This window comes from Geodermatophilus sp. DSM 45219 (assembly GCF_900104025.1).
In the GTDB taxonomy this organism is placed as follows: Bacteria; Actinomycetota; Actinomycetes; order Mycobacteriales; family Geodermatophilaceae; genus Geodermatophilus.
Map to the genome: position 1 here is coordinate 168862 of NZ_FNIQ01000002.1, position 112511 is coordinate 281372.

111 protein-coding genes and 1 tRNA gene (1 of these 112 running past the window's edge) are annotated in these 112511 nt (G+C 74.5%); 48 read left to right on the top strand and 64 right to left on the bottom strand.

What is annotated here, in order from left to right:
- Nucleotides 1-117 precede the first annotated feature (117 nt).
- From BLR12_RS05780 to BLR12_RS05790, 3 genes are all read left to right on the top strand, one after another.
- A complete protein-coding gene (locus BLR12_RS05780) occupies nucleotides 118-363 on the top strand; it encodes a type II toxin-antitoxin system Phd/YefM family antitoxin (RefSeq protein ID WP_091374811.1) in 246 nt (81 codons plus the stop codon).
- A complete protein-coding gene (locus BLR12_RS05785) occupies nucleotides 360-734 on the top strand; it encodes a type II toxin-antitoxin system VapC family toxin (RefSeq protein WP_091374814.1) in 375 nt (124 codons plus the stop codon). The genes BLR12_RS05780 and BLR12_RS05785 overlap by 4 nt, the downstream gene beginning before the upstream one ends.
- 473 nt (nucleotides 735-1207) lie before the next feature.
- Nucleotides 1208-1459, top strand: coding sequence for a hypothetical protein (locus tag BLR12_RS05790; RefSeq protein ID WP_143018713.1), 252 nt, complete (start codon nucleotides 1208-1210; stop codon nucleotides 1457-1459).
- 17 nt (nucleotides 1460-1476) lie between these two features.
- On the opposite strand, the gene BLR12_RS05795 is transcribed toward BLR12_RS05790, so the two are convergent.
- Nucleotides 1477-1899, bottom strand: a complete 423-nt coding sequence (locus BLR12_RS05795; RefSeq protein WP_255363322.1) for a hypothetical protein — start codon at nucleotides 1897-1899, stop codon at nucleotides 1477-1479.
- Between the two features lie 154 nt (nucleotides 1900-2053).
- Here BLR12_RS05795 and BLR12_RS05800 point away from each other — a divergent pair, with 154 nt between their 5' ends.
- The 6 genes from BLR12_RS05800 to BLR12_RS05825 all read left to right on the top strand — a co-directional run bounded on the left by BLR12_RS05800 (nucleotide 2054) and on the right by BLR12_RS05825 (nucleotide 6293).
- Nucleotides 2054-2830, top strand: coding sequence for a glycerophosphodiester phosphodiesterase (locus tag BLR12_RS05800; protein ID WP_176832372.1), 777 nt, complete (start codon nucleotides 2054-2056; stop codon nucleotides 2828-2830).
- Entirely contained in the window at nucleotides 2815-3018 is a 204-nt protein-coding gene (locus tag BLR12_RS05805; protein WP_143018714.1) for a hypothetical protein, read from the top strand. The genes BLR12_RS05800 and BLR12_RS05805 overlap by 16 nt, the downstream gene beginning before the upstream one ends.
- A 46-nt stretch (nucleotides 3019-3064) precedes the next feature.
- On the top strand, nucleotides 3065-4417 hold the full coding sequence (locus BLR12_RS05810; RefSeq protein WP_091374823.1) for an MFS transporter: 1353 nt from the start codon (nucleotides 3065-3067) through the stop codon (nucleotides 4415-4417).
- Complete coding sequence (locus BLR12_RS05815) at nucleotides 4414-5145, top strand: thymidine kinase (RefSeq protein ID WP_091374826.1); 732 nt, start codon at nucleotides 4414-4416, stop codon at nucleotides 5143-5145. The genes BLR12_RS05810 and BLR12_RS05815 overlap by 4 nt, the downstream gene beginning before the upstream one ends.
- 51 nt (nucleotides 5146-5196) lie before the next feature.
- Nucleotides 5197-5610, top strand: coding sequence for a nuclear transport factor 2 family protein (locus tag BLR12_RS05820; protein WP_176832373.1), 414 nt, complete (start codon nucleotides 5197-5199; stop codon nucleotides 5608-5610).
- Between the two features lie 338 nt (nucleotides 5611-5948).
- Nucleotides 5949-6293: an RNA polymerase-binding protein RbpA gene (locus BLR12_RS05825; RefSeq protein WP_091374830.1), complete on the top strand. Its 345-nt coding sequence runs from the start codon at nucleotides 5949-5951 to the stop codon at nucleotides 6291-6293.
- A gap of 73 nt (nucleotides 6294-6366) precedes the next feature.
- Here BLR12_RS05825 and BLR12_RS05830 read toward each other — a convergent pair whose 3' ends face one another.
- The 4 genes from BLR12_RS05830 to BLR12_RS05845 all read right to left on the bottom strand — a co-directional run bounded on the left by BLR12_RS05830 (nucleotide 6367) and on the right by BLR12_RS05845 (nucleotide 11199).
- Complete coding sequence (locus BLR12_RS05830; RefSeq protein ID WP_091374833.1) at nucleotides 6367-6891, bottom strand: FxsA family protein; 525 nt, start codon at nucleotides 6889-6891, stop codon at nucleotides 6367-6369.
- A 41-nt stretch (nucleotides 6892-6932) separates the two neighbouring features.
- The gene (locus BLR12_RS05835; RefSeq protein ID WP_091374836.1) at nucleotides 6933-7724 is read right to left on the bottom strand and encodes a polyprenol monophosphomannose synthase; all 792 of its coding nucleotides are present in this window, start codon (nucleotides 7722-7724) and stop codon (nucleotides 6933-6935) included.
- Nucleotides 7721-9343 carry an apolipoprotein N-acyltransferase gene (lnt, locus tag BLR12_RS05840; protein WP_091374839.1) on the bottom strand — a complete coding sequence of 541 codons (1623 nt, stop codon included), beginning with the start codon at nucleotides 9341-9343 and terminating at the stop codon, nucleotides 7721-7723. The genes BLR12_RS05835 and lnt overlap by 4 nt, the downstream gene beginning before the upstream one ends.
- 323 nt (nucleotides 9344-9666) lie before the next feature.
- Nucleotides 9667-11199, bottom strand: a complete 1533-nt coding sequence (locus BLR12_RS05845) for an amidohydrolase (protein ID WP_255363323.1) — start codon at nucleotides 11197-11199, stop codon at nucleotides 9667-9669.
- 130 nt (nucleotides 11200-11329) lie between these two features.
- On the opposite strand from BLR12_RS05845, the gene BLR12_RS05850 reads away from it, so the two are divergent.
- On the top strand, nucleotides 11330-11860 hold the full coding sequence (locus BLR12_RS05850; protein WP_091374846.1) for a GNAT family N-acetyltransferase: 531 nt from the start codon (nucleotides 11330-11332) through the stop codon (nucleotides 11858-11860).
- A 67-nt stretch (nucleotides 11861-11927) separates the two neighbouring features.
- Here BLR12_RS05850 and BLR12_RS05855 read toward each other — a convergent pair whose 3' ends face one another.
- Nucleotides 11928-12782 carry a lysophospholipid acyltransferase family protein gene (locus tag BLR12_RS05855; protein WP_091374849.1) on the bottom strand — a complete coding sequence of 285 codons (855 nt, stop codon included), beginning with the start codon at nucleotides 12780-12782 and terminating at the stop codon, nucleotides 11928-11930.
- Between the two features lie 128 nt (nucleotides 12783-12910).
- Nucleotides 12911-14071: a glutamate--cysteine ligase gene (locus BLR12_RS05860; protein ID WP_255363324.1), complete on the bottom strand. Its 1161-nt coding sequence runs from the start codon at nucleotides 14069-14071 to the stop codon at nucleotides 12911-12913.
- 147 nt (nucleotides 14072-14218) lie between these two features.
- Here BLR12_RS05860 and BLR12_RS05865 point away from each other — a divergent pair, with 147 nt between their 5' ends.
- Nucleotides 14219-15076, top strand: coding sequence for a hypothetical protein (locus BLR12_RS05865; RefSeq protein ID WP_091374852.1), 858 nt, complete (start codon nucleotides 14219-14221; stop codon nucleotides 15074-15076).
- Between the two features lie 110 nt (nucleotides 15077-15186).
- On the opposite strand, the gene BLR12_RS05870 is transcribed toward BLR12_RS05865, so the two are convergent.
- The 3 genes from BLR12_RS05870 to BLR12_RS05880 are packed head-to-tail and all read right to left on the bottom strand — an operon-like array spanning nucleotide 15187 to nucleotide 17937.
- Nucleotides 15187-16296, bottom strand: a complete 1110-nt coding sequence (locus BLR12_RS05870) for an Rv2578c family radical SAM protein (protein WP_255363325.1) — start codon at nucleotides 16294-16296, stop codon at nucleotides 15187-15189.
- A 41-nt stretch (nucleotides 16297-16337) separates the two neighbouring features.
- Complete coding sequence (locus BLR12_RS05875; protein WP_091374855.1) at nucleotides 16338-16817, bottom strand: Lrp/AsnC family transcriptional regulator; 480 nt, start codon at nucleotides 16815-16817, stop codon at nucleotides 16338-16340.
- Nucleotides 16792-17937 (bottom strand): M24 family metallopeptidase, encoded by a 1146-nt coding sequence (locus BLR12_RS05880; protein ID WP_255363326.1) that lies wholly within the window; start codon nucleotides 17935-17937, stop codon nucleotides 16792-16794. The genes BLR12_RS05875 and BLR12_RS05880 overlap by 26 nt, the downstream gene beginning before the upstream one ends.
- 66 nt (nucleotides 17938-18003) lie before the next feature.
- On the opposite strand from BLR12_RS05880, the gene BLR12_RS05885 reads away from it, so the two are divergent.
- A complete protein-coding gene (locus tag BLR12_RS05885) occupies nucleotides 18004-18921 on the top strand; it encodes a 5'-3' exonuclease (RefSeq protein WP_091374858.1) in 918 nt (305 codons plus the stop codon).
- Between the two features lie 3 nt (nucleotides 18922-18924).
- Here BLR12_RS05885 and BLR12_RS05890 read toward each other — a convergent pair whose 3' ends face one another.
- The 8 genes from BLR12_RS05890 to BLR12_RS05925 form a co-directional block, all read right to left on the bottom strand.
- Nucleotides 18925-19524, bottom strand: a complete 600-nt coding sequence (locus tag BLR12_RS05890; protein WP_143018715.1) for a DUF4333 domain-containing protein — start codon at nucleotides 19522-19524, stop codon at nucleotides 18925-18927.
- Nucleotides 19525-19552: 28 nt separating this feature from the next.
- Nucleotides 19553-22408, bottom strand: a complete 2856-nt coding sequence (locus BLR12_RS05895) for a DEAD/DEAH box helicase (protein WP_091374864.1) — start codon at nucleotides 22406-22408, stop codon at nucleotides 19553-19555.
- Nucleotides 22409-22594: 186 nt separating this feature from the next.
- Nucleotides 22595-23491, bottom strand: a complete 897-nt coding sequence (locus tag BLR12_RS05900) for a diacylglycerol kinase family protein (RefSeq protein WP_091376473.1) — start codon at nucleotides 23489-23491, stop codon at nucleotides 22595-22597.
- Nucleotides 23488-24486 carry a twin-arginine translocase subunit TatC gene (gene tatC / locus BLR12_RS05905; RefSeq protein ID WP_255363327.1) on the bottom strand — a complete coding sequence of 333 codons (999 nt, stop codon included), beginning with the start codon at nucleotides 24484-24486 and terminating at the stop codon, nucleotides 23488-23490. The genes BLR12_RS05900 and tatC overlap by 4 nt, the downstream gene beginning before the upstream one ends.
- 20 nt (nucleotides 24487-24506) lie before the next feature.
- Nucleotides 24507-24833, bottom strand: a complete 327-nt coding sequence (gene tatA, locus BLR12_RS05910) for a Sec-independent protein translocase subunit TatA (protein WP_091374867.1) — start codon at nucleotides 24831-24833, stop codon at nucleotides 24507-24509.
- A gap of 78 nt (nucleotides 24834-24911) precedes the next feature.
- Nucleotides 24912-25109 (bottom strand): hypothetical protein, encoded by a 198-nt coding sequence (locus BLR12_RS05915; RefSeq protein WP_091374870.1) that lies wholly within the window; start codon nucleotides 25107-25109, stop codon nucleotides 24912-24914.
- A 10-nt stretch (nucleotides 25110-25119) separates the two neighbouring features.
- On the bottom strand, nucleotides 25120-26109 hold the full coding sequence (locus tag BLR12_RS05920) for a helix-turn-helix transcriptional regulator (protein WP_176832374.1): 990 nt from the start codon (nucleotides 26107-26109) through the stop codon (nucleotides 25120-25122).
- A complete protein-coding gene (locus tag BLR12_RS05925) occupies nucleotides 26106-27092 on the bottom strand; it encodes a helix-turn-helix transcriptional regulator (protein WP_091374873.1) in 987 nt (328 codons plus the stop codon). Before BLR12_RS05925 ends, BLR12_RS05920 begins: the two co-directional genes overlap by 4 nt.
- Before the next feature lie 164 nt (nucleotides 27093-27256).
- On the opposite strand from BLR12_RS05925, the gene BLR12_RS05930 reads away from it, so the two are divergent.
- Nucleotides 27257-28306: a DUF3866 family protein gene (locus BLR12_RS05930; protein WP_218120557.1), complete on the top strand. Its 1050-nt coding sequence runs from the start codon at nucleotides 27257-27259 to the stop codon at nucleotides 28304-28306.
- A gap of 137 nt (nucleotides 28307-28443) precedes the next feature.
- Here BLR12_RS05930 and pafA read toward each other — a convergent pair whose 3' ends face one another.
- From pafA to BLR12_RS05970, 8 genes are all read right to left on the bottom strand, one after another.
- Complete coding sequence (gene pafA, locus BLR12_RS05935) at nucleotides 28444-29802, bottom strand: Pup--protein ligase (protein ID WP_091374879.1); 1359 nt, start codon at nucleotides 29800-29802, stop codon at nucleotides 28444-28446.
- A 202-nt stretch (nucleotides 29803-30004) separates the two neighbouring features.
- A complete protein-coding gene (gene prcA, locus BLR12_RS05940; RefSeq protein ID WP_091374881.1) occupies nucleotides 30005-30868 on the bottom strand; it encodes a proteasome subunit alpha in 864 nt (287 codons plus the stop codon).
- 4 nt (nucleotides 30869-30872) lie between these two features.
- The gene (gene prcB, locus BLR12_RS05945; RefSeq protein ID WP_176832375.1) at nucleotides 30873-31715 is read right to left on the bottom strand and encodes a proteasome subunit beta; all 843 of its coding nucleotides are present in this window, start codon (nucleotides 31713-31715) and stop codon (nucleotides 30873-30875) included.
- A gap of 88 nt (nucleotides 31716-31803) precedes the next feature.
- A complete protein-coding gene (locus BLR12_RS05950; RefSeq protein ID WP_091374884.1) occupies nucleotides 31804-32433 on the bottom strand; it encodes an endonuclease domain-containing protein in 630 nt (209 codons plus the stop codon).
- Between the two features lie 20 nt (nucleotides 32434-32453).
- Nucleotides 32454-32663 (bottom strand): ubiquitin-like protein Pup, encoded by a 210-nt coding sequence (locus BLR12_RS05955; RefSeq protein WP_091374887.1) that lies wholly within the window; start codon nucleotides 32661-32663, stop codon nucleotides 32454-32456.
- 86 nt (nucleotides 32664-32749) lie between these two features.
- Nucleotides 32750-34255 (bottom strand): depupylase/deamidase Dop, encoded by a 1506-nt coding sequence (gene dop / locus BLR12_RS05960; protein ID WP_091374891.1) that lies wholly within the window; start codon nucleotides 34253-34255, stop codon nucleotides 32750-32752.
- Between the two features lie 194 nt (nucleotides 34256-34449).
- A complete protein-coding gene (arc, locus tag BLR12_RS05965) occupies nucleotides 34450-36174 on the bottom strand; it encodes a proteasome ATPase (protein ID WP_255363328.1) in 1725 nt (574 codons plus the stop codon).
- A gap of 162 nt (nucleotides 36175-36336) precedes the next feature.
- Complete coding sequence (locus BLR12_RS05970) at nucleotides 36337-37221, bottom strand: tRNA (adenine-N1)-methyltransferase (protein ID WP_304440641.1); 885 nt, start codon at nucleotides 37219-37221, stop codon at nucleotides 36337-36339.
- Nucleotides 37222-37312: 91 nt separating this feature from the next.
- Between BLR12_RS05970 and BLR12_RS05975 the strand changes: the two genes are divergently transcribed.
- Together BLR12_RS05975 and BLR12_RS05980 are read left to right on the top strand one after the other, a co-directional pair.
- Nucleotides 37313-38275, top strand: coding sequence for a RecB family exonuclease (locus tag BLR12_RS05975; protein WP_091376487.1), 963 nt, complete (start codon nucleotides 37313-37315; stop codon nucleotides 38273-38275).
- Between the two features lie 116 nt (nucleotides 38276-38391).
- Complete coding sequence (locus BLR12_RS05980) at nucleotides 38392-39573, top strand: amidohydrolase family protein (protein ID WP_091374896.1); 1182 nt, start codon at nucleotides 38392-38394, stop codon at nucleotides 39571-39573.
- Here BLR12_RS05980 and BLR12_RS05985 read toward each other — a convergent pair.
- Nucleotides 39570-40301, bottom strand: a complete 732-nt coding sequence (locus tag BLR12_RS05985) for an HAD family hydrolase (RefSeq protein WP_255363329.1) — start codon at nucleotides 40299-40301, stop codon at nucleotides 39570-39572. The genes BLR12_RS05980 and BLR12_RS05985 overlap by 4 nt on opposite strands.
- A gap of 204 nt (nucleotides 40302-40505) precedes the next feature.
- Nucleotides 40506-44315 (bottom strand): methionine synthase, encoded by a 3810-nt coding sequence (gene metH, locus BLR12_RS05990; protein WP_091374899.1) that lies wholly within the window; start codon nucleotides 44313-44315, stop codon nucleotides 40506-40508.
- A 114-nt stretch (nucleotides 44316-44429) separates the two neighbouring features.
- Between metH and BLR12_RS05995 the strand changes: the two genes are divergently transcribed.
- Nucleotides 44430-45293: a PAC2 family protein gene (locus BLR12_RS05995; RefSeq protein ID WP_091374902.1), complete on the top strand. Its 864-nt coding sequence runs from the start codon at nucleotides 44430-44432 to the stop codon at nucleotides 45291-45293.
- 181 nt (nucleotides 45294-45474) lie between these two features.
- On the opposite strand, the gene BLR12_RS06000 is transcribed toward BLR12_RS05995, so the two are convergent.
- Both BLR12_RS06000 and mshC read right to left on the bottom strand, forming a co-directional pair.
- Entirely contained in the window at nucleotides 45475-46503 is a 1029-nt protein-coding gene (locus tag BLR12_RS06000) for an HD domain-containing protein (RefSeq protein WP_091374905.1), read from the bottom strand.
- Nucleotides 46503-47774: a cysteine--1-D-myo-inosityl 2-amino-2-deoxy-alpha-D-glucopyranoside ligase gene (gene mshC / locus BLR12_RS06005; protein WP_091374907.1), complete on the bottom strand. Its 1272-nt coding sequence runs from the start codon at nucleotides 47772-47774 to the stop codon at nucleotides 46503-46505. The genes BLR12_RS06000 and mshC overlap by 1 nt, the downstream gene beginning before the upstream one ends.
- An 87-nt stretch (nucleotides 47775-47861) precedes the next feature.
- Between mshC and BLR12_RS06010 the strand changes: the two genes are divergently transcribed.
- Nucleotides 47862-48578 (top strand): maleylpyruvate isomerase family mycothiol-dependent enzyme, encoded by a 717-nt coding sequence (locus BLR12_RS06010; protein ID WP_091374910.1) that lies wholly within the window; start codon nucleotides 47862-47864, stop codon nucleotides 48576-48578.
- Between the two features lie 45 nt (nucleotides 48579-48623).
- Here BLR12_RS06010 and BLR12_RS06015 read toward each other — a convergent pair whose 3' ends face one another.
- The 5 genes from BLR12_RS06015 to BLR12_RS06035 all read right to left on the bottom strand — a co-directional run bounded on the left by BLR12_RS06015 (nucleotide 48624) and on the right by BLR12_RS06035 (nucleotide 52056).
- On the bottom strand, nucleotides 48624-49010 hold the full coding sequence (locus BLR12_RS06015; protein WP_091374914.1) for a VOC family protein: 387 nt from the start codon (nucleotides 49008-49010) through the stop codon (nucleotides 48624-48626).
- 306 nt (nucleotides 49011-49316) lie between these two features.
- Nucleotides 49317-50072, bottom strand: coding sequence for an SCO1664 family protein (locus tag BLR12_RS06020; protein WP_091374917.1), 756 nt, complete (start codon nucleotides 50070-50072; stop codon nucleotides 49317-49319).
- A 34-nt stretch (nucleotides 50073-50106) separates the two neighbouring features.
- Complete coding sequence (locus BLR12_RS06025; RefSeq protein WP_091374920.1) at nucleotides 50107-50658, bottom strand: DUF3090 family protein; 552 nt, start codon at nucleotides 50656-50658, stop codon at nucleotides 50107-50109.
- 49 nt (nucleotides 50659-50707) lie between these two features.
- Nucleotides 50708-51409 carry a histidine phosphatase family protein gene (locus BLR12_RS06030; RefSeq protein WP_091374923.1) on the bottom strand — a complete coding sequence of 234 codons (702 nt, stop codon included), beginning with the start codon at nucleotides 51407-51409 and terminating at the stop codon, nucleotides 50708-50710.
- 173 nt (nucleotides 51410-51582) lie between these two features.
- Nucleotides 51583-52056, bottom strand: coding sequence for a MarR family winged helix-turn-helix transcriptional regulator (locus BLR12_RS06035; protein ID WP_091374926.1), 474 nt, complete (start codon nucleotides 52054-52056; stop codon nucleotides 51583-51585).
- A gap of 52 nt (nucleotides 52057-52108) precedes the next feature.
- Here BLR12_RS06035 and BLR12_RS06040 point away from each other — a divergent pair, with 52 nt between their 5' ends.
- On the top strand, nucleotides 52109-52957 hold the full coding sequence (locus tag BLR12_RS06040) for an alpha/beta fold hydrolase (protein WP_218120558.1): 849 nt from the start codon (nucleotides 52109-52111) through the stop codon (nucleotides 52955-52957).
- A gap of 101 nt (nucleotides 52958-53058) precedes the next feature.
- Here the strand turns inward: BLR12_RS06040 and BLR12_RS06045 are convergent, their stop codons facing one another.
- The gene (locus tag BLR12_RS06045) at nucleotides 53059-53892 is read right to left on the bottom strand and encodes an undecaprenyl-diphosphate phosphatase (protein WP_091374928.1); all 834 of its coding nucleotides are present in this window, start codon (nucleotides 53890-53892) and stop codon (nucleotides 53059-53061) included.
- 168 nt (nucleotides 53893-54060) lie between these two features.
- On the opposite strand from BLR12_RS06045, the gene BLR12_RS06050 reads away from it, so the two are divergent.
- Both BLR12_RS06050 and BLR12_RS06055 read left to right on the top strand, forming a co-directional pair.
- The gene (locus BLR12_RS06050; protein ID WP_091374932.1) at nucleotides 54061-55041 is read left to right on the top strand and encodes an aldo/keto reductase; all 981 of its coding nucleotides are present in this window, start codon (nucleotides 54061-54063) and stop codon (nucleotides 55039-55041) included.
- Nucleotides 55038-56984, top strand: a complete 1947-nt coding sequence (locus BLR12_RS06055) for an AAA family ATPase (RefSeq protein WP_091374935.1) — start codon at nucleotides 55038-55040, stop codon at nucleotides 56982-56984. Before BLR12_RS06050 ends, BLR12_RS06055 begins: the two co-directional genes overlap by 4 nt.
- 33 nt (nucleotides 56985-57017) lie before the next feature.
- On the opposite strand, the gene BLR12_RS06060 is transcribed toward BLR12_RS06055, so the two are convergent.
- Complete coding sequence (locus BLR12_RS06060; RefSeq protein ID WP_091374936.1) at nucleotides 57018-57767, bottom strand: DUF2470 domain-containing protein; 750 nt, start codon at nucleotides 57765-57767, stop codon at nucleotides 57018-57020.
- Between the two features lie 199 nt (nucleotides 57768-57966).
- On the opposite strand from BLR12_RS06060, the gene BLR12_RS06065 reads away from it, so the two are divergent.
- On the top strand, nucleotides 57967-59571 hold the full coding sequence (locus BLR12_RS06065) for an alpha/beta hydrolase (RefSeq protein ID WP_091374939.1): 1605 nt from the start codon (nucleotides 57967-57969) through the stop codon (nucleotides 59569-59571).
- 43 nt (nucleotides 59572-59614) lie between these two features.
- Here the strand turns inward: BLR12_RS06065 and BLR12_RS06070 are convergent, their stop codons facing one another.
- Nucleotides 59615-59881 carry a hypothetical protein gene (locus tag BLR12_RS06070; protein ID WP_091374942.1) on the bottom strand — a complete coding sequence of 89 codons (267 nt, stop codon included), beginning with the start codon at nucleotides 59879-59881 and terminating at the stop codon, nucleotides 59615-59617.
- Between the two features lie 83 nt (nucleotides 59882-59964).
- On the opposite strand from BLR12_RS06070, the gene BLR12_RS06075 reads away from it, so the two are divergent.
- Together BLR12_RS06075 and BLR12_RS06080 are read left to right on the top strand one after the other, a co-directional pair.
- Nucleotides 59965-60207 (top strand): DUF5703 family protein, encoded by a 243-nt coding sequence (locus tag BLR12_RS06075; RefSeq protein WP_091374945.1) that lies wholly within the window; start codon nucleotides 59965-59967, stop codon nucleotides 60205-60207.
- A gap of 92 nt (nucleotides 60208-60299) precedes the next feature.
- Nucleotides 60300-60869, top strand: a complete 570-nt coding sequence (locus BLR12_RS06080) for a class I SAM-dependent methyltransferase (RefSeq protein ID WP_091374946.1) — start codon at nucleotides 60300-60302, stop codon at nucleotides 60867-60869.
- 36 nt (nucleotides 60870-60905) lie between these two features.
- On the opposite strand, the gene BLR12_RS06085 is transcribed toward BLR12_RS06080, so the two are convergent.
- Nucleotides 60906-61709 carry an SDR family oxidoreductase gene (locus tag BLR12_RS06085; protein ID WP_091374948.1) on the bottom strand — a complete coding sequence of 268 codons (804 nt, stop codon included), beginning with the start codon at nucleotides 61707-61709 and terminating at the stop codon, nucleotides 60906-60908.
- A 7-nt stretch (nucleotides 61710-61716) separates the two neighbouring features.
- Complete coding sequence (locus tag BLR12_RS06090; RefSeq protein ID WP_091374950.1) at nucleotides 61717-62415, bottom strand: aspartate/glutamate racemase family protein; 699 nt, start codon at nucleotides 62413-62415, stop codon at nucleotides 61717-61719.
- An 83-nt stretch (nucleotides 62416-62498) separates the two neighbouring features.
- Between BLR12_RS06090 and BLR12_RS06095 the strand changes: the two genes are divergently transcribed.
- Complete coding sequence (locus BLR12_RS06095; RefSeq protein WP_091374952.1) at nucleotides 62499-63371, top strand: LysR family transcriptional regulator; 873 nt, start codon at nucleotides 62499-62501, stop codon at nucleotides 63369-63371.
- A 3-nt stretch (nucleotides 63372-63374) separates the two neighbouring features.
- Here BLR12_RS06095 and BLR12_RS06100 read toward each other — a convergent pair whose 3' ends face one another.
- Nucleotides 63375-64703, bottom strand: coding sequence for a M20/M25/M40 family metallo-hydrolase (locus BLR12_RS06100; protein ID WP_091376495.1), 1329 nt, complete (start codon nucleotides 64701-64703; stop codon nucleotides 63375-63377).
- A gap of 86 nt (nucleotides 64704-64789) precedes the next feature.
- On the opposite strand from BLR12_RS06100, the gene BLR12_RS06105 reads away from it, so the two are divergent.
- Entirely contained in the window at nucleotides 64790-65824 is a 1035-nt protein-coding gene (locus BLR12_RS06105) for a GGDEF domain-containing protein (RefSeq protein ID WP_255363331.1), read from the top strand.
- 68 nt (nucleotides 65825-65892) lie between these two features.
- A tRNA-Leu gene (locus BLR12_RS06110) sits at nucleotides 65893-65977 on the top strand.
- 48 nt (nucleotides 65978-66025) lie between these two features.
- On the opposite strand, the gene BLR12_RS24810 is transcribed toward BLR12_RS06110, so the two are convergent.
- The 3 genes from BLR12_RS24810 to BLR12_RS06120 all read right to left on the bottom strand — a co-directional run bounded on the left by BLR12_RS24810 (nucleotide 66026) and on the right by BLR12_RS06120 (nucleotide 67175).
- A complete protein-coding gene (locus BLR12_RS24810; RefSeq protein WP_218120559.1) occupies nucleotides 66026-66619 on the bottom strand; it encodes an alpha/beta fold hydrolase in 594 nt (197 codons plus the stop codon).
- A gap of 5 nt (nucleotides 66620-66624) precedes the next feature.
- Entirely contained in the window at nucleotides 66625-66753 is a 129-nt protein-coding gene (locus BLR12_RS25045) for a hypothetical protein (RefSeq protein ID WP_255363332.1), read from the bottom strand.
- Nucleotides 66754-66821: 68 nt separating this feature from the next.
- Nucleotides 66822-67175 carry a nuclear transport factor 2 family protein gene (locus BLR12_RS06120; protein ID WP_091374955.1) on the bottom strand — a complete coding sequence of 118 codons (354 nt, stop codon included), beginning with the start codon at nucleotides 67173-67175 and terminating at the stop codon, nucleotides 66822-66824.
- Nucleotides 67176-67238: 63 nt separating this feature from the next.
- Between BLR12_RS06120 and BLR12_RS06125 the strand changes: the two genes are divergently transcribed.
- Nucleotides 67239-68051, top strand: a complete 813-nt coding sequence (locus BLR12_RS06125; protein ID WP_218120560.1) for a MerR family transcriptional regulator — start codon at nucleotides 67239-67241, stop codon at nucleotides 68049-68051.
- A 169-nt stretch (nucleotides 68052-68220) separates the two neighbouring features.
- Here BLR12_RS06125 and BLR12_RS06130 read toward each other — a convergent pair whose 3' ends face one another.
- The gene (locus BLR12_RS06130; RefSeq protein ID WP_091376500.1) at nucleotides 68221-69129 is read right to left on the bottom strand and encodes an NAD-dependent epimerase/dehydratase family protein; all 909 of its coding nucleotides are present in this window, start codon (nucleotides 69127-69129) and stop codon (nucleotides 68221-68223) included.
- A gap of 420 nt (nucleotides 69130-69549) precedes the next feature.
- Here BLR12_RS06130 and BLR12_RS06135 point away from each other — a divergent pair, with 420 nt between their 5' ends.
- The 7 genes from BLR12_RS06135 to BLR12_RS06165 all read left to right on the top strand — a co-directional run bounded on the left by BLR12_RS06135 (nucleotide 69550) and on the right by BLR12_RS06165 (nucleotide 77705).
- Nucleotides 69550-69882, top strand: coding sequence for a hypothetical protein (locus BLR12_RS06135; RefSeq protein WP_143018716.1), 333 nt, complete (start codon nucleotides 69550-69552; stop codon nucleotides 69880-69882).
- Between the two features lie 104 nt (nucleotides 69883-69986).
- Nucleotides 69987-70916, top strand: coding sequence for an NAD-dependent epimerase/dehydratase family protein (locus BLR12_RS06140; protein ID WP_091376502.1), 930 nt, complete (start codon nucleotides 69987-69989; stop codon nucleotides 70914-70916).
- Nucleotides 70913-71836 carry an RNA polymerase sigma-70 factor gene (locus tag BLR12_RS06145; protein ID WP_091374964.1) on the top strand — a complete coding sequence of 308 codons (924 nt, stop codon included), beginning with the start codon at nucleotides 70913-70915 and terminating at the stop codon, nucleotides 71834-71836. Before BLR12_RS06140 ends, BLR12_RS06145 begins: the two co-directional genes overlap by 4 nt.
- Nucleotides 71837-72049: 213 nt before the next feature.
- A complete protein-coding gene (locus tag BLR12_RS06150; RefSeq protein WP_091374967.1) occupies nucleotides 72050-73186 on the top strand; it encodes a glycosyltransferase in 1137 nt (378 codons plus the stop codon).
- A gap of 414 nt (nucleotides 73187-73600) precedes the next feature.
- Nucleotides 73601-74242 carry a DoxX family protein gene (locus BLR12_RS06155; RefSeq protein ID WP_255363333.1) on the top strand — a complete coding sequence of 214 codons (642 nt, stop codon included), beginning with the start codon at nucleotides 73601-73603 and terminating at the stop codon, nucleotides 74240-74242.
- Between the two features lie 44 nt (nucleotides 74243-74286).
- A complete protein-coding gene (locus BLR12_RS06160; protein WP_176832376.1) occupies nucleotides 74287-77046 on the top strand; it encodes an ATP-binding protein in 2760 nt (919 codons plus the stop codon).
- 320 nt (nucleotides 77047-77366) lie between these two features.
- Nucleotides 77367-77705: a DoxX family protein gene (locus BLR12_RS06165; protein ID WP_091374973.1), complete on the top strand. Its 339-nt coding sequence runs from the start codon at nucleotides 77367-77369 to the stop codon at nucleotides 77703-77705.
- 223 nt (nucleotides 77706-77928) lie between these two features.
- On the opposite strand, the gene BLR12_RS06170 is transcribed toward BLR12_RS06165, so the two are convergent.
- Nucleotides 77929-78378: a hypothetical protein gene (locus BLR12_RS06170; protein ID WP_218120562.1), complete on the bottom strand. Its 450-nt coding sequence runs from the start codon at nucleotides 78376-78378 to the stop codon at nucleotides 77929-77931.
- 544 nt (nucleotides 78379-78922) lie between these two features.
- On the opposite strand from BLR12_RS06170, the gene BLR12_RS06175 reads away from it, so the two are divergent.
- From BLR12_RS06175 to BLR12_RS25475, 4 genes are all read left to right on the top strand, one after another.
- On the top strand, nucleotides 78923-79543 hold the full coding sequence (locus BLR12_RS06175) for a putative quinol monooxygenase (protein WP_091374976.1): 621 nt from the start codon (nucleotides 78923-78925) through the stop codon (nucleotides 79541-79543).
- A gap of 343 nt (nucleotides 79544-79886) precedes the next feature.
- Nucleotides 79887-80186 (top strand): antibiotic biosynthesis monooxygenase family protein, encoded by a 300-nt coding sequence (locus BLR12_RS06180; protein ID WP_218120563.1) that lies wholly within the window; start codon nucleotides 79887-79889, stop codon nucleotides 80184-80186.
- 381 nt (nucleotides 80187-80567) lie between these two features.
- Nucleotides 80568-81902 (top strand): MFS transporter, encoded by a 1335-nt coding sequence (locus BLR12_RS06185; RefSeq protein ID WP_091374982.1) that lies wholly within the window; start codon nucleotides 80568-80570, stop codon nucleotides 81900-81902.
- Nucleotides 81903-82035: 133 nt separating this feature from the next.
- Nucleotides 82036-82581, top strand: a complete 546-nt coding sequence (locus BLR12_RS25475) for a hypothetical protein (RefSeq protein ID WP_091374985.1) — start codon at nucleotides 82036-82038, stop codon at nucleotides 82579-82581.
- A 70-nt stretch (nucleotides 82582-82651) separates the two neighbouring features.
- Here the strand turns inward: BLR12_RS25475 and BLR12_RS06195 are convergent, their stop codons facing one another.
- The 4 genes from BLR12_RS06195 to BLR12_RS06210 form a co-directional block, all read right to left on the bottom strand.
- The gene (locus BLR12_RS06195) at nucleotides 82652-82924 is read right to left on the bottom strand and encodes a hypothetical protein (RefSeq protein WP_091374988.1); all 273 of its coding nucleotides are present in this window, start codon (nucleotides 82922-82924) and stop codon (nucleotides 82652-82654) included.
- 82 nt (nucleotides 82925-83006) lie between these two features.
- Nucleotides 83007-84056, bottom strand: a complete 1050-nt coding sequence (locus BLR12_RS06200; RefSeq protein WP_091374990.1) for a PD-(D/E)XK nuclease family protein — start codon at nucleotides 84054-84056, stop codon at nucleotides 83007-83009.
- Nucleotides 84053-85504: an AAA family ATPase gene (locus tag BLR12_RS06205; protein WP_176832377.1), complete on the bottom strand. Its 1452-nt coding sequence runs from the start codon at nucleotides 85502-85504 to the stop codon at nucleotides 84053-84055. Before BLR12_RS06205 ends, BLR12_RS06200 begins: the two co-directional genes overlap by 4 nt.
- A 113-nt stretch (nucleotides 85505-85617) precedes the next feature.
- Nucleotides 85618-87915 carry an SF1B family DNA helicase RecD2 gene (locus BLR12_RS06210; RefSeq protein WP_255363334.1) on the bottom strand — a complete coding sequence of 766 codons (2298 nt, stop codon included), beginning with the start codon at nucleotides 87913-87915 and terminating at the stop codon, nucleotides 85618-85620.
- Nucleotides 87916-88144: 229 nt separating this feature from the next.
- Here BLR12_RS06210 and BLR12_RS06215 point away from each other — a divergent pair, with 229 nt between their 5' ends.
- Both BLR12_RS06215 and BLR12_RS06220 read left to right on the top strand, forming a co-directional pair.
- Nucleotides 88145-88633, top strand: a complete 489-nt coding sequence (locus BLR12_RS06215) for a single-stranded DNA-binding protein (RefSeq protein WP_091374993.1) — start codon at nucleotides 88145-88147, stop codon at nucleotides 88631-88633.
- 299 nt (nucleotides 88634-88932) lie between these two features.
- On the top strand, nucleotides 88933-89202 hold the full coding sequence (locus tag BLR12_RS06220) for a DUF1876 domain-containing protein (RefSeq protein WP_091374995.1): 270 nt from the start codon (nucleotides 88933-88935) through the stop codon (nucleotides 89200-89202).
- 103 nt (nucleotides 89203-89305) lie between these two features.
- On the opposite strand, the gene BLR12_RS06225 is transcribed toward BLR12_RS06220, so the two are convergent.
- Together BLR12_RS06225 and BLR12_RS06230 are read right to left on the bottom strand one after the other, a co-directional pair.
- Nucleotides 89306-91240 carry an acyl-CoA dehydrogenase family protein gene (locus BLR12_RS06225; protein ID WP_091374998.1) on the bottom strand — a complete coding sequence of 645 codons (1935 nt, stop codon included), beginning with the start codon at nucleotides 91238-91240 and terminating at the stop codon, nucleotides 89306-89308.
- 283 nt (nucleotides 91241-91523) lie between these two features.
- Nucleotides 91524-93665: a DEAD/DEAH box helicase gene (locus tag BLR12_RS06230; RefSeq protein ID WP_091375000.1), complete on the bottom strand. Its 2142-nt coding sequence runs from the start codon at nucleotides 93663-93665 to the stop codon at nucleotides 91524-91526.
- Between the two features lie 368 nt (nucleotides 93666-94033).
- Between BLR12_RS06230 and BLR12_RS06235 the strand changes: the two genes are divergently transcribed.
- The gene (locus tag BLR12_RS06235) at nucleotides 94034-95065 is read left to right on the top strand and encodes an MsnO8 family LLM class oxidoreductase (protein ID WP_255363335.1); all 1032 of its coding nucleotides are present in this window, start codon (nucleotides 94034-94036) and stop codon (nucleotides 95063-95065) included.
- A gap of 336 nt (nucleotides 95066-95401) precedes the next feature.
- The gene (locus tag BLR12_RS06240; protein ID WP_255363336.1) at nucleotides 95402-97912 is read left to right on the top strand and encodes an HAD-IC family P-type ATPase; all 2511 of its coding nucleotides are present in this window, start codon (nucleotides 95402-95404) and stop codon (nucleotides 97910-97912) included.
- A gap of 4 nt (nucleotides 97913-97916) precedes the next feature.
- Here BLR12_RS06240 and BLR12_RS06245 read toward each other — a convergent pair whose 3' ends face one another.
- On the bottom strand, nucleotides 97917-98300 hold the full coding sequence (locus BLR12_RS06245; protein ID WP_091375009.1) for a carboxymuconolactone decarboxylase family protein: 384 nt from the start codon (nucleotides 98298-98300) through the stop codon (nucleotides 97917-97919).
- Nucleotides 98301-98412: 112 nt separating this feature from the next.
- On the opposite strand from BLR12_RS06245, the gene BLR12_RS06250 reads away from it, so the two are divergent.
- The 4 genes from BLR12_RS06250 to BLR12_RS06260 all read left to right on the top strand — a co-directional run bounded on the left by BLR12_RS06250 (nucleotide 98413) and on the right by BLR12_RS06260 (nucleotide 101011).
- Complete coding sequence (locus BLR12_RS06250) at nucleotides 98413-98967, top strand: DsbA family protein (RefSeq protein ID WP_091375011.1); 555 nt, start codon at nucleotides 98413-98415, stop codon at nucleotides 98965-98967.
- Nucleotides 98968-99010: 43 nt separating this feature from the next.
- Entirely contained in the window at nucleotides 99011-100300 is a 1290-nt protein-coding gene (locus BLR12_RS06255; protein WP_176832378.1) for a glycerophosphodiester phosphodiesterase, read from the top strand.
- Nucleotides 100297-100470, top strand: coding sequence for a hypothetical protein (locus BLR12_RS24335; protein WP_176832379.1), 174 nt, complete (start codon nucleotides 100297-100299; stop codon nucleotides 100468-100470). The genes BLR12_RS06255 and BLR12_RS24335 overlap by 4 nt, the downstream gene beginning before the upstream one ends.
- Nucleotides 100471-100597: 127 nt before the next feature.
- A complete protein-coding gene (locus BLR12_RS06260) occupies nucleotides 100598-101011 on the top strand; it encodes a GlcG/HbpS family heme-binding protein (RefSeq protein ID WP_255363337.1) in 414 nt (137 codons plus the stop codon).
- A gap of 131 nt (nucleotides 101012-101142) precedes the next feature.
- On the opposite strand, the gene BLR12_RS06265 is transcribed toward BLR12_RS06260, so the two are convergent.
- The 10 genes from BLR12_RS06265 to BLR12_RS06310 all read right to left on the bottom strand — a co-directional run bounded on the left by BLR12_RS06265 (nucleotide 101143) and on the right by BLR12_RS06310 (nucleotide 109564).
- Nucleotides 101143-101550, bottom strand: coding sequence for a DUF1232 domain-containing protein (locus BLR12_RS06265; protein WP_091375016.1), 408 nt, complete (start codon nucleotides 101548-101550; stop codon nucleotides 101143-101145).
- Between the two features lie 86 nt (nucleotides 101551-101636).
- Entirely contained in the window at nucleotides 101637-102737 is a 1101-nt protein-coding gene (locus tag BLR12_RS06270) for a sodium:calcium antiporter (RefSeq protein WP_091375020.1), read from the bottom strand.
- A gap of 52 nt (nucleotides 102738-102789) precedes the next feature.
- Nucleotides 102790-103902 carry a pyrroloquinoline quinone biosynthesis protein PqqE gene (gene pqqE / locus BLR12_RS06275; protein WP_218120565.1) on the bottom strand — a complete coding sequence of 371 codons (1113 nt, stop codon included), beginning with the start codon at nucleotides 103900-103902 and terminating at the stop codon, nucleotides 102790-102792.
- On the bottom strand, nucleotides 103895-104173 hold the full coding sequence (gene pqqD / locus BLR12_RS06280; RefSeq protein ID WP_218120566.1) for a pyrroloquinoline quinone biosynthesis peptide chaperone PqqD: 279 nt from the start codon (nucleotides 104171-104173) through the stop codon (nucleotides 103895-103897). The genes pqqE and pqqD overlap by 8 nt, the downstream gene beginning before the upstream one ends.
- The gene (gene pqqC / locus BLR12_RS06285) at nucleotides 104160-104885 is read right to left on the bottom strand and encodes a pyrroloquinoline-quinone synthase PqqC (RefSeq protein WP_176832380.1); all 726 of its coding nucleotides are present in this window, start codon (nucleotides 104883-104885) and stop codon (nucleotides 104160-104162) included. Before pqqC ends, pqqD begins: the two co-directional genes overlap by 14 nt.
- A gap of 8 nt (nucleotides 104886-104893) precedes the next feature.
- Nucleotides 104894-105799, bottom strand: a complete 906-nt coding sequence (gene pqqB, locus BLR12_RS06290; RefSeq protein ID WP_091375029.1) for a pyrroloquinoline quinone biosynthesis protein PqqB — start codon at nucleotides 105797-105799, stop codon at nucleotides 104894-104896.
- Between the two features lie 96 nt (nucleotides 105800-105895).
- Complete coding sequence (pqqA, locus tag BLR12_RS06295; protein ID WP_091375033.1) at nucleotides 105896-106030, bottom strand: pyrroloquinoline quinone precursor peptide PqqA; 135 nt, start codon at nucleotides 106028-106030, stop codon at nucleotides 105896-105898.
- 5 nt (nucleotides 106031-106035) lie between these two features.
- On the bottom strand, nucleotides 106036-107766 hold the full coding sequence (locus BLR12_RS06300; RefSeq protein WP_091375036.1) for a PQQ-dependent dehydrogenase, methanol/ethanol family: 1731 nt from the start codon (nucleotides 107764-107766) through the stop codon (nucleotides 106036-106038).
- A gap of 14 nt (nucleotides 107767-107780) precedes the next feature.
- Entirely contained in the window at nucleotides 107781-108245 is a 465-nt protein-coding gene (locus BLR12_RS06305) for an MSMEG_3727 family PQQ-associated protein (RefSeq protein WP_091375038.1), read from the bottom strand.
- A gap of 173 nt (nucleotides 108246-108418) precedes the next feature.
- A complete protein-coding gene (locus tag BLR12_RS06310; protein ID WP_091375041.1) occupies nucleotides 108419-109564 on the bottom strand; it encodes a glutathione-independent formaldehyde dehydrogenase in 1146 nt (381 codons plus the stop codon).
- A 123-nt stretch (nucleotides 109565-109687) separates the two neighbouring features.
- On the opposite strand from BLR12_RS06310, the gene BLR12_RS25480 reads away from it, so the two are divergent.
- Both BLR12_RS25480 and BLR12_RS06320 read left to right on the top strand, forming a co-directional pair.
- On the top strand, nucleotides 109688-111145 hold the full coding sequence (locus BLR12_RS25480) for a DNA-binding protein (protein WP_091375044.1): 1458 nt from the start codon (nucleotides 109688-109690) through the stop codon (nucleotides 111143-111145).
- Entirely contained in the window at nucleotides 111142-112326 is a 1185-nt protein-coding gene (locus BLR12_RS06320) for a dipeptidase (RefSeq protein WP_091375047.1), read from the top strand. The genes BLR12_RS25480 and BLR12_RS06320 overlap by 4 nt, the downstream gene beginning before the upstream one ends.
- A gap of 16 nt (nucleotides 112327-112342) precedes the next feature.
- On the opposite strand, the gene BLR12_RS06325 is transcribed toward BLR12_RS06320, so the two are convergent.
- Nucleotides 112343-112511, bottom strand: partial view of an HpcH/HpaI aldolase family protein gene (locus BLR12_RS06325; protein ID WP_091375051.1) — the end only. Its footprint extends 572 nt past the window's final position; the window shows 169 of its 741 coding nt (coding positions 573-741); the start codon falls outside the window, past its right edge; the stop codon is at nucleotides 112343-112345.

Below are 112511 nucleotides of genomic sequence, written 5' to 3' on the forward strand. Positions count from 1 at the left end.
TCGACTGGGCGCGGATCGAGCGAAGCGACGTCACGTGACGAAAGCGAGGGGCGGTCCGGGTAGGGCGTTCAACCGCTCCTGCTTGACTTAGTCCGCCTTGACTAACAGGCTGGGTACATGTCGAGGACCGTGAACGTCCACGAGGCGAAGACCCACCTGTCACGGCTACTGGAAGCAGTGGAAGCAGGGGAGGACGTCGTCATCGCCCGAGCGGGCAAGCCGATTGCCCGGCTCGTCGCGGTCGTCGCCCGGACCGAGCCCCGAGTGCCGGGGTCGTGGCGCGGTCGGATGGTCATCGCCGACGACTTCGATGAGACACCCGAAGACCTGATCGCCGCCTTCCACGGTGACGCAGACGAGTGACCCTGCTGCTGGATACGCACGTCCTGCTGTGGTGGCTGGCGGACGACCCGCGCCTGACCCCGGCCATGCGAACGGCGATCGCGGACCCGTCGACGGCGGTCATGGTGTCCGCGGCGTCGGCGTGGGAGGTGGCGATCAAGGCTGCGGTCGGCAAGCTCACGATGCCTGACGGGCTCCGGCAGGAGTTGGAACAGCACGGGTTCGACGAACTGCCGATCACCGTCGAGGATGGCTTGACCGCCGGCGCGCTGCCGCGTCACCACGGCGACCCGTTCGACCGCGTGCTGATCGCCCAGGCCGCACGCCGCAGGCTGACCGTCGTCACGGCCGACCGGCGCTTCGCGGACTACGACGTCCTGACCCTGTCCTAGGTCGGGGAGGGCCTCGTCGCCCGATAACCTGACATAATGTGCATTATCGGCGTGAGGAACCGAGCGCCTCGGGAGTGGCTCGGTGGGTCGTCGATCCTCAGCGGCACTGACGGCCTCCGTCGGTGCCATCGGGTGGGTGTCGCGTGTCCCGTCGCTCGCCGCACGACGTCTCCGCGGGAACGTCTCCGCGGGAACGTCTCCGACGCCGATGACGCTCCGGCTGGGGCGACGTCCGCCGGCGCCACCTGGTGACCGGCTCACCACCGGCACGGTCCACCGCTCGTCCAGCGCCGTCCCGTCGTCACCGGGTCGCCGACCGCTGTCGGAGCCTGCCGACCCACCCGACCGGGCGCGACCGGCCACCACTTCCCCGGTCCGCTCACCCACCCACAATTCCGTCACAGTGACGTTTCTGCGCACAGGTCGTCGCCTTCGACGGGCGCTCGGCACGACGGCTGCCTAGGGTCGGGAGCATGCAACTCCGACGCCCCATCGCCACCTTGATGACCGCCCTGGCGCTGTTCGGAGGTGGCGCGACGATCACCGCGTGCTCGGCCGCCGGAAGTGGTGAGCAGGGCGACGGGACCACCGACGGGGACGCCCCGAGCACCGAGGACGACACCGAGAGCGACCAGGAGTCCGACCCGTCGCAGGACAACGTGCCGGACCTGTCCGACCCCGAGCAGGACGCGGGCACCGGCAGCGAGGACGTCGAGGACGGCTGACGGCGCGGACGGTGCGGTCAGCCGGCGGCGCGCTCGGAGACCCAGAGCTTGTCGAGCCGACCGGTGGACCGCACCAACTCGTGCAGCGAGCGCTCCAGCTCGGCCTTGGTGTGCCGCTCGGCGAGCAGCGTCTCGACGTCCTCGATCGCGCAGCGCAGTTGGTACAGCCGGTCCTGCAGGCCGTCGAGCTCGGCCCGGGTGACCAGCACGACGTCACCGGACAACCCGGCCTTCGCCGTCGCGGAGCGCTGCTCGTAGGCGCGCTGCCGGCAGGCCTGGCCGCAGTACTGACGCGGCCGCCCGACCGAGCCCTGCTGGGGCAGCACCCGCCGGCACCAGCCACAACGGCGCTCCGCGTCACTCCCCCGCCGGGGGTTGGGCAGCCCGGTGTCGGTCGGTGCCTCCTCGCGGATCGCCCGGATCCCCTCTCGCTCTCCCACGCTGCGCACGGTAGACGTCGGCACCGACAGGACCGTGGGACACGCCCGACCCACGGCGTGTGCGGGGCCTCCCGGGTGTGACGGAGGGGTCCTGCGCGACGGGTGGCACCGGGTCCCGGGCAGGGCGTGGACCAGCGGCGTTAGCGTGTCCGCCGTGGTCCCCGTCCGGTACGCCTTCCTCGAGGGGCCCACCCCCATCGCGATGGCCCACCGGGGCGGGGCGATCGAGCACCTGGAGAACACCATGCCGGCCTTCGAGGCCTGCGTGGCGCTCGGCTACCGGTATCTGGAGACCGACGTCCGGGTGACCGCCGACGGCGTGCCGGTCGTCTTCCACGACCCGACCCTCGACCGGGTCACCGACCGCACCGGTCGGGTCGACCAGCTGCCGTGGTCGGAGCTGGCCGGCGCGCGCATCGGCGGCCGGGAGCCGATCCTGCGCCTGGAGGAGCTGCTCGGCGCCTGGCCCGACGTCCGGTTCAACCTCGACGTGAAAGCCGCCGGCGTCCTGGCGCCCCTGGCGCGGACCGTCCACCGCCTCGGGGTCGCCGACCGCATCTGCCTCGGTTCCTTCTCCGACGCGCGGGTCGCCGCCGCGCGACGCATCTTCGGGCCCGCGGTGTGCACCTCGCTCGGCCCGCGGGGCGTCGCGGCGCTGCGGCTGTCCTCCTACTCCCCCCGCGCCGCGGGCCTGGTGCGCATCCCGGCCGGCTGCGCCCAGGTACCCCTGCAGCTGGGCGGCCGGGCGCTGGTCGACGAGCGGTTCGTCGCCGCGGCGCACGCCCGCGGGCTGCAGGTGCACGTCTGGACGGTCAACACCGAGGCCGAGGTGACGGCGATGCTCGACCTCGGGGTGGACGGCGTCATGACCGACCGGCCCGCGATGCTCCGGGAGGTCCTGGAGCATCGCGGGCAGTGGGTACCACGGTGACCGGGATCGGCGGGCGGATCCGGACCCGGCGGCCGCGCACGCCGCCGTTGACCGCCGGCGAGCCCACCGACCGGCCGGCCCACGTCGACCCCACCCGGCCGACGACGGCGACCGCGGCGTTCCCCGGCGGCGTCGTCCCCGGTGGGGCCCTCCCCACCGGTCCGGTGCCCGGCGACATCCCGGCGTGACCTGCGCGTGCTGGACGGTCTCGACCCCGGCTGACACCCTGCGGCCGTGACGACCGCCGCCACCACCGGTCACCCCCGACCCCCCGTCGACCGGGCGCTGCGCCGGGAGCGCTTCGGCTGGTACTCCTACGACTGGGCGATGTCGGTGTTCAACACCAGCATCACCACGGTCTTCCTCGGCCCCTACCTGACGACCGTGGCCGAGACGGCGGCCGGGCCCGACGGCGAGCTGGGCTTCCTCGGCCTGTCCATCCCGCCGGGGAGCTGGTTCTCCTACGTGCTGTCGGCCTCGGTGCTGCTCCAGGTGCTGGTGCTGCCGCTCACCGGCGCCGTGGCCGACCGCACCGGGCGCAAGCGGGAGATGCTCGCCGCGTTCGCGGCGCTCGGCGCGCTGGCCACCACGTGCCTGTTCTTCGTCGCCGACGGCCGCTACCTGCTCGGCGGCGCGCTGTTCGTCGTGGCCAACATCAGCTTCGGCGCGGCGACCGTCGTCTACTACTCCTGGCTGCCCGACCTCGCCGGTCCCGACGAGCGCGACGCCGTCTCCAGCCGCGGCTGGGCGTTCGGCTACGTCGGCGGCGCGCTGCTGCTCGCCGTCCACCTGGGCCTGTTCCTCAACGCCGGCGCGCTGGGCCTGACCGAGGGCGAGGCGGTGCGGATCTGCCTGGCCACGACGGGGCTGTGGTGGGGCGGGTTCACCGTCTTCACCGTCTCCCGGCTGCGCAACCGGCCGGTGCGGGAGGCGGTCGGCCGGCCGAGCAGCGGCTTCCGCCAGCTGGCGACGACGCTGCGCGAGATGCGGGCCTTCCCGCTGACGCTGTGGTTCCTCGGCGCGTACCTGCTGTTCAACGACGGCGTGCAGACGGTGATCTCGCTGTCGGCGGTCTACGCCACCGAGGAGCTCGGTCTCGACCAGGGGGTGCTGACCGGCGCCATCCTGATGGTGCAGGTCGTCGCGATCGCCGGCGCGCTCGGGCTGGGCCGGCTGGCCGCCCGGTACGGCGCCAAGCGGGTCGTGCTCGGCGCGCTGGTGGCCTGGATCGGCGTCCTGTTCGCCGCCTTCTCCCTCCAGGAGGGCGCGGTGGCGCAGTTCTACGCGCTGGCCGCCGTCATCGGGCTGGTGCAGGGCGGCACCCAGGCGCTGTCCCGGTCGCTGTTCAGCCAGCTCATCCCGGCCGGCAAGGAGGCCGAGTACTACGGCTTCTACGAGATCAGCGACCGCGGCACCAGCTGGCTGGGCCCGCTGGCGTTCGGGCTCACCTACCAGGTGACCGGCTCCTACCGGCTGGCGATCGTCAGCCTCGTCGTCTTCTTCGTGGCCGGGTTCGTCGCGCTGGCCGCGCTGCCCATCCGCCGTGCGGTCGTCGCGGCGGGCAACACCCCACCGGAGCGTCTGTGACCGCCCTCGCCGAGACCGGCGCCGCCCCCCTGCTGGACGCCGTCCCGGCCTCCGGTGACCGCCGGCGGCACCCCGCGCCGGCGCACCTGCGGTTCTTCCACGGACCGATGGACTGCGGGAAGTCCACGCTGGCGCTGCAGGTCGACCACAACCAGAGCCGCCAGGGACGGCGCGGCCTGCTGCTCACCCAGGGCGACCGCTCGGCCCAGCCGCAGATCAGCTCCCGGGTCGGGCTGTGCCGCGAGGCACTCGAGGTGGCGCCCGGCACCGACCTGCGGCTGCTGGTGCGCGACCACTGGGCCGCCGGGCACCGGGTGGACTACCTGATCGTCGACGAGGCGCAGTTCCTCGCCCCCGGGCAGGTCGACCAGCTCGCCGAGCTCGTCGACGAGTCGCACGTCGACGTCTACGCCTTCGGGCTGACCACCGACTTCCGCGCGAGGCTGTTCCCCGGCACCCAGCGGCTGCTCGAGGTCGCCGACGACGTGCAGCGCATCCAGGTCGAGGTGCTGTGCTGGTGCGGCCTGCCGGGGCTGCTCAACGCGCGGGTGGTCGACGGGCAGATGGTGCGCGAGGGCGAGACCGTCGTGGTCGCCGACACCGCACCCACGCCGGCCCCGGACGACCGGGACGCCGACGTTCACTACCAGGTGCTCTGCCGGCGCCACCACGTGCAGGGCCAGCTCGGGCCCAACCCCGCCGGCCCGGGGCAGCTCGCGCTGCCCTGACCCGCGGTCGCACCCGTCGTCCGGGCGCCTCGCCGGATGGACACTCACCGCATGACCGATGAGCCGGCGCTCGACCAGTTGCTGGACGCGTTCAACGCGCACGACCTGGACCGGATCATGCGCCTCTTCACCGACGACTGCGTCCTGGAGACCCCTCGTGGCCCTGATCCCTGGGGGACGCGCTACAGCGGTGCCGCAGCCGTGCGCGAGGGGCTCGCTGCGCGCTTCTCCGGGATCCCGGACGTGCACTACGGCGAGGACGAACACTGGAGCTGCGGTGACCACGCGGTCTCCCGCTGGCTGCTGACCGGGACGACGACCTCGGGCGAGGAGGTGCGCGTCCGCGGCTGCGACCTGTTCGACCTGGCGTCGGACGGGCGCATCCGCCGCAAGGACTCCTACTGGAAGATCGTGACGCAGGGGCAGCCCGGAGCAGCGGCGGCGACCGAGGTCACCGGCGGCTGAGCAGCAGGTACCGCTCGTCGGCCACCGAGCGGCCCCACGGTGCCGGGTCGGTCGGCGGGACGACGTCCGCCTCCTGCCGCACGGCCCGGACCAGCCGCCCGGTCCCGGCAGCGGACAGCCCCCACCGGTGGGATCGTGCCGGTCCGGCCGCCGGGTCTTCCCTCGTCAGGGGGGCGCCGGGCGTCGCGTTACCACCCCATGCGATGATTCTGGATCGATTGCGCGGAATCTCTCCGCGAACTCTGTCGTTGGTCCTCGTGATCCCGCCGTGCAGTGGGTACTGCACTGCTGCACGGTGAGTCCGGACCAACACCACCAGCACGAGAGGACGGTGTGCCATGGGCGAGCGTTCCCTGCGGGGCAGCCGACTGGGCAGCGTGAGCTACGAGACCGAGCGGAACACCGCACCGATCGAGCGGCAGTACGCGGAGTACCGGTGCCCGACGGGCCACCTGTTCACCGTGCCCTTCGCGGACGACGCGGAGCTCCCCGACACGTGGGAGTGCAAGTTCGACGGGTCGGCCGCCAAGCTCGTCGGTGGCACGGAGCCGGCGCCGAAGAAGGTCAAGCCCCCGCGGACGCACTGGGACATGCTCCTGGAGCGCCGTTCGGTGGAGGACCTCGAGGAGGTCCTGGCCGAGCGCCTCGAGGTGCTCCGCGGCCGGCGGACCCGCGCCAGCTGAGCACCTGCACGACACGCCAGACGGCCCCGGTGGGATCTCCACCGGGGCCGTCCTGGCGTCTACGGGCGGTCGCTCACGGGGTCGGCGTGCCCGGTGCCCGCTCGTCCCGCACGACCTCGCCCTCGATGACCAGCGGCCGCCCGTCGCGCCAGACGTGCGACCCGGAGGGCCCACCCGGGAACGGCACTCCCGGGGCGCGGTCGCTGCGCACCCGCACCGGGCCGCGCAGCTGCACCGGGACCCGGGAGGCCACCGCCCGGCCGAGCAGGCCGCGCACGAGGAACCGGGTCGGCGGCAGCAGGCACAGCAGCCCGACGACGTCGCCGATGAAGCCGGGCAGGACCATCAGCAGCCCGCCGGCGGCGATGAGCCCGGCGTCCCCCAGGGCCCGCCCGGCCGGGCGCCGCTGCCGGGTGCGCTCCCGCAGCTCGGCCAGCGCCCGGGTGCCCTGGCGGGCCAGCAGCGCCCAGCCCAGGGCCGTGGTGGCCAGGGCGGCCAGCAGCGTCCAGCCCACGCCGATCCAGGTCGCGACCAGCACGAAGACGACGACCTCGGCGACCGCCCACAGGGCGACCAGCACGCGCACGCGGTGTCCCACGGTTCTCCTCCCACCCGCCCGGCCGCCGGCGCCGCGTCCGCCTACCGGACCGCGGTCGACCGCCCGCCGTCGCGGACCCGTCCCGGCACGGGACGGCGGACCAGCCCCGGCAGCCGGTCGGCCAGCCGGTCCTGCAGGCCCCACCAGGTGACCCGTACCAACGCCTCTTGAACGATCGAGCGGCTCATCTTGCTCCGCCCCGCGGTGCGCTCGGTGAACGTGATGGGCACCTCGACCACCCGGGCGCCGTCCCGCACCGCCCGCCAGGCCCAGTCGACCTGGAAGCAGTACCCCTGGCTGGCGACGTCGTCGAACGGCAGCCGGTCGACCAGCTCCCCGCGCACGGCGCGGAAGCCGCCGGTGGCGTCGGCCAGCGGCAGCCGCAGCGACCAGCGGGTCCACACGTTGCCCGAGCGAGACAGCAGCAGCCGGTGCAGCGGCCAGTCCTCCACCCGGCCGCCGGGCACGTACCGCGAGCCCAGCACGAGGTCGGCGCCGGCCAGCGCGGCGAGCAGGGCGGGCAGCTGCTCGGGGTGGTGCGAGCCGTCGGCGTCCATCTCGACCAGGACGTCGTAGCCGCGCTCCCGGCCCCAGCGGAACCCGGCGACGTAGGCCGGGCCCAGGCCGGACTTGGTGGTCCGCCGCAGCACGTGCACCCGCGGGTCCAGGGCGGCCAGCTTCTCGGCGAGCTCACCGGTCCCGTCGGGCGAGCCGTCGTCCACCACGAGGGCGTGCGCGTCCGGGACGCTCGCGTGCAGCCGGTCGAGGACGGGCTCGAGGTTGTCCACCTCGTCGTAGGTCGGGACGACGACCAGCACGCGCAGTCCGCTCACGCCGCCTCCCCCCGCGACCGGCGCCGGGCCGGCCCGGGCACCAGCACCACCAGCAGCGCACCGGCGCCCAGGGCCGACAGCAGCCACTCCGGGCCGGCGCCCAGGCGCTCGGCGAGCGTCGGGGCGTCCCGCTGCGCGATCTCCTCGACGAACACGGCGGACTCGAACAGCCCCGAGGAGGCGGCCAGCGAGCCATCGGGGGCGATGACGGCGGAGATCCCGCTGGTGGAGGCCAGGGCGACCGAGCGGCCGAACTCCACCGCCCGGACCTGGGCCGCGGCGACCTGCTGCGCGCTCTCGGCGCTGTAGCCGAAGGTGGCGTTGTTGGTCTGGACGACGATCATCCCCGCGCCCGCGGAGACCGCGTCGTGCACCAGCCCGTCGTAGACGACCTCGAAGCAGATCACGTCGGCGATCCGCGCCCCGCCCATCTCCAGCAGCCCGATCTCGTCCCCGGCGGCGAAGTCGCGGCGCACCAGGTCGACCTTGTCGCTGAACAGCCGGAAGAAGTCGCGGAACGGGACGTACTCGGCGAAGGGGACCGGGTGGCGCTTGACGTAGGTGTCGCCGGGCCCGGTCGCCGGGTCCCAGACGATCGCGGTGTTGCTGATGTACTCCCCCGGGCCGCTGACGACCGCGCCCACCAGGACCGGTGCGCCGATCGCCTCGGCGGCGCGGCTGATCTGCCGGGCGGCGTCGGCGTTCTGGTAGGGGTCGATGTCGGAGCTGTTCTCCGGCCAGACGACGAGGTCCGGCTGCGGCTGCTGCCCGGCCGCCACCGCCTCGGCCAGCGCCACGGTCTGCTCGACGTGGTTGTCGAGGACCGCCCGCCGCCGCTCGTTGAACTCCAGGCCCGGCTGGGGGACGTCGCCCTGCACCACGGCCACCGTCCGGGTCGGGCCGCCCTCGGTGAGCGAGGAGCCGGGCAGCGGCAGCCAGGCCAGCCCGCCGAGCGCCGGGACGGCCACCGCGCCGAGCGCGGCCAGCGCGGCGGCCCGCCGTCCGCCGCGGCGCAGGTGCAGCACGGCAGCGGCCAGCAGCGTGCCGGTGAGGGCGACCGCGAAGCCCACCAGGGGCACCCCGCCGTAGGCGGCGAACGCCAGGAAGGGGCCCTCGGTCTGGCTGAAGCCCAGCCGGCCCCAGGGGAAGCCGCCGAACGGCAGCCTCCCGCGCAGGGCCTCCTGGGCGACCCACAGCGCCGCGGCCCACAGCGGCCACAGCGGCAGCCGGGACGTGACCGCGGCGGCCGCACCCAGCAGGGCCACGTACGCCGCCTGCGAGCCGGCCAGGGCCAGCCACGGGAGGGAGCCGACGAAGATGCCGCTCCACGACAGCAGCGGCACGAAGAACGTGAGGCCGAGGACGAGGCCGAGCCAGGCGCCGGACCGTGCGCGCTGCCCGTGCACCGCGACCGCGAGGGCGGCGGGGCCCAGCGGGGCCAGCGGCCACCAGGCGGAGCCCGGGAAGGCGAGCAGGAGCAGCAGCCCGCCGACGGCGGCCAGCAGGGTGCGCCAGGCCACCTGCCCACCCACCCGGCGCCACCGGGACGCGGCCGCCGGCGCCGGGCCGGAGGACCCGGCCGGCCGCTCGAGGGTGCCGCTCGGGATCGCTGGCGGCACCCGTGCCTCCCGTGCACCCGCGCGGCCGGGGGTCCCGGTCGCTGGCCTGCCCCGATCCGGTCGGACGGGACGGCACCACCGGCGTCCCCACCGGCGGCCCCGCTCCCCAGCATCCCATCCCCGCGCGCGACCGCGGACGCCCAGTTCAGGGGTCCCCCCGGCCCGGCGGCCCGGTGGGCGGCCGGCAGGCGTGCGACCGCGGGGCCGAGGAGCCGGCGCGACCGGTCCGGGGGAGCACGAGCCGGTGCCCCGGGGGTGGGACTACAGGCACTGCACGGACCGGTTCTCCGCCCCCGCGGACCGCGGGACGGACCGTGATCCCTCTACGCGCCAGGGCCCGCCACCGGCACGCCGGCGACCAGCAGCAGCCGGCAGGCGGGCCGCGCCCTGCCCGCGAGGACCGCCGAGAGCGTCTCCGCCGTGGCCCACAGCGCCAGGTCCGCCGGGGCGCCGACGCCCAGCGGACCCTGCGGGTGCTCGGCGCGCGCGGCGTGCCAGCCGCCGTGGGTGGCCGCGTCGAAGGCGTCGAAGGGCCGCAGTCCGGACTCCGGCGTGCGGTGGTCCACCGCGGCGTGCACCCCGCCCCACGGGTCCAGCGCGGTCACCGGGGCGTCGCTGCCCAGCGCCAGGGCGACCCCGGCGTCGGCGAGGTCGGCGAGCGGGTTGGTGGCCAGCGCCCGGTCCACGCCCAGCCGCTCGGCGTACATCCCGGCGTCCCCGCCCCAGGCGGCGTCGAAGGCCGGTTGCACGCTGGCGACCATCCCCCAGTCTCGCATCCGCCCGACGGCGGCCGCGTCGGCCATCTCGACGTGCTCCAGGCGGTGCCGGCAGGCCCGTACCGCGGCCCGACCGAGCTCGTCGACGACGGTGCCGACGGCGCCGAGCACCTGGTCGACCGCGGCGTCCCCGATGACGTGGAACCCGGCCTGCACGCCGGCGCGGGTGCAGGCGCGGACGTGGTCGACCAGCGACGCGGAGTCGAAGCGCAGGTGCCCGGCGGTCTCGGGTCGGTCACTGTAGGGACGGCTCAGCGCCGCGGTGTGCGAGCCGAGGGCACCGTCGCAGAACAGGTCGCCCCCGGCGCCGGCCAGGCCGAGCTCGCGCACCACCTCCAGCCCGCCGCGCTCGGCCAGCTCCCCCCAGTAGCCGAGCACCCGGGGCCCGGGCTCGGCTACGGCGATCGCCAGCAGGCCGGCCAGGTCGCCGGCACCGGAGACCTCGGGGCCGGCCATCTCGTGCAGGCTGCCGATCCCCAGCGCGGCGGCCGCGGCCCGGGTGGCCCGCTGGGCCGCGGCCCGCTGGGCGGTGTCCACCGCGCCGTAGGCGGCCTGCCGAGCGGCGTGGTGGGCCTCCAGCCGCAGCTGCCCGTCGGGGTGGGAGCCGGGCAGGTCCGCGATGCCGGGGACGCGGTCCAGCAGGGCGGTGGAGACGGTGGCCGAGTGCACGTCGACCCGCGCCAGGTAGGCCGGCCGGTCGCCGACGACGGCGTCCAGGTCGTGCCGGGTCAGGCCACGGCCCTCCGGCCAGCCGGTCTCGTCCCAGCCGGTGCCCAGCACGATCCCGGACGGCGTGGCCGCGACGTGGGCCCGCAGCGCTGCCAGGGCGTCAGCAAGGCTCAGGCTCGAGTGGAGGTCGAGGCCGGTCAGCGCCAGGCCGGTCGCGGTGGCGTGCACGTGCGCGTCGACGAAGGCCGGGGTGAGCAGCGCCCCGTCCCCCGCGACGACCCGACCGGCGGTCGGCGCGTCGGCACCGTCGCCGAGCCAGGCGATCCGGCCGTCGTCCACCAGCACCGCCCGGCCGGGGCGGTCGCCCACCGTCACGTCGGTGACCAGCAGGCTGCTGCCGGGTTCCGTCACGTCCGCCACCCTCCCTCGTGCGGCGCACCCTGCGCCCCGGGGAGGAAGGACAGCACGCCGACGCGGAGGTCGCCGTCCCGGGGTCGGTGTCCGGTGGCCGCGGGTCGCCCGCGGCGGTAGGCAAGGGGGCGTGACGGCCGACGGCGGACAGCTGCGCACCGCCCGGTTGCGCCTGCGGCCGTGGACGACGGGCCGCGACGACCTGGCCCGCCTGGTGGACCTCTACGGCCGTGACGAGGTGACCCGCTGGCTGGGTGGCCCCCCGTCGGTGCCGCCGGTCGAGCTGGTCGGCCGGTGGCGCGCGGTGGCCGAGGCCGACGACCGCTTCGGCGTGTGGGCCCTGGAGGTCGCCGGCCCGGGCCTCGTGGCCGGCACGGTGCTGCTCAAGCCGCTGCCCCGCGGTGTGGGTGAGGTGGAGGTCGGCTGGCACCTCCATCCGGACTGCTGGGGCCGGGGGTACGCCACCGAGGCGGCGCGGGCGGTCATCGACCGGGGCTTCCGGGCCGGCCTGCCGGAGGTCTACGCCGTGGTGCGGCCCGGCAACGCCGCCTCGGTGGCGGTCTGCACCCGGCTGGGGATGACGCCGCTGGGCCGGATGCGGCGCTGGTACGACGTGGAGCTGGACGCCTTCCGGCTCATGGCACCCGAGGTCGTCGACTGAAGGAGGACCCCGTCCTCCTCACCGCTCGCACGCTCGCGGCGAGCCTCTGGACGGGGCCGACGGCGGCTCACGGGCGGCGGCGTACGAGGGCCCTGATCCGGCCCAGCGGGGTCGAGCCGGGGCGGGTGCCGCGCACGTCGGAGTGGTCGAGCCGCCCGGCCTCCTCCAGCGTCGGTGCGGTGCCGCCGAGGTGCACCGGCTGCCACCAGCGGTCGTCGGGACCGGCCGGCTGCTGCGGGTAGGTGCGCTGGGCGTCGTCGACGAGCTGCTCCATCGCGGTGCGGATGCGCTTCAGCAGCTGCTGGACCTTCTCCCCCGGCTCCGGGCGGATCGGCTCCCCCAGGACGACGGTGACCGCCACGCCGCGCTGCAGGTTCACCGGGTGGTGCTTGGTGAACAGCCGCTGGCCGCCCCACACCGCAGCGGGGATCACCGGGACGCCGGCGTCGATCGCCATCCGGGCCGCCCCGGCCTTGAGCTCCTTGACCCGGAAGCTGCTGCTGATCGTCGCCTCGGGGAAGACACCGACCACCTCGCCGTCCTTCAGCGCCCGGACGGCGAGGTCGAACGCCGCCGCGCCGGCCTTGCGGTCGACCGGGATGTGGTGCATCGCCCGCATGAGCGGACCGGAGGCCCCGTGGGCGAACACCGACGCCTTGGCCATGAACCGCACCAGCCGGTGCCGTGGCAGGGCGGCCAGCCCGAGGAAGGTGAAGTCGAGGTAGCTGACGTGGTTGCTGCAGACCACGGCGCCGCCGCTGGTGGGCACGTGCTCGGAGCCCCGGACGTCGAAGGGGATGCGCAGCAGCCGGAACACCACCAGCACCAGCCGGATGACGAGCCGGTAGGGACGGTCGCGCGGGTCCGGGCGGGGACCGAACAGGTCCCGGCGGACGACGTCGCGCCAGCTGGCGGTGTACATGGCCGGACCCTAACCGCCGCCCCTGGACGTGGCGCGCGACGCCGTCCTCACGCGGCCCCTATGGCCGACCCCGCGCCGGGCTCCGCTCCTCGCTCGCAGAGCTCGCTGCGATGCTCACCCGGCTGTCGTCAGGCGTGGGTGACCTCGACGGCCGCGCGGACCACCGCGGTCAGGTCGCCGGTCTCCGCGTGCACCCGGCGCTGCAGGTCCGCCCCCGTGCCCCGGTGCAGGACGGCGGCCACCCCGTCGGCCACCCGCTGCTCGTCCCCGGTCCCCACCAGCGCGGGCCGGACGTGATCCAGCAGCGCGGCCACCACCTCGGCGGCCGGGGCGGGCCGCCCCGTGGCGGGGTGGACCAGGTCCGCGCCGAGCCCGGAGCGGCTGGCCCGCCAGGCGGCCATGCGGACCACCTCGCTGCGGACGGCGGGCGCCGGGGTCCCGGCCCGCCACTCCCCCGCAGCCGTGTCCACCAGCCCGCGCACCAGTCCGGCGAGCGTCACGGCGTCCTCGGCGCGCAGGGCGACGTCGGCGACCCGGACCTCGACGGTGGGCCACCGCTCGGACAGCCGGGCGTCGAAGTAGACCATCCCGGTGTCGACGATCGTCTCGGTCGCGAGCAGCTCCTCGACCAGCCGGTGGTAGGCCGCGGCGTCGGCGAACAGCTCGTTCGGGCCGGACGACGGCCAGCGGTTCCACGCCTGGGCGCGGTAGCTGGCGTGCCGGCTGTCCCGGCCCAGCCAGAACGGCGAGTTGGTGGTCAGCGCGGTGAGCACGGGCAGCCACACGCGGATGCGGTTGAGGACCGCCACGCCCTCCTCGTCGTCCTCGACCGCGACGTGCACGTGGCAGCCGCAGGTCAGCTGCTCGGCGGCGGTGAGCCCGAAGGTGTCGGCCATCTCCGTGTAGCGCCGCCCCGGGGTGTCCTGCGGCTCGACGCGCACCGGAGAGCTGGCCAGTGCAGCGACCCGGGCGCCGACCCCTCGGGCCGCCGCGTCCGCCCGCTGCCGCCAGTGCCGCAGGTCCGCGGCCACGTCGTCCAGCCCGGTGCAGACCCGGGTGCCGAACTCCAGCTGCTGGGCCTTCAGCTCGGGAACCAGGCTGCCGCGGGGATCGCCGGCCTCGTCGTCCCCCCGCTCGGCACGGTCGTGCTGCTCGACGGTCTCCCCCTCGCCGCGCCGGGCCGCGACCTCGAGCGCGGCCGGACCCAGCGGCACCGGCCGTCCGGACGGGTCGACGACCAGCAGCTCCTCCTCGACACCCACCGTGCGCACGCCGACCAGCATCGCCATCGGCCCCTCGACCCGCGCGGCGAGCCGGTGAGAGACCGGACACCCGGGCGGTCGGTGCGTTCGGTGCCGGAGGCGCCGATGTCTTCGTCTGTCCGGACCACTGTTGATCGTTGTCATGTTTGTTCGGCATAACGGTACGATCAGGTCATGACCGACCGGTGGGAACCGCCCCTCCCGGCGATGCCGGCCCCGCCTCCCGAGCGGGCGTGGCAGCGCCTCCCCCCTCCTCCGGGCTACGAGGCCCAGTGGCGCCGGCTCGTCGACGCCGCCCTCGAGGTCGGCATGGGCCCGGACGCCCTGGTCGCGGAGGGCATGGACCCGATCGCGGACGCCCGCGGCTGGAAGCCGGCCACCGTCGCCCTCTACAGCAAGGTGGCCCGGTACGGCGGGATCGCGCTGCCGGTGGTGCGCACGCCGGAGCCCGACCCGCCGACCCTGGAGCTGCGGCCACTCTCCCAGATCCGCACCGAGGACCCCGAGCACCTGCGCACCGTGGCGTGGTGCGCGCTGGCCCTGGGGTGGCCCGCGACCGTCGGCCAGTTCCGGTCGCTGCGCCGCGAGCAGGTGCACCCGACAGCACGGCGGGTGCTCGTGCGCACCGAGGACGGCGAGTGGTCGGTGCCGGGCGCGCTGACCGCTTGGCACGCCTGGGAGGAGTGCCGCGCCCGCTTCCCCGCCCTCGCCGACAGCCCGTGGGTGCTGCCCGCCCTGCGGCGCGGCCCGGGAGTGGCCTCGGCCGTGGGCGCGCGGCTGTCCTCGCAGGCGCTGCAGGTGACCTTCGCCAAGCACGCCGTGCGGACCGCGCAGCAGCTGCGGCTCACCGCTCCCCCGTCACGGCGCGAGTGGGCCGACGCGCTGGCCGTGCAGTACCTGACCCTTTCCTACGACTCCTACCGCCGGCTGGCGCTGGCCGCGGGCGCCGAGCCGGTGGCGCCCCGCGGCGCGGTCCGCGCCAAGCGGAGCGTGGCCCGCGCCGCGCGGGAGGCGGAGGGCCGCGGCAACTGATCGCCCCCTTCCTGGGTCGTGGCTTGTCTTCCTTCCCGCACAAAAGTGCGTTCGTTGGGGATAACGGTAGTATGGACGCCGCGACGTGCCACTGCTCTGCAGAGCCGCCCTCAGAGCAGCGGGAGCTGCTCGCCCGCCGGCTCGGCGACGGGCCGGCCCCTGGGCCGGGTCGCCGGCAGGCTGCCGGCGGGGAACGCGCGGTCGGCGTCGCCGGGGATGCCGGCGGGTGTCCCGTCCGCCCCGCGCGCCGCTCCCCCGGCCTGCCGGTCCAGCCCGTACCGGGCCAGCAACGGCGCGACCCGCTGCTCCAGCCAGGTCCGGTACTCCGGCGCCACCACGGCCCCCCGGCGGTAGAGCTGCTGGTAGCGCGGTACGAGCTGCGGGTGCTCGCGTGCCAGCCACGCGGAGAACCACTCCCGGGCGCCCGGACGCAGGTGCAGCGGGACGACGGTGACCCCGGTCGCGCCGGCCTCCGCGATCGCCCCCAGCGCGGCGTCGAGGTCGGCCAGCCGGTCGGTGAGGCCGGGCAGCACCGGGGCGAGGAACACCCCGCAGGACAGCCCCGCGTCGGCGATGGCCCGGACCAGCTCCAGGCGGGCCCGCGGGCCGGGCACCCCGGGCTCGAGCGAGGCGTGCAGGTCGTCGTCCCAGACGGCCAGGGAGACGCCGAGGCCGATCGGGACGTCGCGGGCCGCCGCGGCCAGGAGCGGCAGGTCGCGCCGCAGCAGCGTGCCCTTCGTCAGGATCGACAACGGCGTGCCTGCGGCGGCCAGCGCGCCGATCACGCCGGGCATCAGCCGGTAGCGTCCCTCGGCACGCTGGTAGGGGTCGGTGTTCGTGCCCAGTGCGACGTGCTCCCGCCGCCAGGACGGCCGGGCGAGCTCGCGGCGCAGGACGTCGACCAGGTTGGTCTTCACGACCACCTGGGTGTCGAAGTCCTTCCCGGTGTCCAGCTCCAGCCACTGGTGCGTCCCACGGGCAAAGCAGTAGACGCACGAATGCGAGCAGCCCCGGTAGGGGTTGATCGTCCAGCGGAACGGCACCGCCGAGTCGCCGGGCACCTCGTTGAGCGCGCTCTTGCTACGCACCTCGTGGAAGGTCAGCCCGGGGAACTCCGGCACCTGCACGCTGCGCAGCAGGCCGCGCATCGACGGCATGCCGGGCAGCGTCGCCGGCTCCTCGGCGTCCAGCCGCTGGGCGTCCCACCGCATGCCGGTCATCCGAACACACGTTCGATCCGGTGTCCAGCGGGCGGCCCCGGCTACAGCGGCGGGCGGTCCTCGTAGGAGGTGGACAGCACCACCGTCGTCCGCGTGGTGACGTTGGCGGTCTGCCGGATGGTGCGCAACAGCACCTCCAGCGCGTCGGGGGACGACGTCCGGACCTTGAGCAGGTAGCTCTCCACCCCGGCGACCGCGTGGCAGGCCTCGATCTCCGGCAGGTGGGCCAGCAGCGCCGGGGCCTCGTCCGGGGTGGCGGCGTCGGTCGGGGTGATGGCGACGAACGCCGTCAGCCCGAGGCCGAGGGCCCGTGCGTCGAGCTTGGCGTGGTAGCCGGTGATCAGCCCGCGCTGCTCCAGCCGGCGCACCCGCTGGTGCACCGCCGACACCGACAGGCCCACCCGCTCGGCGAGCTCGGTGTAGCTGGCGCGCCCGTCGCGGGCGAGCGCGGCGAGCAGCGCCCGGTCGACGTCGCCGGAGGTGACCGGCCCGGGGTCAGCCGGGGAGGACGACGAGCTCACGCGGGCCCTCGTTGAGCGCGGTGGCGCCGTCGGGGGTGCAGACGACGATGTCCTCGATGCGGGCGCCGCAGCGGCCCGGCAGGTAGATGCCCGGCTCGACGGAGAAGGCCATCCCCGCCACCAGGGGCAGCTCGTTGCCCGCGACGATGTAGGGCGCCTCGTGGGTGTCCAGGCCGATGCCGTGCCCGGTGCGGTGGATGAAGTACTCGCCCCACCCCGCCGCGGTGATCACCTCGCGCGCGGCGGCGTCCACCTGCTCGGCGGTCACCCCGGGCCGGACGGCGGCCGTCGCGGCCCGCTGGGCCTCCTGCAGCACGGCGTACCACTCGGCGACCTCGCCGTCCGGGTCGCGGCCGACCGCGTAGGTGCGGGTGCAATCTGACCGGTAGCCGGTGGCCGTCTCCCCGCCGATGTCGACCACGACGACGTCGCCGGCCCCGACCACCCGGTCCGACAGCTCGTGGTGCGGGCTCGCGCCGTTGGGCCCGGAGCCGACGATCGTGAAGTCCACCGACACGTGGCCCTCGGCGAGGATCGCCGCGGCGATGTCGGCCCCGACCTCCGCCTCGGTGCGCCCGGCCCGCAGCCACTCCCCCATCCGCGCGTGCACCCGGTCGATGGCCGCACCGGCGGCGGCCAGCTCGGCGACCTCGGCCGGCGTCTTCACCATCCGCAGCCGGTCGACGACCGGGCTGCCCAGCTCCAGCGCCGCCCCGGGCAGCGCGCCCTGCACGCCGAGCGCGTGCAGGGCCCAGGTGCGGTCGCCGACGGCCACGCGCGCGGGCGCGGACCCCAGGCGGGCCGTGGCCGCGCCGGCCAGCAGCGCGAACGGGTCGTCGGTCTCGTCCCAGGCCAGCACCTCCAGGCCGAGGGCGCCGGCCGGGCTGGCCTCGACCATCGGCGCCTCCAGCCGTGGGACGACGAGGAAGGGCTCGCCGCGCCGCGGCACCGCGAGCGCGGTCAGCCGCTCCATGGCGTGGGCGTCGTAGCCGCACAGGTAGCGCAGGTCCGAGCCCGGGGTGACGACGAGCAGGTCGACCCCCGTCTCGTCGGCCACCTCCCGCGCGGTGCGCACGCGGTCGAGGGTCACCAGCGGCTGGGACGCGGTCGGGGCGGGCACGACCGGAGCGTAACCAGCGCACCCGACGGTCGGCCCTGCTCGTTACCGTCCCGAGTCGTGACGACGATGCTGCTGGACGCCGCGAGCCTCTACTTCCGCGCGTTCTACGGGGTGCCCACGAGCGTCACCTCCCCCGACGGCCGCCCGGTCAACGCCGTCCGGGGGTTCCTGGACATGACCGCCCGGCTGGTCACCGCCCACGCCCCCGACCGGCTGGTCGCCTGCTGGGACGACGACTGGCGGCCGGCGTTCCGCGTCGAGGCGCTGCCGTCGTACAAGGCGCACCGGCTGTCCCCCGACGGCGGCGAGGAGACCCCGGACGAGCTCGGCCCGCAGGTGCCGGTCCTGGTCGAGGTGCTCGCCGCGGCCGGGCTGGCGCGGGTCGGCGCCCCGGGCTACGAGGCCGACGACGTCATCGGCACGCTGGCCACCCGGGCCCGCGGCCCGGTCGACGTCGTCACCGGCGACCGCGACCTGTTCCAGCTGGTGGACGACGCACGCTGCGTGCGCGTCCTGTACACCGCCCGCGGCATCACCGACCTCGACCTGGTCGACGAGGCCGCCGTGACCGCGAAGTACGGCATCCCGGGGCGCGCCTACGCCGACTTCGCCGTCCTGCGCGGCGACCCCAGCGACGGGCTGCCCGGGGTGGCGGGCATCGGCGCGAAGACCGCCGCCGCGCTGATCACCGAGTTCGGCGACCTGGCCGGCATCCGCGCGGCCGCCGCGCGCACCGTCGTCCCGGAGCCGCCGCTGACCGCCGCCGTCCTCAAGCGGCTGCACGCGGGTTCGGACTACCTCGACGCCGCCCCGGTGGTCGTCGCCGTCGCCCGCGACATCGACCTGCCGGCGGTCGACGGCGCGCTCCCCCGCCGGCCGGCCGACCCCGACGCGCTGGCGGCCCTGGCCGCCGCGCACGGCATCGAGTCCTCCCTCAGGCGGCTCGGTGCGGCGCTGGGCTGGCCGGCGGACGTGCTGGGCTGAGGTTCAGACCTCTTCCCAGGTGTAGGCCGCCGTCTGCTCGTCGGTGATGACGATGCGGATGGTGACCTCCTCGTCGTCGGCCGTGGTGCCGGTGCACTCGTAGTCCGCGCCCTGCTCGACCTGCATCTCGTCGTCGCAGGTCAGGTCGACCGCGACGCCCTCGATCTCCTGGAACTGCTCGGCGACGTCGTCCTCGACGGCCGAGGTGTCCAGCACGGTGTCGCCGAACAGCCGGGCGAGCACGATGGCGACCAGCAGCAGCACCAGCGGCACGACGATGCCGGCGACCAGGCCCTTGCGCGAGCGCCGGGGCGCGAGCGGGTACGACGGCGGGGCGCCCCACGGCTGGCCGTGCTGCGGCGGTGCGTACTGGGCCTGTGCGTACTGGGGCGGTGCGTACTGGGGCTGTGGGTACTGCGGCTGACCGCCCCACGGCTGGCCGTGCTGCGGCTGACCCGGCTGGACCCAGGGCTGGCCGTACCCGGGCTGCCCGTACGGGCCGGGCTGCGGCGGCGGGCCCCACGGGCCGGGCTGGTGCTGGGGCCCCGGCAGCCGGGGACCCTGCTCACCGGCCGGCCGGCCGTCCTGCGGTGGGTTGGTCATCGTCGACAGATCCTGCCCCAGCCGCCGGTCAGCCGCCGACCGCCACGGCGACCACACCGCGGCGCACCCGCTGCACCGCCGACCGGGCCGTGGTGGCCACCGGACCGTCGGCGACCTTGGCCAGCTGGTCGAGCAGGTCCAGCAGCTGGCGCGCCCACCGCACGAAGTCCCCGCCGGACAGCTCCGTGCCGGCCTGCTCGGCGCCGGCCAGGACCCGGTCCAGGCTCTGCCCGTCCGCCCAGCGGTAGGCCGCCCAGGCGAAGCCGAGGTCCAGGTCGCGGGTCGCCGGGACGCCGTGGTCGAGCTCGACGTCCTGCAGCCGCGAGCGGATCCGCCGCATCTCCCCGATCGCCGCGCCCACCGCGCCCGCGGGCACCGCCGGCTGCCCGGGCATCTCCCGGCGGGCCTCGAACACCAGCGTGGACACCGCCGCGGCGAGCTCGGCCGCGCCCAGCCCACGCCACACACCCGAGCGCAGGCACTCGGCCACCAGCAGGTCGGCCTCCGACCAGATCCGGGCCAGCCGCCGTCCCTCGTCGGTGGCCACCGGGGCGACGTCGGCCACCTCGTGGTCGACGGGGTCCGCGCCCTCGACCACCGGCGGCGCCGCCGGGTCGGGCACCAGGTAGCCCAGCTCCTCGAGCACGTCGCAGGTGCGGTCGAACTGGCGGGTCAGCGAACCGGTGCGCTCGGCCATCCGCCGGTGGGTGGCCTCGGCCTCCCGGACCGCGCGCAGGTACCGCTCGGCGGCCCGCACCCGCTCCTCCCGGTCGGGCAGCGCGTGCACCGGGTGGGCCCGCAGCGCGCGGCGCAGGTCGTCGAGCACCGGGTCGTCGGCGGCCGCGGAGCGCTGCTTGACCCGCCGGGCGCCGAGGTCGTTCTCGACGCGGGCGTTGCGCAGCGTGGCGGCCAGGTCGCGGCGGGCGTGCGGGCTGCGGTGGTTGAAGTTCTTCGGCACCCGGACCCGGGCCAGCGCGGTGACCGGCGTCGGGAAGTCGACGGTGCCCAGCCGGCCGGCCCACTTGTCCTCGGTGAGCACCAGGGGGCGGGGCTCGGCCAGGTCGGTCACCCCGGGGTCGAGGACGACGGCCAGCCCCTGCCGCCGTCCCGACGGCACCCGGATGACGTCACCGGGCCGCAGCGCGGCCAGCGCGTCGGAGGCCTCCAGCCGCCGCTTGGCCGCCGAGTCGCGGTTCAGCTCCTTCTCCCGGTCGGAGACGTCCTGGCGCAGCCGCGCGTACCCCGCCACGTCGACGCCCTCGGCGTGCATCTCCTCGGCCCAGCGCTCGGCGTCCCGCTCGTGCCGCGCCGCGGAGCGGGCCAGCCCGACGACCGAGCGGTCGGCCTGGAACTGGGCGAAGGAGGAGCCCAGCAGCTCGCGGGCGCGGGCCCGGCCGAAGGAGCTGACCAGGTTGACGGCCATGTTGTAGCTGGGCCGGAACGACGACTTCAGCGGGTAGGTGCGGGTGCTGGCCAGCCCGGCGACGACCGAGGGGTCCATGCCCGGCGCCCAGACGACGACGGCGTGCCCCTCGACGTCGATGCCGCGCCGCCCGGCCCGGCCGGTCAGCTGGGTGTACTCCCCCGGGGTGACGTCGACGTGCGCCTCGCCGTTCCACTTGACCAGCCGCTCCAGGACGACGGTCCGCGCCGGCATGTTGATCCCCAGCGCCAGGGTCTCGGTGGCGAACACCGCCTTGACCAGGCCGCGGACGAAGCACTCCTCGACGGTCTCCTTGAACGCCGGGACCAGGCCGGCGTGGTGCGCGGCGATGCCGGCCAGCAGCCCCTCGCGCCACTCCCAGAAGCCGAGGACGTGCAGGTCCTCCTCCGGCAGCGACCCGGTGCGCTCGTCGATGATCGCGGCGATCTCGGCGCGCTCGTGCTCGTCGGTCAGCCGCATCCCCGACCGCAGGCACTGGTCCACCGCGGCGTCGCAGCCGTTGCGGCTGAACACGAACGTGATCGCCGGCAGCAGCCCGGATCGGTCCAGCCGCTCGATGACGTCCGGCCGCGCCGGCGGCTTGTAGCGCGGCTTGTGCCAGTCCCGCTCGCGGCGCGAGCCGCCGTTGCCACCGCCCCAGGTGTCCAGCCGCCGCTCGTGCTCGCGCACGTACCGGACCAGCTCCGGGTCCACGACGCTGGCGCCCCGCTCCCGGGTGGACAGGGTGCGGGCGCTCTCGCCCTGCTCGGCGGCGTGCGCGGCCGGGCGCAGGCTGAACAGGTCGAACACCCTGTTGCCGACCAGCATGTGCTGCCACAGCGGGATCGGGCGGACCTCGCTGACGACCACCTTCGTGTGGCCGCGGACCGTGACCAGCCAGTCGGCGAACTCCTCGGCGTTGCTGACCGTCGCCGACAGCGACACCAGGGTCACCGACTGCGGGAGGTGGATGATCACCTCCTCCCACACCGCGCCGCGGAAGCGGTCGGCGAGGTAGTGCACCTCGTCCATCACGACGTAGCCCAGGCCGTCGATCGCCGGGGAGTCCGCGTAGAGCATGTTGCGCAGCACCTCGGTGGTCATCACGACCACGGGCGCGTCGCCGTTGATGGCGTTGTCACCGGTCAGCAGGCCGACCCTGGCCTCGCCGTAGCGGTCGACCAGGTCGTTGTACTTCTGGTTGGACAGCGCCTTGATCGGCGTCGTGTAGAACGCCTTGCGCCCCTCGGTCAGCGCCTTGTGGACGGCGAACTCCCCCACCACCGTCTTGCCCGCCCCCGTCGGCGCGCAGACCAGGACGCCGGCGCCCTCGTCGAGCGCCTCGCACGCCTCCACCTGGAACGGGTCGAGGGAGAAGCCGAGCTCCGAGGTGAAGTCGGCCAGCGCAGGGTGGGCGGTGCGCCGCCGGGCAGCCGCGTAGCGCTCAGCGGGGCTGGACATAGCTCCACGTTAGGCGCGTCTTCGTCTTGTGGCGCGGTCAGCCGGATTGGCAGGCCTGTTGGGGATAACGACAGTACGGGTGACAGCCGGTGATCAGCTCAGCTGATCGTCGCCGGTCCTGGCTCACCACTGGTGCTGAGCCAGGACGCCCGCCGGTGATCTCAGCTGATCACCGGCGGGCCGGCGTCAGCGGCCGGTGCCGACCACGGTGAGCGCGCCCGGCACGCAGACGCTGGTGGCCGGCAGCGGCGCGACCGGCTCCCCGTCGGCGTAGGCGGTGAGCCCCTGCCCCGCCAGCCCGACCCGTCGGGCGCGGTGCACGGTGACCGCGGGGTGCTCGACGTGCGTGCCGGCGGTCAGCCGCGAGCGGGTGCGCACCAGCTCCCGGCGGCTGACCGGCCCGACGACGGTGACGTCGAAGACCCCGTCGGCGGGGTCGGCGGCCGGGCAGACCCGCATGCCGCCGCCGTACCAGGAGGTGTTGCCGACCGCGACCAGCCTGACCGGGAGGGTCCGCTCCGCCCCGTCGAGGACGACGGTGAGCTCGCGCGGCCGCAGCCGGGCGAGCTCGGCGAGGACCGCGACGTCGTAGCGCCGCGGCCCGCGCGGCCAGCGCAACCGGTTGGCCCGGTCGGTCACGGCGGAGTCGAAGCCGCAGCACAGCACGGTGGCCCACCAGCGGTCCCCGGTGCGGCCGGCGTCGACGGCCCGCGTCTGCCCCGCCCGCAGGTCCTCGGCGGCGGCCCGTGCCGCGGCGACCGGGTCGGCCGGCACACCCAGGGCGAGGGCCAGGTCGTTGCCGGTCCCGGCGGGGACGACGGCCAGCGGGACCCCCGTGCCGGCGACCGCCTGCAGGCCGGCGTGCGCCGCGCCGTCCCCACCGATCGCGACGACTGCGCCGGTGCCGGCGGCGACCGCCGCGGTGGCCTCCCGCTCGGCGGCCGCGCGCGTGCCCGCGGGCAGCACCCGTGGGCGCAGACCGCCGGCGCGCAGCGTGCCGAGCACGGCGGCCGCGGCGGCGCCGGCGCGTCCCCGCCCCGCGGCGGGGCTGACCAGGACGGCGACCTCGACGCGGGCTCTCAGCGCCGGGTGTGCGCCGGGCCGTCGAGCGGCGCGGCCCGGGCCTCCGCGGCGGGGTCCTCCCGGCGCAGGTCGTCGTACGGCGTGGGCGCGACGTCGAGCGCGGACGGCTCCGCGTCCAGCCGGGACGGCGCCGCGTCCAGCGGCGAGGCCTCGTCGTCCCCCAGCCCGTGGAAGTGCTGGACGGCGTCCCGCTTGGCCCGCCGCCGGTCGACGAACCGGGCGACCTGGATGGCCAGCTCGAACAGCACGATCATCGGCCCGGCCATGAGCAGCATGGTGAACGGGTCCTGTGTGGGGGTGACGAACGCGGCGAAGACGACGGTGAGGAAGAAGATCCACCGCCGGGCCCCGCTCAGCGTCTGGTAGCTCAGGACGCCGACCAGGTTGAGCGCCACCGCCACCAGCGGCACCTCGAAGCTCACCCCGAACGCCACGAGCAGGGAGAGCATGAAGCCGATGTACTCCGGTGCGGTGAGCGCGATGACCGTGCCCTCGCCGGCCAGGCCGAGCAGCAGCTCCAGCCCTGCCGACAGCGAGACGTAGGCCAGCACCGCGCCCAGGGCGAACAGCGTGGTGGAGACCAGCACGAAGCCGACGCCGTAGCGCTTCTCGTTGCGCTTGAGCCCCGGGGTGACGAACGCCCACAGCTGGTAGAGCCAGATCGGCGCGGACAGCACGGCGCCGGCCAGCAGGCTGACCTTGATCCGGATGAAGACCCCGCCGAAGACGTCGGTGATCAGCAGCCCGCAGCCGCCGTCTGCCTGCCCGTCGTAGCGCAGGTCCGCGGGCAGCCCGCAGTACGGCGCCCGGATGAAGTCCCCCAGGCCGTGCTCGTACCACCAGAAGGCGACGGCCGTGGCGACCAGCAGGGCGATGAGCGCCTTGCCGATCCGGTTGCGCAGCTCGGTGAGGTGCGCGACCAGCGTCATCGTCGCGGCCGGGTCGCGCGGCGCTCGGCGCCGGCGCAGGCCGGACCGGCGGGCGTGCTCGCTCATGGTGCTGCCGGGGGTGGGGGTCAGCGGGTGCTGTCGGCCGGACCGGTCTGGGTGGCGCGGGCGCGCAGCTCGGCGGCCCGGGCCTCCGCGGCCCGCGCCTCGGCCTCGAGCGCCTCGCGCTCGCGGTCGGCGGCGGGAGCAGGCGGGAGCACCTCACCGCGGACCGGGGAGGTCTTGGCGGCGTCCTTGGTGCGGACGTCGTCGTCCTTCATGCCCTTCATCTCGCCCTTGAAGATCCGCAGCGAGCGGCCCAGCGAGCGCGAGGCGTCCGGCAGCTTCTTGTAACCGAAGAGCAGCAGGATCGCCAGCAGGATGAGGCCGATCTCCAGCGGTCCGAGGTTGGGCATGGCTGGTCCTCCGTAGGTGGGTGGCGTCGTCGATGCTACGTGCCCCGCGGGCGCCTGCCGCCCCCAAGACGAGGGGGGTCAGGAGGAGGGCTGCTGCACCTGGCCGGCGCGGGCGGCGGTGGCCTGGGCCTCGGTGAGCAGCGGGCGGACCTCCCGCTCCAGCGCCGTGAGCTCCCGGCGCAGCCGCCCGCCCGCACCGAGCAGCCCGTGCACCAGCGCACCCAGCACGACCAGTGCCAGCACGGCGACGGCGATCCACACGACGGTCAGCAGCACGGGAGGGACCCTAGTCGGCGGAGGTGGCCGGGAGCTGTCCGTCGGCTGGATAGCGGGTGAGCGCGGCGCGGGCGTCCGCGGCGACGGCCGCGGCCAGCTCGGCGGGCTCCTCGACGGTGGCCGCCCCACCGAGGGAGGCGACCAGGCGCTTGGCCCACGCCACGTCGGCGGTGCGGACGGCGACGGCGAGCCCGCCGTCCTCGAGCTCGCGCACGTCCTCGACCGGGTAGTACTCGGCGACCCAGCGGGCGGTGCGGGCCAGCCGCAGCCGGACGACGGGCGAGCCGGGCCCGGGCTGGTAGAGCCCGGCGTCGACGTCGCGCAGGGGCACGCCGGGCGGCGGGGACGACGGCTCGTCGAGGACCCGCACGTCGTCGACCCGGTCGAGCCGGAACAGCCGGACGCCGGCGACCTCGCGGGACCACGCCTCGAGGTACCAGCGGCCGTCGACCAGCAGCAGCCGCAGCGGGTCGACGGTGCGCTCGGTGCGCTCGTCGCGGGTGGGCACGTAGTAGGTGAGGTGCAGCGCCCGGCCGCGCTCCAGCCCCTCCCGGACGACGGCCAGCGCCTGCTCCTTGGCGTCGACCGACAGCGCCACCGGGGTGACCCGCTCGGCGGCGTGCCCGGCGGCGGCGGAGACCTTGGCCAGCGCGCGGCTGACCGCCTCCCGCTCGGCGAGGCCGGGCAGCTCCACCAGCGCGCGCAGCGCGACGACCAGGGCGACCGCCTCGTCGGTGGTCAGCCGCAGCGGGCGGACCATGCCGGCGGTGAAGGTGACCCGCACGCGGTCGCCCTCGAAGGCCAGGTCGATGAGGTCCCCGGGCCCGTAGCCGGGCAGCCCGCACATCCACAGCAGCTCCATGTCCCGGCGCAGCTGCCGCTCGGGGACGCCGAAGTCGCGGGCCACCTCGGCCAGCGGCACCCCCTCGGGGCGGGCGGTGAGGTACGGGACGAGCGACAGCAGCCGGGTCATCCGCTCGGTGGTCGTGGGCGCGCTCACGCCGTCTCCCCCGACGGCGCCATCGCCGCGAGCCGGGTCAGTCGCTCGACGACCGCCCGGCGCACCGCTGCCGGCGCCTCCACGACGACGTCGGCGCCGTAGGAGGCGATCTCGCCGGCCAGCCGCGCCGGCTCGGTGGTGCGCAGCTCCAGCCGGTCGTCCCCGTCCTCGGCCGGGCCGAGCGGGACGGCGTGCCGGCGCAGCCCGACCGCGGTGCCGGGGCGGGCGCGCACGACCACGAGCTGCTCCTCCCCCCGGGCCTGCCCGGCGACCATCGCCGCGAGGTCGACGTCCTCCGGCGGCTCGAACGCACCCGCCGGGCCGCTCGCCCTCGGCGTCCCGACGACGCGGGAGAGCCGGAACACCCGGGGCGCCTGGCGGTCGAGGTCCAGCCCGCCGAGGTACCAGCGCCCGTGCCAGGCGACGACGCCCCACGGCTGCACACGGCGGCGGGTGGGGGCGTCCTCGTCGGGACGGCGGTAGTCGAAGGTGAGCACCCGTCGGTCGCGGGCCGCGGCGTAGCAGGGCTCGAAGGCCGGCTCGTCGGAGTCCAGCCGCGGGCGCAGCGGGATCGCCCGGGAGGTGTCGACGTCCACCCCGGCGGCCTTGAGCTTCACCAGCGCGCTCTGCGCGGCGCCGGCCAGCTGCGCGGACTCCCACAGCCGCAGCGCCAGGCCGACCGCGGCGGCCTCCTCGCCGGTGAGGGTGATCTCGGGCAGCTCGTAGTCGGCGCGGGCGATGCGGTAGCCGTCCTCGGTGTCGAAGACGCTGGTGCGGCCGGTCTCCAGCGGGACGCCCATCTCGCGCAGCTCGGCCTTGTCCCGCTCGAACATCCGCTTGAACGCCTCGTCGGCGCGGGCGGTGCCGTCGTCGGGCTCGTAGCCGGGGACGGTGGCCCGGATCTTCGCCGCGGTCACGTACTGCCGGGTGCCGAGCAGGGCGATGACCAGGTTCACCAGTCGCTCCGCCCGCTTCGCCGCCACGCGTCCAGACTAGACAAAGGACCCCCTGCCCCCGCTGCTCGCACGCTCGCAGCGGGACCCTGCAGGGGGCCACCGAGGAGCGTGGGGGGCACCGGGGTCCTTACGCTGCCCGCGTGGGGGAACCAGGCTCGAGGACTCAGCGGATCCGGTGGCGCCGTGGGACGGTGACCGCCCTCGGCCGCGCCTGGCGGGACGCGCAGGAGCTCACCGCGGAGGTGGCCGGCGACGGCGAGGTGCGGGCTCTGGCGCACCCCTCGCTGGTCGGCGTCCCGGAGGTCGGCGACACCGTCCTGCTCAACACCACGGCCTGGGCGCAGCGGCTGGGCACCGGGGGCTACGCGCTCGTCGTCGCCGTCCCCGACCGGCTGCCGCCGGACCCGACCGGCCCCGGGCACCTGGTCAAGGCCCGGTACACCCCGCTGCAGGTGAGCGTCCAGGGCGTCGACGAGCAGGACACCGAGCACCACCGCACGATCGCCGAGGCCGAGGACCTCGCCGGGATGCCGGTCGTCGTCGCCGACCTGCACTCCGCGCTGCCGGCCGCGCTCATCGGCGTGCTGGCCACCGACCCCGACCTCCGGGTCGCCTACGTCATGACCGACGGCGGCGCGCTGGTCGCCGGCTTCTCCCGCACGCTGTCCTCGCTCGCGCCGTCGCTGGCCGGGGTGGTGACCGTGGGCCAGGCGTTCGGGGGCGACCTGGAGGCGGTCACCCTGCACACCGGGCTGCTGGCCGCCAAGCACGTGCTGGGCGCCGACGTGGCGATCATCAGCCAGGGACCGGGCAACCTGGGCACCGGGACGTCGTGGGGCTTCTCCGGGGTGGCCGCGGGCGAGGCGTGCAACGCGGTGACGGTGCTCGGCGGGGAGCCGGTCGGGGCGCTGCGCATCTCCGACGCCGATCCGCGCCCGCGCCACCGCGGGGTGTCGCACCACTCGCTGACCGCCTTCGGCCGGGTGGCGCTCGGCGGGGTGACGCTGGTGGCGCCGCGCGGGCTGGGCTCCGAGCTGGGCAGCCAGGTCGAGGAGGACCTCGCTGGCCAGCCGCAGCGCAACCAGGTGGTGTGGATGGACGTCGACGGTCTCGAGGAGGCGCTGGGCCTGTCGCCCGTGCCGCTGTCGACGATGGGCCGCGGCTTCCCGGAGGAGCGCGCCTACTTCCTCGCCGCGGCCGCCGCCGGCCGCTACGCCGCCCTGCAGGTGCCCCTGGACTGATCGTCGGCCTACCGGCCGACAACGCGGCCAGGTGCCGTCCCCCTGCTGCGCTGAGCCCTGCCGTCGCACTCCGTCGGGGAGCCTCCGGCCCCCTCGCCGCAGCACGACCCCTCGCAGAGCGCGCCGCGGCGAGGGGCTCACATGCTGGCGATGAGCTTGTCCACGCGCTCGTCGACGGCCTTGAACGGGTCCTTGCACAGCACGGTGCGCTGGGCCTGGTCGTTGAGCTTGAGGTGCACCCAGTCGACGGTGAAGTCGCGGCGCTTCTCCTGGGCCTTGCGGATGAACTCCCCGCGCAGCCGCGCCCGGGTGGTCTGCGGCGGCACGTTCTTGGCCTCGAACACCCGCGGCTCGTGCGCCACCCGGTCGACCTGGTTGTTGCGCTCGAGCAGGTAGTACAGGCCCCGCTTGCGGCTGATGTCGTGGTAGGCGAGGTCCATCTGGGCGATCCGCGGGGAGCTCATCGGCAGGTCCCGCTTGGCCCGGTAGCGCTCGATGAGCTGGTACTTCGTGGCCCAGTCGATCTCCCGCTCGATGAGCGAGAGATCACCGGTGTCGACGGCCTTGAGCACCCGGCCCCACAGTTCGAGCATCTGCCGGTGCACCGGGCCGAAGCCCTCGCGGTCGACGAACTCCGCGGCCCGGGAGTGGTACTCGCCCTGGATCTCCAGCGCCGACATCTCCTTGCCGTTGGCCAGCCGCACCTTGCGCCGTCCGGTCATGTCGTGGCTGATCTCGCGGATGGCCCGGATCGGGTTCTCCAGCGTCATGTCCCGGATCGGCACGCCGGCCTCGATCATCCGCAGCACCAGGTCGGTGACGGCGACCTTGAGCAGCGTCGTCGTCTCGTTCATGTTCGAGTCGCCGACGATCACGTGCAGCCGCCGGTAGCGCTCGGCGTCGGCGTGCGGCTCGTCGCGGGTGTTGATGATGGGCCGCGAGCGGGTGGTCGCCGAGGAGACGCCCTCCCAGATGTGCTCGGCACGCTGGCTGAGGCAGTAGATCGCCCCGCGCGGGGTCTGCAGCACCTTGCCGGCGCCGACGACGATCTGCCGGCTGACCAGGAACGGGATGAGGACGTCGGCCAGCCGGCTGAACTCGCCGTGCCGGCCGACCAGGTAGTTCTCGTGGCAGCCGTAGCTGTTGCCGGCGGAGTCGGTGTTGTTCTTGAACAGGTAGATGTCGCCCGTGACGCCCTCCTCGGCCAGCCGCTGCTCGGCGTCGACCAGCAGGCCCTCGAGGATCCGCTCCCCGGCCTTGTCGTGGACGACGAGCTCGCTCAGGTCGTCGCACTCGGCGGTGGCGTACTCCGGGTGGCTGCCCACGTCGAGGTACAGGCGGGAGCCGTTGCGCAGGAAGACGTTGGAGCTGCGCCCCCACGACACCACGCGGCGGAACAGGTATCGGGCGACCTCGTCCGGGGACAACCGGCGCTGGCCGCGGAAGGTGCACGTGACGCCGTACTCGGTCTCGATGCCGAAGATCCGTCGTTCCACGCACCGACTCTAGGCGCCGATGGCGACAGGGGGCGCCCGGCGCGCACGCCCCGGCGGGCCCATCGCCTCAGGAGCGGGACGGCGGACCCGGCCACCGGCGGTCGGCAGCGGCGTGACCGTGACCTGGTCAGGTCGTCGCACGCGGTGCCGCAGGGGTGACGCCGTCCGGCCCGACCGCCGGGTGCCGAACGCGGGTCGCCCGTCAGGTCGCCGGGGACTCTCCCCCGCTGCCCGCCGTCCCGCCGCTGTCCGGCGCGCTGGGCTCGCCGAGGCCGGCCGGGGTGCCCGGCTGCGGCACGCTCGGCGCGTGCGCGGCGGTGTGCGGCTCCTCGCCCTCGACGACCACACCGTCGGCCTGCTGCTCGAGCAGCGGGCGCAGCGCGGCACCGAGGAGCCGGCGGAAGGCGCGCTTGGGCCGCCGCCGGTCGAGCACGGCGACCTCGAGCTGCTCGGCCGACAGCAGCGCCGGGCCGCCGTTGCCGGAGCTGGTGGCGGGGCTGACCGCCGACAGCGCCTGGACGCCGACCCGCAACGCCTCGCCCAGCCCCATGCCGGGCAGGAAGTGCTCGCGCAGGTTGGCGCTGACCACGTCGGCCTGACCGCCCATGACGACGAAGTCCGGCTCGTCGACGACCGAGCCGTCGAAGGTGAGCCGGTAGAGCTGGTCGGTCTCCGGGGTCTCACCGACCTCGGCGACGCAGAGCTCGACCTCGAAGGGCTTGCTCTGCTGGGTGAAGATCTCACCGAGGGTCTGCGCGTAGGCGTTGGCGATGACCCGGCCGGTGACGTCGCGGCGGTTGTAGCTGTAACCGCGGACGTCGGCCAGCCGGACGCCGGCCACCCGCAGGCTCTCGAACTCGCTGTAGCGGCCGACGGCGGCGAAGCCGATCCGGTCGTAGAGCTCGCCGACCTTGTGCAACGTGGAGCTGGGGTTCTCGGCGATGAACAGCACGCCGTCGGCGTAGGTGACGACGGCGACGCTGCGGCCGCGTGAGATGCCCTTGCGGGCGTACTCCGAGCGGTCCCGCATGATCTGCTCGGGCGTGGCGTAGTACGGCATCGTCATGGCGTCAGCCCTGCCCGTCCGCGGCGGCCCGCTCGTCGGTGATGTCGGAGGCTACGGCGGCGACCTCGTCGTCGGTCAGCCGGACCGCGCCCTCGGCGTCCACCCGGTAGACGATCGGGTACAGCCGGCGCACCGGGTCGGGCCCACCGGTGGCGGAGTCGTCGTCGGCGGCGTCGTAGAGCGCCTCGACCAGGCTGCGCGTGGCGACCTCCGCCGACAGGTTCGGCCGCCAGGTCTTCTTCAGCGAGCCGCGGGCGAACAGCGAGCCGGAGCCGACGGCGGAGTAACCGCGCTCCTCGTAGTTCCCGCCGGTGACGTCGTAGCTGAAGATCCGCCCCGGGGCGGATCCGGGAGCGGCGTCGAGGTCGAACCCGGCGAACAGCGGGACGACGGCCAGGCCCTGCAGCGCGGCGCCGAGGTTGCCGCGGATCATCTGGGCCAGCCGGTTGGCCTTGCCGTCGAGGGAGAGCGTGAGGCCCTCGATCTTCTCGTAGTGCTCGAGCTCGACCTGGTAGAGCCGGACCATCTCGATGGCGATGCCGGCCGCGCCCGCGATGCCGATGACCGACCAGGTGTCGGCCGGGTAGACCTTCTCGATGTCGCGGCTGGAGATCAGGTTGCCCATGGTGGCCCGCCGGTCGCCGCCCATGAGGACACCGCCGTCGTAGGAGAGCGCGACGATCGTGGTGCCGTGCGGCGTGATGTCACCGACCGGCAGCTGCGGGACCGGCCGGCGGCCCGGCAGCAGGTCCGGGGCCGCGGTCGCCAGGAAGTCGGTGAACGAGGAACCCACCCGGTCCAGGTAGGCGGGCGGGAACCCGCTCCGGCCAGCCGAATACTCGCTCACCCATCCGCCTCTCTCGCCGCCGGGAAACCAGCGGCTTCGCTCGATCGACGCCTCACCGACGACCCTCTGCGGGCTCGTCAGGACGTCGTCACGACCCTACCGGCGGGCCGTCGGACGGGCGCTCGGAGCCAGGACTGCCCACGAACGACTGCTGGATCCGGGCGAGGAGCTGACGCTCGCGATGGGCGTCGACGTACAAGGCCGCCGTGTGCAGCAAGCCCGGATCGTCGCGGAAGAGCCCCAGTCCGTGGTTGCACCGCTGACACAGCAACTGCCTCGTCGCACCGGTCTCGTGGTCGTGGTCCAGGTGCTGGGCCGGATCGCCGCAGATGGCACAGCGGCCGTCCTGGGCCGCTCGCATGCCGGCCACCTCGGCTTTGCTCAGCTTGTACTTGCGGTAGAAGTAGCCAGCCGAGTTGGCCGCGCGATCACACGCGCGGCAGCGTGAGCCGAATCCGGAGACAATCCTGGCGTTCCGCGTGTAGTCCTCGTGCGCGACCGGCTGCTCGCACGACGGGCACCAGCGGAACCCCTCCGGGATCCACGAGTGGTCCCGGACCTCCCTGCCCAAGGACCGACGGCGGTCGCGGTACCAGGCCCTGTTGCGCGCACGGTTACAGGCCAGACAGTAGAAGGACAGCCCGTCCGTCAGCGTGCGGTTACGACCGAACTCTGTGGCCGGCTTTTCCTCTCCGCACGACGGACACTGCTTGGTCACTACGCAGCGCAATCAGAAAATCACTCTCCGCCCTTCTGTACGTAGCTCCGAACGAACTCTTCCGAGTTCTCCTCGAGCACCTCGTCGATCTCGTCGAGGATGGAGTCGAGGTCCTCGGTGACCTCCTTGTGCCGCTCGGCGACCTCGGCGTCGACCGACGCCTCGACCTCCTCGGTCTCCTCCCGCGTGCGCGTCGAGCGCTGCTGACCGCCGCTGTCCCTCGTGGCCATGGGTTCCTCCCGGTGCAGGTCGTGGCTGGTGCCTGTTGCTGAAGTTACCCGCGGGGTGCGACGTTCGGAGGTCGACCGACCGGGGGTCAGCCGCCGGTGATCGTGTCGACCAGTTCCTGGGCCGAGGACGTCGACTCGAACAGCTCGCCCACGTGGTCGCGGGTACCGCGCAGCGGCTCCATCGTCGGGATGCGGACCAGGTTCTCCCGGCCGAGGTCGAACACCACCGAGTCCCACGACGCCGCGGCCACCTGGGCCGGGTAGCGGCGCAGGCACTCACCGCGGAAGAACGCCCGGGTGTCGGCCGGCGGGCGCACCATCGCGCGCGTCACCTCGTCGTCGGTGAGCAACCGCTGCATCGAGCCGCGGGACACCAGCCGGTGGTAGAGCCCCTTCTCCGGCCGCACGTCGGAGTACTGCAGGTCGACCAGGCGCAGCCGCGAGTCGCCCCAGGCCAGGTCGTCGCGCGAGCGGTAGCCCTCCAGCAGCCGCAGCTTCGCCGGCCAGTCCAGCCGGTCGGCACAGCGCATCGGGTCGTCGGCGAGGTCCTCGAGCACCTCGGCCCACCGGCGCAGCACGTCGGCGGTCTGCCCGTCGTCGTCCCCGCGGTGGTCGACGTGCCGCTGGGCCATCTCCAGGTAGGTCTGCTGCACCTCCAGCGCGGTCATCCGCCGCCCGTCGCGCAGCTTCACCTTGTGGGTCAGCGACGGGTCGTGGCTGATCGCCTGCAGTTCGGCCACCGGCTCCTCGAGGGCGAGGTCGCGGGTGAGGGTGCGCGCCTCGATCATGTCCAGGACCAGCGCCGTCGTCCCGACCTTGAGGTAGGTCGACAGCTCGGCGAGGTTCGCGTCGCCGATGATCACGTGCAGCCGGCGGTACTTGTCGGCGTCGGCGTGCGGCTCGTCGCGGGTGTTGATGATCGGCCGTTTGAGCGTGGTCTCCAGGCCCACCTCGACCTCGAAGAAGTCCGCGCGCTGGGACAGCTGGAAGCCCTGCGTGCGGCTCTCCGTGCCGATGCCCACCCGCCCGGACCCGGCGACCACCTGCCGCGTGACGAAGAACGGGATCAGCCCGCGGATGATGTCCAGGAACGGGGTGCGCCGGTCCATCAGGTAGTTCTCGTGGGCACCGTAGGAGGCGCCCTTGCCGTCGGTGTTGTTCTTGTACAGCTGGATCGGCTGGGTGCCCGGGACGCGCGCGGCCCGCCGGGCCGCCTCGGCCATCACCTGCTCCCCCGCCTTGTCCCACAGGACGACGTCGCGCGGGTTGGTGACCTCCGGCGTCGAGTACTCGGGGTGCGCGTGGTCGACGTAGAGGCGGGCCCCGTTGGTGAGGATGACGTTGGCCATCCCCGAGTCCTCCTCCAGGTCGTTGTGGTCCAGCGCCTGGGCCGGGGAGAGGTCGAACCCGCGGGCGTCGCGCAGCGGCGACTCCTCCTCGAAGTCCCACCGGGGCCGGCGCGGTGTCGGAGCCTCGGCGACCGCCCACGCGTTCACGACCTGGCTCGACAGCGTCGTCGGGTTCGCCGTCGGCTGCCCGGGCACCGAGATGCCGTACTCGACCTCGGTGCCCATGACCCGCCGCGCGCTCATGCCGCCACCCTAGGCGCCCGTGGCGACACCGTCCGGGCACGGGCAACCGGCCGCCGGCCGCGCGTCCGACCTGCCGACGGCGGACGGCCCGGCCCCCGCCGTCGCGGGAACCGGGCCGTCGCCTGACGTGCCGGAGCGGCCCTCCTGCAGGGCCCCGCCGCGAGCCTGCGGACGGTGGGGGCAGGAGGGTCCTCCTAGAGGTACTGCCCGGTGTTGGTCGCGGTGTCGATGGCACGGCCGGACTCGGTGCCCTTGCCGCTGATGAGCGTGCGGATGTAGACGATCCGCTCGCCCTTCTTGCCCGAGATCCGCGCCCAGTCGTCGGGGTTGGTGGTGTTGGGCAGGTCCTCGTTCTCCTTGAACTCGTCGAGGCACGCCTGCATCAGGTGCCCGACCCGCAGGCCGCCTGCACCGGTCTCCAGCCGCTCCTTGATCGCCATCTTCTTGGCGCGGTCGACGATGTTCTGCAGCATCGCGCCGGAGTTGAAGTCCTTGAAGTACAGGACCTCCTTGTCACCGTTGGCGTAGGTCACCTCGAGGAAGCGGTTCTCCTCGCTCTCGGTGTACATCCGCTCGACGGTCCGCTGGATCATCCCGCCGACGGTGGCCTCGCGGCTGTTGCCGTGCTCGGCGAGGTCGTCGGGGTGCAGCGGCAGCGTGGTGGTCAGGTACTTGCTGAAGATGTCGCGGGCGGCCTCCGCATCCGGCCGCTCGATCTTGATCTTCACGTCGAGGCGGCCCGGCCGCAGGATCGCCGGGTCGATCATGTCCTCGCGGTTGGAGGCGCCGATGACGATGACGTTCTCCAGCCCCTCCACGCCGTCGATCTCGCTGAGCAGCTGCGGCACGATCGTCGACTCGACGTCGGAGGACACGCCCGACCCGCGGGTGCGGAAGATCGAGTCCATCTCGTCGAAGAACACGATGACCGGCGTGCCCTCGCTGGCCTTCTCCCGCGCCCGCTGGAAGACCAGCCGGATGTGCCGCTCGGTCTCGCCGACGTACTTGTTGAGCAGCTCGGGGCCCTTGATGTTGAGGAAGTAGGACTTCGCCTGCCCCTCCCCCTTCACCGCGGCGACCTTCTTGGCCAGCGAGTTCGCCACCGCCTTGGCGATCAGCGTCTTGCCGCAGCCGGGCGGGCCGTACAGCAGGATGCCCTTGGGCGGGCGCAGCTCGTACTCGCGGAACAGGTCCGCGTGCAGGAACGGCAGCTCGACCGCGTCGCGGATCTGCTCGATCTGCCGGGACAGGCCGCCGATGTCGCCGTAGTCGATGTCGGGGACCTCCTCCAGCACGAGCTCCTCGACCTCGCTCTTGGGGATCCGCTCGTAGACGTAGCCCGAGCGGGTCTCCAGCAGCAGCGAGTCGCCGCTGCGCAGCGGCTGGTCGGTCAGGGAGTCGGCGAGGTGGACCACGCGCTCCTCGTCGGTGTGCCCGATGACCAGCGCGCGGGGGGCCTCCCCCTCGACCGGCTCGAGCAGCTCCTTGAGCATGACGACGTCCCCGGCGCGCTCGAAGCCGCACGCCTCGACGACGTTCATCGCCTCGTTGAGCATGACTTCCTGGCCGTGCTGGAGGCCGTCGGCCTCCACGGCCGGGGAGACCGAGACGCGCAGCTTGCGGCCGCCGGTGAAGACGTCGACCGTGCCGTCGTCGTGACGGGTGAGGAAGACGCCGTAGCCGGACGGCGGCTGGCCGAGCCGGTCCACCTCCTCCTTGAGCGTGACCAGCTGGTCACGCGCGTCGCGCAACGTGGTGGCGAGCTTGTCGTTGCGGTCGGAGAGGAAGGCCGCTCGGCCCTCCGCCTCCGCCACGCGCTCCTCCAGCACCCGCAGCTGGCGGGGGCTCTCCGCCACCTTGCGGCGCAGCAGGCCGATCTCCTCCTCCAGGTAGGAGATCTGGCTGAGCAGCGCCGTCACGTCACGCTCGCGCCGCGCTCTGAACTCGTCGGGACCATTGCCAAGACCGGGGCCCATCGCGCACCTCCGACACATCGGGAGAGCCAGGACGCAAATCTATACACGCCCGGCGACAGCGTGCCCGGGGCTCGCTGTAGGAGGACCCCCTGCCGGACGGGACCCTCAGTGCTTCTGTGCCCGGCGCTGGCGCACCGGGGGCACCACGCCCTCGGCCAGGCGCCGGGCGGTGACCAGGAACGCCGTGTGGGCGACCATCCGGTGCTCGGGGCGGACGGCCAGCCCCACCGCGTGCCAGGGCCGCAGCAGGGTCTCCCAGGCGTGCGGCTCGGTCCACACGCCCTGGGCGCGCAGCGCCTCCACGTAGGTGGACAGCTGGGTGGTCGTGGCCACGTACCCGACGAGCACGCCACCGGGGCGCAGCGCGGCGGCGACGGTGGGCAGCACCGCCCACGGCTCGAGCATGTCCAGGACGACGCGGTCGACGACCTCCTCGGCCGGGTGCTGGTCCAGGTCCCCCAGCCGCAGCGACCAGGCGGCCGGCACCTCGCCGAAGAAGGCCCCCACGTTCGCGCGGGCGACGTCGGCGAAGTCCTCCCGGCGCTCGTAGCTGGTGACGCTGCCGTGCTCCCCCACCGCGCGCAGCAGCGAGCAGGTCAGCGCGCCGGACCCGGCGCCGGCCTCGAGCACCCGCATGCCCGGGCCGATGTCCCCGAAGCCGACGATCTGGGCTGCGTCCTTGGGGTAGATGACCTGCGCGCCGCGGGGCATGGAGAGCACGAAGTCGGCCAGCAGCGGCCGGAACGCCAGGTAGCCGGTGTTCGCCGTCGAGTGGACGACGGAGCCCTCGGGGGCGCCGATGAGCTCGTCGTGCGCGATCGCGCCGCGGTGGGTGTGGAACTGCTTGCCCGGCTCCAGGACGACGGTGTGCAGCCGGCCCTTGGGGTCGGTGAGCTGCACCCGGTCGCCGGCGACGAAGGCGCCCGCCACCGGCTCCGCGGCCTCGGGCGTGTCGTCGATGGTCTCGGCGGTCTGCTGCTGCTCGTCCACGGGCCGCCAGCCTACGGAGGGGCCCGGAGCGGCCCGGCGCGCGCTCTCGGATCTGTCGGTGCCCGCGCCTAGCCTCGTGGACGTGACGACGATGGTGCAGACCGGGCAGCCCGCGGACGCGGCTGCCTCTTCCCCGGACGCTCCCGTCGCCGACACGGGGACGGCCGAGGGGCGGACGCCGCGCCGCCCCTCGCTGTCCCCGAGCCGGGCGGCCGACTTCAAGACCTGTCCGCTGCTCTACCGCTTCCGCACGATCGACCGGCTGCCCGAGCGCAAGAGCCTGGCCGCCGTGCGCGGCACGCTGGTGCACTCGGTGCTCGAGCGCCTCTACGACCTGCCCGCCCGCGAGCGCACCGCCGACGCGGCCCGCGAGCTGGTCGCCCCGGCGTGGGAGGAGCTGCGGGCCGACCCGGAGGTCGCCGCGCTGTTCGCCGAGGGCGGCGCGGCCGACGGCGCGCCGGCCGAGCAGCCGACGGAGGCCCCCTCGCTGGAGGCGTGGCTGGCCTCGGCCGGCAAGCTCGTGGACAACTACTTCTCCCTCGAGGACCCGTCGCGCATCGAGCCGCACGGGCGGGAGGAGCTGGTCGAGGTCACGCTGCCCGACGGGCTGCTGCTGCGCGGCTACGTCGACCGGCTCGACGTCGCGCCCAACGGGGCGCTGCGGGTGGTGGACTACAAGACCGGGTCCGTGCCGCGGGAGGCCTTCGAGGGCAAGGCCCTGTTCCAGATGAAGTTCTACGCGCTGGTGCTGTGGCGCACCCGCGGCGTGGTGGCCAGCCAGCTCAAGCTGCTCTACCTCGGCAACGGCGACGCGCTGACCTACTCACCCGACGAGGCCGAGCTGGTCCGCTTCGAGCGCACCCTGCAGGCGATCTGGGCGGCGATCGAGCGGGCGGTCGCGACCGGCGACTTCCGGCCCAACCGCACCCGGCTGTGCGACTGGTGCGACCACCAGGCGCTGTGCCCGTCCTTCGGCGGCACGCCGCCGCCCTTCCCGGCCGAGGCCGCGGCCGCCGCCGGGTGGCCGGCGCTGCCGATCGTCGAGCGCGCCTGAGGAAGGCCCCTGCTCCCCAGCTCGCGGCGGTGCCCTGCAGGGGGCCACGCCTCCGCAGGCTGGGGAGGGTGCCACGGGACCTGGACCGGCCGGGTCCGCCCGCGGGAGCATCGCCCATGCGCGGATACCGGGCCCCGCGGGCCTTCGACGGTGAGCGCTTCCTCCCCGGTGGGGCGCTGGTGCTGGTCGAGGGCCGCACGATCGTCGGCGTCGAGCCCGCCACGACCGCCGTCCCCGACGGCTGCCCGGTCACCGACGTCCCGGACGGCACACTGCTGCCCGGCCTGATCGACACCCACGTGCACCTGTGCGGGGACGGCGGCCCGCAGGCGCTGGAGCAGATCCCGGAGCTGGACTCCGGGCAGCTCGACGCGATCATCACCGCCGCCGAGCGGGAGACGCTGCGCGCGGGCGTCACCACCGTCCGCGACCTCGGCGACCACCGCGGGACGGTGCTGGACCGCGCGGGGCGGGCCGGCGAGCGGCCGACCGTCGTCGCCGCCGGCCCGCCGCTCACCTCACCGGGCGGGCACTGCTGGTCGATGGGCGGCGAGACGACCGGGGTGGACGCGCTGCGCCGCGCCGTCCGCGAGCGGGCCGAGCGGGGCGCGGGCGTGGTGAAGGTGATGGCCAGCGGCGGCGTCCTCACCCCCGGCACCGACCTCACCGCCTGCCAGTTCACGCTCGAGGAGCTGCGCGCGGTCGTCGACGAGGCGCACCGGCTCGGGCTGCCGGTGACCGCGCACGCGCACGGCCTGGCGGCGGTCGAGCGCAGTGTCGCGGCGGGCGTCGACGGCATCGAGCACTGCAGCTGCCTGACCGGTTCCGGCGTCCACCTGCCCGCCGGGCTGGGCGCCGCGCTGGCCGCCGCCGGCATCGACGTCTGCCCGACCGTGGGGTTCCTGCCGGGCGTGGACCCGCCGCCGCACGTGCGAGCGCGGATGGCCGCGGTCGGCGCGACCATCGAGGACCACCTGCCGCACGTGGCGGCCCTGCACCGGGCGGGCGTTGCCCTGCTGGCGGGCACCGACGGCGGGATCGGCCCGGCCAAGCGGCACGGGCAGGTGGCGTACGCGGTGGCCGACCTGGTCACCGCCTGCGGGGTGCCGCTCGCCGAGGCGCTGACCGCGGCGACGGCCCGGTCGGCGCGCGCGTGCGGGCTGGGCGAGCGGACGGGACGGCTGGCAGCCGGGTACGACGCCGACCTGCTGGTGGCCGACGGAGACGTCACCGTCGACGTCAGCGGCCTGCAGCGGCCGCGCGTGGTCGTCGCCCGCGGCCGGGAGGTGCGGCTCTAGGCCCGCGCGTCCACCGCCGGGCGGGCGGCGAGCACCGCGTGCAGCTCGGCCAGGTCCACGCCGACGAGGGTGTCCCGCAGCACCAGGCCGGGTGCCGGCGGGAGCGGCTGCAGGGACGGCACGCCGAGCACGGCGGCCCCGGCGGCCAGGCCTGCGGTCGAGCCGGCCACCGAGTCCTCCAGCACCACGCAGCCGGACGCCTCCACGCCCAGCTCGTCCATCGCCTGCAGGTAGGGCGCGGGGTCCGGCTTGCGGGCGGGGACCTCGTCACCGCAGACGGTGGCGTCGAACGGCGGGACGTCGGGGAACGCGCGGCCGATGGCGCCGAGCACGATGTCGGCCAGCCGGCGCGGCGTGGTGGTCACGAGCGCGGTCGGGACGGCGGCGTGCCGCACCTCGCTGAGCAGCTCGCGGGCGCCGGGGCGCCAGTGGATCTCCCCGGCGAGCAGCTCGGCGGTGCGGTCCTCCACCCAGCGGGCGTCCGCCAGGAACTGCTCCTCGCTGCGCCGCACCCCGATGTCGGCGTAGAGGACGTCGAGCGCCGTCCGCATGCTCGTGCCGACGGTCTGCTCCCGCGCGGCCTCGGACATCTCACCGCCCAGCTCCCGGGCGAGGGCGAACATCGCCTCGCCCCAGTACTGCTCGGTCTCGACGAGGGTGCCGTCCATGTCGCACAGCACGGCCTGCAGCCGCTCGCCGCTCGGTCCGCTGGTCTCCGGGATGCCCACTGGATCCACGGTACGGCGCGGCCGGGGCCCGGGCCGGTCCCCGGGCGGGCTCCCGGCGTGACGGTCACCGCACCCGGCGACGTGCTGGAAGGGCCTCCCTGCGGCCCGGCCCCGTCCCGGGGCCCGAACGGCCCCCTTGCAGGGTCCCGCCGCGAGCCTGCGAGTGGCGGGGGGCAAGGGAGTCCTTTCGGGGGTCCTCCTACTTCACTCGTCGTCGGTGCGATACCCGAGGTTCGGGGACAGCCACCGCTCGGCCTCGGCGAGCGTCCAGCCCTTGCGCCGGGCGTAGTCCTCGACCTGGTCGCGGCCGACGCGGCCGAGCACGAAGTACCGCGACCGCGGGTGGGCGAAGTACAGCCCGCTCACCGCGGCGCCGGGCCACATGGCCATGCTCTCGGTGAGCGTGATGCCGGTGGTCGCCTCGACGTCGAGCAGCTCCCAGATGGTCTGCTTCTCGGTGTGCTCCGGGCATGCCGGGTAGCCCGGCGCCGGGCGGATGCCGGTGTACTTCTCGGCGATCAGCGCGTCGTTGTCCAGGTGCTCGTCGACGGCGTAGCCCCAGAACTCCCGGCGCACCCGCTCGTGCAGCCGCTCGGCGAACGCCTCGGCCAGCCGGTCGGCCAGCGCCTCGAGCAGGATCGCGTTGTAGTCGTCGTGGGCGGCCTTGAACGCCGCGACCCGCTCGGCCGAGCCGAGGCCCGCGGTGACGGCGAACGCGCCCACGTAGTCGCGCAGCCCGGTCTCCCGGGGCGCCACGAAGTCCGCCAGCGACTTGCGCGGCGAGCCGTCGCGGCCCTGGGTCTGCTGGCGCAGCTGGTGCAGCGTCGTCCGGACGGCGGTGCGCGACTCGTCGGTGTAGACCTCGATGTCCTCGCCGTCCACCCGGTTGGCCGGGAACAGCCCGAACACGCCGTTCGCCGTGAGCCACTTCTCGCCGACGATCCGGTCGAGCATCGCCTGCGCGTCCTCGTACAGCCGCCGCGCGGCCTCGCCGGTCGCCGGGTTGTGCAGGATGTCGGGGAACCGGCCGCGCATCTCCCAGGCGTTGAAGAACGGCTGCCAGTCGACGTACGGGCGCAGCTCTTCCAGCGGGTAGTCCTCGAACACCCTCGTGAACTGGGTGGCCCGCCCGTGCAGGTGGTCGCAGTCGGCGCCCGAGCACACGTCCCGGGCCTGCTGCAGCAGCATCCGCGGCCGCGGCGGCAGGTAGTCGCTCCAGTCGACCGGCAGCGCCGCGGCGCGGGCGTCGTCCAGCGGCAGCAGCGCGCGGGTGTCCCGGCGGGCCTCGTGCCGCTCGCGGAGCCCGGCGTACTCGGTCTGCACGTCGGCCAGCAGCCTGGGCCGCTGCTCGTTGCTCAGCAGCGCGGCCACGACCGGCACCGAGCGGGAGGCGTCCTTCACCCAGATCACCGGGCCGTGGTAGCGCGGGGCCACCTTGACCGCGGTGTGCGCGCGCGAGGTCGTCGCCCCGCCGATGAGCAGCGGGATGTCGAAGCCCTGCCGCTCCATCTCGGCGGCCAGGTTGCTCATCTCGTCCAGCGACGGGGTGATCAGCCCGGACAGGCCGATGACGTCGGCGCCCTCGGCCTTGGCGGCGTCCAGGACCTTCTGCGCCGGCACCATGACGCCGAGGTCGACGACGTCGTAGTTGTTGCACTGCAGGACGACGCCGACGATGTTCTTGCCGATGTCGTGGACGTCGCCCTTCACGGTGGCCATCACGACCTTGCCGTTGCTGCGCTCGACGTCCCCGGGCTGCTTCTCCGCCTCGATGAACGGGATGAGGTGGGCGACGGCCTTCTTCATCACGCGGGCGGACTTGACCACCTGCGGCAGGAACATCTTCCCGGCGCCGAACAGGTCGCCGACGACGTTCATCCCGCTCATGAGCGGGCCCTCGATCACCTCGATCGGCCGGCCGCCGCGCTCGGCGATCTGCGCCCGCAGCTCCTCGGTGTCGGCCTCGACGAACTCGTCGATGCCCTTCACCAGGGCGTGGGTGATGCGCTCCCCGACCGGCAGCGCCCGCCACTCCTCGGAGGCGACCTCCTGCTGGGCGCCACTGGCGGCGTACTCGCCGGCGATCTCCAGCAGCCGCTCGGTGGCGTCGGGGCGGCGGTTGAGGACGACGTCCTCGATCCGCTCGCGCAGCCGCTCGGGCACCTCGTCGTAGACCTCCAGGGCCCCGGCGTTGACGATGCCCATGTCCATGCCGGCAGTGACCGCGTGGTACAGGAACACCGCGTGGATGGCCTCGCGCACGCGGTTGTTGCCGCGGAAGGAGAACGACACGTTCGACACGCCGCCCGACACCAGCGCGCCGGGCAGGTTCTCCTTGATCCAGCGGGTGGCCTCGATGAAATCCAGCCCGTAGTTCGCGTGCTCCTCGATGCCCGTGGCGACGGCGAAGACGTTGGGGTCGAAGATGACGTCCTCGGCCGGGAACCCGACCTGCTCGACGAGGATGTCGTAGGCCCGCCGGCAGATCTCCTGGCGCCGCTGCAGCGAGTCGGCCTGGCCCTGCTCGTCGAAGGCCATGACGACGACCGCCGCGCCGTGCTTGCGGCACAGCCGCGCCTGCTGGACGAACTCCTCCTCCCCCGCCTTGAGGGAGATGGAGTTGACGATCGACTTGCCCTGCACGCACTTGAGGCCGGCCTCGATGACCTCCCACTTGGAGGAGTCGACCATCACCGGCACGCGGCAGATGTCGGGCTCGGCGGCGACCAGCTTGAGGAAGCGGTCCATCGCCTCGACGCCGTCGATCATCCCCTCGTCCATGTTGACGTCGATGACCTGGGCGCCGGCCTCCACCTGCTGGCGGGCGACGGCGAGGGCCGTCGGGTAGTCGCCGGCGCGGATGAGGTTGCGGAAGCGGGCCGAGCCGGTGATGTTGGTCCGCTCGCCGACGTTGACGAACAGCGAGTCCTCGTCGACGACCAGCGGCTCCAGGCCGGACAGCCGCAGCGCCGGGCGCGCCCGGGGCGGCGTGCGCGGGGCCCGGCCCTCGACGGCCGCGGCGATCGCGGCGATGTGCGCCGGCGTCGTCCCGCAGCAGCCGCCGACCAGGTTGACGAAGCCGGCGTCGGCGAACTCGGCGAGCACGGCCGCGGTCTCCTCGGGCGACTCGTCGTACTCGCCGAAGGCGTTGGGCAGGCCGGCGTTCGGGTAGCAGGAGACGTGGGTGTCGGCGACCCGCGCCAGCTCGGCGAGGTAGGGCCGCATCTCCCCGGCGCCCAGTGCGCAGTTCAGCCCGACCAGCAGCGGGCGCACGTGCCGGATCGAGTACCAGAACGCCTCGGTGACCTGTCCGGACAGCGTGCGGCCGGACGCGTCGGTGATGGTGCCGGAGACCATCACCGGCCAGCGCCGGCCGCGCTGCTCGAACAGCGTCTCGAGCGCGAAGACCGCCGCCTTGGCGTTCAGCGTGTCGAAGATCGTCTCGATGAGCAGGACGTCGGCGCCGCCGTCCACCAGCCCGTCGGCCTGCTCGAGGTAGGCCTCGACCAGCTCGTCGTAGCCGACGTTGCGGGCGCCGGGGTCGTTGACGTCCGGGGAGATCGACGCCGTCCGGCTGGTGGGGCCCAGCGCGCCGACGACGTAGCGCGGGCGGTGCGGCGTCCGCTCGGTCATCGCGTCGGCCTCGGCGCGGGCCAGCCGCGCCGAGGCCACGTTGATCTCGTAGGCGAGGTCGGACATGCCGTAGTCGCGCAGCGAGATCGCCGTGGCGTTGAAGGTGTTGGTCTCGATGAGGTCCGCGCCGGCCTCGAGGTACTCGCGGTGGATGCCCGCGATGAGCGCCGGCTGGGTGATGCTCAGCAGGTCGTTGTTGCCCTGCACGTCGCTGGGCCAGTCGGCGAAGCGCTCGCCGCGGTAGCCCGCCTCGTCGGGCCGGTCGCGCTGGATCGCCGTCCCCATCGCGCCGTCGAGCACCAGGATCCGCTGGCCGAGCACGGCCGTGAGCTCGGCGGTCGCGTCCGGGCGGAGGGCGGGCGACACGCTGCGGGACGGCACCGGCCCAGGGTAGCGGCCGCAGAGGGGGCCGACCTCGCTCCGGTGAGGGAGTCCGGGGCGCCGTCCGGGCCGAGTGCCGCGGCCGGGGGTTCCGTTCGACGTAGGCTCGCAGGGGTGATCGACCCGAAGTCAACCCCTGAGGACCTGCCCCGGCTCGACGACCCGGTCGTGGTCGTCGCCTTCGAGGGCTGGAACGACGCCGGGGACGCCGCCACCGGGGCACTCGAGCACCTCGAGCTCATCTGGGACGCCACCCCGCTCGCCGCCCTGGACCCCGAGGACTACTACGACTTCCAGGTCAACCGGCCCACCGTCTCCCTGATCGGTGGGGTCAGCCGCCGCATCGAGTGGCCCACCACGCGGATCTCGGTCGCCCGGCCGCCGGGCTCCGGCCGCGACGTCGTCCTGATCCGCGGCATCGAGCCCAACATGCGCTGGCGCGGCTTCTGCCAGGAGCTCATCGAGCTGTGCCAGGAGCTCGACGCGCACACCGTCGTCGGCCTCGGCGCGCTGCTCGCCGACACCCCGCACACCCGGCCCACGCCGGTCTCGGGTTCGGCCTACGACGCGGAGTCCGCCGAGAAGTGGGGCCTGGAGACCTCGCGCTACGAGGGGCCCACCGGCATCCTCGGGGTCTTCCAGGACGCCTGCGTGCAGGCCGGGCTGCCGGCGATCAGCTTCTGGGCCGCCGTCCCGCACTACGTCTCCCAGCCCCCGTCCCCGCGGGCGACGGTCGCCCTGCTGCAGCGGGTCGAGGAGGTGCTCGAGATCGCCGTGCCGCTCGGCGCGCTGCCGCAGCAGGCCGAGGAGTGGGTGACCACCGTCGACGAGATGGCCAACGAGGACGCCGAGGTCGTCGAGTACGTGCGCTCGCTCGAGGAGCGGGCCACCGAGAGCGACCTGTCCGAGGCCAACGGCGACCAGATCGCCCGCGAGTTCGAGCGCTACCTGCGCCGCCGGGGCTCCTCCCCCAACTGATGGGGGACCCCGTCCTCCCCTCGCGAGCCCGGGACGGGGCCGCACGCCGCCCCGTGGCGAGATCGGTGGTCTCGTGGTGATCAGCGCGCGATGACCACGACGTCGCCGATCTCGCGCGTTAAGTTGGGGATAACGGAAGTCGGGCGATTAAGCGGGGCCAGGGCGGCGACGCGGGGCGTCGCTACCGGAGCAGCGGGCGCATGCGCGCGGTGGCGTCGGCGCCGAAGAGCCGGTCGTGCGTGGACAGCGCGTACCGATCGGTCATCCCCGACACGTAGTCGACGACCTGGGTGACCGGGTCGGCCGAGGTGTCGCGGTAGGTCGCCGGGATCAGCCCGGGGTGGGCCAGGTGGTGGTCGACCAGCCGGCGGGTGACGTCGATGGCGAGCTGCTTCTGCCCGGCGGCGGTCTCCGAGGCGTACACCCGCTGGAACATGAAGGCCCGCAGCTCGTGCATGGCCTCCAGCGGTTCGGGCGCCATGACCACCACTGCCCCGTCGGCCAGAGAGCCGGCGACGACGGCGTCGATCATCGCGCCGACCATCGAGCTGCCCGGGTCGCCGAAGACGGCGCGCGCGCGGGCCGGGAGGTCGCCGACCTGCAGCACCCCGGCGCGGACGGCGTCCAGCGCGTCGTGGGACAGGTAGCCGATCCGGTCGGCGTAGCGCACGCACTCCGCCTCGCGGGTGGTGGGCGGCGGGGTGATCTTCCAGCTGTGCGCCCGGATGCCGTCGCGGACCTCCCAGGTGAGGTTGAGGTGCTCGAGCACCTCGACGATGCGCACCCCCTGCGCCGCGTGGTGCCAGCCGCCGGGCACGTAGGGCTCCAGCGCGTCCTCGCCGATGTGGCCGAACGGCGAGTGGCCGAGGTCGTGGCCCAGGGCGATCGCCTCGGCGAGGGTCTCGTTCAGGCCCAGCGCGCGGGCCAGGGAGCGGGCGACCTGGGTCACCTGCAGCGTGTGGGTCAGCCGGGTGACGAAGTGGTCGCCGTCGGGGTTGAGGAAGACCTGCGTCTTGTGCTTGAGCCGGCGGAAGGCCTTGGCGTGCAGGATCCGGTCGCGGTCGCGCTCGAAGGCGGTGCGCAGGGCGTCCTCGGCCTCGGGGACGGCGCGGCCGCGGGTCCCCGTCGACCGGGTGGCGGCCGGGGCGAGGACCTCCTCCGCGCGCTCCCGGGCCGCCCGGTCGACCAGGCGGAAGCCCTCCGCCCCCATCAGCGCGACCGGGGCGCCGGGCCGTCGAGGGCCACGCCGAGCAGCGCGTCGACGGCGTCGGCCACCACCGTCGGGGCGTCGTCGTCGAGCTCCCCGCCCGGCCCGGCGGCCAGCGTGCGCCGCGCCCAGTCGTCGACCAGCGCGATGGCGCCCGGGCTGTCCAGGTCGTCGGAGAGCCGCTCGCGCAGGCCCTGCAGGACCGGGGCGGCCGGGGCGCCGGCGTCGCGGGCGACCGCGCGCCGCCAGGTGCCCAGCCGCTGCTCGGCGGTGGCCAGCAGATCGGGCGTCCAGGCGCGGTCGGTGCGGTAGTGGCCGGCCAGCAGGGCCAGGCGGATCGCCATCGGGTCCACGCCCTCGCCGCGCAGCTTGGACACGAAGACCAGGTTGCCGCGGCTCTTGCTCATCTTCTCACCGTCCAGGCCGATCATCGCCGCGTGCACGTAGGCCCGGGCGAAGGGCTTGGTGGCCGTCAGCGCCTCGGCGTGCACGGCGGAGAACTCGTGGTGCGGGAAGACCAGGTCGCTGCCGCCGCCCTGCACGTCGAAGCCCATCCCGATCGTCTCCAGCGCGATCGTGGCGCACTCGACGTGCCAGCCGGGGCGGCCGGCGATGCCCCGCGGCCCGGGCCAGGACGGCTCGCCCTCCCGGCGGCCGCGCCACAGCATCGGGTCCAGCCGGTTGCGCTTGCCGGGTCGGTCGGGGTCGCCGCCGCGCTCGGCGGAGAACCGCAGCATGGTGGCCTCGTCGTAGCCGGACTCGGTGCCGAAGCCGGGGGCCTGCGCGACGTCGTGGTAGACGTCGCCGGTGCCGTCGTCCAGCACGTAGGCCAGCCCCTCGTCGAGCAGCGCCTCGACGTGGGCGACGATCCGCGGCACCGACTCCACCGCGCCGACGTAGTCGTCGGGCGGCAGCACCCGCAGCGCGGTCATGTCCTCGCGGAACAGCGCGGTCTCCCGCATGCCGAGCACCACCCAGTCCTCGCCGTCCCGCTCGGCGCGCTCGAGCAGCGGGTCGTCGATGTCGGTGACGTTCTGCACGTAGTGGACGGCGTGGCCGGCGTCCCGCCACACCCGGTTGACCAGGTCGAAGGCCAGGTAGGTCGCGGCGTGGCCCAGGTGCGTGGCGTCGTAGGGGGTGATGCCGCAGACGTACATCCGCGCCGTGGTGCCGGGTGAGGTGGCGACGACCTCGCGGCGCGCGGTGTCGTGCACCTTGAGGACCGGACCTGGGCCCGGGAGGGTCGGGAGGAGCGGGGCGGGCCAGGCGAGCACGCACCGAGCCTAGAGGCGGGTATCCAGGCGCCCGGCCGGCCCTCATCCTGTCGGTGGACCGCCACACCGCCCACGCGGGGAGGAACCGTGCAGCTCGACGAGCACCTGCAGGTGCTGCAGGACACCGACGCGCGCTTCGCGGACGTCGCCGCCGAGGCGGTGCTCGCCCGCGGCTGGACGGCGCCGGTGCCCGGCTGCCCCGGGTGGACGCTGGCCGACCTGGTCTGGCACCTGGCCGAGGTGCAGCACTTCTGGGCGTGGGTCGCGCGCACCCGGGCGACCGACCCCGGCGCCTACGCCCCGCCGGTCCGGCGTCCGGACGACGAGCTGCTGGGCTTCGGGCTGGCGCAGTCCGCGGAGCTGGAGACGGTGCTGGCCGGGGCCGACCCGGCCGAGCGGGTGTGGACGTGGGCGCCGCGGCAGGACGTCGCCTTCGTGCTGCGCCGCCAGGCCATGGAGGCGGTCGTGCACACCGCCGACGTCGAGCAGGTGCTCGGGGACCTCCGGCCGATCCCGCCCGACGTCGGCCTGGACGGTCTGGACGAGTGGCTCGAGGTGATGGTGCCCGGCGCGCTCCCGCAGGGGCCGCCGGAGGCCGCGCACCCCGTCGTCCTGCACGCCGTGGACGCCGGGGCCGAGCGGGTGCTCTTCCCCGGCTCGCGCCCGGTGCCGGTGGCCCGGCTGACCGGCACGGCCGGCGACCTGCTGCTGGCCGTCTGGCGGCGGGTGCCGCTGGAGGTGCTCACCGTGGACGGCGACGGCCTCCAGGCGGCCGCGATGATCGGCCTGGTCGAGCTGGAGTAGCGCCGCCCCCCGGTGCCTTTCGCACGCGACAGGCACCTCGCGGGCTCAGGGCCAGGTGGTGGCGTACCGCTCGAACTGCTCGCCGGTCTGCACACCGACGACGCAGAACACCTGCCCGGCGGGGTCCTTCATCTGCCAATAGCCGCCCATGTCCTCGATCGGCGTGGCCCCGAGCGCGACCAGCCGGGCGACCTCGGCACCCACGTCGTCGGTCTCCACGTCGACGTGCCAGCGAGCCGGCGTCCCGTGCCCGGTGCGCTGGACCTCGAGGTGGAAGCCGTCGGCGAAGGAGCCCAGCGAGGACCAGTGCTCCTCGATCGGGTCCGGCTCGACGGGGTGCCCCGTCGCGGCCGACCAGAACCGGCGCCCGGCGTCGTGCAGCTCCGGTGGCAGGTCCATCAGCAGGATGGCGAGGCGGCTGCGGTGGGGCACGTGCGCTCCTCCCGGGTGGGGACGGCGGGACGGGAGGAGCAGCCTGGCAGAGAACTGCGCCCGCGGCGCCCGGCGCCTCCAGGGTCGGCAGCCATGGAGTCGACCCTGCCGTCCCGCACCGCCGCAGAGAGCGGGTCCGGATCGCCGACGGGCTGATCGTGGAGCGGGTGCAGCAGGCCGATGTCCTCGGGCAGATGCGCCAGCTCTACGGTCGCGCGCTCGGGTCGGTGGGGATCAGCGCGATGCTGTGCCGCCTGCCCGCGACACCGTCGACGGCCGCACGGTAGGGCGCGAGATCGGCGCAGCTCAGAAGGGCGGCCAGGGCAGCGCGGGCCAGTCGCCGCTGGGCTGCGGGTGCCGGCCGGTGCGCAGCAGCTCGGCGACCCGCTGCTGGGTCCGCCGCACCTCGCGCCGGGTCAGGTGCTCGTGCAGCTGCTCCCCGAGGTCGCCGAGCAGGTCCCCGGTGAGCCGCTCCAGCACCTCGAGCGCCTCGGCCGGCAGCGGCTGCCCCGCCCAGCGCCACAGCAGGGTGCGCAGCTTGGGGTCGACGGAGAAGCAGATGCCGTGGTCGACGCCGTACACGTGCCCGTCGGGCGTCGGGATGATGTGCCCGCCCTTGCGGTCGGCGTTGTTCACCACCGCGTCGAAGACGGCCATGCGGCGCAGCCCGGGGTGGTCGGAGCGGACGAAGGCGGCCAGGTCGACCCCGGGGTCGCCGTCCACCCACAGCTGCACCATGCCGGGGCCGAAGGGCCCGTCGCGCAGCACGGTCGGCGGGACGACGCGCCAGCCGGTGGCCTCGCTGACCAGCGCCGCGGACACCTCGCGCCCGGCGAGGGTGCCGTCGGGGAAGTCCCAGAGCGGGCGTTCGCCGGCGACCGGCTTGTAGACGCACTCCGCCTCGAGCTCACCGGTGCGCACGAACCCGACCAGCGTGACGTTGCTGGCGTCGAGCATCCGGCCCTCGAGGTCGATCTCGCCGTCGAGCAGCAGGGCGCGGGCCTCGGCGTCGTCGGCCGGCGCGCGCAGGTCGGCGGAGGGCTCGGCGGGGCGCTCGGTCATCGGGGCGGTCTCATCGGGCCCGACCCACCCCGGCTCAGCGGCGGTACCCGTTCTGCCGCGGGCACACGTGCCCGGCAGGGTCCAGCGGGAGCGAGCACAGCGGGCAGGACGGCCGGCCGGCGGCCACGACCCGGCGGGCCCGGACGACGAACGCCCGGGCGGCGGCGGGGGTGATCGTCACCCGCAGCGCGTCGGGGCCCTCGTCGGCGTCGGAGAGGATCACGTCCTCCTCCACCGGCTCCTCTCCGGCGGCGACCGCCTCGACGACGACGGCCTGCGCCTCGCCGTCCCACGCCAGGCCCATCGCCGCGACCCGGAACTCCTCGTCGACCGGGGCGGTCAGCGGCTCGAGGTCGTCGACCTCGGCGTCGGGCGGGACGACGGCGCCCGGGCGGGTGGCGACCTCGTCGAGCAGCTCGTTCATCCGGTCGGCCAGCACCTGCACCTGGGCCTTCTCCAGCGCCACGCTCACCACGCGGCCGGAGGAGTCGGCGGCCTGCAGGTAGAAGGTGCGGTCGCCGGGCTGGCCCACCGTCCCGGCGACGAACCGGGACGGGCGGTCGAAGAGGTGGAGCTGGCGCGGCACGGGCCCAGGTTACGCGGGCGGGCCGGGTGGGCGTGCCCGACGGGCGAGGTCAGGCGGTCGCGCCCGCGCCGCCCCCGACGACGGCGTCGGAGTCGGCCTTGCGGCGCCGCCGGCCCTTCTTCTTCGGCGGGATCAGCGCGGCGACGTCCCCGCCGGTGTCGTTGACCCGCACCACGAACGGCCGGGTCTCGGTGTAGGTGACCACCGACACCGAGGCGGGGTCGACGACGATGCGCTGGAACTGGTCCAGGTGCAGGCCGAGGGCGTCGGCCAGGACCGCCTTGATGACGTCGCCGTGGCTGCAGGCCAGCCAGACGGCGTCGGGGCCCAGGCGGGCGTTCCACTCGCGGACGGCGGCGACCGCGCGGGCCTGGGTCTGCGCCAGGCCCTCCCCCTCCGGGCCGGGGAACACCGCGGCGGAGGGGTGCTGCTGCACGACCTTCCACAGCGGCTCCTTGACCAGCTCCTTGAGCGGCCGGTTCGTCCAGTCGCCGTAGCGGGCCTCGCCGAGCCGGTCGTCGGTGGCGAGCTCCAGGTCCCGCCCGCCGAGGACGGCGCCGGCGGTCTGCTGGCAGCGCTCCAGCGGGCTGCTCACGACCGCGGCCAGCGGCACCGGCGCCAGCCGCTCCCCCACCGCCCGCGCCTGCCCGGCGCCGGTCTCGTCGAGCTGCACGCCGGGGGTCCAGCCGGCCAGGACGCCGCCGGCGTTGGCCGTCGTCCGGCCGTGCCGCAGGAGGAGAACGGTGGTCACGACGACCGAGCCTAGGGTGGCCCCGTCCCGGGCCCCGCCCTGAGCCTGCGAAGGGTGGGGAGGACGGGGTCCTTCCTCCTTCCCCCCACGCCTCGCACGCTCGGCGCGGGACCCTGAAGGGTCGCCGTTCCAGCACGTCACCACGCTCGGCGCGGGCCCGGTGAGGGCCGACCTCAGCCCTGCCCGCCGGTACCGGAGGAGTCCACCGCCTGGACGGCGGCCACCATGTCGTCGAGGAAGGCGTCGATCACCGCCCGCTCGGCGGCACTGCGGCGGTCGAGCACGGCGGCCGCTGCGTCGAAGAGCGGGCCGAAGAAGGCCCAGCCCAGGGCCTTGGCCGAGTCCTGCACGGTGACGTCGACCCGGCGGCGGTCGTCGGTCCGCGGCGCGCGGCGGACGTGCCCGGCCCGCTCCAGCCGGTCGAGCAGCGCGGTGACCGAGGCGGTGGTCAGCCGCAGCTCCCCGGCCAGCCAGGTGGGGCTGGCCGGGACGCCGGCCCGCTCCCGGTCCAGCAGGCACACCAGCGCCCGCACGTCCGTGGCGGTGAGCCCGTGGCGCGCGGCGAAGTCCGCACCCGCCGCGTCGAGCAGCAGGGTCAGGGCGCGCAGCCGGTGCACGGTGGCCGGCGCCTGCCTCTCCTCCGTCACGGACCGGATCCTAGCTTGCCAAGTAGCTAGACCATCGAGTTACCTGTTGGGCGTGACGTTCGACGAGAGCTACGCCGCCGCGGCGGCGCGCTGGCCGGCCGGCACCGCGTCCCGCGACGTCCCGACGTCCTGGGGACGCACCTCCGTGCTGGCGGCCGGTCCGGCCGGAGCCGTCCCGGTCGTGGCGCTGCACGGCGGCGGCGCGACGGCGACCGTCTGGGCGGAGGTGGCCCGGGAGCTCGCCGGCCGGTTCCGGGTGCTGGCCCCCGACCAGCCCGGCAGCCCGGGCCGGAGCACCAGCAGCCGCCCCTTCCGGACGACGGCGGACCAGACCGCGTGGCTGGCCGAGCTGGTCGAGGCGCTCGACGCGGGGCCGGTGCACCTGGTGGGCCACTCGGCCGGCGGCCACCTGGCGCTGGCCTGCGCGCTCGAGCGGCCCGGGACCGTCGCCTCCGTCGCGCTGCTGGACCCCACGGCCTGCTTCGCCGGCTTCAGCCCGCGCTACCTGCTGCACGCCGCGCCGCACCTGGTGCGCCCCACGCCGGCCCGCGTGCGGCGGTTCCTCGCCTGGGAGACCCGGGGACGCGCGCTCGACCCGGCCTGGCTGGAGGTCGCCGTCCGGGGCTCGACGGAGTTCGACGCCACGCCCATCGTCCCGACGCGCCGCCCTGCCCGGGCACGGCTGGCCCGGCTGACCACGCCGACCCTCGTGCTCGTCGCCGGGCGCAGCCGGGCGCACGACCCCTCCCGGGTGGCCCGCAGCGCACGCTCCCTGCTGCCGCACGCCACTGTCGGGGTGCTCCCGGAGGCCACCCACCACACCGTGCCGCTGCTGGACGCCGGGGAGATCGCGGCGGCGGTCGGCGACCACGTCGTCCGCAGCACCCCGCCGCCGCGTTGATCATGGGGTCGTTGCCGGAGGACACGCCGAGCCGAGCGCGTCTGCCCGCAACAGCTCCATGATCAACTCGTGGAGCGGGGGGACTCCTCCACCAGCCGGCGTCACTGCGGGGCGAGCACCCCCGCGCCGACGAGGGCGAGCACCAGCAGGCCCAGCACCACGCGGTAGACGACGAACGGCGTGAAGCTGCCGCGGTCCAGGTAGCGCAGCAGCCAGGCGATCACGACCAGGCCCACGCCGAAGGCGAGCACCGTGGCCAGGATCGTCGGGCCCCAGGAAATGGTCTCCCCCGCGACGTCGCCGGTCAGCGACTCGTACACCTGGAAGAACCCCGAGGCCAGCACGGCGGGGACGGCGAGCAGGAACGAGTACCGCGCCGCGGCGGCCCGCGAGTAGCCGAGGAACAGGCCCATGGTGATCGTGCCGCCGGAGCGGGAGACGCCGGGGACCAGCGCCATCGCCTGGGCGAACCCGAAGGCGATGCCGTGCCCGACGGTCAGCTGGTCCAGCTCCCGCTTCTTCCGGCCCACCCGATCGGCCCAGTAGAGGACCAGCGAGAACGCCACCAGGGCGATCGCGACGACCCGCAGGTCGCGGAAGGTGGTCTCGATCCGGTCCTGGAACAGCAGGCCCAGGATCCCGATCGGCAGGGTGCCGGCGATGATCAGCCAGCCCATCCGGGCGTCGGGGTCGCCGCGCAGTGCGCGGTTGCCCAGCGAGCGGACCCAGGCGCTGACGATCCGGCCGATGTCGCGGCGGAAGTAGAGCAGCACCGCGGCCTCGGTGCCGATCTGGGTGATCGCGGTGAACGCCGCGCCCGGGTCGCCCCAGCCGAAGGCCTCCCCCACCACCCGCAGGTGCGCGCTGGAGGAGATGGGCAGGAACTCCGTCAGGCCCTGCACCAGCCCCAGGACGACGGCCTCGATCCAGCTCATCGCCCGGGGTACCCCGCTCGACCCGGAGTGGTGGACGGGGTGGCGCGGGGCGATCCGTGGAGCACGGGAGGCCACCCTAGAGCGGCGCCCCGGGGGCTCCGGGCGCGGCACGCAGGGACGCCCGCGGTCACCGGCCGCCGTCCCCGGCCGCCGGTAGGTTGGCCCCTCGTGGAACAACGCGCGCTCGGCCGCAGCGGCCTGGTCGTCTCGCGGCTGGCCCTGGGCACCATGACCTGGGGCCGGGACACCGACGAGGACGAGGCCGCGATGCAGCTCACCGCGTTCGTCGACGCCGGGGGCACGCTGGTCGACACCGCCGACGTCTACTGCGACGGCGACAGCGAGCGCACCCTGGGCCGGCTGCTGTCCGACGTCGTCCCCCGTGCCGACGTGCTGGTCGCCACCAAGGCCGTCGGGCGCACCGGGCCCGGGCCGATGGGCCGCGGCGGCTCCCGCGGGCACCTGCTGGCCGCGCTGGACGCCTCGCTCGACCGGCTGGGGCTGGACCACGTCGACCTGTGGCAGCTGCACGCCTGGGACGAGACGACGCCGCTGGAGGAGACCCTCGCCGCCTGCGACGCCGCCGTCTCCTCCGGGCGGGTCCGCTACGTGGGGGTGAGCAACTTCACCGGCTGGCAGACCGCGCACGCGGTGACCTGGCAGCGCGCCTGGCCCGGCCGGGTGCCGCTGGTCAGCACCCAGGTCGAGTACTCGCTGCTGCAGCGCGGCGTCGAGCGCGAGGTGGTGCCGGCCGCGGAGGCGCTGGGGCTGGGCGTGCTGGCCTGGTCACCGCTGGGCCGCGGGCTGCTCACCGGCAAGTACCGGCAGGGCCCGCCGGCGGAGTCCCGCGGCGCGTCCCCGCAGTGGCAGGGCTTCATCGACGGGCTGCGCTCGGCGACGGCGGACCGGATCGTCGAGGCGGTGGTCACCGCGGCCGAGGGACTGGGCACCACGCCGCTGGCCGTGGCGCTGGCCTGGGTGCGCGACCGGCCCGGCGTGACCGCGCCGGTGGTCGGGGCGCGGACGGCGCAGCAACTGCAGTCCTCGCTGGACGCCGAGGCGGTGCGGTTGCCGGCGGCGATCCGCACCGCGCTCGAGGACGTCTCGGCGCCCTACTTCGGCTACCCGGAGCGGCGGTACGACCGGTGACGACCTCGACGACCGACCCGGTCTTCGCCGCCTTCTGCGCCGCGGGCCTGTGGCCGGGGCTGGGCAAGCGGGCCGCGGCCGAGCTGCCCGCCGCCGGGATCACCTCCTCCGACGACGTCACCGCCGACCGGCTGCAGAAGCTGCCCCGCGTGGGCCGGCAGCGCGCCGAGCGGCTGTTCTCCAGCTTCCTGTCGGCCGCGCCCACCTACGAGGTGGTGGCGCTGCTGGTCGGCGCCGGTCTGGAGGCCAAGCTCGCCTCGTCCGCCGCCGACGCCCTGGGCAACGACGCCGCCCGCCGGCTGCGCGACGACCCGTGGGCGCTGCTCGGCCTGACCGGGGTCACCCTCGCCGACGCCGACCGGCTCGCCATCGCCGTCCTGCCCGGTGCCGATCGGCAGGACACCCGGCGCGGGCGGGCGATCGTCGCCCAGACCCTGCGGACGGCGACCCGCGACGGGCACACCGTGCTGCCGGCCGACCTGGTGGTCGCCGCGCTGCGCGCCGAGGGGGTCGCCGACCCGGCCGCGGCGGTCGTCGCGGCCGTCGAGTCCGGCGAGGTGCTCGAGCACGAGCCGCCGGAGCCGGAGTACGACGAGGACGCCGACGTCGAGGAGCTGCCAGAACCCGACCCGGCGCTGCGGACGCTCTCCCTGGCCCGCTACGGGATGGCCGAGGAGGCGGTGGCGGAGAACGTCGCCCGGCTGGCCGCCACCGCCGAGCGGATCGCCGACCCCGCCGCCGTCCGCTCGGTGGCCAAGGGCCTGGACGACGCGCAGAAGCAGGCGGTCGCGCAGGTGCTGGGCGCCGGCGTCTCGCTGCTGACCGGCGGGCCGGGCACCGGCAAGAGCCGCACCGTCGCCGCCGTCGTGGAGCTGCTGCAGGCCAAGGGCACCGAGGTGGCGCTGGCCGCCCCCACCGGCCGGGCGGCCAAGCGGCTGGAGGAGCTGACCGACCACCCGGCGGTCACCGTGCACCGGCTGCTCGGCGCGCAGGGCACCTCCGGCGGGTTCGCCCGCAACGAGGAGTGGCCCCTCGATGCCGACGTCGTGGTGGTCGACGAGGCCTCGATGCTCGACGTCGAGCTCACCGCGGCGCTGCTGGAGGCCTGCCCCGACGGCACCCACCTGCTGCTGGTCGGCGACCCCGCGCAGCTGCCCTCGATCGGCCCCGGGCACGTGCTCGGCGACCTCATCGACTCGCGGGCCGTCCCGGTCACCGAGCTGACCACGCTCTACCGGCAGGCCGAGGGCGGCGCGATCGCCCGGCTGGCCAACGCCGTCCGGGCCGGGGACCTGCCGCCGGTGGACTCCCCCGACCGCGAGGTCGTCGTCGTCCCGGCCGGCGGGAGCGCGGAGGCCTCCAGGCGGGTGGTGCAGCTGGTCACCGACTCGATCCCGCGGGCACTGGGGATCGACCCGGCCACGGTGCAGGTGGTGACGCCGGTGCACCGCGGCCCGGCCGGCACGATCGAGCTGAACAAGGCGCTCAAGGCGGAGCTGAACCCCGGCGAGGGCACCGTGTGGGGCTTCGACGTCGGCGATCGCGTGGTGGCCACCGCCAACCACCTCGATCTCGAGCCCACCGGGTTCGCCAACGGCGAGGTCGGCGTGGTCACCGGCACCGGCGACGGCACCCTGGACGTCGACTTCGCCTCCGGGCCGGTGACGGTCAGCGGGTCGGCGATGAGCGACCTGCGGCACGGCTGGGCGATCACCGTGCACCGCGCGCAGGGCTCGGAGTGGCCCGGCGTGGTCGTCGTCCTGCCGCCGGAGGCCGGCGGGATGCTGTCGCGGCCGCTGGTCTACACCGCGCTCACCCGCGCGCAGCGGCACCTGTCGATCGTGCACGCCTCCGGCGCGGCGCTGGCCCGCGCGGTGCGCCAGGTCGACGTCCGGCCGCGGCGTACCCGGCTGGCGCAGCTGCTGGCGGACAACGCCGGCTGACGGCGGTGCCTTTATCGCGATAATGGCACCGGGTCAGCGGGCGGCGCAGAGGAGCTGGCGGGTGGCCGCCTGCAGCTGGCCCGCGCAGGTGAGCGGCCGTGGGAAGGGCACCCGGAGGTCGCGCCGGCCGGCCGGGCGCTCGATGCGCAGCCGGTAGCCGAACCGGTCCAGGCCCAGCGGGCGGACGACGTCGCGCGGGCCGAGCTCAACCGGCGGGATGCGGCTGCCCAGCAGCTCGAGCACTTCGGGGTGGTCGCGGTCCAGGTGCTGCAGCATGCGGGCCTCGACGCCGGCCAGCGGGTCGGGCCGGGCGGCGGCGAAGGCCTGCGGGCCGACCTCGGTGCAGCGGTCCCCCTCCCGCAGCACCACCTCGGCGACGTCGAGGCGCAGCAGCGTGGCGCCGTCCCCCACGTCGAGCAGCGGCCCCACCGGCCGGATCTCGGCGAAGGCCAGCGCCGCGCCGCGGCGCGCGGCCGGGTGCACCGGGGTGAGCCAGCCGGACAGCCACAGCTGGGCGCGCACCGGGTCGCGCAGCGGCACCGGCGCCCGGTCGCTGACCATCAGGACCGCGGTGAGGTCGTCGCAGCCCGCCAGCGCGGCGTCGACCTCGCCGCCGGTGGGCACCAGCACGTACGTCGTCCCCGTGCCGGTCGTGGCGTGGGCCAGCGGGCGGCCGGCGTCGAGCCCGCGCACGCACAGCGCGGCCGACGTGCGGCCGGCCACGGTGCGGGCGCGCTCGGCGGGCTCGGCCCGGAGGGCGGGTGCTGCGGGGCTCGTCGTCACGGGGCTCCCTCGGGGTCGGCGGCGAGTTAGGCGAGCCTAACCACACTTGTCGTCCGACGGAAGCGTCGCTGCGCACCGTGCACGACGCGCCGTAGCGATACGGAAGGGTCCCGTCCGGGGGCCTTGTCCTGGTCGTGGCCAGGGGTGTTGCATGGCCCACCCCGGGCGCCGACCGGCCCCGTTCCCCGCAGGAGCCACCGTGAACGCCTGCCGCCGTGTCGCCGTCGTCAGCACGCTGACCGTCCTGGTCCTCGGGGCCGGGACACCGGTCGCGGGAGCGCAGGACCGCGCCGGCGAGCCGCCTCCCACCCTCGCAGCGCCGCTGGCCTGGGCCGCCTGCGGGCTGAGCGAGGAGGCCGTGGGGGTGGAGTGCGCGACCGCCGACCTGCCGATGGACTACGACGAGCCGGGCGGCGAGCGGGTGCAGGTCGCCGTCGCGCGGATCCCGGCCGCCGACCCGGCGAAGCGGATCGGCTCGCTGTTCTTCAACTTCGGTGGGCCGGGCGGCCCGGCCGTCGACTACCTGCAGGCCGCCGGCGCCGGCGTCTTCGCCTCGCTCAACCAGCGGTTCGACATCGTGGGCTTCGACCCCCGTGGCGTCGGGCAGAGCACGCCGGCCATCGACTGCCAGGTCGACCAGGAGACGCAAGGCATCTACTCGGTTCCGGTGCCCACCCCCCTGGACATCGACGTCGACGCCTACCTCGCCAAGGTGCAGGGCTACGTCGACGCCTGCCTCGCGAACAACGGGGAGATCCTCGAGCACGTCTCGACCGCCAACGTCGCCCGGGACATGGACGTGCTGCGCGCGGCCCTGGGCGAGGAGCGGCTCAACTACATCGGCTTCTCCTACGGGACCTTCCTGGGCGCCACGTACGCCAGCCTCTTCCCCGATCGCTACCGGGCGATGGTCCTCGACGGCGCGCTCGATGCCGACGAGTACATCAACGACCCGTTCAGCAGCATCGCCACGCAGACCGCGGCCCTCGAGACCGCGCTGGCACGGTTCACCGAGGCCTGCGCGGTCGACCAGGTGGCCTGCTCGGGCTTCGGTGGGGCCGACCCCTACCTGGCCTACGACCAGCTGCTGGCCGCGGCCGAGACAGCGCCGATCCAGGCCGACGCCTACACACCCGACCCGCGCCCGGTGACCGCCGACGACATCCGGACCGTCACGGTGCCCCTGCTCTACTCCAAGCAGTCGTGGGGTCTCCTCGGCCTCCTCCTGGCCGAGGCCGCCGCCGGTGAGGGCTCGACGATCCGCGCGGTCCTCGACCAGTTCGTCTACACGGACGACCCCGGCGCGGATCTCTACTTCACCATCGGCGCGTCCGAGCAGCGCTACCCGCAGGGAGATCTGGACGTCTACCTCGACCGCGGCGCGGAGTCGTGGGCGTCCTTCCCGCACTTCTGGTCCAACAGCGGGTACGCCGAGATCGCCTACGCGCTGTGGCCGGCACACGACGAGGACGCCTTCGCCGGTCCCTTCGACGTGCCGGAGACCTCGCCGACCCCGCTGGTCATCGGCACCACCTACGACCCGGCCACGCCGTACTCCGGGGCGGTGCGACTGGTGGCGGACCTGGGCAACGCGCGGCTGCTCACGATGGAGGGTGACGGCCACACCGCCTACGGCGGGAACTCCGCCTGCATCGACGCCGCCGCCGGCACCTACCTGATCGACGGCCTGCTGCCCGCCGAGGGCACCGTCTGCCAGCAGGAGGTCCCCTTCGTGGCGGGCGAGCCGGTGCCGGTCGAGGCCTCCACCGCGACTCAGCGGCTCGGCCGGCCGATCGGCCGCTGAGATGCCAGGCCCGCCGGCCGGCTGCCGGCGGGCCCGTCGGCGCCTACAGCGGGGCGTCGTCCTCGTCGACCGGGACGACGGCCTCCTGCTCGAGGACGTCGGCGGGGTCGGCCTCCCGGTCGCCGACGGGGCGCAGCGGGCTGCCGGCCTCCCCCGGGCGCGCGGACAGCTGCTGCTCCAGGGCGTCGGCCTCGGGCACGTCCTCCGCGGGCGGGGTGGCGTCGCCGGCGAGGGCGACCACCGGCGGGTCGAGCGGGGCCTGCTGCTCGGCGCGGTCGGCGTCGGGCACGTCGTTGCCGGGAGCGGTCACGTCGTCCTCCGTCTCGTCGGGGATGGGGCCGCCCCCATCCTGCCGAACCGGGCCCCGGTGGGCAGTCCCGAGGGGACGCTCACATGACCGCCGGGCACCCGGAGGGCACAATCGGGCGGATGGAGGCGGTCGCCGGGGAGTACGAGTTCGCGCCGCTGCGGATCCCACCGGGCACGTCCCGGTCCGCGGCGGCGACCATGCTGAGCCTGCAGGCGGACACCGGCGGCTGGGAACTGGCCCGGCTGCAGCTGCACGCCGACGGCACGCGCAAGGTGGTCCTGCGCCGCCGGGCCCGGCTGTCCTACCTGCCCAAGCCGCACATCTGACCGCCGCCCCGGCTTGCGGTCGCTGATCACCGGCGCCCGTGGCAGGGTCGCAGGGACCGCCGGAGCCCCCCGGCGGCCCGTGGGAGGGCGGCATGAGAGAGACCCTGACCGACCGGTTCCGGTTCCTGCGCGCCTTCCTGGCCAACCCACGGCAGGTCGGGGCCATCCTGCCCACCTCGCGCTGGGCGGTCCGGGCCATGCTGGACCTGGCCGACGTCCGCCGCGCGGAACTGGTGGTGGAGCTGGGCGCCGGCACCGGGGTGCAGACCGGCGAGATCCTCAACCGGCTCGCCCCCGGCGCGCGGCTGGTGTCGCTGGAGATCGACCCGGACCTGGCCAAGCTGCTCGAGGAGCGCTACGACGACCCGCGGCTGACCGTCGTCTGCGACTCCGCGGAGAACCTCGACGCCCACCTGGGCGGCAAGCGGGCCGACGTGCTGGTCTCCGTGCTCCCCTACACCTCGTTCGACGCCGGCCTGCGCCGCCGAGTCCTGGACCTGCTGCCGGTCGCCCTCGCACCCGGCGGGGTGCTCCTCGTGCTGCAGTACTCACCGTTCATCCTGGGCGAGCTGCGCCGCCGCTTCCCGTCGGTGCAGCAGACGATCACGCCGTGGAACGTGCCGCCGGCGTTCATCTTCGTCTGCCGCGCCGACGCGTCCTGACGCCGGCACGTCGAACGGCCCGGCACGTCGGTCGGCTCAGCGCATCGACGGCGGCCGCAGCGCCTCCGGGACGACGGCGGTCTCGCCTCCTTCGGTCCGCGCGCTGGGCACGCCCTTGAACCGGTAGGGCACGGTGCCGACGCCGGGCTGGACGACGTAGGCCGCGCCCGGCTCCCCCGACGCCCAGGCCATGACCATCGCGTCGGCGACCTCCTCGGCGGACAGCACCGGGAAGCCGGCCTGCGTGAACTGGTCGCGGATCCGGTCGATGATCGCGGTGTCGGCGAACCCCGGGCAGACGGCGGTGATCGTCGTCCCCTCGCGGGCCAGCCGCGGGGCCATCGACCGAACGAACGCGATCGCCCCGCCCTTGGCCACGCTGTAGCCCGGGTCGGTGGCCATCGGCGAGAGGCCGGCCAGCGACGCGGTGACGACGATCGCGCCGCCCCCGGCCCGCCGGATCGCCGGGCGGGCCGCCACCGCGCCGTAGACCACGCCGAACAGGTCGACGTCCACCACGTGCAGGAACTCGTCGAGGTCGAGCTCGTCGTCGCTCGTGGCCGCGGAGATGCCGGCGTTGAGGTAGGCGGCGTCCAGCCGCCCGTGCTGCGCCTCGATCCGCTCGACCAGCGCGGCGTTGGCGGCGCGGTCGGTGACGTCGAGCGGCTCGAAGTGCGCCCCGAGGTCGGCGGCGGTGGCGCGGGCCCGCTCGCCGTCGAGGTCGGCGAGGACGACGGTGACCTCCCGCTCGGCGAGCTTCGCGGCGAGGGCGCGGCCGAAGCCGCCGGCCCCCCCGGTGATCAGTGCGACGGAACCGGGACGCGGTGTGCTGTCGGTCACCCGAGCATCAGACCACGGCCGCTGTCGGCGCGAGCGCGGCGTCGACGGCGGCGGTGACGTGCAACCGGGCAGAGGGCAGCAGCGGCACCGGGCTGTCGCCGGGGCCGAGCAGCAGCTCCAGCTCGGTGCAGCACAGCGCGACGGCGTCCGCGCCCCGGTCGGCCAGCCGGCGGACGACGGCGCGCAGGTCGGCGCGGGTGCGCTCGGACAGCACGCCCCGGCACAGCTCGTCGAAGACCGCGGCGTCCACGCGGTCGACGTCGTCCTCCGGCGGCACCAGCACCGTGAGGCCCGCGGCCTCAAGGCGCTCGCGGTGGAAGGGTGCGCGCACGGTGCCGGCCGCGCCGAGCAGGCCCACCGTGGGGCCGGGCGCGGCGGCGGCCACCGGGTCGGCGATGTGCAGGAACGGCACGGTCAGGGCCGCCTCGATCGCCGGCGCCGTCCGGTGCATGTAGTTGGTGCACAGCAGCACCAGCTCGGCGCCAGCGGACTCCAGGGTCCGCGCCTCGGCGGCGAGCAGCGCGGCGGCGTCGTCCCAGCGGTCCTGGAGCTGGCAGTCCCGGACGGCGCGGAAGTCCAGGCTGCGCACCAGCAGCGACGCGCTGGCCAGCCCGCCCAGCCGCTCGCGCACCAGCTCGTTGGCGATGCGGTAGTACAGCGCCGTCGACTCCCAGCTCATCCCGCCCAGCAGCCCGATCGTCCTCATGCGGCCAGGCTGCCGCCCCGGGAGGGTGCCGTCGAGGCCGCGAGGTCGACGTCCTCCCCCAAGCGCTGCTTGGATGTCGCACCGTGGACCCCCGCCGGCTGCTCGTCTTCCGCGAGGTCGCCCGTGCCGGGTCGCTGGCCGGCGCGGCCCGCGCCCTGGGCTGGACGCAGCCGGCGGTGAGCCAGCAGGTCCGGGCGCTGGAGCGCGAGACCGGGACGGCGCTGGTGCTGCGCCAGGGCCGGGGCGTGGCCCTCACCGAGGCCGGCCGGGTGCTGCTGCGGCACGCCGAGGGGGTCGCCGACCGGCTGGCCGCGGCCGAGCAGGAGATCGCGGCGTTCACCGGCCTCGCCGCGGGCGTCGTCCGGCTGGCCGCCTTCCCCACCGCCGCGGCGGTGCTGCTGCCGCCCGCGCTGGTCGCGCTGCGCGAGCGCGCGCCCGCCCTGCAGGTGCACTTCGCCGAGCAGGAGCCGCCGGAGGCCGAGGCGGCCGTGCGCAGCGGGGAGGCGGACCTGGCGCTGGTGTTCCGCCACGCGGAGGACGAGGACGCCGTCCCCGGCGACCTGCTGCGCGAGCCGCTGGGGGCCCATCCGGTCCACGCCGTCGTCCCGGCCGGGCGCCCGTTGCCGGGCACGCTGGCCGACCTGCGCGACGAGCCGTGGATCGCCGGGTGCGTGCGCTGCCGCGGTCACCTGCTGCGCTGCGCACGGCGGGCCGGGTTCACCCCCGACGTCCGGTTCGCCACCGACGACCACGTCGTGGTGCAGCGCCTCGTGGGCCGGGGCCTCGGCGTCGCGCTGCTGCCCAGCTGGGCGCTGGCGGCGAGCACGCAGCCCGGGGTGGTCGCCGTCGACCTGCCCGACGTCGACGGCCGGGTGGTCGAGACGCTGGCCCGCCCGGACGCCCGGCGGGTGCCCGGCGTCGCCGCCCTGCTGGCCGCGCTGCGCGCCGCGGCCTGAGCCTCAGGCGCTGCGGAGGAACCGGTCGAGCACCCGGATGCCGAAGCGCAGCGACTCCACCGGCACCCGCTCGTCGATGCCGTGGAACAGCGAGGCGAAGTCCAGGTCCGGCGGCAGCCGCAGCGGGGAGAACCCGAAGCAGCGCATGCCCAGGCGCTCGAAGCTCTTGGCGTCGGTGCCGCCGCTCATCGTGAACGGCACCGGGCGGGCGCCGTCGTCCTCGGCCTTCAGCGCGGCGACCATCGCGTCGACCAGCGGACCGTCGAACGTCGTCTCCACGGCCTGGTCGTGCACCAGCCACTCGCGCTGCACGCCCTCACCGATCAGGCCGGCCAGCTGGCGCTCGAACTCCTCCTCCTGCCCGTAGAGGAAGCGGCCGTCGACGGTGGCGCTGGCGGTGCCGGGGATGACGTTGGCCTTGTAGCCGGCGTCGAGCATCGTGGGGTTGACGGTGTTGCGCAGGGCCGCGCCGACCATCCGGCTGATGCTGCCGAGCCGGGCGAGGGCCTGCTCGGGCTGGTCGGGGTCGATCTCGATGCCGTAGGCGTCCTCGACCGCGGCGAGGAACTGCCGCATCGGCGGGGTGAGCGTGGTGGGCAGCCGCGCCGAGCCGAGGCGGGCGACGGCCTGGCAGAGCCGGGTGACGGCGTTGTCGTCGTGCACGAACGAGCCGTGGCCGGGCCTGCCGCCGGCGGTCAGCCGCATCCAGGCCAGGCCCTTCTCGGCGGTCTGCACGAGGTAGAGACGCAGGTCGTCGCGGACGGTGATGGAGAACCCGCCGACCTCGCTGATCGCCTCGGTGCAGCCCTCGAACAGGTCGGGGTGCTCCTCGACGAGGAAGCGGGCGCCGAGCTTCCCGCCGGCCTCCTCGTCGGCGACGAACGCCAGGACGACGTCCCGCGGCGGCTGGACGCCGGTGCGGGCCCAGTCGCGGACGAGCGCGAGGGTCATGGCGTCCATGTCCTTCATGTCGACCGCGCCGCGGCCCCAGACGTAGCCGTCGCGCTCCTCGCCGGAGAAGGGGTGCACGCTCCACTCGGCGGGATCGGCGGGGACGACGTCCAGGTGGCCGTGGACGAGCAGGGCTGCTCTGCTCCGGTCCTGCCCCGGGATGCGCGCGACCAGGCTGGCCCGCCCCTGCTCCGACTCGTGGACCACGCTGTCGATGCCGACCTCGTCGAGCTTGCCGGCGACCCACTCCGCGGCCGCCCGCTCGCCCTTGCCGGTGGCGGTGTCGCCGGTGTTGGTCGTGTCGATGCGGATGAGGTCGGACAGCAGCTCCGCGACCTCGTCCTGGGCTCGGGCGAGGGGGGCCGGCGGGGTCTCGGACATGCCGACGATCGTGCCACCGGGCCGCCGGTCACCCCGCCGGGTGAGCGGGACTGGACCGGCGGGTCCCGCCTGCCGATGGCTCATCCGTGGGCATACCGGGCGCGCTGCAGGCGCGCGATCCGCAGGCGGCGGCGCGCAGCTCGACGCTGATCCTGCTGGTCTGCGCCGCGGTGGTCACCGGCTTCGCCGTCTCCACCCAGCACGACGCGGGCCCGAGCGTCCTCGCCGCCCACGGGGCGGCCGTGGTCGCGCTGCTCGGCGTCGCGGGCGCCTGCCGTCTGACCACGGCGGAGCGGTACGACCGGCTCGGGCTGGGACTGCTCACCGCGGTCGGCGGTGTCGTGCTGATCTGCGCGCTCAACCTGGTCTCGCGCGACGCCTCGGCCGCCGCCCAGGCCTTCTTCGCCTTCCCGGTGCTGTGGGGCGGGTCCCACCTGCGCCCGGCGGGGGTGGTGGTCACGACCGGCGTGGCGGTGGCCGGCGAGGCGGTGACGCTGTTCGCGCTGACGCCCCCGGCCGCCGCCGCCATGGACCTGCTCTTCTTCGGCTCGGTGCTGGTCGTCATGGCGGTGATGCTGGTGCGGGCGGGCCGGGTGCAGCAGCGGCTGGTGGGCGCGCTGGAGCAGCAGGCCACGGTCGACGCGCTGACCGGCCTGGTCAACCGCCGGGTGTTCGACGCGGCCCTGGAGCGCACGCTGACCCGGCCGGCCGGGGCCGGCACCGCACTGGTCCTGGTCGACGTGGACAGCTTCAAGACGGTCAACGACTCGTACGGCCACCCGGTCGGGGACGACGTCCTGGTGCACCTGGCCGGCATCCTGCGCAGCCACGTGCGGGCCGAGGACGCCGTCGTGTCCCGGCTCGGTGGTGACGAGCTCGCCGTCCTGCTGCCCGGCTCCCCCTCGGACGCCGCCGCGCGACGAGCCGAGGAGCTGCTGGAGGCGGTCCGCTCGACGCCGCTGCCCCTGCCGGACGGCACGCTGCTGTCCCTGTCGGTCAGCGTCGGCGTCGCCCACGTGCCCCCGGGACCGGGCGACCTGCGGGCCCTCTACTCGGCCGCCGACGCCGCCCTCTACGAGGCGAAGCGGGCCGGCCGTGGCCGCGTCACGGTCGCGGCCTGACCTCCCCGGACGGACGGGAGGGGGTGCCTCGTCCTCGCGATCCGGTCGGGTAAGGTTGCACCGCACTCGTCCGGGTGGCGGAATGGCAGACGCGCTAGCTTGAGGTGCTAGTGCCCTTTATCGGGCGTGGGGGTTCAAGTCCCCCCTCGGACACAACTGCGATGTCGCGGGACACCGTTCACGGGTGTACCGCGACATCGTTCACGTTCGGGGCTGTGGTTGGTAGTCGCGGTCTGGGTCCAGCTGTAGGTCGCGGAGCAGTCGTCCGCTGGTGCTGAGCACGCGGACGTGCAGGTCGTGGACCACGACGAGCACTGACGTGCCGGCGTATCGGCGGCCCAGCCCGATGTGGTGCAGCCGGCTGTTGTGCCGCAGGGTCAGCGTGCCGTTGGTGTCGATCTCGTCGTGGCGGACCCGGAAGTGACCCCCGATCAGCGGAATGCCGGAGGCGGTGGCCTTGGGTCGGGCGGCGTAGATGTCCTCGAACTTCTCCTGCGCGATGTAGAGGTCGTCGACTCTCCGCCCGTCAGGACCGTGGACGGGCACCGGGCGCAGCGCCGACCCGAGCTCGTTGCCCGGGTACTTCCCGGCCAGCTCGCCGGTGCTCTCGCCTTCCTCGAGCAGGAAGCTGGCGACGTACACCAGCGCCTTCACCCGCGGGTGCCCGTCGGCTGCCTCGCCCATCACGCTGCCGCCGTAGGAGTGGCCGGCGACGACGATCGGCCCGTCCACACCCTCCAGGAGGTCGCGCAGGAACTCGGCGTCGCTGTGCAGAGCGCGGAGCGGGTTGGCCACCCCGATCACCGGACAGCCGTCCCGCCGAGCCGGGCGATCACGTCGTTCCAGCTCGACGAGTCGGCGAAGGCCCCGTGCACGAGCACCACCGTGGGCTCGGCGTCGGTCCGGGCCTCGAGCGTGCTGCTGGTCATCGGTTCTTCCTCTCGGTCAGCGGGCGACCCCCGTCGTCGCCCGTCCGGTCGTACGCCAGGTCCGGGCGTCACGGGGCGATGACGAGCTCGGCGATGAGATCGCCGTCCATCGCGATGCGGTAGCCCAGTTCGACGACGCCGCCGGGGAAGTCGCCCTCCAGGCGGTTGGTGGCGACCCAGTGCGCGTCGTCGACGCGCTGAGCACCGACGAGCTCGGTGGTGTAGCTGAACTCGGCTCCGGCCTCGGACAGGAAGCCCCGGATCTCCTCGGTCCCCCGGTAGGTCGTGCCGTCGTCGACGACCACCGCGGTCGGGGTGAAGGCTCGGAGCGCGGCGTCGGCGTCACGGGCCACGTGCGCGGCGAGGTAGCCGCGGATCACCGCGGGCAACTGGTCGGGCTGGATGCTGGTCGGTGTGGTCATGCATCGACCGTGCGTCCTCCCGGCGCGGGAGGGTCAAGCGCTGGACACTCCCCCCAGGAGAGGGTGCACAGTGCTGCGGTGCTGGCGATCGGCGAGTTCTCCCGGCTGACCCACCTGAGCGTGCGCACCCTCCGCCGGTACCACGACGCGGGCCTGCTGGAGCCGGCGACCGTGGACGACGCGACCGGCTACCGCTACTACAGCGCGGACCAGATCCCGACCGCCCAGGTCATCCACCGCCTGCGCGAACTCGACGTCCCCCTGTCCGACGTCCAGCGCATCCTGCGCTCCCCCGACCCGGGCACCCGTGCCGCTCTGGTCTCCGACCACCTGCAGCGGCTCGAGTCCGAGCTGGACCGCACGCGGGCCGCGGTGGCGTCGCTGCGCCGGCTGCTGCGGCCGGAACCGGCCCGGATGGACGTCGAGGTGCGCGCGGTGCCGGCCACCACCGTGGCCGCGGTCGAGGATGACGTGGCGCACGACCGACTCCTCGCCTGGTACGCCGGCGCGATGGCCGAGCTGGACGCCGTGGTCGGCGAACCGACCGGCGTCCCGGGAGGGCTGTACGACAACGCGCTGTTCGAGGTCGGCCACGGGCACGTGCTCGTGTACCGGCCGACGGCGCGGGCCCCGCGCAGCGGTCGCGTGCACCCGGTGACCCTGCCGGCCGTCGAGCTGGCCGTCGCGACGCACGACGGCGAGCACGACGACATCGACGTCACCTACGGCGAGCTGGGTGCCTGGGTGGTGGCCAACGCGCTGGCGATCGCCGGACCGGTGCGGGAGACCCACCTGGCCGGCCCGCGCGACACTCCCGACCCGTCGGCCTGGCGGACCGAGATCGGCTGGCCGGTCTTCCGCGTGACTCCGCGCTGATGGTTCCGGTCGCCCCCGGGACCACGGTCTCCGAACGGTCTGCCCGTGCCGGACATCCGGACACCTGACCAGCGGCTCCGCGTCCGGCGGGATCGGCAGGACCGCCCGACGCCGGCCGCCGCTGGCCCGACCGGACCAGCGTGTCCTCCTCCTGGAGACCGCGGAGCTGTCACGAACGCGTCGCCAGGCCCTGCCGCAGCTCGTCCATGGCTCGTGCGAGGCTCACTCGCGGTGCCCAGCCCCACCCCCGCGCGCGGTCGGTGAGCAGCTGCCCGGTCCAGACCGGCTCGTCGGTCCACTCGGGCGCGACGCCCAACGCATCGGTCACCGTGCCGAAGTAGTCCCGCCATGTCGCAGGCTCGCCCGCGACGATGACCGGGGTCGTGCCACCGGCCACGGGACCTCGGTCCGGGTCGTCGGCGGTCGCCACGGCGCCCGTGGCGACGTCCGCGATCAGGGCCGTCAGGTCGTCGACGTGCACCCAGGCCCAGGTCTGGGACGGGTTCGCTCGGCGCTCACCGCCGCGGACCTCCTGCGGTCGCAGCGTGTTCCAGACCGACGTGTCGCCGGCGCCCATGATCGCCGGCGGGCGGACCAGCACGGTCGTGAGCCCGCCGATCCGCGCGAGCGCGGCGTCGGTGGCGTTCTTGGTGTCGGGGTAGTCGCCACTCCCCTCGGGCAGCAGGGCACCGTCCTCGGCCACGTCCCCGACGCCGGCGGAGCGGTCGTAGACCCCGGCCGTGGACACGTGCACGAGCCGGGGGACGCCGGCGTCCCGGGCAGCCCGAGCGAGGACCGGCGTGCCCTCGACGGCCACCCGGTGCTGCACCTCTCGGGACGAGCCCATCGGGTGGACCGTCGTGACGACCGCGTCGGCGCCCTGGGTCACCGCGCGGGCGTGGCCCTCGTCGGCGAAGTCGCCGACGTGCTCGGTGACTCCGTCGAGCGCGGGCGCGCTGCCGGCGCGGCGGACGACGGCGCGCACCCGCGCCGACCGCTCGACGAGCGCCCGGCACACCGTGCTGCCCACCAGCCCGTTCGCACCGGTCACCACGACGACGGGAGAGAGAGTGGCCATGTCGCCCACACTGTCAGCGACCACACGACGGCGCCCGCTGCACGGCGCGTCGCAGCGTCGAGGAGCCGCTGTGCTGGGACTCGGGAGTCACCGCCCTGCACGACGGGATCAGTGACGCGCCGTCCTCGACGACGGCGTGCTCGACCGGGTGGTGCGCAATCCGCCCACGGCTACGGCTGGCGTCTGCCCGGGCCCACCCCGACGCGCGTGCGTATGCAGCGTGTCCCCCCTCGGACACCGAGTCGGACCCATGGCTCCACCGTGGGCTTCTCGCCTACCCGCCGCTCGGCCGGGGCGGATCCCTCGCCCGAGCCGCGACCACTGTCCGGCCGCAGCAGGTCCTCCGTCGGTCCGCGCCGCTCCGGCGGAGAAGCGCGAAACCAGGTGTGCGCCTACGGGGCGCGCTGACAGGCTCTCGGCATGCCGTCGAGCACCGTTGGTCCACCGTTCGACCAGTTCGCGGCAACCGCGGAGGCGGTTGCGCAAGCACGTCCGGAGGTGGATCTCGAGACGGCCCGCGAGGTCTTCCTCGAGGTGGCAACTCTGCTCCACAACGGCCTCGCCCTGGACGGTCTGGACGACCACGACGCCGGAGCCGTCGTCGCTGGGCTGTGCGTCGACCTCGTTGCTGCGGAGCCCGGCGCCGCGGTGCGCGCGCGTTCCCGAGCGACGTCGGAGAGTCCTGGAGACCTGCACGACCCAGAAGGTGTGTCCGCGGCCTACCTGACGGCGGCAGCGATCCTGCAGCTCTGATCGGTCGCTCCGCACCCGTGCGCCGGGACCTCGATGTCACAGATGGCCGGGGCTGTCTCGTCACCGGACCGAGAGCCAATCTCGGGATCGGGAAGGTGATGGTCATGCGGGTGTTCGTGGCCGGTGGTACCGGGGTCATGGGGCGGCGGCTGGTGCCGCAGCTCGTGGCCCGCGGCCACCAGGTGACGGCTACGACGACGGGCTCGGGCAAGGTGGGCCTGCTGGAGCAGCTGGGCGCCGATGGTGTCGTGATGGACGGGCTGGATGCGGTGTCGGTCGGGAAGGCGGTGGCGGCCGCCCGGCCGGACGCGATCGTGCACCAGATGACCGCGATCAGCCCCGCTCACGCCGGCAAGCCCGACATGAAGCACATGGACCGGTTCTTCGCCACCACCAACCGGCTGCGCACCGAGGGGACCGACCACCTGCTGGCCGCGGCCGAGGCGACCGGCGTCTCCCACGTCGTCGCCCAGGGCCACGCCAGCTGGAACGGGATCCGCGAGGGCGGATGGGTCAAGACCGAGGAGGACCCGCTGGACCCGGGCCCGCCGAGCATGCGCAAGGGGATGGCGGCGATGCGCCACGTGCAGGACGTCGTCGTCGAGGCCGGCGGCGCGGTCCTGCGATACGGCGGGTTCTACGGGCCGGGCGCCACCGATGACGTGGTCGAGCTCGTGCGCAGGCGGCAGTTCCCGCTCGTCGGGGGCGGCACCGGCTACAGCTCGTGGGTGCACCTCGACGACGCGGCGAGCGCGACCGTCCTGGCCGTGGAGCAGAAGGCGACCGGCGTGTTCAACGTCGTCGACGACGAACCGGCGCCGGCCAGTGAGTGGCTCCCCTACCTGGCTGCGTGCACCGGCGCGAAGCGGCCGATGCGGATCCCCACCTGGCTGGCCAGGCTGTTGGCCGGGGACGTGGCGGTGACGATGATGACCGAGGGGCGCGGTTTCTCCAACGCCAAGGCCAAGCGCGAGCTCGGCTGGGAGCTGCGCTATCCGTCGTGGCGGCAGGGCTTCAGGGAAGGGTTGGCGTGACCCGGGCCGAGGAGTTCGAGGAGCTGCGGTCGCTGCTGTTCGCGATCGCCTACCGGATCCTCGGCAGCGTGAGCGAGGCCGAGGACGCGGTCCAGGAGACCTGGCTGCGCTTCGAGTCCTCCCCGACACGACCCACGTCGACCAAGGCCTTCCTCTCGGCCGTCGTCACCCGGATCTCGATCGACGTGCTGCGCTCGGCCCGCGTGCGGCGGGAGGAGTACGTCGGGCAATGGCTCCCCGAGCCGCTGCTCGACGACCCCTATGAGGATCCGGCGCGCTCGGCGGAGTTAGCCGACTCGGTGTCGATGGCGGCCCTGCTGCTGCTCGAGCGGCTCAGCCCGCTCGAGCGCGCGGTCTTCGTGCTGCGGGAGGTGTTCGGCTTCGGTTTCCCCGAGGTCGCGTCGGCGGTGGGGAGGTCGGAGGCGGCGTGCCGCCAGCTCGCGGTGCGGGCGCGCCGCCACATGGACGCCGGGCGCCCTCGGTTCGAGGCCGACCGGAGGGAGCGCGAGGAACTCGCCAAGCGGTTCTTCGACGCCTTCACCGAAGGGGACGTCGACGGCCTGCGGGAGCTGCTCGCCGCCGACGTCCAGCTGGTCGGGGACGGCGGCGGCAAGGCCCCGCAGCTGGCCAGGGCCGTCATCGGCGCCGCGAAGGTGGCCCGGCTGCTCGCCTCGATCGCCCCTCCGCTGGTCCGGATCGACGTGACGTTCGAGCCGCACGAGATCAACGGCCAGCCGGGCGCGATCTTCCGCGACCGGGACGACAAGGTCCTCTTCACGTGGACGCTCGACGTACTCGACGGGCGGATCCAGACGATCCACTCGCTGATCAACCCCGACAAGCTCGGGCACCTGGGTCCGGTGGCGGACGCCTGGGCCGTCACCCGCGAGGTGAGCCAGGCTCGCCGGCGCACCGATTGACTCGAGGACGGAACGGGTCAGGCAGAGTCCAGCGACTGCGAACTGCGGCGGGCTCGTCGAGGCGCTCCCGAGGACGACAGCCGGTGGTTCGCCCACATCAGACGGAACCGGGCGCGGCCCTCGAGAACTGCTCGGAGATCGTCGACTCCTCCGAGCCGGCAGGTGAGAGCGACTGGGAGTACTCGCTTCCTCGACGCACATGGGAGCTGCGAGATGCGCGTGGTGCTGTCGACGTACGGGTCGCGAGGGGACGTCGAACCGATGGTGGCGCTCGCGGTGCGGTTGCAGGCACTCGGTGCGCAGGTGCGGATGTGCGCACCTCCGGACGAGGAGTTCAGGGAGCTGTTGATCCGCGGAGGCGTGCCGCTGGTGCCGTTCGACAGACCATGGCGCTCGTGGGAGCGGCCACCGACTGCCGGGGAGCGCCAACAGCGCGTGGCTGACTTCATCGCCGCGCAGTACGAGACGGTGGCCGAGACGGCAGCAGGATGCGACGTGGTCGTGGCAACCGCCATGTCGCAGTTCGTCGGGCCGTCGGTGGCCGAGGAGCTGGGCATCCCGTACCGGTGCGTGCTCTTCTGCCCTGACGTGCTGGATGGCCTGGATGGCCAGGGTTTCGACGAGTTGTTCGGTGCGCCGATCAACTCGCACCGGGCATCGATCGGTCTGCCACCGGTTGGGAACGTCGGCGAGTTCGTGTTCACGGCCCGGCCGTTGCTGGCCGCCGACCCCGCCCTGGGCCCGTGGCGTGGGCCGGAGAGCGTCGGTGTCGTGCAGACCGGTGCGTGGATCCTGCCCGACGAACGCCCACTCCCGGCCGAGCTGCTCGCGTTCCTCGATGCCGGCGACCAGCCGGTGTACGCGGGGTTCGGCAGCATGCGAACCGTCGATGAGGACAGCGCGCGGGTCGCCATCGAGGCGATCCGTGCGCAGGACCGCCGCGTGCTCCTCGGTCGCGGCTGGGCGGGCTTGGCTCCGATGGACGACCAGGATGACTGCTTCGTCATCGGGGAGGTCAACCAGCAGACGCTGTTCGACCGGGTGGCTGCCGTGGTGCACCACGGTGGTGCGGGAACCACGACCACGGCGGCCCGCGCCGGCGCGCCGCAGGTGGTGGTGCCCCAGGGGGGTGATCAGGTCTACTGGGCCGGTCGGGTGGCCGAGCTCGGCATCGGCGCTGCTCACGACGGGCCGACGCCGACCGTCGAATCCCTGTCAGCCGCGCTCGGGACGGCGCTGACCGCTGAGACCTGCGCACGAGCGACCGCGGTGGCCGCTGACGTTCGCATCGACGGGGCGACGACAGCCGCGGAGCTCGTGGTCGCCGGCGACGCAGCCCACCGGCTGTGAGCCGGTGACCACGCCCTGTCCCGCCCGAGACCCCGATCGGGTGTGACACGGTTCCCCCACAGGCATCCCCCGGGTTCGCCGACATCGCGGAGCTCCCGGGCGACTTCCGTTCCGATGCCCCGTCGTCGCCCCGGCGCGACAGCCACTCGAGCGCGTTCTCGGCAGCGCCCGTCATCGACCCACTGTCGCCAGGCGACACCCGATCGCTCCCGGATCCCGTCATCAGGTCTCCTTGCCGGGGACGAGGCGGCCCCGGCCGCCGGACATGAGAACCCACGATGAACCGGCAGCAACTCCTGGGCCGGACGGATCTCACCGAACTGCTGCATCAGCCGCCCTCGTCGGCCACGGCACGACGCCACTCGGCTCCTTCGCCTTCGCCTTCGCCTTCGCCTTCGTCATCGGGCCGGCCGGTTGCCCCCACGCCGACTGCTGCGCCGTCCACCCGACCTCGCCGGCGCCCCGAGGGCCCGGGGACTCCAGGCCCGGGCCGGCGGCATCAGCAAGACGTTCGTGCCCGAGTCGACGCTGGCTGCGGCCCATGGCGGAGAGTGGACCGCAGGCGCCGGTGTCGGCTTCGTCAAGGCCCTCGGGGTGCTCGAGCTACTGGCTGCAGTCGGCCTGATCCTGCCTGCCCTCGTCGACGTCGCACCGGTCATGGTGCCGGTGACCGCCGTCTGCTGGGTCGCGCTCATGATCGGCGCGATGATCACTCATGCGCGCCTCGGCCAGTCCACGCTCGTGGTGCTGAACCTGGCCTGTCTCGCGCTCGCGGCCTTCATCGCCTGGGGCCGCTTCGGCCCTGAGTCGTTCGTGGCTCGACGAGGACCGAGCGAGAAGCAGGACCCGGCCGGGACCTCGGTCGTCCGCTCGAGCCGCCGGCGCTTCCCACACCGGCACATCCGACGGCGCAGACGGAGTTGCCGGCTCCGTCGTCACCCCCGGGGAGAACCAGCACGTCCCCTCTCGCCGATGCTGACCGGGACGGCGTCCCCGTGCGGGACCAGAACGACCCGCGTGGTCACCACCAGCCGCACGACCAGTGCGGGACGGTAGGGGAACGGTTCCGTGCCGTCTGCACCGCTGCCACGCTTGCTCGGGTGACCACCCGCGATCCCCCGCGCATCGACGTGCTGGGCAGGACGGCGGAACGGCGCGTCCTGGCGGGTGTCATCGACACCGTGCGCAGTGGCCGGAGCGGCGTACTGGTGATCCGGGGTCAGGCAGGCATCGGCAAGACGACGTTGCTCGACGACGCCGTCCGCGCCGTCCCTGTCCAGGTGTTGCGGGCTCGAGGCGTCCAGGCGGAGTCCGAGCTGCCCTTCGCCGCGCTCCACCAGCTCCTCCAGCCGATCTTCCGGCACATCGAGACACTGCCGGCTCACCAGCGCCGGACGTTGCGGATCGCACTGGGCATGGAGTGCGGTCCGGACGGCGCCGCCCCCGGCGACAGGTTCCTCGTCGCCGTCGCAGTGCTCGGGGTCCTCGACGCGGCGGCCGAGGAGGCCCCGGTGGTGTGCCTGGTCGACGATGCGCAGTGGCTGGACCAGGCCTCGGCTGCCGCCCTGCTCTTCGTGGCCCGCAGGCTCGGCGCGGAACCGATCGGCATCCTCTTCGCCGTCCGGGAACCGGACCTGCGGGAGTTCCCGCCGACCGACCTCCCCGAGCTGCGCGTCGAGGGGCTGGACGCGGAGGCAGCCGACACCCTGCTCGCCGAGCACACCGGGATCGCGATCGACGCCCGGGTCCGCAGCACGCTCGTGCGGTGGACCGGCGGCAACCCGCTGATGCTGGACCAGTTGCCGTCCCTCCTGTCACCTGATCAGTTGGCCGGCCGCAGTCCCCTCCCGACGCCTCTCCCGTTGCCTCGCTCGGTGGAGCGCCTGTTCACCGGTCAGGTGCGCGCGCTGCCCGACGGGACGCGGACCCTGCTCCTCGTCGCTGCGGCCGAGGACGGCGGACGGCTGGATCGTGTGCTCGCCGCGGGGCGCGTCCTCGGCGTGCCGGACACCGCGCTGGAGCCCGCGGAACGGACCGGCCTCGTGGCGGTCCGTGCTGACGAGGTCGTCTTCGCCCACCCGCTCGTCCGGTCCGCGGCCTACCACGCCGCCACGAGCGTGGAACGCCGCCGGGCCCACCTGGCGCTCGCCCGGGCGGCGGCGGACACCGGGGACGTCGACCACCGCGCCTGGCACGTCGCCGCAGCCGCGCAGGGACCCGACGAGGACGTGGCCGCCGAACTGGAGTCGCTGGCGGTACGGGCCGGTGGCCGGGGTGGCCTCGAAGCGGCGACAGCCGCGCTGGAGCGCGCTGCGGAGCTGAGCCCGGACGGCGCCGCCCGCAGCCGTCGGTTGTTGTCGGCCGCACGGAGCGCGTGGCTGGCCGGTCAGCTGGGCCACGTCGCGGCACTGCTGCAGGTCGCCCGCCCCCTGGCCTCCCAACCGCTCGTTCTCGCCGACGTCGACCAGCTGAGGGGATGGCTGGAGTTCAGCGTCGGCGACCCTGGCGCGGCGTCCCGGATCCTCCTCGACGCGGCTCTCGAGGTCACGCCCTCGGATCCACGGCGGACACGGCGGATGCTGGCGGCGGTGGCCGAGTCCGCGTGGTTGGAGTCCGACCGCCCGCTGGCGGTGCGGATCCGTGAGGCGATGACCGGGCTGCCCCCTCCGGACGACGTCCCGGACCGCTGGGCAGCAGACCTGCTCCGCGGCTTCCTCGCCTTCCTCGAGGGCGACGTGGCCGGGGCTGTCCGCGCGCTGGGCGTGGCCCTCCGCACGGCTCAGCACACCCAGGAGGAGCACCTGCTCCGGGACGCCGCCCAGCACGCCCTCTACCTCGGCGACGACGATGCCGCGCTGCGGCTCAGTGCCGGTGAGGTGGCACGGGCCCGCGCGCTGGGGGCGGCGGCAGAGCTGCTGTTCTCCCTCCCCCGCCTGGCTCACGCCGAACTCCTGCACGGCAACTGGACCGCTGCTGCTGCTGACGCCGCCGAGGCCGTGCGGCTGGCAGAGGCCACCGGCCAGCCCGGACTCGCCGCGCTCCCCCTGGCGTGGCTGTCCCTCGTCTCCTCCATGCGCGGCGCGCGGTCCGGTGCGGATGACCCCGCCGGCCGGCTGGAGGCGCTGGCCCGAGCACACGGACTGGGCGTGTTCCGGCTCCCGGCCCTGGAGATCCTGCGCTGGGGACGTGCGACGGAGAAGCTGGTCGCGGCTCGACCGGGCTCCGCCTACGTGCTGCTCGAAGGCCTTCGACACCCTGTGGTCACCACCATGGCCGCCGTGGACCTGGTGGAGGCCGCGGTGCAGTCCGGACACCGGGACGTCGCGCAGCAGCGGCTGGCGAGGATGGAGACCCTCGCCGCCGCCACCGGCGCGCCGTGGGCGCTGGCGGTGGCTGCGCACGGCCGCGGCGTGCTGTCCGAGGGCGCGGTGGCGCAGGAGCACTTCGAGGAGGCGCTGCACCACCACGGGACCGCAGGCCGCCTGTTCGCGCGAGGCCGCACCCACCTGGCCTACGGGGAGGCCCTGCGGCGGGCTCGGCACCGGGTGGCTGCGCGCGGCCACCTGGCGGCCGCCCTCGACGTCTTCGACGCCCTGGGTGCCTCGCAGTGGACCGAGCGGACCCGCCTGGAGCTCCGGGCCTGCGGTGAATCCGCCGGACGACGCGACCCGTCGGCCCTCCTCGAGCTCACACCACAGGAGCTCCAGGTCGCTCGTTTCGTGGCCAGCGGCCTGCCGACCAGGGCCGTGGCCGCCCAGCTGTTCCTCAGCCCCCGCACCGTCGACTTCCACCTCCGCAACGTCTTCACCAAGCTCGGCATCAGCTCGCGAGCGCAGCTCGCCGCCCATCACCTCGGCTGACCGGTCCCACCGATCCCGGCATTTTCGCCGGTGCCTGCGGCTGCCGCCGGCTCCTGGCGTCGACCCGTCCGGTCGCACCACCCGAGGGGGCCGTCGTGACCACCGACCTCAAGCACGGACCCGCGATGATCAGGAGTTCCCGCGATGATGGTCCTCGTCGTCCTGGCCGGCACGTACGTCCTCACGCGTCTGCTCCCCCGGCGGGGACGGTCACTGTCCTCATCTGACTCCGCGAGGGTCGCCATGACGACGGCCCTGACGTTCACCGGCGTCAGCCACCTCGCGCGGCCGGAGCCGTTCGTGCGCACCTGCCCGGGTTCGTGCCGGCACCCCGGCAGGTCGTCCTCGCCACGGGGATCCTCGAGTTGCTGCTCGGAACCGGGCTGGTCGCCCCCAGCCGCTGGCGCCGCGAGGTCGCCCTGGCACTCGCGGCCCATCTGGTGGCCGTGTTCCCCGCCAACGTCTACGTCGCCGTGGCCGGCGTCCGGGTGGAGGGTCTGCCCGGCGCCTCGCACCCCTGGCTGCGCCTGCCGCTCCAGGCCGTCTACGTCGCCTGGGCGTTCTGGGCGGTGCCCGGCTCGTGGGACCTGGCGCGCACCTGGGCGCGGCGGCTGCAGCGGGGCATCGCTGCCCGTCGACAGACCCTGACCCGCCGCTGACGAGGCAGGCGCAGGCGAGCAGGTTGGCGAAGGCGCTCCCACTCCAGGCCTGCCCGAGCGTGTTCCGACCGGTCGCCACCGTCGAACCCCCGCCGACGAGGTCGAGAGCCAGCAGCCCCGCGACACCGGTCCGCAGCGCACCGCCGTCGTCCGCGTCGTCATGGACAGTCCCTCCCACGACGGATCTCCTCGACCACCACCGTGGACGTCTCCCGACGACCCGTCACCGGGACGAGCTCAGCTCCTCGTCGGCCGACGTCCTCGTCCGGTCCCGCACCAGACCGGCCCCGAGGGTGATCATCCCGGCCACGAGCACCACCGCCCCGACGTACGCCAGATTGACCAGTGCATTGGGCTCGGTCGCCGCGGGGTCGAGCACGGAGAGGAAGAAGGCCACCGGCAGGAGGATCGCCGCGGCCGGGAACGCCAGCCGGACGAACCACCGCGCACGCTCGCCGAGCCGGGTCTCGTCGACGTAGCGGAGCGCCACCAGGGAGAGGATGAGCAGGACGCCGGCATGGGCGTGACCTGCCCGCCACAGGTCCTGGCGCAGCGGGTTGGCCTCGTAAGCAGGGTCGTACACCAGCAGGGAGAGGACGCTGACCCCGCCGATGACGACGGTGGGCATGACGATGAGCAGTACGCCGGCCACCCGCCGAGAAGTCGTGGTCACCGGGCACCTCGCACATCGGGGGTCGAACGCAGCATGGCGGCCTCCCAGGCGCTCGAGGAACGGACGTCCTGCCGACGATCCGGACAGGGCGAACCCGAACGTAGGGAGCTCCGCGTCCTCAGGTAACGGCGGAATTGCCGGGTTCGTGGGTCGGTGTCCGAGCTGGTGCACCGTCAGGGACCCGAGGGCTCCGTTGGTCTCTGCGACCCTCGGAACGCCCGCGCGATGCGTCGCGCCCGGATCAGCCCTGGATCAGTGCCGCGACGCGGTCGACAGCGCGGCGGCCGATGCCGGGGTGCACGAGCTGGTCGACGGTGAGCGTGATGGGAGGGTTCGCGTGACCGGGACGAGTCCTCCAGCACGACGAGCCTGGTACGGAACGTGCGATCGGCGCTGTCCGAGCTCGGTGGACCGCTCCAGCGGAGCGCAGGGTCCCCCGTTGCACGGGCCGCGATGCCCGTTGCCCGGGCTCGGGGGGAGGAGCAGAGTGGGCCGCGCGGCGATGCCGCAGGGGCGTCGCCGTCACCCGGGGAGGAGTGGCGGCATGTACGCCCGAACCACCACGATGCGAGTACGGCCCGAGGCCGTCGACGACCTCATCGCCTTCGTCCGCGACGACGTCATGCCGATGGTCACCGAGCTCGACGGCTGCGTCGGTCTCTCGGTCCTGAGCGATCGCGACACCGGTCGGTGCATCGTCACCAGTGCCTGGGAGACCGTGGACGCGATGCACGCGAGTGCTGGGCAGATCCGCGCGTCACGGGAACGGGCAGCCGAGCGGTTCGGCGCCGTACCCGACGTCCAGGAATGGGAGATCGCCGTCCTGCACCGGGCACACCGGACCGGGGACGGCGCCTGTGCGCGGGTGACGTGGGCCCGGACCGACGCTGCGGGCCTGGACCGGGTCACCCACGCCTACCGGGAGAGCCTGATGCCCTGGTGGGAGGAGACGCCCGGATTCTGCAGCAACAGCCTCATGGTCGACCGCCGTGACGGCCGATGCGCCTCGGCAGTCGTGTTCGAGGACCGCGAGGCCATGGCGAACACCCGCGACCAGTTCACGACCCTGCGCGAGGAGTTCTCGAGCCGGATGGGGGTGGAGATCCTCGAGGTCGCGGAGTTCGACCTCGCCCTGGCACATCTCCGGGTACCCGAGACCGTCTGACCGATCGCCCCGGCCGGTCCCCACGCCCTCCTCCACGACGGACGACGTCGGATCCCGATGGCCGTCGCGAGGTCTCGACGTGCGCGGTGCGCCTCGCTGGAGGCCGTGCTCACCGCGGCGACCCGCTCAGGGGATCGACGTCCGACCCGAGGGCCGCTCCGTCCGCCTCGCCCGTGCGGGCGGCCATCCCTGCCGCCCCCGCAGCCGCCACTGCGGTGACAGCGAGCGCCGAGACGGGCGGGAGGAGGCCTCGGGTGAGGGCACGGAACCCTGGGGAATCGCTCAGCTCACCTGTCCTGCGACCTCGCCCTCGGGCGACCAGGAGGCACCGATGATGACAGTGGTGACCACGACCAGGCTGCTGCCGGGTGGAGAGGCGGAGTGGGACGCCGCGTTGCGAGCCCGGTTCGACTCCGCCCGTGAGCGGCCGGGTTGGATCTCCGGTCAGCTCCTCACCTCGGACGACGAGAGCTCGACCCGCGTGATCGTCGGGACCTGGCGCAGCCGCGAGGACTGGGAGGCGTGGCACTCCGATCCTGCGTTCCTCGATCAGCGAGCCACCCTGCAACGCCTGGAAGCGGAACCCAGCCACTCGGAGTGGTTCCGGGTGGTGGCCGACGCCCGCGCCGGCGACCGGGCCTGACGCCTCCGCGGGGGCCGACGGCCGGAGCGTTCGCCCCCGTGACGCCGTGACACGCGGCCCCAGGTGCGACGGACCGTCGGGCCGGTCGATCCATGGGAACGGAGCCGCACCGCGCTCCTCCCCCACCGCGGGAGGGTCCGGGGGTCCTGGGGTCAGGAACTCGGGGTCGTCGCGTGTCAGGGCCTGCGAGGGTCCCGTGACACCCGCCTGGCACCCCGCGCCGTCCGTCCGGTGTCCGACTGATGGCCGACAGGCTGTCGCGGGGGTCGATGGGGGGACCCAGATCGGGCCAGGGAGCGGATCGCTTGTTGTTGCGCACGGACGTCGTCCGGTCTGTGCTGGACCTGCTCCGACCGCGGAGCAGTCACGAGGGAGATCCCGATGCCCCCCACCGCCGGCACGGCCCAGGTCTCATCCGTCCGTCGCGTCATCGTGGCCAGTCTCGTGGGCACCTCGCTCGAGTGGTACGACTTCTTCATCTACGGCACGGCCGCGGCCCTGGTGTTCAACCAGCTCTTCTTCCCCAGTTTCGACCCGCTGGTCGGCACGCTGCTCGCGTTCACGACGTACGCGGTCGGTTTCGTGGCCCGCCCGCTGGGCGGGATCGTCTTCGGCCACTACGGCGACAAGCTCGGCCGCAAGAACGTGCTCGTGGTGACGCTGCTGCTCATGGGCATCGCCACCTTCCTCATCGGCGTGCTGCCCACGTACGCGACGATCGGCGTGTGGGCCCCGGTCCTGCTGGTGGCGATGCGCTTCCTGCAGGGCCTCGGACTCGGCGGCGAGTGGGGCGGGGCCGTGCTGATGACGCTGGAGTCCGGCGCCGCGCACCGCCGCGGGCTGAACGCCAGCTGGCCCCAGGTCGGGGTGCCCATCGGGCTGCTGCTGGCCAACGGGGTGCTGTCGCTGATGGGCGCCGTCACCTCGGAGTCGGCCTTCGTCGACTGGGGGTGGCGGGTCCCGTTCCTGCTCAGCGGCGTCCTGGTGATCGTGGGGCTGTGGATCCGGCTGTCGATCGCCGAGAGTCCACTGTTCCGCGAGGTGCAGGAGCACGATGCCGAGGTCAGGGCGCCCATCGTCGACGTGGTGCGCCGGTATCCGTCGCGGGTGCTGCTCGCGATCGGGGCGCGGATCGGCGTCGACGTCGCGTTCTACACCTTCATCCTGTTCGTCACGACGTACGTCGTGACGTACCTGGGCCTGCCCAGCAGCTACGCGCTCAACGCGGTCCTGATCGCGGCCGCGGTGCAGGTGTTCCTGATCCCGTGGTTCGGCGTGCTGTCGGACAGGTTCGGACGCCGACCGGTCTACCTGTTCGGCGCGGTCGGCGCCGCGGTGTGGGTCTTCGCGTTCTTCGCCCTGCTGGACACCGGCCGCTTCGTCCTCATCGCCCTCGCGACCGTGGTCGCGCTGTTCTTCCACGCCGCGATGTACGGCCCGCAGGCCTCGTTCATCGCCGAGCTGTTCCCGACCCGGGTCCGCTACACCGGCGCCTCCATGGGCTACCAGCTGGCGGGGATCTTCGGCGGAGCCCTGGCCCCCATCGTCTCGGTGGCCCTGCTCGACCGCTTCGACACCTCCGTGGCCGTCTCCGTCTACGTGGTCGCGGTCCTCGCCCTCACCACGGTCTGCGTCCTCCTGGCGCCGGAGACCTCGCGGATCGACCTGCACGCCGACCCGGCCACCGCGGGCCCGATGGAGCGGGAGAACCGGTGACCCCGTCCCCGCTGTCGGACGGCCGAGCGGACCCGACGGCGCCCGGGAGGACCGCTGTCCGGCGGCTGGCGCCCCGCGTCGGCCGGGCGAGCCGGCCGGAGGAGGTCAGCAGGGGGCTCTAGCGTCTCCCGACGTGACCGATGGGTTCGACGCGGACGATGCGCCCGGCGCCCTCGGGGAGCTGACGGGCTACGAGCTGTGGGACCGCACCCAGCAGGCCGGGCAGCAGGCGGCCGCAGCGTACGGGCGGATGATCGACGCCCGGTCGGCGCGGGCGCGGGTCGCCGTGGCGCCGGAGTTCCTGCGGCGGGTGCGTCAGCTGCTGGCGCTGCGGCTCGTGGCGGTCGTCGGGGACCGGCGGCGGGCGTTCCCGCGGAGCGTGCCGCCGGCCGGCGGTCACGGCGTCGCCGCGCTGTGGGCGGAGGTGTTCTGGGCGGCGCGGGCCCGGTCTCCGGACGGCGGCTCCGGTGTGCTGGAGGCGGCCGACGCGTCGATCCGGGGGCTGCTGACGCTGGAGCCGTCGGACCTGGCCGACCCCGACACGCTGCGGGCGTGGTGGGCGCGGCTGGAGCTCGTGGAGGAGACCTTCGGCGGCCTGGAAATGGAGGCCCAGGCGACGCTGGACACGCTGCGGGCCGCCGTCGACCCCGAGCGGCAGGTGCGCCCGGAGTCGTCCTGACCCCCGCCGTCCCCAGTGGGAGACGGAGGGGCCTCGACCGGTCCGGCCGGCGGTGGGCGGCGCCCCCGCGTCATGCCACGACGCGGGCGGCAGCGGGGGCACCCGGCTCGGGCCCGGCGACGATCCAGCTCGTGCGCCCGTGCAGCGGCGGGGTCTTGGTGCCGTCGGTGAACCACACGACGACTCCCCCGTGGGCCCGGCAGCGCGAGCGCACCACCCGGACCCTGCTCCCCTGTCTGGTCCTGGTCGGCCGGACCAACGGCAGGCCGAAGTCGGTGCCGACGACGTCGCTGGTGAGGACCGGCTCACCGGCGGCCAGGTTGCTCGTCGAGACGGTGGTCATGGGTGCCTCCCGGGCAGGGACCGGTCGGACGACCGGTCCGGGACGTTCGTTCCTCCGGCTGGGCCGCCGCGGTCCGAGGCGCTCAGTCCCGTCGGGTGCCGTTCCGCGTGACCCGGATCGTCTGCGGGCTGCGGACCCTCCGGGTCGGCACGACCTCACCCAGCTCGGCCAGCCGCTCGACCGCGCCCTCCTTGTCGACCTGCGTGCGCAGGCCACCGCCGGACCACTCGCAGTACAGGTCGTCGGCCGGCCCGGACCGGCCCCGCAGCCGCTCCCGCGCGAACTCCTTGTGCCGCCTGGCCTCGTTCTCCGCGGCCCGCCAGGCGTCGTAGTCGTGGACGGCGCCGACGTAGTCCTGGTCGGTGACCGTCAGGCGGGACTGGCGGGAGACGTCGCCCTCGGTCTCCTGGTCCACGGGCGGGCCCCAGCACAGGTCCAGGAACGGGCACCAGTCGCACATGGTGTCCACACCGGGCCCGAACCCGTCGCGAGGGACGGTGTCGACCCCCTCGTCCTCCACGGCGGCGTACACCTCGGTGAGCCACAGGAGGGCCTCGGCGGTCAGCGCCGGGTCGTGGTCGGCCTCGAAGACGACGTCCTCGCCGGAGTCGCGGGAGAGGTAGCGGATGCGCAGCCCCTCGACCTCCTGCCCGGTGCCGGCCGGGAGCCGCCGGTCGTGGACCTGCCCGGTGCGCAGGAGCCAGGCGTAGACGGCGACCTGGAACCAGTGCTTGGTGGGCACCCCCCGGGTGAGGACCCGCTCGAACCCGAACCGGGACGTGGTCTTGAGGTCCTCGACGACCGGCGTGTGCCACCAGTCGCAGCGGCCCTTGACCTGCTCGCCCTTCAGCCCGACCTCGGTCAGCCCGCCGTACTGGCGGCGGAGGGCGCGCAGCACCCCGCGGTGCAGCTCGGTGCCGAGGAAGGCCTGCAGGCCGGTGCGGGTGTTGGTGGGCCGGCGCCGGGCGACCCGGTAGGCCGCCCGGCGCCGGCACTCGCCGAGCTCGGAGGCGCCGATCATCCGCTGCCGGGAGCGGGCCCGGCGGCGGTCGAGGTCACGGACCGCCGCGGCCAGGCTCGGGGCCGCCCGCCGCTCGGCGGCGCTGGGGCGGGCGGGCAGGACCGCCGTCACGCGGAGATCTCCTGCTGCCCCGCCAGACCCGCCCGCTGCGTGGCGATCACCTCGCGGACGAGCGCGGTCAGCCGCTTGGTGGCCACGTGCTCGGCGGGCCGGCCGAACCGCTTCCCGATTTCGTCGTCGGTCACGCCCAGGGACTCCAGGCTGGCGAGCACGCCCCGGCGGGCTGCGGTGAGCCGGCGCTCCCGCGGGTCGTCCGGGGTGGGCGAGGGCTCCAGCAGCGGGTTGGCCGGCGCCGCCTCGCGGTCGGTCGCCGCGGAGGCGGCCGCGGCGGCGGCCCGGGCAGCCTCCACGACCGCGGCGGGGGTCGTCGGCGCGGACGGCACCGGCGTCGCCCCGGCCGCGCGCCGGCCGGCGGGGTGGGCCTTCACCGACGCCTCGAGGAACTCCTCGTGCCGGGCCTGGATCAGCTCCCCGACGGTGTACGAGCCGCTGGGCGTCGGGACGTCGACCTGCAGCAGCGCGCCGCGGTTGGCCGCGGCCCACACCTCGCGCAGGTCGTCGTCGTCCCCGGCGTCCTGGATCCGGGCGACCAGGTCGGCGACGTCGGGCTCGCTCCGCTGGCCGGTCCGGCCGGTCCGGGCCTCCTCGGTGCCCTCGTGCTCGAGCAGACCGCCGCCGTGGAAGGAGACGAGCTCCCGGACGTGCGCGGTGCCCGGGTCGCACTTCAGGGCGTCGAAGACCAGCCACTCCAGCAGCCGGCCGTCCACCTTCGGGTCGGTGACCTCCTTGGCCGGGTCGGCGTTCGGCTTGATGCCCACGTGCACGCTGCGCGCGCCGACGATGAGGGGGCGGCGTCCGCGGCGCAGCCGCACCCAGACGGTGGCCGCGTAGGGGAACTCCCGGTGGGTCTGCACCGACCAGGTCTTCTGCCCCTCGATCGGCCGGCCGTGGGCGTCGACCTCGGTGACCTCCTTGCCGCGGGCGGTCACCACCACGACGCCGGGGAAGGTGAGCAGCTCGGTCTGCAGCTTGCGCCAGCGGGCGCCGGCGTCGTTCCACAGGTTCTGGCTGATGACGATCTCGGCGTTGGGGTCGCGCTTGAGCAGCTCGCGGTTGCGGGCCGACTTCGCCGCGCGGGCGCTCGCCCAGTCCTTGAGGCCGTCCCAGATCGCCGAGCCGGTGTCGATGGCGAGCACCACCGGCGGCTCCCCGGCTTCGGCCGCGCGGCGCGCCTCGGCCTTCACCGCCTGGACGGCGGCCAGCACCGAGGCGTAGGAGCCGTCGTGCTCGACCAGCTGGTAGTTCGCCCCGGGGACGGCGCCGTACTCGTCACCGGCGCCCTCGTTGAGGTCGATCCAGTACAGCGCACCGATCCGGTCGCTGGCGCTGAACTGGGCGAGGGCGAACGACTTTCCCGCCTTCTCCTCCCCCTCCAGGAGGATGCAGGGCCACGGCACGCGGCCGGTGGGCTGACGGGTCTTGAGGCCAGAGAGGGCCATGGTGAACTCCTCGTCGACATGGGGAAGATGTCGACCCGAAAGCTACGAGCGGGCACTGACACATCTGCGCGGCATCCGCAAGCCCGTCGACCTGGACCTGGCGAACGCGCAGGTCAGCGGCCCACCCCGGCGTGTCGGCGTTCGCTCCCGGCGTAACCGCGCGCGACGGTCTCCGGAACCGGCGCGCAGCCGGTGCGGAACGGCCGACCGCGGAGGCGGTGGGCGAGTGCGGTGTGCCGGCGCCCGGAGCCGGTGGCGCGGACGGCCTGGGCGAGGGCCCGGGGCGAGCCGACGAGGACGACGAGCTGCTTGGCGCGGGTGACGGCGGTGTAGAGCAGGTTCCGCTGCAGCATCATCCAGGCGCTGGTGGTCAGCGGGACGACGACGCAGGGGTACTCGCTGCCCTGGGAGCGGTGCACGGTGACGGCGTAGGCGTGGACGAGCTCGTCCAGCTCCGCGAAGTCGTAGTGGATCGCCTCGTCCTCGTCGGTGACGACGGTGAGGGTCTGCTCGACGGTGTCGATGGCGGTGACGACGCCCTGGGTGCCGTTGAAGACCCCGTTCGCGCCCTTGTCGTAGTCGTTGCGGATCTGGCTGACCTTGTCCCCGACGCGGAACACCCGCCCGCCGAAACGCTTCTCCGCGCGGTCGGGCCGAGCGGGGGTGAGCGCGTCCTGCAGCAGCTCGTTGAGCGCGGCGGCGCCGGCCGGCCCGCGGTGCACCGGGGTCAGCACCTGGACGTCGCGGCGGGGGTCGAGGCCGAAGCGGGCCGGGATCCGGCGGACGACGACGTCCACGGTGAGCCGGGCGGCCTCCTCCGCGTCGTCGGTGCCGAACAGGAAGAAGTCGTCGAGGCCGCGGACCTGGGGGGCGCTGCCGGCGTTGATCCGGTGGGCGTTGGTCACCACCCCCGACCGGCTGGCCTGGCGGAAGACCTGGGTCAGGCGCACGTGCGGGATCGGGCTGCCCTCGGCGAGCAGGTCGCGCAACACCTCGCCCGCGCCGACCGAGGGCTGCTGGTCGACGTCGCCGACCAGCAGCAGGTGCGCACCCGGCGGAACGGCCCGAACCAGCTTGTTGGCCAGCAGCAGGTCCAGCATCGAGGACTCGTCGACCACCACCAGGTCGGCCTGCAGCGGCCGGTCGCGGTCGAAGGCGGCGTCCCCGCCCGGCCTCAGCTCCAGGAGGCGGTGCACGGTCCCCGCCTCGACCCCGGTCAGCTCGGCGAGCCGCTTCGCCGCCCGGCCGGTGGGGGCCGCCAGCAGGACCCGGGCTCCCTCGGCCGCCGCGAGGGTGACGACCGACCGCACCGTGAAGCTCTTGCCGCAGCCGGGTCCACCGGTGAGGACGGCGACCTTCTCGGTCAACGCCAGGCGCACCGCGTCCCGCTGGCCGCCCGCCAGCTCCGCGCCGGTGCGCCGGTGCAGCCACGCCAGGGCGGCGTCCCAGTCCACCCCGGCGAAGGCGGGCATCCGGTCGGTGTCGGCACTCGCCAGCCTCCGCAGCCCCGCGGCCAGGGAGACCTCCGCCCGGTGGAAGGGGACCAGGTAGTACGCCACGACCGGGGGCTCCCCGTCCTCCCCGGCCAGTTCCTCGCGGACGACGTGCTGGTCGGCGACCAGCACGGCCAGGCCGTGCCCGACCAGGTCTGCCGGAACCTCCAGCATCTCGACCGCCCGGGGAACCAGGTCGGTCTCCGGCAGGAAGCAGTGCCCCTGCCCGGTCGCCTCGGAGAGCACGAACTGCAGGCCCGCCTCGACCCGCGGCAGGCTGTCGTGCGGGATCCCCACCGCGGCCGCGATCGCGTCCGCGGTCCGGAACCCGATCCCCCACACCTCCGCGGCCAGCCGGTAGGGCTCGGCGCGGACCACGCCGATCGAGGCGTCGCCGTACTGGCGGTAGATCCGCACGGCCAGCGAGGTGGAGACGCCCACCCCCTGCAGGAAGACCATCACCTCCTTGATGGCCCGCTGCTCCTCCCACGCCGCGGTGATCAGCCGGGTCCGCTTCGGGCCCAGGTTCGGCACCTCGGTGAGCCGCCCGGGTTCCTCCTCGATGACCCGGAGCGCGTCGGTGCCGAAGTGGTCCACGATCCGCTCGGCCAGCCGCGGACCGATCCCCTTGACCAGCCCCGAGCCCAGGTAGCGGCGGATCCCCTGCACCGTGGCCGGCAGCACGGTGGTGTAGTCCTCGACCTGGAACTGCCGGCCGTACTGGGGATGGGCTCCCCACCGTCCCCGCAGGCGCAGCGTCTCCCCCGGTTGCGCGCCCAGCAGCGACCCCACCACGGTGACCAGGTCACCGCCCCGCCCGGTGTCCACCCGGGCCACGGTGTAGCCGGTCCGGGCGTCGGCGAAGGTGATCCGCTCCAGCGTCGCCTCCAGGACCGCTCCGCTCCGCGTCTCCCGCACCGCCACCCCCTCACCACCGCGCCGTCCCACCACCGATGGTCACACCGCCCGGGGACACCTCCGCGGTCCCCGCCCCTGGGAACCGGCTCCCGACGCGGCGGACCGCCCCGGCACGGCGCGAGCGGCGCAGCCGTCCTCCCGCCGCTCCGCGGAACGGAACTGTCAGCAGGTCCGCATAGCCTCCGGACGCTCACCCGAGCGCTGCACCGACGACACGGAGGACCGGATCATGGCCGGCGAGACTGTCATCACCGTCATCGGCAACCTGACCAGCGACCCCGAGCTGCGCTGGACGCCCTCGGGCGCGGCGGTCGCCAACTTCACCATCGCGTCCACCCCGCGCACCCTGGACCGCCAGACCCAGGAGTGGAAGGACGGCGACGCGCTCTTCCTGCGCTGCAACGTGTGGCGGCAGGCGGCGGAGAACGTCGCCGAGTCGCTGACCCGCGGTTCGCGGGTGATGGCACAGGGCCGCCTCAAGCAGCGCTCGTTCGAGACCAAGGAGGGCGAGAAGCGCACCGTCGTCGAGCTGGAGGTCGACGAGATCGGCCCGTCGCTGCGCTACGCGACGGCGACGGTCGCCAAGGCCGCCCGTCCCGATGGCCGTCCCGGCGGCGGAACCGGGGCAGGTGAGGGTGGCTCCGCGGCCGGGCGAGCCGGCTCGGACGACCCCTGGGCGGCGCCGGCCGGCGACCTCGGCGAGGCACCCCCCTTCTGAGGGCCCCTGCTCCCAGCCACTCGCGGGCTCGCGGTGGGTCCTTGCAGGGGCCGGCCGGGACCCGGGACGCGGTCGGCGGGACCCCACCGGTGTCGCCGACCGCGTCACACCGGCCTTCCAGCGGTCGAGGAGCGCGCCGGCGAGCGGTCGACCGCTCGGCGGCGGGAGGCCGGCGACCGGCTCGTCGCGGCCCTGCGGGCGAACCGTCGTCCGGGAGACGAGACGGCCGCACGGCGACCGGGCCCGCGACCGTCCTCCGGCAGCAGAATGGAGGAGCACACCTCATCGATGGGATCGTCATGGGCGCCGTGAAGACGTGGAACGTCCGAGTGGACATCGACGAACACGAGGGCCGCACCCGTGCGGTCGCCCGTCTGCGCACGGACGGGAACCAGTCGCTGGCCGGCACCGGTCTCGCGCGGCTCAATCCCGCCGACCGCGACGTCCCGGAGATCGGGGACGAGCTCGCGGTCGCCCGGGCGCTGTCGGAGCTGAGCCACCGCCGGCTCGACGTGGCCGCCGGGGACATCGAGCAGAGCAGCGGTGAGCCGGCCCATCCGGTGCTGTGAGCTCGAGGCGGAGGGCGGCCTCCGCGGGTGCAGGCGATCCGCGGGGACCTGACGGGAGCCGGACCCCCGTCTGCCTGGACGGCGGACGGCGGGCCGGTCGTGGCTACGCCTCCGCCATGGCCGCGTCCGCGGCCTCCGGGTCCTCGACCTGCCCGACGGTCGGCCCTGGGTGCCCCGGCACCATCGGGCCGTCGCCCGCGGGATCGAGCACGTCGTTCTCGAACCACTCGTAGCGACCGGAGAGCACCTGCTGTGCTGCCGCGTACTGGGCCTCGTCGTCGTTGGCCCACAGCTCCCTGAACAGCCGCTCGGCGCGACGGCGGGCCTGGCCGCAGAACAGGTCGGCCAGTTCGAACGCCTGCTGCCTGCGGTCGGGCCGCTCGCGGGCGAGGGTGTCGACGTACAGGCACGCGCACGTGATCGCGTAGAGCTCGGCGCCGATGTCCACGATCCGACCGAGCAGGTGGCCCTTCTGCTCCAGGCGCGCCCGGTAGCGGCCCATCGCGTAGAAGGTCGAGCGCGCGAGCTTGCGCGAGCGGCGCTCGACGTAGCGCAGGTGCTCGGCCAGCTCGCCGAACTCCGAGAAGGAGCCGGGACGCTGCCCGCCGCCCGTCATCAGCGTCGGGAACCACGAGGCGTAGAAGGCACCTGCCTTCGCGACGGCCTTCGCCTTGCCGGCCAGGCCGGAGTCGCCGAACACCACGTCCCCCGCGACCTGCAGGTGCCGGTCCACGGCCTCCCGGGCGATCAGCAGGTGCATGATCTCGGTGGAGCCCTCGAAGATGCGGTTGATGCGCATGTCGCGCAGCATCTGCTCGGCCGGCACCGGCTTCTCCCCGCGCTGGGCCAGCGACTCGGCGGTCTCGTAGCCGCGGCCGCCCCGGACCTGGACCATCTCGTCGACGGCGGTCCAGCCGAGTTCGGAGCCGTAGAGCTTCGCGAGCGCGGCCTCGATGCGGATGTCGTTGCGCTCGTCGTCGGCGAGGCGGCTGGACACGTCGAGCATCGCCTCCAGGCCGAACGCCGTGCCCGCCAGCCAGGCGAGCTTCTGCGCGATCGGGTCGTGCTCCCCGATGGGCCGGCCCCACTGCCGGCGCTCGGCCGACCACTCGCGCGCGATCTTGAGCGAGTACTTGACCGCTGACAGGCAGAACGCCGGCAGCGACAGGCGACCGGTGTTGAGCGTGGTGAGCGCGATCCGCAGGCCCTTGCCCTCGCCGCCGATGACGTCCTCGGTGGGGACGAGGACGTCGTCGAACCGGGTCACCGAGTTCTCGATGCCCCTGAGCCCCATGAAGCCGTTGCGGTGCTCGACCGTGATGCCCTCGCGGTCGGTCGGGCAGATGAACGCGGTGATGCCGCCCGCGTGGCCCTCGGACCTGGGGACGACGGCCATGACCACCACCACGTCGGCGATCGCGCCGTTGGTCGCCCACAGCTTCGTGCCGCTGATCCGGTAGCCGGTGCCGTCCTCGGTCGGGACCGCGGTGGTGCTCATGCGCGCCGGGTCCGAGCCGACGTCCGGCTCGGTGAGCAGGAACGCCGAGATGTGGTCCGTGGCCACCTTGGGGAGCCATGTGCGCTTCTGCTCCTCGGAGCCGAAGAGGCGCAGCGGCTCGGGCAGGCCGATCGACTGGTGCGCGGACAGCAGCGTCGAGATCGACGAGTGCCAGGTGCCGGCCGTGGCCAGCGCCTTGTTGTAGTAGACCTGGTTCAGCCCGAGCCCCCCGTACTCCACGGGGATCTTCATGCCGAGGGCGCCCAGGTCCGCGAGGCCCCGGACGACGTCCGCGGGGATCTTCGCCTCGCGCTCGATCTGCTGCCGGTCGACGCGCTCGGTGAGGAAGGCGCGGAGGCTCGTCAGGAACGCCTCGCCCTTCTCGACCGCGGCCGGATCGGGCTCGGGCTGCGGGTGGACCAGGTCGAGGCGGAAGCTGCCGAGGAAGAGCTCCCTGCCGAACGACGGCCTGGCCCACTGCGTCTCGCGGCCGGCCTCGGCGACCCGCTTCGACTGCTGGTACGAGGGATTCGACGCCATGGGCCAGCATCACCCCCTGGCCGCTCGGTCGACAACGGACCTCGGCGCCGGGAGGCCGGATGGCCGGGTGGCGGACACCGACGGCGAGCTGCGGGCCTGCGTCGGTCCGACGTCCCGTCCTGCGCGTTCGTCCCACGTCGAGTGCGTGCCTGCCACGGGTGGGGGGTCTGCGGAGGCCTCCGGACGGTCTCGCCCCTGCGCCACGCCGGTCCGGAGGCCCCGCGGTCCGGCGACCGCGGGGCCTCCGTCGCTGCTCGACCGGTCCCTGCCCTGGGCCCGTCGGTCAGGCCGCGCCCGACTGCGGCACGGCCGACAGCGCGTCGGTCAACAACGTGACGAGCGCCTCGAGCTGCACGTCGGCCGACGACGAGACCTCCTCGTCGGACCCGTCGAGCGCCCGGGCGGCGAGCCCTGCCTTGCTGTCGATCAGCTCGGCGATCCGGGCGTCGATGGTCTGCGCGGCGATGATGCGCCACGCGGTGACCGGTTCGGTCTGGCCGATGCGGTGGCTGCGATCGATGGCCTGGGTCTGCTCCGCGTCGGTCCAGGACAGCTCGGCGAGCACGACGTTCGAGGCGACCTGCAGGTTCAGGCCCACGCCGGCCGCGGTCAGGGAGCAGACCGCGACGGCGACGTCCGGGTCGTCGACGAAGGCGTCGATGTTCCGCTGCCGCGACGCAGGCGTCTGGTCGCCCCGGATGGACGAGAACCGGACCCCCTGCCGGGCGAAGGCGTCCTCGGCGGCGTCCATCACGTCGACGTGCTTGGCGAAGAAGACGACCTTGCCGGCGCTGCGGGCCAGCTGCGCCGCGTAGTCCGCGGCGAGGCCGGCCTTCGCCCGGCCGATGCGCCGCATCATGCTGAACACGTTCTCGCCGGCCTGCGCGGTCGCGTCCTTGAGCTCCGACCGGGCCACCCGGCGCACGAGGTCGGTGTCGATGCCCTCGACGTCGACGCCGGACGAACGGTTCGCCAGCGCGGTCTCGTACCGCGCCACCATCCGGCGGGCGAGGTCCCGCTCGGCCGCCCGGATCGAGCGGCCGGCCGGCCCGTCCAGCTCGACGGGCAGGTCGGCGATGCGGCGGGCGGGGATGTCGGCCGCCACGTCGACCTTGCGCCGGCGGACGATCCCGAGGTCGATGACGCACGACCGGGCAGCCGGGTAGAACCCCGGGTCGGCGGGTGTCAGGCCGGTGTCCTCCAGCGCGTCCATCAGGTCGCCCAGCGGCTTGGTCTCGTCGATCCAGCCGAGGAACTGCCAGATCGCCCGGAAGTCCTCGATGTCGTTGATCAGCGGGGTCCCGGTCAGGGCCATCAGCAGCGGCCGCGGGGTGCGGGACCGGATGCGCTCGGACAGCTCCAGGACGTGCTGCGAGCGCTGGGAGCTCTTGTTCTTGATGAAGTGCGCCTCGTCGACGACCATCCCGCGGAAACCGAAGTCGCCGATCCAGCCCACGTGGCGGTCGAGCACCTCGTAGTTCACGACGATGACGTCGGCGAAACCGTCGATCGTGTCGCCGTCACCCTGGACCACGGTGGCCGCCCGGTGGGGCGTCCAGCGGCCGGCCTCCCGGGCCCAGTTGGTCTTGACGACGTTCGGCACCACCACGAGCAGCGGGTAGGCGTTCGCCGCCTCCGCGGCGAGCAGTGCCTGGGCCGTCTTGCCCAGACCCGGCTCGTCGGCGAGGAGGAAGGTCCGGTGACCGGCCGCGGCCGCGGCGACGAGCTGGGCCTGGTGCGGCATCAGCTCCAGACCCTCCCCCGCGCTCCGCGACGACGGTGCGGGCAGGGGCATGCACGCCGGGTCCCCGCTCCCGGCGCGCTCGAAGGAGCTGAGGAGCGGGCCGAGCAGTTCCCAGCCGGCCAGGCGGCGCGGACGGGAGGCGCGCTGCGGAGCGGTGGAGAAGTCGGGCGCGAGGAAGGGGTTGGCCAGCTGTCGGGAGATCACCGACTGCGGCACGACGCGGCGCTCGGGAGTCGCGGGCGCGGCCGGGGCCTCCACCGGCGGGACCTCCTCGGGGGCCGGCTCGACGCCGGCAGCCCGCTGCATCTCGCGCGCGAGGGTGCGGGAGGCGTCGGAGGCGACGGCGTCCTCGGCGAGCAGCGCCAGCAGTGCGGCGTCCCGCACAGCGGTCGTCGCGAGGATGGTCGCGATGCCGTCCAGGCGCTTGAGCTGCTCGGCCCGGTGACCGTCGCTGCCGCCCGTTCCGGCCTGGATGCGGGCGCGTTCCTCCCGCAGCAGCAGGGCGACGGCCTGGAACTGCGTGCGCACCGCAGGCGTGACCCGGCCGCGCCGGGCGGCCGCCTCGACCTCGCGGACGGCTCGGGCGAGCACCGCGACGACGTCGCCGCGGGAGCGGGCCCGTCGCTGGTCCCGCGGGGCGGTACGGCGAGCGCCCGCCTGGCGCTGGCCTCCTCGTGCCACAGACTCCTCCTCCTGCTGCCGGCGCGGTGGCGCGGCAGCATGCCGCGCGGTCCCGCGAACGGGGCGCACCGCGCCCCGGACGAGACGGCCTGGTCCTCCGAACGCCCAGCCGACCGGCGGATCCCCGAGGATCGACGCCACGGGCCCCGGCAGGCTCTCGAGGGGACCCGGAGCGCCGAGGGTGGGCTGGTGATCACGGACCGAGACGTCGACGCCGGACGACCGGCTCCGGTCTCGTCGTCACCGACTCTCTCATGCCAACGCCTGCGAGGGCGCCAGATTCCCGGCCCGTCGTCCGATCCACCGGGAACGGCCGGGATGGTCGGGGGCGCTGGAACAGCCCCGGGCCGGACGGCGCTGGTGCTGCCGTGACCGACACGGAGCCGCGGCTCTCCCTGCTCGACCGGTCCCGCACCCGGGTCGGCGAGCCCGACGCCGCGGCGCTCGGCGGCACCGTCGCGCGCGCCGTGCGCGCCGAGCAGCTCGGGTTCGACCGGTTCTGGGTGGCCGAGCACCACGGGGTGCCCGGGGTCGCCGGCGCAGCCCCCGCGGTGCTGCTGGCCGCCCTCGCCGGCCGGACGACGACCATCCGGCTCGGCTCGGCCGGCGTCATGCTGCCGCACCACCAGCCGCTCGTGGTCGCCGAGCAGTTCGCCACGCTGTCGGCCCTCGCGCCCGGCCGGGTCGACCTGGGCCTGGGCCGCTCCCCCGGCTTCACCGCTCCGGTGCGCCGGGCCCTGCGGGAGACCGACCGCGACTTCCCCGCCGACCTCGCCGAACTGCGGGCGTTCCTGACCGGGACCGCGGAGATCACCCTGCACCCGCAGCCGGCCGGCGGGGTGCCGCTGCACGTGCTGGCCACCGGGCGCGGCCTGCAGGTCGCGGCCGAGCTCGGGCTGCCGGTCATCGTCGGCGGGCCGCTGCTGGGGGTGGCCGGCGACCCGGAGCCCGGGCTGGCGGCGCTGGCCGGCTACCGGCGCGCCTTCCGGCCCTCGGCGCAGCAGCCGGAGCCGCGGGTGGCGATCAGCCTCGACGTCCTGGTCGCCGACACCGCCGCGGAGGCCGCCGACCTGCTGCTGCCCGAGGCGTGGGCGATGGCGCAGGCCCGCACCACGGGCACCTTCCCGGCGCTGGAGCCGGTGGCCGCCGTCCGGGCCGCCGCCCGCACCCCGCGCCAGCAGCAGTACCTCGAGCAGACCGCCGCCGCGGCGGTCGCCGGCACCGCAGCCCAGGTCGAGCGCCGGCTCGCCGAGCTGCTCGACCGCACGGGGGCCGCCGAGCTGGCCGCCGCCGGCAGCACCTTCGACCGGGCCGCCCTGGCCGCGTCCGACGCAGAGTTGGCGGAGCTGTTCGGCCGGGCCCGGTCGGCTCCGCCCGCACGGACCGCGGCGGCGTCCTGACGACGGCGCCGGCGTGCCCGGCCTGCCGCGACGGCCTCCGGGCGTGCTGAGGCAGCGACTCCTCGAGGGTGTCTTCGGCCACCGTGCGCCGCAGTCGTCCGGGCGGCCTCGCGCTGACCACGCGCCCGCGCGTCATCGAGTCGGCTCCCTGCCGGTGCGGCACGATGTCCCCGCGCCACGTCGCGGTGGCGCCGGCGTGGTGACCACCCGGCAGCGCCGGGGAGCGGCCGCCCACCTCGCCAGCACCGGCCGGAGCCCGGCCTCGGCCGCGGGGGCACGGACTGTGAGATCGGGGCCGAGCGGATGGACGTGCGCGAGCTGGGGCCGGAGGGCGCCGTGACGTCCGCCCCGGTGGGGCTGTCCCAGCGGGAGGCCGACGCCCGGCGCCGACGCGGGGAGGGCAACACCGCCGTCAGCGGATCGGCGCGCGGCTACGCGCGGATCCTGCGCACGAACGTCTTCTCCTTCTTCAACCTCGTCCTGTTCACCATCGGCGCCGCGCTGCTCGCGCTGGGCCGGTGGAACGACGCGTTCGTCAGCGTCGGCCTCGGCCTGGTCAACGCGGCCATCAGCGCCGTCCAGGAGATCCGGGCCAAGCGCAAGCTCGACCGGCTCCAGCTGCTCGACCGCAGCACGGTCACCGTCGTCCGCGACGGCCGCGACGTCCAGGTCGCACCGGAGGACGTCGTCCGGGGCGACGTGCTGCGGGTGCGCCCCGGCGATCAGGTCGTGGTGGACGGGCCGGTGCTCGACGGCGGCCGCGTCGAGGTCGACGAGTCCCTGCTGACCGGCGAGTCCGACCCGCTGGTGAAGCAGCCGGGCGAGGACCTGCTGTCCGGCAGCTCCTGCATCGCCGGGGAGGGTCACCAGCTGGCCCGGGACGTCGGCGCGGCCAGCTACGCCAGCCGGCTCACCGCCGACGCCCGGCAGGCCTCCACCGACACCACGCCGTTGCAGGCCCGGATCCGGTTCGTCGTCCGGCTGGTGATGCTGCTGGTGGCGCTGATGAGCGCGACGATCATGCTCCAGGCCGCGCTCGAGGGGTTCTCGCTGGTCCGCGTGGTGCAGACGACCGCGGTGCTGTCCGGGCTGGTCCCCTACGGGCTGTTCTTCCTCGTCGCCGTGGCCTACACCGTCGGGGCGGCCAAGAGCGCGCAGCGCGGCGCGCTCGTGCAACGGGTGAACGCCGTCGAGTCGCTGAGCAACGTCGACGTCGTCTGCACCGACAAGACCGGCACCCTCACCACCGGCCGGCTGACCCTGGCCGAGGTGCAGCCGGTCGGGCCGCTGGACGCCGAGGCGACCGGACGGGTGGTCGGCTCGATGGCCCGCAGCGCCGCGGCGGCCGACCTGACCACCACGTCGCTGGCCGCCGCGCTGCCCGGCGAGCCGTGGCCGGTGCGGGAGGAGATCCCCTTCTCGTCGTCGCTGCGGTGGAGCGCGCAGCGCACGGACGACGGGGTGTACGTCCTGGGTGCGCCCGCGACCCTGGCCCCGCAGCTGTCCGGCGCCCCGCTCACCGGCACCGTGACGGCGCGGACCGCCCAGGGGCTGCGGGTCCTCGTCGTCGCCCGCGCGGTGGACGCCGGTGCGCCGCTGCGCGACGCCGCGGGGCGCCCGCAGCTGCCCGCCCTCGAGGCGGTCGCCGTGGTCTCCCTCGCCGACGAGCTCCGTGCCGACGTGACGCCGATGCTGGCGCGCTTCGGAGCCGACGGGATCGCCGTCAAGGTCGTCTCGGGCGACGACCCGCGCACGGTGGGCGCGCTCGCCCGGCAGGCCGGTCTGGAGGACGGGCAGCCGGTCAGCGGCGCGGACCTCGACGCCCTGTCCGACCCCGAGCTCGACCGGCTCATCGCCCGGACCACGGTGTTCGGCCGCATCGCCCCGGAGCAGAAGGAGCGGCTGGTCGACTCGCTGCGCCGCCAGGGGCGCTACGTGGCGATGATCGGTGACGGCGTCAACGACGCCCGCGCGCTCAAGCGGGCCCACGTCGGCGTCGCGATGAAGAGCGGCAGCGCGGTCGCCCGCGACGTCGCCGACATCGTGCTGACCGACGACTCCCTGACCGCGCTGTCCCCCGCGCAGCAGGAGGGCCGGCGGATCATCAACGGCATCGGGACCTCGATGCAGGTCTTCCTCGCCCGGGTCGGGACGCAGGGCCTGGTCATCCTCGCGGTCACCATGCTCGGCCTGGGGTTCCCCTACTCACCGGCGCAGGTGGGGCTCACCCTGCTCACCGTCGGCGTCCCGACGCTGTTCCTGACGACGTGGGCCCGCCCCACGGCACCGGACCCCCACCTGCTGGCCACGCTGGGGCGGTTCGTCGTCCCGGCCGCGGTGGTCACGGCGGCCGCGGGTGTCGGGGTGTACGCGTCCCTGTACACCGACCTGATCCAGGGCCTGGCCGATCCCGACATCCCCCCGTTCGTCGTCACCGAGTTCGAGACCTACACCGGGCTGTCCTCGGACGACGTCGGGTTCGCCGAGGCGGCCGCCACGCTGGGTGCCCAGACCGGCCTGTCGACGTTCGTCTCGTTCGCCGCCTTCGGGTTGATCCTGTTCCTCAAGCCGCCGTCCCGGTTCTTCGCGTCGTGGACCCGCCCCGACGGGGACCGGCGCCCCGCGGTCCTCGTCGCCGTGCTGGTCGTCGCCTTCAGCGGCGGGCTGTTCATCCCCTGGTTCACCGACTACTTCGGCCTCACCGACGCGGCCGAGCCGGTGTTCCAGACGGTCCTCCCGGCACTGCTCGTCTGGTTCTGCGTCCTCAGCGCGGTGTACCGGTTCCGGCTGCTCGACCGCGCCCTGGGCCTGCGCGACCTGACCGCGACGGGCACGTCCCCCCGCTGACCGGTCACCGCCCCGGTGCGGCCGGCGGCCGCTCCTGCCCGTCGGTGTCCGCCTCCTGGAACTCGCGGAAGGCCGCGAACGCCCGGGCGCCGTACACGGTGCCCGGGCCGCCGTTCATCGCGATCGCCACGCCGAGCGCCTCGGCGACCTCCTGCTCCGTCGCGCCGGTGCGGACCGCGCCGCGGGCGTGCGAGGCGATGCAGCCGTCGCACTCCTTGCCCACCGCGATGGCGAGGGCGATCAGCTCCTTGGTCTTCTGGTCCAGCACACCGGCGGCGTAGGCGGCGGCGTGCATCTGGCGGTAGCCGTCGTAGACCTCGGGGATGGCGCGACGCAGCGCGCGGCCCGGCTCGCGGAGCTCGTCCTGGACCGCCCGGCCGTACGTCATGACCAGATGCTGGCACCCGGCGCGGGTCCCGGCTCGACGACAGCGCAGGGAAGACCGACACGGGCGGCCGGGTGCGCGGGGACATCCCCGGGATCGTGGGTACTGACTCCCCATGGACTCACCCGCGACCGTGCCCGTGCCCGTCGGCCACACCGCAGAGGGCGGGGTGCTGGTCGGCAGCGACGGCGCCCGCCGCCGGCTCGTCGTCTTCGAGGACCCGCAGTGCCCTCACTGCCGGCGGTTCGAGGAGGCGTCCGGGGACCTGCTGCGCCGCGAGGTCGCCGCGGGCGCGGTCGCGGTCGAGTACCGGGTGCGGTGCTCCCTGGGGCCGGAGTCGGTGCGCGCCGGCAACGCGCTGGCCCTCGCCGCGGAGGCCGGCCGGTTCGACCAGCTGCGCCGGGAGGTGTTCGCGGCCCAGCCGCCCGAGCACAGTGGCGGCTTCACCGCCGAGGACCTGGTCGGCCTGGGGCGGCGGGTGGACCTGGACGACCCGGACTACGGGACCGGGGTCCGGGAGGGCCGGTACGAGGCCTGGGTGGTCGCGGTCGACCGGGCGTTCCAGGAGCAGGACCCGGACGGCACCCCCGCCGCGCTGCTCGACGGGGAGCGGGTCGACCCCGCCACCCTCTACGACGCCCGGGCGCTCGGGGACCTGCTGCGCGGCTGACCGCGAGCGTCCCGCCATGCGCCTCCGGGCCCCAGGGGGCCCCGTGGACTTCGCCGACCTGGGCCGGCCGTTCGTCATCGCCCACCGCGGCGGGGCCATGCAGGTGCCCGAGCACACGATGGAGGGCTACCGGGTCGCAGTGGGCCAGGGCCTGCCGGTGATCGAGCAGGACGTGTGCACGCTCGCCGACGGCGGCCTCGGCGTCATGCACGACGGCACCGTGGACCGCATGACCACCTCCAGCGGCAACGTCGCCGACCACACGTCGGTGTCCTGGAAGCAGCTCGACATCGACGCCTCCGCCACCCTCGGCGGAGGCTGGCCCGACGGATTGCGCCCTCCGCTGTTCGACGAGGTGCTCACCGAGTTCGGCAACCGGGTCCTCCTCTGCGCCGAGGCCAAGAGCAGCGACGCGATGGGCCCGATGGTCGACGCGCTCGAGCGGCGCGGGATCAGCCCGGCGTCCGTGCTGCTGCAGTCCTACGCGCTGGCCGACTGCCGGCTGGCGCGCTCGCGCGGATGGGGCGTCATCTGGCTCGGGAGCACGGACGTCGCCCGGGCGGCCGCCGAGGACGTCGGCTGGATCGGCCCGCAGGCCGGCCACGTCACCGCGGCGGTCTGCGCGGAGGCGCACGCCGCGGGGATCGACGTGGCCTGCTACACGGTGAACCGCCGCTACCAGCGGGACGCCCTCCTGTCCGACGGCGTGGACGCGATCTTCTCCGACGACCCGGTCTACGTCGCGGGGGACGCGGGACGCCGCACCTCGGACCTGTTCGCCCGCCAGGTCTGGCTGCCCGGCATGCTGGCGGACACCGGCCGCGGCCGGTTCTTCCCGGACGACTCCTCGTGGGGCGTCGACGCCACCGACACGGCCACCTCGACGCTCATGGGCTTCCTGGCCCCTCCCGACCCGGCGGCGTTCACGCTGCGCCTCGACCTGCGCGTGGACGCCACCCGCGCCGACGGCCGCACGTCCGGCGCGTCGGTCCTGCTGAGCACCGACGACCACCCGTACCGACCGCCGTCCGGTCCGTCGCCCGGCGTCGACGGCTACCTCTGCTGCCTGCGGGCGGACGGCGACCTGGAGATCGCGCGCGTCGACGACGGCAGCGCCACTCCGCTGGGGTCCTCGAGCGCGGGCCCGCCCCTGACGCCGGGCGCCTACGTCGGGCTCCGGATCACCGTCACCGGCTCGGACCTCGTCCTCGCTCGCACAGACACCGTCGGCGCCGCCGTGACCGTCGCGGACGCCACCCACCGGCCGGTGCCCGTCGTCCACCTCGGCAGCGTGTGCGCCGGGGTCCGCTTCAAGGACGTGGTGTTCGTGTGACCGACCCCTTCGAACGCCCGGGCCACGGCCCCGCCGACCCGGACGGCTACCTCATCGAGCAGACCCCCGAGGGCTACCGGTGGACCTGCCGCGCCGACGGCCGCACCGCGGGGCCGTTCCCCAGCCGGGAGGACGCCGTCGTCTCCGCCGAGGTGGACCGCACCGCCTGATCCGCCGTGCCAGGAGTGGAGTTGGCCACGGCGGCGACGCGGGTAATCCCGTGCTGCTCCGGTCCGGACCGGAGCAGCCGCTGAAGAGCGCTGGCCCCCGGCCACCGCTCGACCGGGAGGGATCCCTGTGACCCAGCAGATGAACAGCCTGGCCCTGGACGACGCCCGCCGCATCGTCGCGGCCGGGGAGGCCCGCGCCGCAGAGATCGGGCAGCCGATGAACATCGCCGTCGTCGACGCCGGGGGCGATCTGATCCTGCACGTCCGGATGGACGGCGCCTGGCGGGGCAGCGTCGACATCGCCATCAACAAGGCCTTCACCGCCCGGGCATTCGACATCGCCACCGCCGACCTGGCCGAGCTGGCCAAGCCGGGCGGGCCCTTCTACGGCATCCAGGCGTCCAACGACGGCAAGGTGATGGTCTTCGCCGGTGGCGCCCCGGTGCGCGCGGACGGGGTCATCGTGGGGGCGGTCGGAGTGAGCGGCGGCACCGGTGAACAGGACACCGCGGTCTGCGAGGCGGCGACTGCCGGCTTCTGACGTCTGCGGACCCCAGGGGGTCCGGCCCCGGTCGACGGGGTCGGCGCCCGGCGGCCCACGCCACCTCGACCGGTGAGCTCGACGGCTGCCCCGAGCCGACCCGGCCGCCCGGGGCTGCCGGTGAGGAACACCTACACCGGCAGCCGGCTCGCCCGGCGCAGCGCGGCCAGGCCGTCGTCCGTGCCGGGCCAGTGCCGGGCGATGGCCGCCGCGCCGGCGCGGCGGACCACCGAGCGCAGCACCAGGACGACCATGATCGCGTCGTCGACGTGGCCGAGCACCGGCACGAAGTCGGGCACCAGGTCGACCGGCAGCGCCAGGTAGGCCAGCAGCAGCCACAGCCGCACCCGGACTCCCCGCGGCAACGTGCCGTCGCCGGCCAGCCGGTGCAGCAGCCGGAGCACGTCGGGCAGCAGCCGCAGCAGCTCCCGCAGCCGCACCTCGTCCGGGCAGGTCCACCACAGCACCGCCACCAGCACCAGCCAGCACAGCAGCAGGCCCCCGAGCACTCCGACCAGCGTCCACGCCCAGCTCGGCATCCCCGGCCACCTCCCTCACCGGGCCGGCCGGTCGGCCCGCTCCAGGGTCCCCCGGGAGCCGGCGAGGGGGGGCAGGGGCTCCTGCATCAGTCGAGCTCGACCGGAGCTCCGCCGAACGCGACCAGGCTGACCACCCAGTACACGAGGTAGAGAGCCAGCAGGGTGCAGCCGTGCCACCGCGCCAGCCGGCCGGTGGAGAGGAGGTACGCGGCGAGGGCGGTGAGGACGACGAGCGCAGGCAGGTGCCAGGTGAGCACGTCGGAGCCGACGACGATGCCACCGGCCAGGAGGGTGATGCCCAGCTTCCCGGTGACCGAGAAGACGACGCTCCCGATGACGTTCCCGACCCCGATCTCCGGCACGCCCTTGCGGAACGCCTCCACCGTCAGGAAGAGGTCCTCCATCGTCAGGACGGCAGTGACGATGGTGGCGCCGAACACCGTGCCCTCGAGCCCGTAGGTCTCCAGGATCCCCTCGGTCCCGATGCTCGTGGTGGCCGCGCCGATCACCAGGCCGGCGAGTGCGAGCACCGTCAGTCCCAGGTGGGCCCAGCCGGGCAGCCGGCGCGCCTCGGCGAACGGCAGGTCGTCGAGGACCTGCTGCTCCGGCCGCGCGCCGGGCCGTGCTCCTCCGCCCTCCGGTCCGATCGGCCGCACGTCCGTCCCCGTCCCACGAGCGGGCTGCTCGCCGTGGCCCGGCCCTCCGACGGTGGCGGCTTCGTGCACCTCCACGTCGCGGAACACCGGCACGCTCCTGCGGACCTCGCGGGCGGCGACGTAGACGACGAACAGGACGAACAGGGCGAGGAGCAGCAGCCCGTCGGGAACGGTGAGCGGCGCGGTGAGCGTGAACCCGACCATCACCAGCGGTGCGGCGGCGAACACGACGACGTAGTCGCGCGGGATGTCGACCCTCCCCGGCCTGAGGATCGCGGCGAGCGCGAGGACGACCCCGGTGAACGAGAGCGCCGTTCCGAACACGATGCCGAGTGCGACGCCGCTGAGCTCTTCCAGGTTCAGCGCGACACCGAGCGTGATGTCGTCGAACTCGACCCCGGTGAAGACGATGGCGAGCAGGAACAGCGGCAGTCTGAGCGCTCGCGCCGCCCCGACGAGGTGGTCGATGAGCTTCTCGGCGCTGACCATCAGCAGCGTCGCTCCGGCGATGAAGACGAAGATCGAGGTCACGGCGGGAGCTCCTCCTCGCGACGACCCGCGGGGCGGGGGCCTTGACGGGCGGTCACCGGCTGCGCCGGGCTGCGGGGTACAGCCGGGGGGCCAGCACCGCGTCCCGTGTCCGCGCCCCCTCGTCGGCGGCGGCCACCGCCCCGGCCACGAGCCCGTGGTCCGGCGAGAGGTGGCAGACCGGGTCGGTGCGGGCGGCGTCGCCGGTGAGCAGGAACGCCTGGCAGCGGCAGCCGCCGAAGTCGAGCTCGCGGCGGTCGCAGCTGCGGCAGGGGTCGGGCATCCAGTCCGTGCCGCGGAAGCGCCGGAACAGCGGGGAGGACTCCCAGATCCACGCCAGGGAGGACTCCCGGACGCTGGCCCGGGGAAGCGGGAGGGTGTGCGCCGTCGGGCAGGGCAGCACGCCGCCGTCGGGCACCACGGTGAGCTGGCGCCGGCCCCAGCCGCCCATGCAGGGCTTGGGGTACCGGCTGTGGTAGTCGGGCAGGACGTAGATGACCTCCATCCGCCCCTGCAGGCGCTCGTGCGCTGCCCGCACCACGCCCTGGGCGCGCTCCAGCTGCGCCCGGCTCGGCAGCAGCCCGGCGCGGTTGCGCAGGGCCCAGCCGTAGTACTGGGTGTGGGCCAGCTCGATCCGGTCGGCCTCCAGCTGCTCGGCCAGGTCGAGGATGGCGGCGATCCGGTCGGCGTTGTGCCGGTGCAGGACGACATTGAGCGTGAGCGGCCAGCCCAGTTCCTTCACCAGCCGGGCGGCGACCAGCTTGCGCTCGAACGACGGTGTCCCGGCGAGGCGGTCGGCCAGGGCCGCCTCGTCGGCCTGGAGGCTGATCTGCACGTGGTCGAGACCCGCGGCCAGCAGCTGCTCGGCGCGGCGGGGCGTCAGCCCGAGCGCGCTGGTGATCAGGTTGGTGTAGAGGCCCAGCTCAGCGGCGCACTGCACGATCTCGGCGAGGTCGCGGCGCAGCAGCGGCTCACCACCGGAGAGGTGCAGCTGGAGCACGCCCAGTTCCCTGGCCTCGGCCAGCACCCGCTGCCACTCCGCCGTGGTCAGCTCGTCGGCGTGGGCGGCGAGGTCGAGCGGGTTGGAGCAGTAGGAGCAGTGCAGCGGGCAGCGGTAGGTGAGCTCGGCGAGCAAGCCGAACGGTGCGTCCACCCCTGCGCTAGCCACGGCCCGCCTCCAGACAGCGGCGGGCGGTGAGGCGGTCGAGGAACAGGCGCACCTCGTCGTCGTCCACGGAGTCGTACCGCCCGCGCAGCGCGGCGACGATCTCGGTGCGGGTCCGCTGCCCGTCGCACAGCTCCAGGACGGCGGCGCCGGTGCCGTTCAGGACGGTGACCGCCTCCGGCGTCAGCAGCACGTGACGCCCGCGTGCCGGGTCGAACCTCAGCCGGACGTGGCGGGCCAGCCGGGGGCGGTCGGCACCGTCAGCGGTCTGCACAGGCACGGTCGATCGCATCGAGCATGCTCCAGAGGACGTCGCACTTGAAGGACAGGGCCGCCAGGGCGGCCGCCTGCGCCTCGGGCGTCCGGCAGTGCTCCGTCACCACCTCCAGGGCGTGCGCGGAGTCGCGGGGCGCCTGCGTCAGGCGGGCCCGGAAGTAGGCGAGCCCTCGCGGGTCGATCCAGGTGTAGTGCCGCTCGAAGGCGGCGAGGCGCTCGGCCATCAGGTCCGGCGCGAACAGCTCGGTCAGCGAGGAGGCCACCGCCTCGACCCACGGCCGGGTGCGGGCGAAGGTGACGTAGGCGTCGACGGCGAAGCGCACCCCCGGGACCACGTGCCGCTGGTCCTCCATCTCCTGCCGGTCCAGCCCCACCGCCTCACCGAGGCGCAGCCATGCCTCGATGCCGCCTGTCCCGGTGCCCGTGCCGTCGTGGTCGTGGATGCGGCGGATCCAGCGGCGGCGCACCTCGCGGTCCGGGCAGTTGGCGAGGATCGCGGCGTCCTTGCGCGGGATGGCCGCCTGGTAGGCGAACCGGTTGGCCACCCAGCACCGGATCTGCTCGCGGCCCAGCTCCCCCTCGTTCATCCTGCGGTGGAAGGGGTGCTGGTCGTGGTAGCGCCGGGAGTGCTCGCGCAGCGCGGCCACGAACGCATCGGTCGCCGTGTCGGTCGGGGCCGTGCCGGTCAGGGTCACGTCGGTCAGCGTCATGAGGGGCCTCACACCTCCAGTTCGAGCCCGTCCACGGCGACCTCCATGCCGTGCTCCTCGACGGTGCGCCGCTCGGGCGAGTCATCGAGGAGGATCGGGTTGGTGTTGTTGACGTGGACGTAGATCCGGCGCTCGACGGGTAGCCGGGCGAGTCGACGGAGGCTGCCCCCGGGCCCGCTGATCGGCAGGTGCCCCATCTCCCGCGCGGTCCGGCCGGCCAGGCCGAGCCGGACCAGCTCGTCGTCGGACCAGCAGGTGCCGTCGACCAGCAGGCAGGCGCAGTCCTCCAGCTCGGCGCGCAGCGCCGGCGTCAGCTCCTGCAGCACCGGCAGGTGGACCAGGGCCCGGCCGCTGCGCCCGTCGGTCAGGCGGTAGCCGACGACCCGTCCCTCCCGGGAACCGGAGCCGAAGCGAGCCCGCTTGGTGGTGGGGACGTCGAAGGCCCGGTACGACAGCCCGTCGGCCAGCGGGACCTCCGCCCCCGGCACGACCGGGTGCCACTCGACCGGGCAGTACGCCTCGAGCGTCCGGAGGATCGACGTCCCCTCGCACAGCGTGTCGCGGGTCGCTGCGGTGGCGTGCAGGACGAGGCCTCCGCCCTCCCGGAGGAGCAGCAGCCCGAGCGTGTGGTCCAACTCGGCGTCGGTGAGCAGGACGGCCTGCAGCGGGACGCCCCGCCTCCCGCCGGGGCCGCTGGAGGGGTGCAGCGCGGGGAAGGACTCGAGCTGCGCACGGATGTCGGGTGAGGCGTTGAGCAGGAACCACCGCCGGGAGTCCGCGCTCACCGCGATCGACGACTGGGTGCGCGGGCGGGCCGGCCGGGACCCGTCGCGCACCGCGCGGCACGGGGGGCAGGCGCAGTTCCACTGGGGGAACCCGCCTCCCGCCGCCGACCCCAGCACCCGCACCCGCATGTCGATCGGTGGTCCTCCCGGCCGTGCGCCGCGCTGCGGCGCCGCGTCGGCGGAGAGGCGCCGGACCGCATCGTCCGGTGCCTCTCCGCCTGGTCCCTACGTGGCCGACTGGTCCCAGTCGTCCTGGACGCCCATGTACGCGGTCGCCTCGGCGGACACCCGGATCTCCTCGAAGGCGGGGGGCTCCCACTCCTCGGCGAGCAGCCGGGGGACGATGCTCTCCTGCTCCATTGCGGTCACCTCCCTCCGGCGGAGTCGATGCCTTCAGGCAACGAGAAGACGAACATCGCCTGTCCGTGGGGGCCGCCCATCATCCCGGGCAGGAACCCCTCGACCCAGGCGCCCCAGCCGACCGGCACGGCGATGTACTGCTTGCCGTCGATGCTGTAGGTGCTCGGGCTGCTGTGGTGGCCGCTGCCGCAGTTGAACTGCCACAGCAGCTCCCCGGTGCGGGCGTCGAGCGCGACGAACAGCCCGGACGGCGTGCCGGCGAAGACGAGGTCACCCGCCGTGGTCAGCACCGACGCGCACATCGGCAGGTCGTTGCGCCACCGCCAGACCTCTTCGCCGGACGCGTTGAACGCCGTCACCGACCCGGCCATGTCCTCGGCGTCCACGGTGACCGCCGCGCCCCAGTAGGGGATGCTCTCCTTGAACTCCCGGCGCCGGCGGGCGACCTTCGCGCCGGTGTCCTGCACCGGGACGTAGAACAGGCCCGTCCTGGGGCTGTACGCCGCGTGGGTCCACTCCTTGGCCCCGGCGGGACCGGGGTGGAAGTGGACCTCCTCCCCCTCCTTGTCGGGGTAGATCCGGGGCGTGACCGTGCCGTCGGGGCTGATCTCGCCCCAGGTGATCCGGTCGACGAACGGGAAGATGCGCACCCGCTCACCGGTGGTGCGGTCCAGGACGAAGCAGTACCCGTTCTTGTCGAAGTGGGCCAGGAGCTGGCGCCCGTCCTGCTCGAACAGGATGCACTCCATGTTGCTGTCGTAGTCCCACAGGTCGTGCGGGGTGCACTGGTAGTGCCAGCGGATCTCCCCGGTGTCGGCGTCCACCGCGATCACGCTGTCGGTGTAGAGGTTGTCCCCCGGTCGGACCTCCCCGTCGAAGTCGGGCGCGGGGTTGCCGGTCCCCCAGTACAGGAGGTTCGTCTCCGGGTCGAAGGTGCCGGTGACCCAGCCGTTGCCACCGCCCCGCGCCCAGGCCTCACCGTCCGACGGCCAGGTCTCCGAGCCCGGCTCGCCGGGCTTCGGGATCGTGTAGCACCGCCAGACCCGCTCCCCGGTCTCCATGTCGTAGGCGTCGAGGTGGCCGCGCACCCCGAACTCCCCCCCGGAGCTGCCGACGACGACCCGGTCCTTCACCACGAGCGGGGCGACCGTGAGGCTCTCCCCGGCGCGCACGTCCCCGCTGGTGACGTCCCAGACGCACTCGCCGGTGCTGGCGTCGAGCGCGAGCACGTGGGCGTTGAGGGTGCAGACGAAGACCTTGCCGTTCGCCACGGCGACCCCGCGGTTGACGTTGCCGCAGCACAGCGAGACGTCGAAGGGGATCGCGTGCTTGTACTGCCACAGCATCTGCCCGGTCCTGGCGTCGAGCGCCCAGACCCAGCCGTCCCACCCGGAGACGTACATGACGCCGTCGACGATGATCGGGGAGTTCTCGAAGGCGTACGTCGACTGGCCCGCGTGCAGCCCGTGGGGCGAGAAGCTGAACACCCAGGCCGGTCTGATGCGGACGACGTTCTCCGTGTTGATCTCGTCCAGCGGGCTGTACCGCTGCCCGTCGTAGGCGCCGTAGTAGGTGAGCCAGTTCTGCGGCTCCGAGCGGGCGTCGAGGATGCGTTCGTACGTGACGTCCTGGACCACCGGGGGCGCGGTCCCGGTCGCGGAGGTCAGCGATCCGAAGTCGACGGCCGGCGGGGCCTCTCCGTACTCGATGTCGGTCCTGTCCTGGATGTCGGTCATTGACCCAGTCCTGTCTACGGTCGTGGCTGCTGGGGGCGGTCGAGGCGGGCGGACTCCGGGACGTCGCCCCTCACGACGATCGCCCCGATCAGGCCCCGGCCCTCGTCGTTGCCGATGTTGGAGCTGAACCAGTAGTAACCAGGGCCGTCGAGGGTGACGGACATGGTTCCGCGCGAGTAGTTCGGCAACCACATCCACTTGCTGTCGCCGTTGCTCGGCACGAGGGCGCAGTGCGTGTTCTGGTCGTCGTTGACGAACTCGATGTCCAGGTGCCCGCCGTGGGGCAGGACGAGGACCGAGGGGTCCCAGACCAGCTGGTCGGGCACGATGCGGATCCGGGCGTGCATCCGGCCGTCATCGCGGTCCTCGGCGTGCCCGATGTTCCCCGTGGCCAGCAGCCGACCGATCGTCGCCTGGTTCTGGCCGTCCAACCCGATCTCGCTCAGCGCCGCGGATCGTTCCGATGCGGTGCTCGTCATCGACCTCACCTCCTGGTGCGGTTCTGCTGTCGAAGCGGACTGACGGTGTGCCTCGCGGTGTCCGGCACGGTCACGGCCAGGCCCCCGGACGACGGCCCGCCGTGCCGCGCTCGGTCCGGACCTGGGTGGCCATGGCACCTCCTCCCCCTCCGGCTGCGGCGGCCGCACGACGGTCAGGCGGCATCGGGTCTGAGCACGACCTTGAGGACGCCGTCCGCCCGCTGGGCGGATCGGCGGTAGGCGTCCGGCGCCTGGTCCAGCGGCAGTTCGTGGGAGACCACGAAGCTGGGGCTGGCCCGGCCCACGGTGATCAGGTCGCGCAGCTGCCGGTCGTAGCGCCTCACGTCCGCCCGCCCGGTGCCCAGGCGCAGGCCCTTCTCGACCAGCGTGTCCATCGCGACCAGCAGCGCGCCCGGCCTGGCCCTCGTGGGGACCCCGTCCGGTTGACCGCGCGCGCACAGGCCGGGGACGCCGAGCCGGCCGGTCGGCCGCACCGTGTGCACGAGCTGGTCCAGCACCCTCGCGTGCTCCTGGCCCTCGCCGGTCCGTGCGGGAACGGGGAACCGGGTGGCGTCCACGCCCGTGTCGGTGCCCTCGCCCCCGGTCAGGTCCTCGATCTGCTGGACCGGGTCCCCGGCGGAGGAGTCCACGGGGACGGCCCCGATGTCCCGTGCCTTGGCCAGTCGCTCGGGGACGGGGTCCACCACGAAGACGCGTGACGCGCCGCAGAGCAACGCGCAGTACGCGGCCATCAACCCCACCGGCCCGGCGCCGTAGACCGCGACGGTCTCCCCCGGCGAGACGCCCGCGAGGCGGCAGCCGTGGTACCCGGTGGGGAAGACGTCGGAGAGCAGGACGTAGTCGGACTCGTGGTCGGTGCCCGCGGGCAGCGGCAGGCAGTTGGCGTCCGCGTACGGGACCCGCAGGTACTCCGCCTGGCCGCCGGCCCCCGAGCCCAGGGCGACGCTGCCGTACGCGCCACCCGCACGGCCCGGCGGGGCGAACGTGAGACAGGAGCCGGTGGACCCGGCCTGGCAGTTCCGGCAGAAGCCGCACGCCACGGTGAAGGGCATCACGACCCGGTCGCCTCGCTCCAGGGCGGTGACACCGGCGCCGACCTCCTCGACGATGCCGAGGTTCTCGTGGCCGAAGACGAGGCCCGGCTCCCCGGCGGTCCGGCCCTCGTACACCTCCAGGTCCGATCCGCAGATGCCCGTCGACGTGATCCGCACGATCACGTCGTTCGGCTGCTCGATCCGCGGGTCGGGTACCTCCTCCAGCGCGACCTCGAAGGGCTCCCGGTAGACCACCGCCCGCATGGGTGCCCACCCCCTCCGTGCCGCACCCCCGGGGACACCGCCTGCCGTGGCCGACCGGCTTGCTGCCGGGGAACTGCTCACCGATGCTGGGACGCTCTTCCCCCCGAACCCAAGGGGTGCGGGATGAACGGCAGCAAAGACCCGGTGAGCGGTGCGCCGCACGCGACCAGCGGGACGGCGCTCCCCGACGACGGCCTCGGTCCGATCACGGCCGCGCGCGAACGGTTCGCCGCCGGCGCGGACACCGTCCACGGGGTCCGTCCCGAGATCCTGGTGTCGTGGTACCGGTGCCGCGAGCAGTACGAGGTCGACCCGGACCTGGAGCGGGCGCCCGCCGCGGCCGCGGGGACCGCACACTCCATGGAGCACGACGTGGTGTTCGCCGAGCTCGGGGGCCTGGCCGCCTGCGCCGGAGGTGAGGTCGACGACCTCGACGGCCTGGTGTCCGTGGCCGATTCCGACGGGCGCGTCCTGGCGTGCTGGGGAAGCCGGCGGATGCTCCACCTGGGCGCGGACTGCAACCTGGCGGCCTGGTCGGCCTGGTCGGAGTGGGCGAGCGGCACCAACGGCATCGGCACCGCGCTGGAGAGCCAGCGTCCCGTCGTGGTGAGCGGTGCCGAGCACTGGTGCCAGGGGTTCCACCGGTGGACGTGCGCCGGCGTCGCGGTACGCGACGTCGTCACCCACGATCCGCTGGGCGCGCTGATGGTCTCGAGCTGGCAGCAACCGGTGTCGGACGCGGTGGTGCCGTGGCTCCACCGGGTCGCCGCGTCCACCGAGGCCAAGCTGCGGCAGCGGGCGCACCACACGGGCACCCTGTTGGCGGCCGCCCTCGCCGACGCCCGGATGGCGCCCGCGACGCCGCTGGCAGCCGTCGACACGGCGGGGAAGGTCGTGCTCGCCAACGGGGAGGCCGCCGTCCTGCTCGGCACCCCCGCGGACACCCCCGCCCATGCTCCCGCGCACCGGTGGACCCCCCAGGTCCGCGCGCTGCCCCAGCTGGCCCGCCGGGCGACCGAACGCGCCCAGCAGGACCCCGGCTGGAGCGGGTCGACCCTGGTCCACGTGCCCTTCCTCGACACCCTCCTGTCCGTCGCGGTGCGCCCCGTGGTCGACGGTTCCCAGGTGCTCGGCGCGCTGCTCGCGTTCGGGCCCCCGGACCGGCCGGGCTCCGGGGACCTCCCGGACGAGCTCGAACCCCGTTCCTCCGGACCCCGCCCCCACCGGGACCGGGTCATCGCCCTGCGGGACGACCGATGGGTCCTCCTCGATCCCCGCGAGATCCGGTTCGCCGAGGTCGACCACAACAACGTCTGGCTCACCAGCGACCAGGGGCGGCTGCTGGCCGCTGCCCGGGGGCTCGACCGTCTCGAGCACGAGCTCGGGGGCAAGGGGTTCATGCGGGTCCACCGCCGGTTCCTGGTCAACCTCGGCCGGGTGAGGGAGATCGAGCAGGGGTTCAAGGGAGCCCTCTTCCTGGCCACCGACACCCGCACCCGGGAGACCGTCCCGGTGGCCCGCCGCCACATCCCGTACGTCCGCCAGGCGCTCGGTCTGTCGGCCCTGGGCGGAGCCGGATGAGCGATCGTCTCGCCACCGCACGCGGCCTGCTGCGCCGCCATCCGATCGTCGACGGTCACAACGACCTCGCCTGGGAGATCCGCGAGCGGTTCGACCTGGACCTCCGCCGGGTGGACCTGGCCGCCCCTGTGGCGGGGACCCACACCGACCTGCCGAGGCTGCGACGCGGCGGGATCGGCGGCCAGTTCTGGTCGGTCTACGTCCCCGGGACGCTGCAGGGTGACGCGGCGGTGGCCACGACCCTGGAGCAGATCGACCTGGTCCACCGGATGATCGACTGCTACCCGGACGACCTGGAGCTGGCGCTGTGTGCCGAGGACGTGGAGGGCGCGCTCGCCCGGGGCCGGATCGCCTCACTGCTGGGCGCCGAGGGCGGCCATGCCATCGCGAACTCGATGGGTGTGCTCCGGACGCTGCACAGGCTCGGCGTCCGGTACCTGACCCTGACGCACAACGTCAACGTGGCCTGGGCCGACTCGGCGACGGACGATCCCGTCATCGGGGGTCTGAGCGCGTTCGGACGGGAGGTCGTGCGGGAGATGCACCGGCTCGGGATGCTGGTCGACCTGTCGCACGTGGCGGCCACCACGGCACGCGACGTCCTCCAGGTCGCGGAGGCCCCGGTCGTCTTCTCCCACTCGGGGGCCCGTGCGGTCTGCGATCACCCACGCAACGTCCCCGACGACCTGCTGCGCCGTCTCGCCGCCAACGGAGGCGTCTGCATGGTGACGTTCGTCCCGGACTTCGTCTCGCCGCGGTGCCGCGCATGGACGCTCGGGCTCCGGGCCGAGGTGGAGCGCCGCGGGCTCGATCCGAGGGACGCCGGGACCCGGGACGCGGTGGCAGCCGAGTACGTGGCCGACCATCCCCGCCCGCGGGCGACGCTCGCCGAGGTCGCCGACCACGTCGAGCACGTACGGCGGGTGGCCGGCGTCGACCACGTCGGCATCGGCGGGGACTACGACGGGACGCGGGACGTCCCCGAGGGCCTGGAGGACGTCGCCTGCTGTCCGGCCCTGATCGCCGAGCTCCTCGACCGGGGGTGGAGTGAGGACGACTGTGCGCGGCTGAGCGGCGGGAACGTCCTGCGGGTCCTCCGTGGGACCGAGGCCGTGTCACGCTCGGCGTCCGCCCGGCGAGGGCCGTCGACGGCGAGCATCGGGGAGCTCGACCGCACCTGACGAACGGCTGCCGTCGTCACGGGGGCTGCGACCGGTCGCGGGCGACCCCGAGGTGGTGCGCCATGACCTGGCCCAGCGCGACGGTGTCCACGGCAACGGTGACGATCGTGGCGCCCTCGGCGGCGTAGCCCGCGGCCTCCTCGCCGCTGTAGGCGTGCACGCCGACGGGCACCCCGGCGGCGCCG

Excerpts from the sequence above, each read along its gene's own strand:
- BLR12_RS06320 (WP_091375047.1), top strand. The coding sequence starts at position 111,142 with ATGAGCGATCGTCTCGCCACCGCACGCGGCCTGCTGCGCCGCCATCCG.
- BLR12_RS06020 (WP_091374917.1), bottom strand. The coding sequence starts at position 50,072 with ATGACCGAGCGCCCCGCCGAGCCCTCCGCCGACCTGCGCGCGCCGGCC.
- BLR12_RS06100 (WP_091376495.1), bottom strand. The coding sequence starts at position 64,703 with ATGTCCGAGACCCCGCCGGCCCCCCTCGCCCGAGCCCAGGACGAGGTC.
- BLR12_RS06225 (WP_091374998.1), bottom strand. The coding sequence starts at position 91,240 with ATGGCGTCGAATCCCTCGTACCAGCAGTCGAAGCGGGTCGCCGAGGCC.
- BLR12_RS06075 (WP_091374945.1), top strand. The coding sequence starts at position 59,965 with ATGACCGCCGGGCACCCGGAGGGCACAATCGGGCGGATGGAGGCGGTC.
- BLR12_RS05860 (WP_255363324.1), bottom strand. The coding sequence starts at position 14,071 with ATGGCGATGCTGGTCGGCGTGCGCACGGTGGGTGTCGAGGAGGAGCTG.
- BLR12_RS05955 (WP_091374887.1), bottom strand. The coding sequence starts at position 32,663 with ATGGCCACGAGGGACAGCGGCGGTCAGCAGCGCTCGACGCGCACGCGG.
- dop (WP_091374891.1), bottom strand. The coding sequence starts at position 34,255 with ATGAGCGCGCGGCGGGTCATGGGCACCGAGGTCGAGTACGGCATCTCG.
- BLR12_RS05780 (WP_091374811.1), top strand. The coding sequence starts at position 118 with ATGTCGAGGACCGTGAACGTCCACGAGGCGAAGACCCACCTGTCACGG.
- BLR12_RS05790 (WP_143018713.1), top strand. The coding sequence starts at position 1,208 with ATGCAACTCCGACGCCCCATCGCCACCTTGATGACCGCCCTGGCGCTG.
- BLR12_RS06150 (WP_091374967.1), top strand. The coding sequence starts at position 72,050 with ATGCGCGTGGTGCTGTCGACGTACGGGTCGCGAGGGGACGTCGAACCG.
- BLR12_RS06120 (WP_091374955.1), bottom strand. The coding sequence starts at position 67,175 with ATGACCACACCGACCAGCATCCAGCCCGACCAGTTGCCCGCGGTGATC.
- BLR12_RS06245 (WP_091375009.1), bottom strand. The coding sequence starts at position 98,300 with ATGACGTACGGCCGGGCGGTCCAGGACGAGCTCCGCGAGCCGGGCCGC.
- BLR12_RS05885 (WP_091374858.1), top strand. The coding sequence starts at position 18,004 with ATGCTGCTGGACGCCGCGAGCCTCTACTTCCGCGCGTTCTACGGGGTG.
- BLR12_RS06205 (WP_176832377.1), bottom strand. The coding sequence starts at position 85,504 with ATGGCCCTCTCTGGCCTCAAGACCCGTCAGCCCACCGGCCGCGTGCCG.
- BLR12_RS06220 (WP_091374995.1), top strand. The coding sequence starts at position 88,933 with ATGGGCGCCGTGAAGACGTGGAACGTCCGAGTGGACATCGACGAACAC.
- BLR12_RS06090 (WP_091374950.1), bottom strand. The coding sequence starts at position 62,415 with ATGAGGACGATCGGGCTGCTGGGCGGGATGAGCTGGGAGTCGACGGCG.
- BLR12_RS06130 (WP_091376500.1), bottom strand. The coding sequence starts at position 69,129 with ATGGCCACTCTCTCTCCCGTCGTCGTGGTGACCGGTGCGAACGGGCTG.
- BLR12_RS06300 (WP_091375036.1), bottom strand. The coding sequence starts at position 107,766 with ATGACCGACATCCAGGACAGGACCGACATCGAGTACGGAGAGGCCCCG.
- pqqB (WP_091375029.1), bottom strand. The coding sequence starts at position 105,799 with ATGCGGGTGCGGGTGCTGGGGTCGGCGGCGGGAGGCGGGTTCCCCCAG.
- tatA (WP_091374867.1), bottom strand. The coding sequence starts at position 24,833 with ATGCCCAACCTCGGACCGCTGGAGATCGGCCTCATCCTGCTGGCGATC.
- BLR12_RS06310 (WP_091375041.1), bottom strand. The coding sequence starts at position 109,564 with ATGCGGGCGGTGGTCTACCGGGAGCCCTTCGAGGTCGCGCTGGAGGAG.
- BLR12_RS05820 (WP_176832373.1), top strand. The coding sequence starts at position 5,197 with ATGACCGATGAGCCGGCGCTCGACCAGTTGCTGGACGCGTTCAACGCG.
- BLR12_RS05870 (WP_255363325.1), bottom strand. The coding sequence starts at position 16,296 with ATGACCGGCATGCGGTGGGACGCCCAGCGGCTGGACGCCGAGGAGCCG.
- BLR12_RS06000 (WP_091374905.1), bottom strand. The coding sequence starts at position 46,503 with ATGGGGGCGGAGGGCTTCCGCCTGGTCGACCGGGCGGCCCGGGAGCGC.
- BLR12_RS06185 (WP_091374982.1), top strand. The coding sequence starts at position 80,568 with ATGCCCCCCACCGCCGGCACGGCCCAGGTCTCATCCGTCCGTCGCGTC.
- BLR12_RS05825 (WP_091374830.1), top strand. The coding sequence starts at position 5,949 with ATGGGCGAGCGTTCCCTGCGGGGCAGCCGACTGGGCAGCGTGAGCTAC.
- BLR12_RS06250 (WP_091375011.1), top strand. The coding sequence starts at position 98,413 with ATGGACTCACCCGCGACCGTGCCCGTGCCCGTCGGCCACACCGCAGAG.
- BLR12_RS06175 (WP_091374976.1), top strand. The coding sequence starts at position 78,923 with ATGTACGCCCGAACCACCACGATGCGAGTACGGCCCGAGGCCGTCGAC.
- prcA (WP_091374881.1), bottom strand. The coding sequence starts at position 30,868 with ATGACGATGCCGTACTACGCCACGCCCGAGCAGATCATGCGGGACCGC.
- BLR12_RS25045 (WP_255363332.1), bottom strand. The coding sequence starts at position 66,753 with ATGACCAGCAGCACGCTCGAGGCCCGGACCGACGCCGAGCCCACGGTG.
- BLR12_RS06195 (WP_091374988.1), bottom strand. The coding sequence starts at position 82,924 with ATGACCACCGTCTCGACGAGCAACCTGGCCGCCGGTGAGCCGGTCCTC.
- BLR12_RS05890 (WP_143018715.1), bottom strand. The coding sequence starts at position 19,524 with ATGACCAACCCACCGCAGGACGGCCGGCCGGCCGGTGAGCAGGGTCCC.
- BLR12_RS06135 (WP_143018716.1), top strand. The coding sequence starts at position 69,550 with ATGCCGTCGAGCACCGTTGGTCCACCGTTCGACCAGTTCGCGGCAACC.
- BLR12_RS06140 (WP_091376502.1), top strand. The coding sequence starts at position 69,987 with ATGCGGGTGTTCGTGGCCGGTGGTACCGGGGTCATGGGGCGGCGGCTG.
- pqqA (WP_091375033.1), bottom strand. The coding sequence starts at position 106,030 with ATGGAGCAGGAGAGCATCGTCCCCCGGCTGCTCGCCGAGGAGTGGGAG.
- BLR12_RS06045 (WP_091374928.1), bottom strand. The coding sequence starts at position 53,892 with ATGAGCTGGATCGAGGCCGTCGTCCTGGGGCTGGTGCAGGGCCTGACG.
- tatC (WP_255363327.1), bottom strand. The coding sequence starts at position 24,486 with ATGAGCGAGCACGCCCGCCGGTCCGGCCTGCGCCGGCGCCGAGCGCCG.
- BLR12_RS06305 (WP_091375038.1), bottom strand. The coding sequence starts at position 108,245 with ATGACGAGCACCGCATCGGAACGATCCGCGGCGCTGAGCGAGATCGGG.
- BLR12_RS25480 (WP_091375044.1), top strand. The coding sequence starts at position 109,688 with ATGAACGGCAGCAAAGACCCGGTGAGCGGTGCGCCGCACGCGACCAGC.
- BLR12_RS06080 (WP_091374946.1), top strand. The coding sequence starts at position 60,300 with ATGAGAGAGACCCTGACCGACCGGTTCCGGTTCCTGCGCGCCTTCCTG.
- BLR12_RS05975 (WP_091376487.1), top strand. The coding sequence starts at position 37,313 with ATGGTGCAGACCGGGCAGCCCGCGGACGCGGCTGCCTCTTCCCCGGAC.
- BLR12_RS05895 (WP_091374864.1), bottom strand. The coding sequence starts at position 22,408 with ATGTCCAGCCCCGCTGAGCGCTACGCGGCTGCCCGGCGGCGCACCGCC.
- pqqC (WP_176832380.1), bottom strand. The coding sequence starts at position 104,885 with ATGACGCTGACCGACGTGACCCTGACCGGCACGGCCCCGACCGACACG.
- BLR12_RS05855 (WP_091374849.1), bottom strand. The coding sequence starts at position 12,782 with ATGTACACCGCCAGCTGGCGCGACGTCGTCCGCCGGGACCTGTTCGGT.
- BLR12_RS05980 (WP_091374896.1), top strand. The coding sequence starts at position 38,392 with ATGCGCGGATACCGGGCCCCGCGGGCCTTCGACGGTGAGCGCTTCCTC.
- BLR12_RS06215 (WP_091374993.1), top strand. The coding sequence starts at position 88,145 with ATGGCCGGCGAGACTGTCATCACCGTCATCGGCAACCTGACCAGCGAC.
- BLR12_RS06265 (WP_091375016.1), bottom strand. The coding sequence starts at position 101,550 with ATGCCGAGCTGGGCGTGGACGCTGGTCGGAGTGCTCGGGGGCCTGCTG.
- BLR12_RS05865 (WP_091374852.1), top strand. The coding sequence starts at position 14,219 with ATGACCGACCGGTGGGAACCGCCCCTCCCGGCGATGCCGGCCCCGCCT.